Here is a 114,289-nt window from a genome sequence, read left to right on the forward strand (position 1 = left end):
TGGCCACCTTCATGAACCCGGCGGGCCTGGAGAGCATGGGCGAGAACCTGTACGTGCAGACCGATGCCTCGGGCGCGCCCAACACCACCGTGCCGGGCCTGAACGGCGCGGGCGTGGTGCAGCAGAACTATGTCGAGGCGTCCAACGTCAACGTGGTCGAGGAACTGGTCAGCATGATCCAGACCCAGCGCGCGTACGAGATCAACAGCAAGGCGGTGCAGGCCTCCGACCAGATGCTGCAGCGCCTGGCGCAACTGGGTTGACTGGTGTGAACATGGCCACCTTGCTTTCCCGCCTGGGCGCGCGTGCGCTGGTTTGCCTGGCCGGCGTGGCAATGCTGGCCGCCAGCGGCTGCGCGCTGATGCCGCGCGAGCCGCTGGTGCAGATGCCGACCACGGCGCGCGCCGAGCCGCGCCCGATCGGCCCGGCTTCCGGCTCGATCTACCAGTCGTCGTACGCCGGCAATCCGCTGTTCGAGGACCGCCGCCCGCGCAACGTGGGCGACATCCTGACCATCCTCATCACCGAGAACGTCAACGCCAGCAAGAACTCCGGCACCAACACCAGCCGCACCGGCAACGCCGCGCTGGCGTTCGAGTCCGTGCCGCGCGCGCTGGGCGGCCTGTTCGGCGCCAGCCAGAACGCCAACATCAACGGCGCCAACACCATGAAGGCCAGCGGCGGCGCCAGCGCGGCCAACACCTTCAACGGCACCATCACCGTGACCGTGCTGGAAGTGCTGGCCAACGGCAACCTGGTGGTCTCCGGCGAAAAGCAGATGGCCATCAACCAGGGCGCCGAGTTCATCCGTTTCTCGGGCGTGGTCAATCCCCGCACCATCACCGGCGACAACGCCGTGCTGTCGACGCAGGTCGCCGATGCGCGCATCGAATACACCGCCAAGGGGGTGATCGACGAAGCGCAGAACATGGGCTGGCTGCAGCGCTTCTTCCTCAATGTTTCTCCGTTCTGACCGCGCCATGTCTGCCCAGATGCTCGCTCGTTTCCTGTCCCGCCTGCTGCGGCTGACCATGGTCAGCCTGGCGCTGGGCGTGGCCTTTGGCGCCTTTGCCACCAGTGCCAAGGCCGAGCGCCTGAAGAACCTGGCCACCTTCCAGGGCGTGCGCGACAACCCGCTGGTCGGCTACGGCCTGGTGGTGGGGCTGGACAACACCGGCGACCAGACCATGCAGACGCCGTTCACCACGCAGAGCCTGACCAACATGCTCTCGCAGCTGGGGATCACGCTGCCGGCCGGCAAGAACATGCAGCTCAAGAACGTGGCGGCGGTGATGGTCACAGCCTCGCTGCCCGCGTTCGCGCAGCCTGGCAGCCAGCTCGACGTGGTGGTGTCGTCGATGGGCAATGCCAAGAGCCTGCGCGGCGGCACGCTGCTGATGACGCCGCTCAAGGGCGCCGACGGCCAGGTCTACGCCATCGCCCAGGGCAACATGCTGGTGGGCGGCGCCGGCGCGTCGGCCAACGGCAGCAAGGTGCAGATCAACCAGCTGGCGGTGGGCCGCATCGCCAACGGCGCCATCGTTGAACGCGCGGTCGCGCCGTTCCAGCCCGATGGCGGCGTGCTCAACCTGGAACTGAAGGACACGGATTTCAGCACCGCCGAGCGCGTGGTCGAAGCCATCAACCGCAACATGGGCGGCGGCGTAGCCGCGGCGCTGGACGGGCGCGTGGTGCAGGTGCGCGCGCCGGTGTCGCCGGCGGCGCGCGTGGGCTTCCTGGCCCGCATCGAGAATCTCGACGTGACGCCGGCGAAGGCCGCGGCCAAGGTGATCCTGAACGCCCGCACCGGCTCCATCGTGATGAACCAGGCGGTGACGGTGGAAGACTGCGCGGTGGCGCACGGCAACCTGTCGGTGGTCATCAACACGCAGCCGGTGATCAGCCAGCCCGCGCCGTTCAGCGAGGGGCAGACCGTGGTGGCGCCGGTGTCGCAGATCGACATGAGGCAGCAGGGCGGCTCGCTGCAGATCGTCAAGGCGGGCGCCTCGCTGGCCGCCGTGGTCAAGGGGCTGAACGCGCTGGGCGCGACCCCGGCCGACCTGCAGACCATCCTGGAAGCGATGCGCGCGGCGGGTGCGCTGCGCGCCGAACTGGAAGTGATCTGACCATGAGCGGCATCAACGGTGGCGCGATGCCTGCGACCGGCGCCGACCTGACCCAGCGCTTCGCGCTGGACACGCAGGGCTTCGAAGCGCTCAAGCACAGCGCGCGCGGCGGCGCCGACGCCAATACGCTGCAGGCCGTCGCCAAGCAGTTCGAGGCGGTGTTCACGCAGATGGTGCTCAAGAGCATGCGCGACGCCACCCCGCAGGACGGCCTGTTCGACAACGAGCAGAGCAAGCTCTACCTGTCGATGATGGACCAGCAGCTGGCGCAGCAGATGTCGTCGCGCGGCATCGGCCTGGCCGACGTGATGGTGCGCCAGCTGGCGCGCGCCACCGGCACCGCGATGCCCGCCGGCATGAACGCGCTGACGCCGGCCGAGGCCGGCAAGGCCGCCGATGCCGAGCTGGCCAGGCTGCTCGACAGCCGCGGCGCCGGCGCCATGCCCGCCGACGCCGGCGAACAGGCCGACCTGCCCGCCATCGGCACCATCGTCGCGGGCCAGCAATGGAATCCCACCGCGGGCCTGCGTCAGTACCAGCCGCAGTCCTACGCGGACCACGGCCAGGGCGAAGACCGGCTGGGCCGGCTGCCCGACGATGCGCCCGCGCACGTCAGCGCCTTCGTCGCCCGCATGGCCGGCCCGGCCGAAGCTGCTGCCCGCGCCAGCGGCGTGCCGGCACGGCTGATCGTCGGCCAGGCCGCGCTGGAATCCGGCTGGGGCCAGCGCGAAATCACGCACGCCGATGGCTCGACCACGTTCAACGTCTTCGGCATCAAGGCCGGCCCCAGCTGGAAGGGCCGCGTCGCGGAAATCACCACCACCGAATACATCGACGGCCAGCCGCAGAAGGTGCGGGCCAAGTTCCGCGCCTATGGGTCCTACGACGAGGCTTGCGCCGACTACGCGCGCCTGCTGACCAGCAACCCGCGCTACGCGGGCGTGGTCAGCGCGGCCAGTGCCGAGGACGCGGCGCATGGTTTGCAAAGGGCGGGGTATGCCACGGATCCGGCGTACGGGCACAAGCTGGTGAAGATCATGAAGAAGGTGGCGGCGTAGGGTCAAAGCTTTGCTTGTAGCCGCCGGCCGCCTCGGCGTTTCAAATTCCCGCTTGTGTACTCCCTCTCCCGCTTGCGGGAGAGGGTTGGGGTGAGGGCGGGAGCATCTACGAAGTGCAGGCCGTCGCTATTGCCGCCGCCGGCCCTCACCCCCGCCCCTCTCCCGCAAGCGGGAGAGGGGAGCAAACCGCCGCACCGCAAGCGGCAGTGCGTTCCGTTTCATTCCCAGCCTAAAGTCCCACCCCCCGCTAGCCGATAACTTCCCAATACCACCCCGCCGCCCCTCAACGCGGCAGTCCCACCAATCCCGGACCAGAGCACCATGTCTCTCTTCAGTATTGGCCTCTCCGGCCTGAACACCGCGCAGAACGCGCTGACGACGACGGGCCACAACTTTGCCAATTCGGCAACCGAAGGCTATTCGCGCCAGAACACCATCGTCGCGTCCGCCGGCGGCCAGTACACCAGCCAGGGCTTCTACGGCTTCGGCTCGAACACCACCACGGTGATCCGCGTCTATGACGAGTTCCTGACCGGCCAGCTGCGCGGCGCCACCTCGGCCAGCGCCTCGCTGTCGATGTACTCGGACCAGATCAGCCAGATCGACAACCTGCTCGCCGACCAGAAGGGCGGCCTGGCGCCGCTGATGCAGAAGTTCTTTGCCGCGGTGCAGGCCGTGGCCGATACCCCGGCCGATCCGGCCGCGCGCCAGGGCATGCTGTCGGCGGGCCAGGCGCTGGTGGGACAGGTGCGCTCGGCCAGCAACTACTTCAAGCAGCTGCAGGCCGGCGTCAACGAACAGGTCGGCACCGCGGTCACGCAGGTCAACGCGTACACCAAGCAGATTGCCAACCTGAACCAGGAAATCACGCGCCTGAAAGCGGCCTCGGGCGGCCAGCCGCCCAACGACCTGCTCGACCAGCGCGACCAGGCCGTGGCCGAGCTGACCAAGCTGGTCGGCGCCAAGGTGGTGGTGCAGGACAGCGGCACCTACAACGTCTTCGTCGGCAACGGCCAGCCGCTGGTGATGGGCAACGACGCCTATGAACTGAAGGCCGTGGCCTCGGCGGCCGACCCCAACCGCACCGTGGTGGCCTACACGCTGCCCTCCGGCGCCGTGATCGAGAGCGAGCCGGGCGCGCTCACCGGCGGCTCGCTGGGTGGCCTGCTGCAGTTCCGTACGGAGACGCTGGATCCGGCGCAAAGCGCGATCGGCCGCCTGTCGCTGGCGATCGGCGCGAGCTTCAATGCGCAGCACCAGCTCGGCATCGACCTGAACGGCGCCGCCGGCACCGACATGTTCCGGCTTGGCGGCGCCACCACCATCCCCAACGCCAACAACACCGTCAAGACCACCGTCGCCACCGCCACCATCGACAATGCGTCGGCGCTGACCACCAGCGACTACAAGCTCCACTTCGACGGCACCAACTACACGCTGACGCGCCTGTCCGACAACCAGCAGGTGGTCACGCCCGTGCCCGCGGGCGGCGCCACCTACCCGCTGCAGTTCAGCGCCGACGGCTTTACCGTCGAGATCAACGCGCCGATGGGCACCAACGATTCGTTCACGGTGCAGCCGACCCGCAATGCCGCCACCGGCTTCGACATGGCGATCAGCGATCCCGCCAAGATCGCCGCGGCATCGCCCGCCTACATCGAGGCAACTGCCGGCAACAAGGGCAACGCCACCGCGTCGCTGAGCAAGGTGGCGCCCGGGTTCACCCCGCCGGCCGGCAAGATCACCGCCGAGTTCGACGGCACCAATTACATCTTCAAGGTCGGCGGCGTGGCCATGGCGCCGCAGCCGGTGGGCGTGCCCAACGGCAGCAATACCGACTTCACCCTCAACGGCCTGACCTTCAGCTTCGGCGGCACGCCCGCCGCGGGCGACAGCCTTACGCTGGGCAGCAATGCCGGCGCGGTCAAGGACAACGGCAACATGCTGGTGCTGGCCAAGCTGCAGAACGCCAAGACCATCGGCGGCGTGTCCAGCTTCAGCGAAGCCTACGCGCAGCTGGTCAACGATGTCGGCACGCGCGCCAAGTCGGTCAAGATCGCCTCGACCTCGCAGGACAGCATCACCACGCAGATCAAGACCGCGCAGCAATCGGTGTCGGGCGTCAACATGGACGAGGAAACCGTGTCGATGCTGCGCTTCCAGCAGCTGTACCAGGCCAACGCGCGCGTGATCCAGACCGCCGGCACGCTGTTCGACACCATCATCGGCATCGGCCGCTAAGCGCCGCGCCACCCCGCGTCAGAAGAGGTAACCCAATATGCGCGTTGCAAGCTCCACCCTGTACCAGCAAGGCCTGGCTTCGATGAACTACCAGCAGGGCGCGCTGATGCACATCCAGCAGCAGCTCGGCACCGGCCGCTCCATCCTGACCCCGTCGGACGATCCTGTCGGCGCCACCCGCGCGCTGGGCGTCAGCCAGGCGCAGGCCGTCAACGGCCAGTACGCCACCTCCCGCAACCAGGCCAATATCGCGCTGGCCGCGGAAGAGAACGCGCTGCAGTCCGTCACCACCATCACGCAGAACATCCAGACCCTGCTGGTGCAGGCCGGCAACGGCACCATGAGCGATGCCGACCGCGGCTCGCTCGCGACCGCGCTGGAAGGCCTGTACAACCAGCTGCTGAGCCTGGCCAACTCCGACGACGGCAACGGCCAGTTCCTGTTCGGCGGCACCCGCTCGGGCAGCGCGCCGTTCACGCAGAGCGCGGGGGCCAGCACCTACATCGGCGACAACGGCCAGCAACTGCTGCAGGTCGACGTGGCGCGCCAGATGCCCGCCGGCAACACCGGCCGCGAAGTCTTCATGAGCGTGACCGGCGGCGCCGGCTATGTGGTCAAGGGCGACCCCGCCAACACCGGCACCGCCACCTTCGGCACGGTGTCCACCACCGACCCGAGCCACCCGCTGTTCGGCCATGCGCTGCAGATGTCGTTCACGGCCAACGCCACCGGCCAGATCGAATACACCATTACCGACACCTCGACCGGCACCACCCCCGCACCGGTGGTGACCGGCCCGGTGCCCTACACCTCGCCGGCGCAGATCGAAGTCGCGGGCTTCAGCTTCAACGTCACCGGCACCCCCAAGGCCGGCGACACCCTGACCATGCAGCCGGCGAGCGAGGCCGGCACCGACATGTTCGCCAACCTGCAGACCGTGATCGACACGCTGCGCCAGCCCAACGCCTCTGACAACGACCGCGCCCACCTGGGCAACGTGCTGTCGACCGCCGTGCGCCAGTTCTCCAACTCGCTCGACAACGTGCTGACCGTGCGCGCGTCGGTGGGCTCGCGCATGAACGAGCTGGATGCGCTGGATGACGTGGGTGCCAACCGGGACCTGACGTATTCGCAGACGTTGTCGGGGCTACAGGACCTGGATTACGCCAAGGCGATTACCGAGTATTACCAGCGGCAGGTGGCGCTGCAGGGGGCGCAGCAGTCGTTCATGCAGATCCAGGGGATGAATCTGTTCAAGTATTTGTAAGGGGAGGGGCCGGTAACTAACGGCCTTTTGCGACCCTCACCGCAAACCGCTTCAGCGCACGCTCACCTCGAGCGATCCAGCTTCCGATACTGGTTGAAATGCCGAAGCGCGTTCTGGATGTGCCCCAGCTCCTGATGCAGGCGCGCGGCGTTGTAGTGCGCGTCGGCATCGCCCGGGGCAAGTTCGATGCTGCGCTCATAGGCAGCCAGGGCAGCCTGTGTCGCCCCGGTATCCTCCAGCGCGACGCCCAGGTTGAAGTGCAGCTCGGGCTCCTCCGGCAGCACGGCCAGCGCGGATTCATAGAGCAGGATGGCTTCGTCCAGCCGTTCCTGATCGGCCAGCATGCATCCGAGGTTGAGATAGGCGTCCAGCATCGCCGGATAATGAACCACCGCGCGCCGGTAAGCCGCTTCGGCGCCGCGGGCATCTGTCGGTTCCAGCCTGAGGCCCTCGGCAAGCGCTTCGTCGGCAGCGGCGTAGGCTGAGGCTTCCCTGGTCAGGGCCATGACGCGGACACCGGCGTCGTCCTGTGTGCCGAAGTCCATCAGCCGCTGGCCCGTTTCCACGATCCAGTCGCCGTGGCGGTCCCGGGCCGACACCTTGCCGCTGCACGCCGAAATGCGTACCGCGGACAGGTGCCGGTCCGGCCTGAGCCGCTCGAGATGGCGCAGGGCGCGCAGGATGCGCGCGGGCCCGATATGCGCCCGGTGCAGGGAGTCGGCGGTGCGGATCAGCACGGCGTCCTGGAAGGAAAAGACGTGTTCGCCGCGCGGGCCGCGCGTGGGCTGCACCAGCCCGGCCGCGACCAGGCTGGCGATCAGCCGCCTGGACACGCCCAGGCGCGCCTCGAGGTCACGCGTACTGAGACCGCCGTTGCGCTTCACGCTGATTTCTTGGTGGTGCGTCGGATCGGCGTGGGCTCGGCCGCCGCGCCGCGCCGGGCAGACTTGCGGGCCGGTGGTGCGGCTGCGGCAGCCTTGCCCTTGGCGGGCGCGGTGCCCTTCTTCGACAGGCTGGCGCGCAGCGCGTCCATCAGGTCGATCACCTGTCCGCCGGCGCCGGCTTCCACCGGCTCGGGCGCGACGATATGCTTGCCGGCAATCTTTGCATCGATGGCGGCCAGGATCCTGGCCTTCTCCTCGTCCTTGTACTGGCTGGGGTCGTATTCTTCCTCGGAGGCCTGCTCGATCAGCTGGATCGCCAGCTTGAGCTCGGCCTCGGACACCGCCACCTCTTCGATATTCAGTTCGGCGATGTTGCGCACTTCATCCGCGAACAGCAGCTGCTGGAACACCAGCCCGCCTTCCACCGGGCGGATCTGGACCACGTGCGACTTGCCCTTGGAGGCCCATTTGGCGATGGCGCAGCGGCCGGTCCGCGACATGGCCTCGCGCAGCAGGCTGTAGGGCTTGCCGCCACGCTTGTCGGGGGCGATGAAATACGCCTTGTCGTAGTAGAGCGGATCGACGCTTTGCTCGGGTATGAACGCGACGATATCGACCATATGGCTGGCGCTTTCTTCCAGTGCCTTGAGCTCGTCGGGTGCGAACGTGACAAAGCGGCCTTTCTCGAACTCGTAGCCCTTGATCATGTCGGCACGCTCGACAACCTTCTGGGTCTGTTCGGAAATGTACTGCTGCCTCACGCGCGAGCCATCCTTGCTCAACAGGTTGAAGCGCACGGCGGAACTGCTTTCGGTGGCGGTATAGAGCTTGACCGGGATCGACACCAGGCCAAACGACAGCGACAGGGAAGCGAGCGATCGGGCAGCCATTGGATACTCCACATTGGGTTGCGCCTGGATTCAGCTTAAGCGTTCGATGGCCTCCGTCAAAGTCTGGCGTGTGTCCCAGTAAGACTGCCAGGGGTCCGCCAGCTGGAAGCTCAGGTACTCGCGCGCATCGCGGATGGTCCATTGCGCGCCGCTTTTCAGCCTGGAAAGTTGTTCCCACGACACCGGCATGGACACGCCCAGGCCAGGCCGCGCGCGTGCCGAGAACGCGGCGGCGGTGGTCTGCGAAAAGCCGTTGCGCAGGTAATCCACGAAGATGCGGCCCTTGCGGTTGGCGGCGCCGGAGCGGGCGGTAAAGCGCTGCGGCAGCGTGGTGGCCAGGTGCCTGACGGCCGCATGTGAAAACGCCTTCACTTCATCGTAGGTCCGCCGCGGTGCCAGCGGCACCACCACATGCAGGCCCTTGCCGCCGCTGGTCTTGAGCCAGCACTGCAGGCCCAGCTCGTCCAGCAGCGTGCGCACCAGCATGGCGGCTTCCTGCATGGTCTCCCACGCCACGCCTTCGCCGGGGTCCAGGTCGAAGATGACCCGGTCAGGATGATCGATATCGCGCGCGGTGGAATTCCAGGTGTGGAACTCCACCACGTTCATCTGGGCCGCCGCGACAATGGCTTCGGGCGAGTCGGCGGTCAGCAACGCCGCGTGGCCGGGCCACAGCGAAGCCGGCTGCTCGGTAAGGCCGGGCATTGCCGTCTCGGCATGCTTCTGGAAGAACGTGGGCGAGTCGATGCCCTCCGGCGCGCGCACCAGCGAGAGCGGGCGGTCCGCCAGGTGCGGCAGCATCACCGCGGCGACGCTCTCGTAGTAGCGCACCAGTTCCACCTTGGTGATGCCTCTGGACTGGTCGATCACCCGTTCCGGATTGGTGACCTTGATGGCGGCAACGCCATGCGGCGTGACCGCGGTCTGCACGGCTTCGCGCCGGATCGACTTGACGACATGGTCCGTGCGCAGCCCTTTGAATGACGCGTGGCGAACCTGTCCGTCCGGTGTCCACTCGGTGAACTCGACCTCCGCGACCAGCTTTGGTTTGACCCAGCGCACCACGGCAGGCCGCCGGCCGCCCCAGCGCCCGCTGCCGCGGGCCTCCGTCGAGAAAGGACTGTCCTTGACTTCCAGTGCCGCCAGGCGCTTGCGCAAATCCGTGGCGGTGGCACTGTCCCAGCCGGTGCCGACGCCGCCCGCATAAACCAGCGCCCCATCCGCGTAGACGCCCAGATACAGCCTGCCCACCTCGGCAGAGGCGCCTTCGCGGTCGGAGAAGCCGCCGATGACGAACTCCTGGCGCAGCTTGCATTTGGCCTTCAGCCAGCTCGGCGTCCGTGCCGAGACATAGGGGGAATCGGCGCGCTTGAAGATCAGCCCCTCCAGGCCGAGCCGGCATGCCGCCTGAAACATCTGCGCCGGCGGCGCGTCGAAGGCTTCGCTGAAGCGCACCCGCTCCGAGCGGTCGGCAACCAGCCCGGCCAGCTTCGCCCGGCGCTGCACCAGCGGCAGCTCGCGCAGGTCGCGGCCTTCCCAGTACGGCAGGTCGAAGGCGAAGTAGACGATCGCCTCGTGGCGATGCCCGTCGATGGCGTTCTGCAAGGCGTTGAAATCCGGCATGTCGTCGCGCAGCACCACGATCTCGCCATCCAGCCAACCCTGCGAGATATCGAGCTTCTCGATTTCCGCCGCCAGCGAGCTCAGCCTGCGCGTCCAGTCATGCCCGTTGCGGGTGAACAGCGTCACCCGGGCATCGTCGATCCTTGCCAGGATCCGGTACCCGTCGAACTTGGTTTCGATGATCCAGCCGGTGCCGGAAGGGAGGGTGGGCGACAGCGTGGCAAGCTGGGGCCGCAGCTTCGCCGGCAGGGGCGCGCGCGGCGAGCGCTGGATGGCCAGGGCCGGATCGTCATCGTCGGCGACGCCGGGGGCCTCGCGCAAGGCGCCCAGCGGCCTGGAGATGACGCTGTCCGGCAGCGCGGCCAGCACGTCAAACTCCGCCAGCGGCCGGGCCCAGGCATCACACTTCTTGAAGAGGATCCACTGCTCGGACTTGTCCCCCGGCTTGGCGATGCGCACTAGTTCCCAGCGGCCTGCCAGCTTCTCGCCGTGCAGATCGAAGACGAGCTTGCCGGCGGCCATGCCGTCATGCGGATCCCCCACCGGCGTCCAGGTGCCGCGGTCCCAGACGATCACCGACCCGGCGCCATACTGGTTCGGCGGGATCTCGCCTTCGAAGCCGGCATAGTCGAGCGGGTGGTCTTCGGCATGGACGGCGATGCGCTTCTCGGCCGGGTCGTAGCACGGTCCCTTGGGCACGGCCCAGCTGAGCAGCACGCCGCCGAGCTCGAGCCGGAAGTCATAGTGCAGGCGCCTGGCCCAGTGCTTCTGCACGACGAAGCGCAGGCACTGCGGACTTCTGCGATACCTCGTTTGTCCCGACGGCTCTGGAGTGATGCTGAAATCCCTTTTTTGCGCGTAGGGTTTGAGAACTGGCCTCTTGCTCAGCTTGGGCCTGCTTTTACCCTTTGACGTCTCTCGGGTCATTTCCGTAGGAGTTTCGCATACGAATTGCTCCGTCCGAGCCCTGCACTATCAGCTCGCTCGGGAGCTTCTTTGCCAGAGCTGTCCCGGCAACAATTGCTGCATCCTGGCTGTCGTAAGTCGGCCAAGCTTGTGTGCCACGCTTCACTTCGACTTTCGCTTTGTTCCCGCTCGATACCACGTGAATGTTCGGCAGGATTGCCGCCTTTGCGGCTACATGCCTGCAGTCTAGTTCGCGACTTCTTCGTGCTGTATAAGGTCTGCGTCGGACAGCCCTAGTGAAATAGTCGAAGTCGCTGTGGACAACCGCGATAGGGAACAGCATCCGGCAGAATTGCTGCGATAGCGATTTGTCGTCCCCCGACGGACGTAAGCTGATCGCACGCAGCAAACATAGGACGCGAGATGCGTAGCAATACGCCAGCCCATCAAAACAAGCGTGAATCAGGTCTGGATGAGATCCCCGGCAAGGACATACGGATCAACGGCGACAATGACGCCAAATGGACGACGACTGCGGGGTGACCGTCGTCGTCGGGGGGAGTCGATGCATTGCTGGACGGCGGATCGTCGCTGCCGCAGACCAGGTTCGAAAGCGCGGGCGTCGTCGGGCGTGACGGGCGGTCTTGTGCGCGGTGTCTCTCTCTGGCGCGGAATCCGTGCCGCTATGACAAGCATGCAAGCGGGATGGCCAGCGCTTCAATAGCCGATCGCGAGTCCGTCGCGCCGGCCGTCAGAGCCGCCCATCAGCACGCCGCGCTGGCGATCGGTCCAGATCGCATGGCAGGTGCCGAGGGGATTTTCCGTTCGGGTGGGACGGTGACCGCGGCGACGTAGGCCTTCCCACACCGATGGGGGCACGGTTTGTTCCAGTTCGAGGCTATCGCCCCTGGCGAACATGCGGGGATGCTCGATCGCCTGCTGAACTGACATGCCATAGTCCAGGATGTTAGACAGCACCTGGAGTTGGCCGGCAGGCTGGAAGTGGCCCCCGGTACAGCCGAACGAGAGGACCGCCTCATCGTCCTTTGTCAGCAACGCCGGGATGATGGTGTGCATCGGACGCTTGCGGCTGGCAATCACGTTGGGATGGCCTGGCTCGAGCACGAAGCCGCATCCGCGGTTGTGCAGCAGTACACCGGACCCGGGGGCGACCAGGCCGCTGCCGAAGTCGTCGAACAGGGAGTTGATGAATGCCACCAAAGTGCCGTCGGCATCCGCAACGGAGATGAAGACCGTGTCCTTGTGCTCCGGCATGTCCGCGGGCAGGCGGTCGCAGATCCGGCGGTCAGGATTGACTTGCGCCAGCAGTCCGGCAATATGCTGGGCGGACAGCAGGCGGTCGATATCGACGGGGTGGAACGCGGGGTCGCACAGCATTGCATCGCGCTGGGCATAGGCCACGCGGGACACCTCTGCCTGCAAGTGAAAACGCTCCGCGCTCAACGGGTCTAGTTCGTGCAGTGGGAACTGGTTGAGCATCGATGCAATTTGCAGCGCGACGATGCCTTGGCCGCTCGGCGGGCATTCCCACAGTTGGTATCCGCGGTATTCCGCCGAGATGGGCGTCACATACTCCGGTTGGTAGTCGGCAAAATCGTCGAGCGACATGGCACTGCCCCGGCTCCTCAATGCGGCAACGATGTCTTCGGCGATCCAGCCTTCGTAGAATGCATCGGCACCCTCAGCGGCAATCGCTCGCAAGGCCTTGCCAAGTCGGGGGTTGGACCGCCGGTCCCCGACCCGCGGTGCACTGCCGTCTGCCAGGAACACTGCCTTGGCTTCCGGGGTGGCCGACATCTTTGCCGTCTGTCGCCCCCAGTCGCGCGCGAGACGCTCCGTCACGTTGTAACCGGACTCGGCCGCGGCAATGGCCGGTAGCAGCAGCGACGCGAAGCTGCGGGTGCCGTAGTCGGCCAGCAACCGCTCCCACGCGCGGATCGACCCGGGAACGGTGACGGCATGCACGCTCTCCGCGGGGATGGCGCTCATGCCGGCGTCTCGCAGCGCTTCGACGCGTATTGCCTTGGGCGCCCAGCCCGCGCCGTTCAGGGCGACGGGCGGCTGCCCCGGCTTCTTCAGCAGTACGAAGCAATCCCCACCGATACCAGTCTGCGTCGGCTCGACGACCGCAAGCATGGCAGCGATGGCAATGGCCGCATCGATGGCATTGCCGCCCGAGCGCAGCACGTCCAGGCCGGCAAGCGCGGCCTGTGGATTGGAGGTGGCCACCATGCCCTGGGAGCCAAGAGCCACCGAGCGGCCCGGAACTTCAAATTCACGCATTTCTGATTTCCTTTGGAAAAGCACGGAGTGCCGCATGCCGGCTAGCCCAGCGGCGGGGGCACCAACTTGACGTTCAATGGCTGAACTTCGCGATCATCGTTCCAATACCGCTGACCAGGCATACGATGCCGACCGCAGCGATCAGCAGGTTCATCGGGCGCCCCTGATAGCGGTGCAAGGAAGGGACCTTGCGGAATGCATAAAGCGGCAGGAAATACACCACGAAGACGCTGACGGGAACCAGGGCGACCTTGATCAGGTTGAGCACATCCAGGTTGGCGATAGCGCATGCCGTGGTCACGGCATAAACGAACAGCGCTATCAGGCGCGTGAATGCCGGACTGCGCAGCGTAGCTTCGGACGTGCCAAAGAGGCTTCGGCTGAAGCTCTTTGCGCTTTCTTCCGTTGCAAGATAGTGAGCCAGAAAGGACTTGATCACTGCGGCGAACACGATGGCTTGCGAGGCTATGGCCATCGCCGGAGTGTCGAACTTGCGTGCGAGGAACGACAGGATGGTGAGGTTGCTCGCCTTCGCCTCGGACAGTTCTGCCGGGGAAAGGGCGAAGATGGTGCTCCACGAGAAGAACAGCACGGTCGACACCGCAAGCATGACTGCCACCAGCATGACCTGCTTGACCTTGTACGGCGCCTCGACACCATAGGTGCGTCGCTGGGCGACCACAAAGCTGGACACGATGGAAGTAAAGCTGAAGGCAAAAACCACGAGCGGCAGTCCCTTCCATGTTTCCGTGGCCAATCCGGACACGCCGCCGAAGTGGGTTGCTGTCTCCAGCATCGAGGCGTTCCAGTGTGGTGCAGCCATGATGCCGAACAGGATTAGGCAGAGAATGAAGGGCAGGACGATATAGCCCATAATCCTCACCACGGTAGTCGTGCCGTAGCGCACCATCATCATCAGCACGAAGGTACTGATGGGCGCGACATACCAGCGCGACATGCCGCCGAGGTGCAGTTGCGTACAAGCGAAATCAATAATCGTATTGGTGAGCGTGATCGTGTAGATTGTCATGCCCGGGAAGACCGCCGAAAAATACAAGGCCGTCAGTGCCTTGCTCCAACCGTCCCCAAGATGTTCCTGCGTGGCGTCCAAGATGTTGCCGTCGCGTCCGCCGCGTGTCGTGCCGGACAGCACGAAGCGTCCCAAGGCAAGGTAGGGGAAGAAGGTGACCGGCAGTGCCAGGACCGACAGAATGATCATGGGCCAAAAGCCTGTCATCCCTAGGCTGACGGGCCAGAACAGCGTGCCACCTCCTACCGCGTTGCCGTAGATGCCCAACACCCACAGCGTGTCGTGGCGTGTCCATCCGCGACCAGTGGTGAGCTGGCCGGTGGTTGTTCTGAATTCCATCACATCGATTTCGGAAGAGTTCAGGATGCAAAGGGCACGTCTGGCCCTTCATGCGCCGGCAGCGTCTGCCGGAATGCCATTGAATTGGCGTAGGGAGGGGGATCGAGAAGAGGCATGTCTCCGGTGTCGTTATATTGGATGTGCTAATGAATGTTGCGCGGAAAAGCCATCGGTTTTCCGTTCGCAAGTCGCGTTGCCGATGCGATCGAGCACGGTCGGCTCACTCAAGTGAATGCTAGCTGGCGCCGGGCGCAAACGTGCCGCGAAGTGGCGGTAGAAAATGCAACGACATCCCGAATCGGGACAGCCGTTCGCAACAAGCCCGAGCCTGCGCGGGCTCGGGCGAAGGCGCTGGCGAATGCCTGCCGCATTCGGACATTCCTGGACGGCCACGGGTCCGGAAACTAATCAGCCGAGAACCCGCTGGCCTTGATCGGGCCTTCCCAGCTCGCCGCGGTAGTGGCCTGCAGTCTGGCGAGTTCCGACGGCGTGGAAAACGCTGGCGACATGGCGAACTGCTTGATACGCGCTTGCAACTCATGCGACCGCATCGCCTCCTCAAGTGCCTTGTTCAGACGCTTTACCTTGTCGGCCGGCAGGCCAGCCGGCGCATACAGTGCCACGTACGCATCAGCGGCGACATTGATACCCGCTTCACGTAGCGTTGGGACGTTGGGAAGAAAAGGGCTGCGGCTCTCACCGGTTGTGGCGAGGATCCGTACCTTGCCGGACTTGGACATTTCCATCGGTTCATAGATCGTATCGATGATCATGGGAATCTGTCCCCCGGCCAGGTCCACAAGCGCGGGGGCGCCGCCTTTGTAAGGCACGTGCTGAAGCTGCATCCCGTTAGCGGTGCCGATCATCCCGCCAAGGAAGTGGCTGATGTTGCCCGGCCCGGACGTGCCATAGGAAGCCTCGGATGGATGAGCTTTCGCCCACACCAGGACTTCCTTGATCCCGCCGGGAGGCGCCTTCGGTCCTGCCGCGACGCACAGTTCGTACGTCGTCACCCGTCCAACGGGTGTGAAGTCCTTCACCGCATCGAATTCGAGCTTCTTGAAGGCGTGCGGAAAGATCGTGAACGGTGCGCTGTTTGCGAGCACCAGGGTCTGGCCATCGGGCGGCGAGCGCTTGAGTTCGGCAAGTGCCAGGCGCTGGTTGGCGCCTGGCTTGTTTTCTACGATGACCGGCTGCTTCAGTGTCACGCGGAGACTTTCGGCGAGCGCACGGCCGACGGAGTCGATGGCGCCTCCCGCCGAGAAGCCGACCAGAAGGCGCACCGGCGTTGAGTTCTGCTGGGCGAGCGATACGCCGGCAGACAGCGAAAGCAAGGTGGCTAGGGTGATCGATCGGATCATGATTGTCGTCCTCCATGGGTGGGTAAGCCTGGTAATTCTTATTGTTTCAGGCAACGCTCGGTGGCCTTGCGGTGGCACCCGCTCGGCAGATCGCTACGGATACGCCGGTCGAAGCGGCTGGTGCGCTGCCATGACTATGGGTCCGATCCATGGTAGGTTTTGCCCGTCGCAAAAGCGGCGCGTTCTCCCCCGTCAAAAGGAAACAATGATGCGAATTGGTAGTGGGGAAGTGCCGCGCGCGATAGGTGCGGCGGAGCGGTGCCTCGTGCCTGCAAGCTGCATGGGACGTGGTGGGAACACCGTGGCGGGTAACGGCGGGGTGGCGGTGTGGACGTCCACATATTGAACGGCTAGGTTCGTGAAACGCCCGAAAGTCGAACTGCGACCTCTGGACCTGCGGCTTGCGGTCGACGCGCTGCAGACGCTCAAGGGGCTCGCCAGATCCTTCGCTGTCTGGGCCTGGCGCGACATTCGGCTGCGAGGCATCCGCTACGACCTCCCTGAGGTGCCGCAGACCGTCGGGCCCGCGGCGCGCTGCCTGCACGTTGGCAAGGAATGGGACGATATCGCAGCGCTGGCGGAATGGTCGGGCCTGCGAAATCCTTACGTGGAGAGTTTCACGGCTGACCGCCTGCGATCCTGCCATGCAGGCGAAGGCCAAGGGGCGGGTGGTCTGGGCGTTGCCTGCCGCTCAACAGTTCTTCGTCGATGCAGAGGCGGCGTTGCTGATTGCCCCGATCGAGTTTGATCCGCTGGAAGTCTATGACGCCGGCATCGCGCCGGGCCAGGTAACCGCTGGCTTCCGCTGGTACGCTCAGTATGGGGATCGACTGGGCCTCACGCTCGAAGGCAACGCCCTATGCGCACGCTCCTTGCCTTTCGAAAGCTTGCCGCCGAAGGCCGGCTGGCCTGGAAGGGACCGCAACACCAGAACCCCTGCTGTGACGTGCAGTAGATGCAAAAAGCTCCAGCTGCAAGCCCCGAATGATGCGATTGAGGTCACGGGTGACCCGGAATCCGCCGAATGACCGATGCTACTAGCTATCCGACTTTTCGCGCACAGCATTGCGCAGGTGCAGGCGCATGAAATCCGCCGCCGCTTCTTGCTGGCCATTCAGCAGCATGTCGATCAGCGTTAGGTGTTCGCGGCAGCGCCGTTCGGCCTGGTCGCGGTCTACTGCCTTGCGGTATTCCATGAGTCGGCGCAAGCGGTCAAGACGCCGCAGGCCTTCGAGGATAAACGCGTTGCCTGAGCAAGCGGCAATGGTTTCATGCAGGCGGCTGTTTGCGTCGAACAGCGCGGCTGCGGAGGCGGAGTAGACACCGCCGTTTGCCAGCGCTTCTTGCTCGGCGCGGCAGCGCAACAGCGCTTCCCGGTCGAGCTCGAAGGTCGGTTCCAGGATGCCGGCGGCTTCAATCAGCAAGCGATAGCGGTAGCCCTGTTTGTAGGTCTCGGCGGACGTGAGCACGGGCAGGAACATCCAACCGTGGCCGGGCAGTCGTTCCACCCATCCCTCCTGCGCCATTCGGCGCAGGATCGCGCCAAGTTGCGCACGCGTGATGCCATACCTGCGCATCATTTCGTTTTCGGTGAAGCGATCGGGCAATACTCCATTGAGCCGCTCCTCCGCAATCCTGAAGTAGACGGCCTCTGCGCCGTCGCCTTCGCTGCCATCCACTTCCCGGCCATCCACCGGTACCACGAGGCTGCCTTCGGCCACCGCATAACCGCCTTCCGGATGCGCCGCAACCACTGACTGTGACGCCAGGCGCCTCAAGGCCTCTCGCACGGGCGAACGCGACACGCGGAACTGCTCGGCCAGCGCCCGCTCGGGCAGACGTGTACCCGGCGCCATCCCGGCAGCAGAGATGTACTGATGAATGTTTGCCGCGAGGACGTCGGCGAGCTGGCGGGCCATGAGAGGAAGCGTTCAAACCGGTTGTCGGATGCTATCACATCTATGTTGGACTTTTGGAAAATCAAAAGGCCAACGATGACGCCATGCACATTGACGGCGGGCGGCGTCAAATTCCGCAGGCAGGCAAGCTGGCATCGGGTATACCATGAAAATCCCCTGCTGTGCCTTGTGCTGCAAGGGCTGGCGATCGCTGTTGGTCGACGGCGGTTCTTTGTAAATCCAAAAAACCCTTTACATGGTTCTTTGAGCTTATAAAATGCCATTCATCGCGTCCCCTTGGCGGCGCACCGACAACAACAGGAGACAGCAGTGCATCGCAGACAAGTGCTTCAGGCAGGCCTGGCGGCCATCGGCGGACTTTCCCTCTTTGAAGCCATGGCGGCTAACGCACCTGGTGTGTCCACACAAGGATCTTCAGTGAACCCGGATCTCGTCTCCCACGTCAGCGCGCCATCTTTTCGGCCGCCGCCCGGCAGTTGTGATTGTCACGTCCACATCTTCGACGGCGCGCGTTTCCCATTCGCGGCCAGGCGCTCGTACACGCCGGCTGCGGCCCGCGTCGAAGACCTGGTTGCGTTTGAGCAGCGCCTCGGTATCGATCGCGTCGTACTGGTACAGCCCAGCGTCTATGGTTCCGACAACGCGGCCTTGCTCGACGCGTTGGGCCGGCTTGGCGAGCGGGCCCGCGGTGTGGCAGTGATCGACCTGGAGACCAGCACGCCGGCGGCGCTGCAGGCAATGCATGCCCGGGGCGTCCGAGGCATCCGCCTCAACCTAGAGGTGAGCGGCCAACGCGACCATGGCTTCGCGCTGAAGCAGCTGAAGCGCGCGGAGGGATTGGTCGGGCCTCTCGGCTGGGCGGTACAGGTCTATGCGGATGTCGATGTAATCGCCGAACTGTCCGTCGATATCGCGGCGCTAGAAGTGCCCGTGGTGCTCGACCACTTCGCCGGCATCAAGGCTTACAAGAAGGAAGAGCAGAAGGCCGCGTTCGCCAGCGTGGTTGAGTTGGTGAGGCGCGGCAACGCGTACGTAAAGCTGTCGGCGCCGTATCGCGCGTCGCGTAACGCGCCCGATTTCGACGACGTTGCGGAATTTGCGATGGCGCTGATCCAGGCGCGTTCAGACCGCCTGGTGTGGGCGTCCGACTGGCCGCACACCGGCAGCTCCGCGAGCCGCACGGGCAACCTCGATGAGGTCGAGCCCTTCCGCAAGACGGATGCAGGGCGCGCGCTGAACCAATTGGCGAGCTGGACGACCGCCCCCGCGTTGCTGCAAGGCATTCTCGTTGACAACCCGGCCCGGCTCTACGGCTTTGACCGTGCCGCGGCCTGACCACACACCAGTGAATCAGCAGGAACTACCCATGACGATCAAGACCCCTTCAGGTGCGGTGCTGCTCAAGCCCGACCAATTGCCTGCCTATGACCGTGGCGGCGGCGCCAGCACGACTCCGCTGGTAGGCAAGTCCATCGGTTCGGACAGCCTTATTACCGGCTACACGTCGTTTGCCGGCGGCGTCGAAATTCCGTTCCACAGCCATAACTGCCAGGAAAGCGTTGTGCTTGTGGAAGGTGAGGCCATGCTCGATATCGACGGGATCGAGTACCGCTTGAAGCCGCTGGATACCACATTCATCCCACCCAACGTGCCGCACCGCTTCCGCAACCTGTCGAAGACCGCGCCGATGAAGATCCTGTGGATCTACGCGACCATCGACGCCACCCGTACCCTCGTCGATAGCGGCGAAACCCGGACCGTATCGGCCGAGCACCAGACCCCCAAGGCCTAACAGAGACTTCCACCATGCGCATTCTTGTTCTCCCGGGCGACGGCATCGGCCCCGAAATCGTTGCTGCCTCCGTCGATGTCCTGAAGCAGGCCGACCAGGCCTTTGATCTGGACCTGCAGTTCGACTATGAGGATGTCGGCTTCGCCAGCCTGGAAAAGCACGGCACGACACTGCGCCAGGAAGTGCTGGAGAAAGCTACATCGTATGACGGCCTGATCCTGGGCACCCAGTCCCACGCGGACTATCCGGCGCCGGACAAGGGCGGCCGCAATATTTCCGCAGCGTTCCGTTGCGACCTGGACCTGTACGCCAACGTGCGGCCGTCGCGTTCGCGGGAATTCCTGGGCAAGGGCGCAAAGAACATGGACCTCGTCATCATGCGCGAGGCCACCGAAGGCTTCTATCCCGACCGCAACATGTACGAAGGCTGGGGCGAGATGATGCCGTCGAAGGACATGGCGATCTCGGTGCGCAAGATCACCGCGCATTGCTCGGAGCGCATCGCCCGTCGCTCGTTCGAACTGGCGATGAAGCGCAAGAAACACGTGACGGCGATCCACAAGGCCAACAGCTTCCATATGACCGACGGCCTGTTCCTGCGCGAAGTGCGCAAGGTGGCGGCGGAATTCCCCGAAGTGAAGCTCGACGACCTGCTGGTGGATGCATCGACGGCATACCTGGTGCGGGACCCGTCGCGCTTCGACGTGATCGTGGCGACCAATTTCTATGGCGACATCCTGTCGGACCTGGCCAGCGAATTATCGGGCAGCCTGGGTCTTGGCGGCTCTGTCATGGCAGGCGATTCGCTGTGCTGTGCGCAGGCCCAGCATGGTTCGGCCCCAGATATCCAGGGCCAGGACAAGGCCAATCCGACGTCGATGATCCTGTCCGTCGCCATGCTCGTGCAGTGGCTCGGTGAGCACCGTGGCAAGCCGAACTTCGTTGCGGCAGCCAGGGCCATCGACGCCGCCGTGGACCGGGTGCTGGCAAATCCTGCTACGCGCACGGCGGACCTTGGCGGCGCCATGGGCTGTGCGGCGTTCGGCAAGGCCGTTGCCGCAAGCATCATCGCGGGCTGAATCCCGCCTTATGAGCGGCGCGGTGCCTCCAAGGCTGCCACCGCGCCCCATCCACCGAAGAGAACATCCGGAGACAGCATGCACGCATTTAAGTCATTGCTGGCGATGACGCTCGCCAGTGTGGCGTTCATCGGCAGCGCCAGCGCCAACAGCAACTACCCGACGAAACCCGTCAGCATCATCGTGCCGTTCGCACCGGGCGGCGGCAGCGACAACGTGTCGAGATATATCGCCACGCGCTTGTCGGAAAAGACGAAGGCGCAGTTCCTGATCGACAACCGCCCCGGTGCCGGCACCAATATCGGCAATGAAGCGGCAGCGCGCGCGGCGCCAGACGGCCAGACGTTGTTGTTCGGCCAGGTGGCGTTGTCGATCAATCCGTTCGTCTACAAGAAGCTGCGCTACGACACGGAGAAGGACTTCGTGCCCGTGGTGCAGATCGCAACGTCTCCGACGGTGCTGGTCGTGACCAGGGATTTTCCGGAAAAGGACCTCAAAGGTGTGATCCGGTACATCAAGGCCAATCCCGGCAAGGTGAACTTTGCATCGGGTGGCAAGGGCACTTCGGTGCATCTGGCCGGTGAGCTGTTCCGCAGCATGACCCACGCCGAGATGATCCACGTGCCGTACAAAGGCAGCGGCCCGGCCGTGACCGACCTGATCGGCGGACAGGTGCAGATGATGTTCGATACCGCGGCATCCGCGTTGCCCCAGCTCAAGGGCGGCAAGCTGCGCGCCATCGCCGTCACGGGCACGCATCGCTTGCCGGAACTGCCTGATGTGCCGACCTTTGCCGAGGCAGGCCTGAACGGTTTCGACGCGCCGGCATGGTACGGGCTGCTGGCACCGGCCGGCACGCCGAAGCAGGCCATCCAGTTCCTCAATACACAGGTCAATGAAATCCTCAAGGAGCCTGCGACGAGGCAGCGGCTTGCGCAACTCGGCGCGGAGCCCGCAGGCGGATCGCCCGAGGATCTTGCCCGCTTCATGCGCGCCGAATCGGCCAGATGGTCGGCCGTCGTGAAGACGGCAAACGTGGCAGCCGACTAGGCCGTCCATCAACCCTCTGGCGCACCGGAGCGATGGCCCGGTGCGCCAGGGGCAGGTTTTTGTTTGAAACACCGGTCTTCCCGAAGGATAGCCATGACCCAAACCATTACGACTTACGACCCCAGTACGGGCGCCGTGCTGAAGACCTATGAAGGCTGGACCGCGGAACAGATTGAAGCGGCGGTCAGCGCCGGCCATGCCGCCGCGACAGCCTGGGGCCGGCAACCACTGGGGAACCGCGTTGCGGCGGTGCGCCGCCTGGCTGAGGAACTGCGTCGCCAGGCTACGCCATTTGCGGAGCTGATCGCTGCAGAGATGGGCAAGGTGATAACCGAGGCCGCTGGGGAACTGGAGAAGTCCGCGGTCACCGCGCTTTACTATGCTGATAACGCCGCGCGCATTCTCGCCGATGAAAAGGCCGAGATTGAGGGGGTTGATGCGTGGGTCAGCTACGAACCGATCGGGCTGGTGCTGGCCGTGATGCCTTGGAATTTCCCGGTGTGGCAGGTGATGCGCTTCGCGATCCCAGCGATTACGGCAGGCAACGGTGTACTGCTGAAGCATTCGCCCAATGTCACGGGTTGTGCGCTGGCGCTGGAGAAGCTGTTCCTCGACGCCGGGTTGCCGCAGCATCTCATGACTACGCTGGTCGTCGCCGAACCCGAAGTGCCGCGAGTCATCGATGGCCTGATCCAGGACGACCGTATTGCGGCCGTGACGTTGACAGGGTCCAACCGCGCTGGGGCCGCCGTTGGCGCGGCGGCGGGTCGGGCATCGAAGAAGTCGGTGCTGGAACTGGGCGGCTCCGATGCGTTTATCGTGCTTGACGATGCGGATCTCGACAAGGCCGTGGCGGCGGCCGTCAAGGCGCGCTTCCATAACGCCGGACAAAGCTGTGTCTGCGCCAAGCGTTTTATCGTCTCGGAACGCATCGCCACGGCATTCACCGAACGGTTTGTACTGGCCACGCAGGCACTTGTCGTCGGCAATCCCAACAAGTCCGCCACGCAGATGGGGCCGCTGGCTCGTCCTGACCTGCGCGATGCGCTGGACCAGCAGGTGCGCCGGTCGCTGGAAGCCGGCGCAGTGCTGCTCGCGGGCGGCAAGGCCATCGAGGGCCCTGGCAATTTCTATGCGCCTACCGTGCTCGGCAATATGCAGCCAGGCATGGCTGCCTTCGACGAAGAGACGTTTGGTCCGCTGGCCGCCATCGCGGTGGCTAAGGACGACGCTGACGCCGTACGCCTGGCCAACGCCACGCCGTTTGGCCTGTCGGTGAGCGTTTGGGCCGGATCGAGCCAGCGGGCGCTGGCGGTGGCGAAGGGCATCACCAGCGGCGCCGCGTTCATCAACGCGATCACCGCTTCCGACGCGCGCGTGCCGTTTGGCGGCACAAAGAAGTCAGGCTACGGCCGCGAGCTTGCCGCCGCGGGCATCCGCGAGTTCACCAATGCACGTACCTATTGGGCAGTGGCGTCTGCGTGAACGTCGCTGACTGGTCGATGTCCGCTGCTGGCCGGTCTCGGTCGGATGCCCGCCCGACAACGGAAACCGTCCTGCCCTTAGCGGCCCTCGGCGGCGGCCACGGCGGCTTCCTCCATTGCCAGGCGGCTCAACGAACGCCCGCGCAAGACGTTAAAAGGGCATGGCCTTCAAGGGAGTCGCTCGCTGGCGTAGCACTATGCCATCGGCGGCGACGCCGAGGGTTAGTCGGGCAGGATCGTCACAGGGAGCGCGACGGAGGCCCAGCCTGATTCACGCATCGATATGAGCTGGTCCCGAGTTCGCGTCAAGTTGCCTTTTTTACTTCGCCGTCGGCATAGCAAATTCAGCGCCCCCTGACATATCGGCAGGCCATCGCTGCATCACGCTCTTCTGGCGCGTGTAGAAGCGCACGCCTTCCTCGCCGTACGCGTGCATGTCACCGAACAGCGAACGCTTCCATCCGCCAAAACCGTGCCAGGCCATCGGCACCGGGATCGGCACGTTGATGCCTACCATGCCGACCTCGATTCGGCGTGCGAACTCGCGGGCCACCTGGCCGTCGCGCGTGTAGCAGGCGACGCCATTGCCGAATTCATGCGCATTGACCAGCTTGACCGCCTGGGCGAAGTCGTCCACGCGCACGCATGACAGCACCGGGCCGAAGATCTCTTCCTTGTAGATTCGCATGTCGGGGGACACGTTATCGAACAAGGTGCCGCCTGTGAAGAAGCCTTGCTCGTGTCCCGTCACCTTGCAGTTGCGGCCATCGACTACCAGCCGGGCCCCTTCATCGACCCCGAGCGCGACGTAGTTCTCGATGCGCTCGAGCGCCTGGCCCGTGATCACCGGACCCATCTCGGCATCAGGATCCATGCCGTTCCTGATGACCAGCTCGCGCGTACGTGCCGCGAGCTTCGGCATGATCTTGTCGGCGATGTCACCCACCAGGACAGCGACGGAAATTGCCATGCAGCGCTCGCCGGCCGATCCAAAGGCGGCACCGATCAGGCCATCCACGGCTTGATCAAGGTCCGCATCGGGCATCACCACCATATGGTTCTTCGCGCCGCCCAGCGCCTGTACGCGCTTGCCGAGCTTGGCGCCGGTCTCGTAGATATAGTTGGCGATCGGCGTCGAGCCGACGAAGCTGACGGCCCTGACGTCGGCGTGATGCAGCAGGGCGTCGACCACGACCTTGTCGCCCTGGATCACGTTGAACACGCCATCGGGTAGCCCCGCCTGCTGCAGCAGCCTGGCCATGAATAGCGATGCCGACGGATCGCGTTCGCTGGGCTTGAGCACGAAGCAGTTGCCCGCCGCGATGGCCACCGGAAACATCCAGCACGGCACCATGCATGGGAAGTTGAACGGCGTGATTCCCGCGACGACGCCGAGCGGCTGGCGCAGCGTCCAGTTGTCCATGCCGGTCGAGACCTGATCCGTGTAATCGCCTTTGAGTAGCTGCGGGATGCCGCAGGCAAACTCGATGATGTCGATGCCACGGCTGACCTCACCCTGGGCATCACTGAAGACCTTGCCGTGCTCGGCGGTGATGATGGCGGCCAGTTCGTCCTTGTGACGGTTCATGAGCTCCAGGAACTTCAGCATTACGCGGGCGCGGCGGATCGGCGGCGTGTCAGCCCACTTCGAGAACGCGGCAAGCGCGCTGGCGACGGCGGCATCCACGTCCCCAGGGCTGCCCAGTCGAACGCTGCGCGCGACCGCGCCCGTGGCGGGATTGAACACAGCCTGCGAGCGCGTGCCGGCACCGGCATAGGGCGCTCCGGCTACAAAGTGCATAACTTCCGCGGATGAGTTGTAGGGAGCGGTCACAAGGATCTCCTGGCGTCGTGGGTGGGTCGAAATCCACCGCGTTGAAGGATGACCGCAGTGTAGGTAGCAGGATCTGGCCCGGGTAGCGGCCCGGGCCCAAACTCACTGTTCAGGAAATTTGCCTACACCCATGTTATAGCTGTGAAATATGAGGCCGGGATGGCCTGGACAGGGAGCAACTATGCGGCAGGGTGATGTAGAGGGCCTTTGGGAACACCTGCATTGGCTCATGGTGTTGCATCAACAAGGTAGTTTCAGCAAGGCGGCGGCCCGCCTTGGTGTGAGCAAGGCGTCCATGAGCCAGCATATTGCTGACCTGGAAAGGTCGGCAGGCATCATGCTGGTTCAGCGCACGACACGCAGCGCCACGCTGACCGATGCAGGCAGGCAACTGGTGGATTCGATGCGCGGTGCGTTCGAGCAGATCTCCGCTGGCTTTGCCAACGTGCGAGACCTCGCCGGAGCTCCGCGCGGACTTCTGAGAGTGACCGCGCCGGTTGCGTTTTCCAGGCAACAATTGGTGCCGCGGCTACCGGAATTTCTGCGGCAGTATCCGCAAATCCAGATCGAACTGGATATGTCGGACCGCCTGCGTTCGCTGGCTCAGGAAGGTTATGACATCGCGGTGCGACACACGACCGCGCCACCGGAAACCCATGTCGCCTGGACCCTGTCTGCCACGCGTATCGTGCTGGTGGCGAGCCGATCCTATCTGCGCGCCAACGGTACGCCAGAAATCCCCGAGGCACTCGTTGACCATGCCTGCCTGCATTACCCCCGGCAGCATGGCACCGCGACCTGGACCTTCGTACGGACCGGCCCGGATGAACCCTCCCCCCATGCCGATCCGGTGACCGTGGCGGTCAACGGACCGCTGGCGGTCAACAACAGCGAGGCCTTGCGTGACGCCGCCATCGAAGGGCTTGGCATTGCGCTGCTGCCGGATTTCAGTGCCCAGTCGGCACTCGACACTGGCCGGCTTATCGAGGTGCTGCCCGAGTGGCGTGCAACGGGGGCTTTCGGTGATTGGCTCTATGCGATCCGGCCATACTCCGCCCATGCATCGAGGGTCTCGCAAGTCTTCGTCGACTATCTACGCGAGAGCTTTTCGAAGGGATTCACCTCGACGCCGCCTGCCCTGGTCTGATCCTGTGGAAAACAGGTCTGGTTTTATCCGCTTTTTGCTATTTACTTCAAAAAATATCAAGCTAAATATTATTGCTTCATAAATATCGATTACTTAGACTTCTCTCAACCCATCCATCAGAGCAACGGCCAGGCACGGTCGAAACGGGAGAGAGGCATGGAGGCAACAACAGCCACGAAACGCACGCTGACGGTACGCATTGCGCGTGGCACCGACGAGAGCAGTCTCACCACCTATGAGGTGCCGTGGCGCGAGAACCAGACCGTGCTCGACGTGGTCACCGAGGTTCAGCGCCACATGGATTCGACACTGTCGTACCGCTTCGCATGCCGGGTCGGTGTGTGCGGATCGTGCGCGATGACGGTGAACGGGCGGCCACGCTGGACCTGCCGAACCCATGTGAGCCGCGTGGAGGAGGACGGCGTGATCGTGATCGAGCCGCTGCGCAACATGCCTCGCATCAAGGACCTGGTGGTAGACATGTCCGAGTTCTTCGACAAGTGGAAGAAGGCGGGTAACACCTTTGTCGGGACCGCCACGCGCAACGATCCCCCAGCCGCGGTTTCGCCCGCCAGCCGCAAGCGCAAGATGGCCGATGCTGCCATTGAATGCATCAATTGCGGTGTTTGCTATGCCGCCTGCGACGTGGTGTCGTGGGACAAGGAATACCTGGGCCCTGCGGCACTGAACCGGGCATGGACGCTGTTCAACGACGAACGCCATGCCGACCCGAAGGGCGTGCTCAAGCAAGCGACTTCGGGCAGCGGTTGCCATTCCTGCCACACGCAAGGCAACTGCATGACGCACTGTCCGGTCAGCCTGAGCCCGACCGGCAGCATCGCCGGACTCAAGAAGAACGCACTGCTGCAGTTCCTGAAGGGAGGGGACTGACCATGGAGTCGCGCCTGTTTGCATTGCAGCGCCTGACGGCCATGATCATGGCGCCGTTCGTGCTCGTGCATCTGGCGGTCATTCTCTATGCCGTACGGGGAGGACTGACCGCCGCCGAGATCCTGTCACGCACGCAAGGAAGCTGGATCTGGATTCCTTTCTATTCGCTGTTCGTGCTGAGCGTCGCGGTTCACGTGCCGATCGGCATGCGCAACATCCTGATCGAATGGGGGCGGCTCAGTCGCGGCGCAGCGTCCTCGCTTGGACTGCTGTTCGGACTGTTGCTGTTGTGGATGGGGCTGCGTGCCGTGGCGGCGGTGGGAGGCTTGCTGTCATGAAATCACCGCGCAATCACCGCGCCTACTGGGCCTTTCTGGGGCATCGCCTGTCCGGACTCGCTCTGGGCATCTTTTTACCGGCGCACTTCTACGTTCTGGGCCTCGCCCTCGACCAGCGTGCGCGCATGGACGCCTTCCTGAAGTTTGCCGACATGGGCGCGGTGAAGTTCGGCGAATGGGGGCTGGTGCTGCTGCTGTCCGTGCACATGTGCTTTGGCCTGCGGCTGCTGGCACTGGAACTGCTGCCATGGAGTTCGACCCGTGACGCTCGCCTGTCCTGGATCAGCTGGGGTGGTGCGCTGTCCCTGCTGGTCGGCGTGATCTTTGCCCTGGGGGTAATCTGAATGCAAATCGAACACCACAAGACGGACATCCTGATCCTCGGTACTGGCGGAGCAGGCCTGTTCGCCGCGTTGCACGCGAAGAAGGCGAATCCGGCGCTAAAGGTATCCGTGGCCGTAAAGGGTCTGTTAGGCAAGTGCGGGTGCACGCGCATGGTCCAAGGTGGCTACAACGTGGCGCTTTCCGCCGGGGACTCGGTCGAGCGCCATTTCATGGATACCATCGAAGGCGGCAAGTGGCTGCCCCGCCAAGACCTTGCCTGGCGGCTGGTCGAAGGGGCGGTCGAGCGGGTGCGCGAGCTCGAGAACGAGATCGGTTGCTTCTTTGACCGCAATCCGGACGGCACCCTGCACCAGAAGGCTTTCGCCGGGCAGAGCTTCGACCGCACCGTACACAAGGCCGACCTGACCGGCATCGAGATTATCAACCGCCTGATGGAACAGGTGCGTGCGCTCGATGTGGAAGAGATGGAGGAGCACCGGGCCATCGAGCTGATACCCGCCGCGGATGGGTCGGGCATCGCCGGCGTGCTGTTCATCGATATGCGACGCGGCAGCTACCGCTTCGTGCAGGCCAAGGCAGTGTTGCTGGCCACGGGCGCCGGCCCGACCATGTACCGCTATCACACTCCGTCCGGCGACAAGACCTGTGATGGCCTGGCGATGGCAATGCGCTACGGCCTGAGCCTGCGCGACATGGAAATGGTGCAATTTCACCCCACCGGCTTGCTGGGCGGACCGGACACCCGCATGACCGGCACGGTGCTGGAGGAGGGCTTGCGTGGTGCGGGGGGGTGGCTGCTCAACGGCGATGGCGACCGCTTCATGACTCGCTATGATGCGCGCGGCGAGCGTGCCACGCGCGATGTGGTGAGTCGCGGCATCTATGCCGAAATGCGTGCCGGCAGGACTGGACCGATGGGCGGCGTATATATCCAGATGAGCCACCTTGGCGCCGAGAAGGTCGCCACGACATTCCCCGGGATGGTCAATCGCTGCAAGGATTGTGGTTTCGATCTGGCCGGCGGCCGGGTCGAGGTCGTTCCGACCGCCCACTACCTGATGGGCGGCGTGGAATTCAATGTCGATGGCAGCACGGCATCGCCAGGCCTGTTTGCAGCGGGCGAGGATTGTGGCGGCGTCCACGGCGCCAACCGGCTGGGCGGCAACGGCGTGGCGAATTCGACGGTCTTCGGCGGTATCGCCGGCGATTCTATGGCCGCCTATGCTTCGGGCGTGCAGCACTGGAAAGAACCGGACAAGCGCGTCATTGCCAGCGGCATCGAGCGGGCGGAGTACCCGTTCGCCAGATCGCCCGGAGCAATTCACGAACTGCGCGACGCGCTGGCGCAGACCATGTGGGACGACGTCGGGGTCTTGCGCAACGAAGCGGCCATGCGCCGCGGCCTGGATTCGTTGGCATCGCACGGCGAGGCATTGATGGCCATGGGGGTTGCCGATGGCGACCGCCGCTACAACGTGACCTGGCATGACTGGATGAACCTGCAAAGCCTGGTGGACATCTCCCGCGTGATCACGGTGTCCGCGCTGGCGCGCGAGAACAGTCGTGGCGCGCATTTCCGCGAGGATTTCCCCGAGCCGGGCGACCTGCATAGCAGCCGCTATACCCGGGTGACGGCCGACGGCGATGGCCTTCGCCTGGATATGGTCCCTGTGAAGTTCGACATCGTCCGGCCCGGCACCTCCCTGATTGCCGGTGAGGCCGGTCAACTCACCAAAGTTGCAGCATAGAGGACCGCTACGATGACCATTTCCATCGACCGGGTCGAGGAAGCCGCGTTCGAGATCATGAAGCGCGCCGCGATCGAGATCCCCCAGGACTACAAGCAAGGCATCAAGGCCTTGCAGCAGACGGAAACCGGAAAGCTGCCGCGCTTTGTCATTCACGCGATGCAGGACAACTGGGAAGCCGCGGACCAGGACCGGCGGCCCATGTGCGCTGACACCGGACTGCCGCGCTACTACGTCAAGGTCGGCAACAACGCTACCGTGGAGCGTGGCTTCGTGGCGGTCGAGCGTGCCCTGCGCAAGGCCACGGCGGACGCGACGCAGGCCGTACCGCTGCGCCCGAATCGCGTACACCCGCTATGGCGCACAGATAACAACAACAACGTCGGCATCAACGCGCCCGAGATCGAATGGTCCTTCGAGCCGGATGCCGACTGGGTCGATATCACGACAGTGCACAAGGGCGGTCTGTTCGGTACCGACTACCGGATGCTCTTCCCCGGCGATGGAATCGACGGCATCAAGCGCTTCGTGCTCGATACCCTGATCGCTTTCGGCAAACGCGGCTTGGCATGCCAGCCGGCCATCGTTGGTATCGGGCTGGGCGGGTCCAAGGACACCTGCATGCAGCTCGGCAAGCAGGCGGCATGCCTGCGCGTGGTCGGAAATCGCAATCCGGATCCGAAAATCGCCGAACTGGAGCTGGAGCTGATGAAGCTTGGCAATTCAATCGGCATGGGTGCCATGGGCTTCGTCGGCTCTTCGATGGTGGTCGATTGCCATATCGAGGTCGGCCACACCCATACCGGCGGCATGCCGATCAGCCTGCACACCTTTTGTCTGTCGTCGCGCCGTGCGACGGCACGGATCCATGCCAACGGCGACATCGCATATCGCACGGACCCCCAGTGGTTCACCCCATACCTGCGCAGGGAGACGGTCGAATGGTAAGCCCCAAGGACGATGAACTGAAAGTCTTCCACATCAACTTGCCGGCCACGACGGCGGATATCGCCAGGCTTGAACTGGGAGCGGCCGTCTATTTGAGCGGCCTGGTCTATACCGCGCGAGAGGGCGTCTACAAGAAGGTCCTGGATGAAGGCCTTGACCTGCCGGTTGAGCTCAGGGGCCTGAGCAATGTCAATTTCCATTGCTCTCCGGCCGCGGCCCCGGCCGGTGACGGCGGCTACAACGTCGGGGCAGTGACGGCGACAGCCAGTTTCCGGTTTTCTAAGTGGATTCCGAAATGGCTGGAGAAGACCGACTGCCGGATCTTTATCGGCAAGGGCGGCATGCCCGCCGAGGATTACAAGCGGGTCATGGCACCCGGCGGGGCGATCTATCTGACGACAGTGGGATATGGCACCGGCGCGCTGCTGGGACGGGGCATCAAGCGGGTGAAGGATGTGTTCTGGCTCGACGAGCTGGGCATTGCCCAGGCAATGTGGATGTTCGAAGTCGAGAACTTTGGCCCGTTTATCGTGGAAAGCGACCTGGAGGGTAACTCGCTGTTTGCGCAGCATGCCGAAGTGATCAATGCCGGCATCGAGAAGCTATACGCCGGCCTCAAGCCCCCGGCATTGCACCGCTATGGCGAGACCGACGACCGCAAGAACGAAGTGATGTAACGCAAGCTCTCCACCAGTCAACGAGGAACAGAACATGATTATCGATTTCCGTCTCCGCCCGCCGCTCGGTGGCTTCCTTGACACCCTGATGTACTCGGCAGGAGAGCGCCGCGATGGCTTTACCCGGACCGTCGGCTTCGAGCCGTCGCCCGCCGCGCAGCAGCAGTCGATGGACCTGCTGATGCAGGAGATGGACGGCGCCGGCGTCGACAAGGGCGTCGTGGTGGGGCGCCTTGCCGGCACCTTGGGGAGCGTGTCGAATGCCGATGTGGAGCAGATCGTGCGGGAATACCCGGGGCGCTTCATCGGGGCGGCGTCCATCGACCCGACCCAGCGCGTGGCGGCGTGCCAGACCATCTCCGATGCCATTGCCGCAGGCTTCAAGGCCATCAACATCGAACCAGGCGCCTATCCCATACCGATGTACGCGGATGACAGACGGCTGTATCCGATCTACGCCCACTGCGAAGATCTGGACGTGCCGGTCATCTTGATGGTGGGCGGCACGGCCGGGCCGGACCTGAGTTATTCGGACCCTGTGCGGACCGATCGTGTGCTGTCTGACTTTCCGCGGCTGAGCGTGGTGGTGGTCCACGGTGGCTGGCCTTGGGTCACGGAGATTTTGCACATTGCGTTCCGACGTCCGAACCTGTACTTGTCCCCGGACATGTACTTCTCGCGGATGCCGGGGTGGGAGGAATACGTGAAGGCCGCCGATACCTTCCTGTCAGACCGGATGCTGTATGCAAGCTCGTTCCCGTTCTGCCCGGTGCGCGATTACAAGCAGTGGTTCGAAACGCTGCCGATCCGCCCCGGCAATCTGGAAAAAATCATGGGCGCAAACGCCCGTCGTCTGTTGAAGCTGTAGGCACGCGGCGCACGTCCATGCGGCAGAATGACGTCGCCACCGCGCCAGCGGGTCAACCAACTATCGATTTGTCAGACATGGACGTTAAGGCACTCTATACGCTTGTAGCGATCGCAGACCGAGGCAGCTTTGCGGAAGCAGGCAACGCGATCGGCCTGTCACTGTCGGCCGTGAGCATGCAAATGCGCTCGCTCGAAGAGGAGCTTGGCATGACCATCTTCGATCGTAGCCGGCGGCCGCCGGTGCTGACGGACGCCGGGCTTGCGTTCACGAACCGGGCCCGCGACCTGCTGACACACTGGGAGAGCATGAGCGCGGCGCTCAAGCGCGAAGCAGCGGGCGGCGTGCTCAAGCTCGGTTCGGTTCATACGTGCGTGTCGGGCGTACTGCCGCTCGCGCTCAAGCGGCTCCAGCAGCAAGGGCATCGCATTGACATCCACCTGACCACCGGCCTCACGCACGATCTTGAACGGGCGGTGTACCGGCGCCAGCTCGATGTCGCAGTCGTCACGGAACCCGAAGTGCCGCGCCTGGACCTTCAGTTCATGCCGTTCTTCAATGAGGAGTTCGTCGTCATCACCCATGCCACGACGCGTGGCGACTCGGACAAAGGCGTGCTTGAAACCACGCCCTATGTCCGGTTCAACCGTACCGCGCGGGTCGGTCTACTGGTCCAGGAAGAAATGGTGCGCCGGCAGATTGCGGTCCGGTCGACCATGGAGATCGACACGCTCGAAGGCGTTATCGCCATGGTTGCCAACGGCCTGGGTTCTTCCGTGGTGCCGGCGCGTGGCGTCGAGAACGAGTTCCCGGCGTCGATTCGCACCATCCCGTTCGGATCGCCGCCGCTGACCCGCCGGCTTGGCATTCTGGTGCCCCGTGACAATCCGCGTGCGCACCTGTCGAAGCTGTTGCTGGACGCGCTGACCGAGGTCACGACGCCGGCTGGCACGCCCGACAACGGCAGGCCGAAACTGGTCAGGAAGGGCTAGCCATGGCAGCGCTGCGATTCTCGCTGCGGCAACTGGAACTGTTCTCGGCCGTGGCCAGAACAGGCTCGACCGCGGCGGCGGGCGAGACCACGGCGCTGTCGCAGTCGGCGGTCAGCTCCGCCGTGAACGAGCTTGAGCAGATGCTGGGCGTGACGCTGGAATAGCCTAAAAACAAAAACTCATCAGGGCCAATTGCGGATTCGCATTCTTGAAAATGCGAGGGGGGACGTATTTCCGAAAATAACAATAACAAATTTAACTGATAAGGCTGATTGCAATAATCCGTTTCGTATCGATGAGGTTCGAAATTAGGATGGATCGAAACCGCAGCATTCAAACGCGATCGTCGAAGCCGTGACGGCGCCACAAAAGGAGACAGCGATGCAAGCATCAGGTACTGAACAGGCGTTTGGGCAATGGATCGGTCAGGCCAAGCAATGGCTGCGCCGCATGCGTCGGAATCGCCTTCCAACAGCGGGATTTGGCCACGCCCGCACCAAACGGCACGGCACTTCGGTGGCAATGACCATGTTCGCGTTTGCCATCGCTCCCCTGTACATGGCGGGAGCGCATGCCGAGGAATGGCCGGCGAAGCCGGTGCGCCTGGTGGTGCCGTTTGCCTCCGGTGGCGCCACTGACCTGCTGGCGCGTGCCGTGGCTCTCGAACTGGGCAAGCAGTGGAAGCAGCCGGTGGTGGTGGACAACCGGCCCGGCGCCGGCGGGGCCGTCGGCGCGGAGATGGTAGCCAAGGCAAGCCCTGATGGCTATACGCTGCTGCTGGCTTCCGGCAGCATGTTCACGGTCAACCCGTTCATCTATCAGAAGCTACCGTATTCCGCCGAGAGCTTCGAGATGATCAGCAAGGTAGCCAGCGGGCCAATGGTTGTGACCGTCAATACGCAAGTGCCGGCAAAAACCATGACCGAGCTGATTGCCTATGCCAAGGCCAACCCCGGAAAGCTCACGTTCGCCTCGGCCGGTAATGGCAGCCAGGTACACATGGCCAGCGAGGCCTTCGCAGAGGCTGCCGGCATCGATGTGGTCCATGTGCCGTACAAGGGCGAGGGGCCGGCCTACGCAGACCTGATGGCCGGTACGGTCAACATGACCGTGGGCAATATCAACGCGATCTCGCCGCTGCTCAAGGGCGGCCGCTTGCGCGCGCTTGCCGTGACCGGCAAAGAACGCTCAACGCTGCTGCCCGATGTGCCGACGGCCGCCGAAGCCGGCTTGCAGGGGTTCACGTTCTACGGCTGGTTTGCGCTAATGGCACCGGCCGGTACGCCCAGAGCGTTGACTGCGAAGATGTATGCCGACTTGGAGAAGGCGGTGTCGGAGCCTGGCATGCAACGCTACCTGGCATCCCAGGGCATGGCCAGGACGCTCACGCCGAAGGGGCGGCTCCCCGAAGAGATCGCCCAGGAAGCCGGGCGCTGGAAGCTCCTGGTCGCGAAGCGGAAGATTGCTGCTAACTAGTGGTTGCAATGACGGGCGGACCAGCGCCCTGTGGGCAGGCGGATGACCCCGGCATCTATTCATCCGCCGCCCACCGCGCCCGGACCAGGATATAGCCAGGCATGGCAGCAACACTTTCGACAAGGCGACCGGCGACCATGGCGGCAGAACATTACGCAATCCTGGCTGCGACCATTGCGGCCGCCTACACGGTGTTCGGCCTGACAGGCTTTGGCGCGGCGATGGTCGCGGTACCCGTGCTGGTGCAATTCCTTCCGCTGCAGTTCGTAGTGCCAATGCTGCTGCTGCTCGATCTGGTGGCGACCGCCGTGGTGGGTGTGCGGAACCGGAGTTCGGTGTCGCACACCGAATTGTTTCGATTGCTTCCGTTCATGATGATCGGCGTGGCGCTGGGCACCACCGTGCTGGCAAAGCTCGAATCCCGCTGGCTGCTGGTGGGGCTCGGCCTGTTTGTGCTGGCCATGACGGCGCGCGCATTGATGGGTTCCTCCGGGCGCATGGCTGCCGCCGCAAAGGGGTGGTCAGTGCCGGCCGGTGTCATTGGTGGCGTATTCAGCGCCTTGTTTGGCACGGGCGGGCCAATCTACACGATGTATCTGGCGAGCCGTCTTCCTGAGATCGACGTGTTCCGGTCCACCATTGCGTCCGTGATCCTGTCCAGTGCGGTAGCTAGGCTGCTGGCGTTTGCAGGCGGCGGTCTCCTGCAACAAGACGAGCTATGGCGCAGTGCCGCGTTTGCCATGCCATTCAGTCTGGCCGGGTTGGCCGTGGGCTCCTGCCTGCGCCGGCGCATCGCGGCAGATGCCGTACGCCGTGCGCTGCTGGTGTTCCTCGGCGCCAGTGGCGCTTCGGTGCTGGTCCGCGGCCTGCTGATGCGATGACATCCTGTCTGCACAGCGCTCACCATAGCGGCTCACGCAGCGGTTGCAGCGAAGTATCCCATTCGCCATTGAGTTTTATTTCAATTGAGCATGGTTTTCCGGCGCGATAGCCTTGCGCGGGCGTATCACCATGAAAACGAGGAAGAGACTATGGCAGCAAGTGTCAAGGAAATCATCTCCGGGGTAAAAGGCCCGGCTTCGACCTATGTGCAGGCATTTGAGACGCACCGGTCCCACTTGCATGCGGCAGAAGATGGAGAAGCGGGATTGACCCCTCGCCAGCTGGCGCTGGTCCGGATCGCCATTGCCGTCGCAATTCCCTGCGCGGAAATGTTGCGGACCTGCAGGAACGAAGCAGAGGGGATCGTTGCGCGAGAGGAGATCGAGCAGGCAGTCAGTGTTGCCACGGCCTTGCGAGCCGGTGCCGCGGTCGCCTACGGCAGGCTGGCCTACAAGTACCTCAATGGCGATGAAGACTCCGCCGCTGTCTCTTCGGCTGTTTCCGAAATCAAGAAAGATCGTGAGTTGATGACCCAATTCCGCAAGTCATCGCCAGCGGATTTCGAGCGGCTGACGAAGATGCTCGGCGAGATGCACAAGGACGGGATGCCCCTGTCCAGGCTCGACTATGAATTGCTTGCTATCGGCTGCGCTACTATTACCCAGTGTGTGTATTGCATGGAGCGTCATGTTGATGCGGCGCGGGCGCTAGGTATCGTGCCAGCGCAGGTTGCGCAGGTGGTTCACCTGGCTGTGTCGGCCCGGATCGAAGCGTCGTTCCTCGCAGCCGGAGAGATACTGTAAAAACGGCCGCGAAGTGCAAGCTGGCTTATGGCATGGCTTGGCTTCGCGTGGCTCGGCATCCGTAGCAGGCCATTTTTTCGCTCGCGCATACCCGAATGATGAGTATCCTCCCCCAGTTTCGCGTAGCAGCCTTGGTCTTCATTGGCGCCATGATGGCCTCCTCGGCGTTCGCCCAGTCATGGCCGACGAAGCCCGTCAGGCTTGTTGTGCCTTTCGCAGCAGGCGGCGCGACGGATGTCATTGCCCGATCTCTGGCGCAAAAGCTTGGCGACATATGGAAGCAGAGCGTCGTAGTGGATAACAGGCCTGGCGCAGGGGGCGGTGTCGCGGCGTCGCTGGTGGCAAAGTCTCCTGCAGACGGGTATACGATGATCCTCGTCGGCGGAAGTCAGCTGACGGTGAACCCGCACATCTATCGGCAATTGCCGTATAGCCCCTCAGACTTCACCATCATTGCCAATATAGCCAGAGGCCCCATGGTGATTGCTGTAGGGTCCGCTGTCCCCGCCCAGACTCTGAAGGACCTTGTGGCGCTTGCCAGATCAAGACCGGGCCAGCTGAATTTTGGATCTGCCGGCAATGGCACCCAGGTCCACATGGCGGGAGAAGCGTTTGCCGATGCCGCAAGGATCGATCTCAAGCACGTGCCCTATAAGGGCGAGGCTCCCGCGTTGAATGACCTGATGGGGGGGCAAGTGCAGGTTGTGGTTGGAAACATCGCAGCCGTATCTCCATTTGTGAACGCTGGCCGCATCAAGGCGCTGGCGATTACCGATAAAAGCCGCTCTCCCATGTTGCCGGAAGTGCCTACTGCAACCGAAGCTGGTGTTCCGGGCCTGGAAGATATTTCGGCATGGTTTGCGCTGCTAGTTCCAGCGGGTACGCCAGCAGACATTGAGCGCAAAATCCGGGCCGACACTGTCAAGGCGCTGCAAGACAACGAACTCAAGGCGAGACTGATGTCGCAGGGTATGCGTGCGGGGGGTGAAGATGCGTCGCAGATGAAGGCAATCATTGCAGCCGAATCGCAGAAGTGGGCCCGAATCGTCAAGCTGAAACAGCTCAGCGCAGACTGACCTGGCCCACGGCTAGGAACTGAGTGCGCGATCCCAGACGGGCACCTCGCCAATATCGGCAACCAGGAAGTCGATGAAGCTGCGAATGACAGCGCGCGCATAACGCGAGCGGTAGTACATCGCGTACAGCGAATGTGAGATCGCCGCCCGGTATTCCGGGACCACAAGCTTCAGGTGCCCCGACAGGATATCGTGGGAGACCAGATAGGTGGGCAGGCAAGCGACACCGTAGCCTTGCAACGCAGCCTCGCGCAGCGCCAGGCTGGAATTCGAGGTCAGCCTGGATGCGATGCCGATGTGCTGCACCATCGTTTCTCGCTGGAACGTCCATGCGCCATTCATGGTCATTTCCGGATAAACCAGGCATTGATGCCGCATCAGGTCGGAAGGTTCCAGAATCGCTTCATGCCTGGCCAGGTACGCTGGCGCAGCGCAATATACCCAGTGTATGGGTGCCAGCTTGCGAGCGGCGTAGCCCGAGTCGGTGTCGCCCGTGATGCGCACCGCGACATCAAAGTTCTCTTCAGCGAGATTTACCAGCCGGTCGTCAAGTGTTACGCGCGCGTCCACATCCGGATATGCGCCGAGGTACCTGCCCACTATAGGGGTGAGTTGCTTGCTGCCGAACGCAATGGAGCAAGTCACCCTCAGTGTCCCTTCAAGGCGCTGGGACTGTCTGGTTGCATCAAGAGTGCTCTCTACGTCGGAGAGAATTCCGTTCGCCCGCTCCAGCATGATGCGACCACTATCCGTCAGCGTCATGCTGCGGGTCGTGCGCTTGACCAGCAATACGCCAAGTCGGTCTTCGAGCTGCGAAAGGCTCTTGCTCACGGCTGAAGGCGACAGATTGAGTTCTCTCGCAGCTGCGCTCAAGCTGCCCAGTTCGGCCACCCTGACAAACACAGTGATCTGTGTGAACGTTGCGAAGCTTTTAGACATATTTTCGGAGGCGCCGGCCTGGCAGCGTATGCGCGTCCCCTGTAGTGCTGAGGGCAGCATCATTCTATTCCGAAGCGTGACGCATCGCATCTACTTGGTTCGCGCCACTTACCCTGCGACGCCGGCATCTTTGACTTTCCATCAAAGATGGTTTGAAGGGAATTCGCTAACTGAATCGTCGAAAGTCCCTGAGAATGGATCGGGGTCGAAGGCGAAAGGAAATGAGGACCACCAATCCGTATGCAAGCGTCGGTGTGCTGAAAAGCAAAGAAGGCCCGACTGCCGAACTGCTTTAAAAAATAGCTTGAGAAATTATGGAGGAGAAATGGGACAACTGACCATTTCTGCTGAGGAGATGCGCGTGCCGTTTACGCGCTACGACCTCGGCTGGGTCATCCTGTGTATCGGGATGGCCATTGGTGCCGGCGTGGTGTTTTTGCCGGTCCAGGTCGGGATCATGGGAGTGTGGGTATTCATCGCATCCGTCATCCTGGCCTATCCCGCGCTCTACATGATGCAGAACCTTTATTTGAGGACGCTGTCGGAGAGCGCGGACTGCGATAGCTATGTCAGCATCATTACCCATTACCTGGGTAAGAACTGGGGCTTCTTTCTAAGTATTGCTTATCTCCTCATGCTGCTGAAGGGGATGTTGACGTACTCGTTGGCCGTGACCTTCGATAGCGCCAAGTATTTGCAGACCTTCGGTATCACCACCCAGCTGCTGTCGGATAGTCCGCTGTACTCTCTGACGATTCTGGTTGTGCTGGTGCTGATCGCGGCGCAAGGTGAGCGGTTGCTGTTCAAGGTCTCCGGGCCATTGGTGATCGTGAAGCTCGCTATTGTCCTGCTTTTGGGCTTCGTCATGATCCCGCATTGGGACATCATGGGGAATCTTCCTTCGTTCCCCGAGTTGAAGAAGCTGGCGATCGACACCGTGCTGACTTTGCCGTTCACCGTGTTCTCGATTCTCTTCGTTCAGATACTGAGTCCGATGAACATTGCGTTCCGCAAGCAAGATTCAGATCCGCGCATCGCGACATACCGCGCGATCCGCGCGCACCGGGTGGCATACGTCGTGTTGGTGGTATCGGTGTTGTTCTTCGCCACTTCGTTCACGTTCTCGCTATCGCACGAACAGGCATTGTCTGCCAAGGCACAGAACATCTCCGCACTGGCCCTGGCAGGTAGTGTGATTCCTGGGGCTGACGTGTTGCTGATGACGACCGCGCTGAACGTGTTTGCCATCGTGACTGCATTCTTTGGCCTGTACCTGGGGATCGACGAGGCTGTTTCCGGCATCGCGATCAATGTGCTGTCCCGGTTCATTCCCAGGGAGAACATCAACAGAAAGGTGGTTTCAATCGGCACATCGGTCCTGATCGTGGGAGCGCTCTGGCTTTGGGTGCAATCAAAGTTCTCGATCCTTTTGCTACAGCAAATCGCCGCGCCCATCTACGGCGTCACCTCCTTCATTATCCCGTGCCTGCTTGTCTACAAGGTTCCTGCGCTACACGCCTACAAGTCCAAGTCGGTCTACTTCGTATTCTTCGTGGGTGTGGTCGTATGCATGACGCCCGTATTGAAGGCATTGGGGTACTGAAAACGCATGATGGATGTTTGAGGGAATGATGTGATGGTAAAGGTTTCAGAGTTCGAATTTGACGACATCGTTGATCGCAGCGACTCCAGTTCGATGAAGTGGTGTTTTCCGGCCAGCTTTCTCACACCGCATCAGGTGCGAGCCGAGCCGATTCCGATGTGGCTGGCGGATATGGACTTCCGCTCCCCCAGCGTCGTCGTCGAGGCAATTCAGGGGATGGTGGCCAAGGGTGTGTTCGGATACTCCTCGGTTCCGGCGAGTTACTTCAAGGCGGTAGCGGACTGGCAGCGCCGGCGCTTTGGCTGGCCCGTCGACGAGGAATGGATCGTGCCGGTTGCGAGCGTCATTGCCGCGCTCAAGACCCTTATCCATGCCTTTTCCCGGCCAGGGGATTCGGTGTTGATCCAGCCGCCGGTATACGTGCACTTCCACCATGACGTCCTGATCAACGGGCGCCAGCTGGCGATGGCGCCGCTCAGGTTCGATGGCGAGCGCTACCGCTTTGACCCGGAGGCCTTCGAGCGCGCCATTCAAGCGGATACCAAGCTCTTCATTCTCTGCAATCCTCACAATCCCACCGGGAACGTCTGGAGCCCGGACGAGCTGCGCGCCATGGGCGACATCTGCCGTCGCCATGGTGTGCTCGTCATATCCGATGAAATCCATGGGGACTTCGTCTTCGGTGGTGGCAAGAGGCACACGCCCTTCGCCTCGCTCGGGGACGACTATGCCGACAACAGTGTCACCTGCATCTCGGCAAGCAAGACCTTCAACCTGGCGGGCCTGCAGTGCGCGAATATCGTCGTCTCTGACAAAGGTAAGCGGGACGAGATCAAGCGAACGATCGAGCGGAACATGAATGCGCACGTCAACATGGTGGGCGCATTGGCAACGGAGGCAGCCTACACGTCAGGGGACCAATGGGTAGACGCGCTAGTAGGAAAGGTGGCCGCCAACCATGAATACTTCCGCACCGAGGTGAACAGCCGTGTCGACGGGATCCGCGTTCTGGACTCGGACTCTCTGTACCTGGCCTGGATTGACTGCCGGGATCTGCAACTGCCTCCCGCAGACCTCGAGAACTTCCTGCTAACCAAGGCCCGCGTCTGGTTTGATCGTGGACCGAAGTTTGGCAAGGAGGGCCACGGCTTCATGCGTGCCAATCTGGCGTGCCCACGCCAGACGCTGGATCGCGCGATCTCGCAGTTGACTTTAGCGCTGCCGCGCAAGTGAGCAATGCCTCGCTCGAGGCGTGTCTTCGGGCATCTGGCTTATCGGAAGCCATCGTCGTACGTTCGCAATTGATGTTCAGCGCTTTATCCAGTGGGTCTGATTCCCCACGAAAATTTCTGCCATGTCACAAGATGTCACAGCTACGGAAGCAAGTGCTGGCTTGCCCCATGCAAGCGGGCTGATCGACCGGCGTGCGTTGCATGCCGCCTTCGCCGGCTTGAGTGCAAGTCTGGTCGCGATCGGACTCGCCCGTTTCGCCTACACGCCTTTGATACCGGCGTTGATTCAGGCCCACTGGTTCAGCGCTGCCGACGCTGTCTCGCTTGGCGCGGCGAACTTTGCCGGATACCTGGTGGGCGCACTGTCAGGCCGCTTGCTTGCCGCTCGCATGTCGAACCGGAACGTCATGCGCTGGATGATGCTGACCGCCACCGCGGCGTTCTTCGCGTGTGCGCTTCCGGTCTCCCGGAGTTGGTTCTTCATCTGGCGCTTCCTGTCCGGGCTTTCCGGCGGCGCCATCATGGTGCTGGTGGCAACGACAATCCTTCCTCATATCCCATCGGCCCGCCGGGCATTGGTGAGCGGCATGATATTTCTGGGTGTGGGTCTGGGCATTGCTGCGTCCGGCACCTTGGTGCCCGGATTGCTGTCGATGGGCCTTCGTGCGGCATGGCTCGGCCTGGGGGCGGTGTCACTGCTGCTCACCGTGCTGAGTTGGGACGGGTGGCCAGCCGCGGACAAGCCCGCTGGCAGACCTGCGCCAAGATCGGTGAACGAATGTGCTGCAGCCAGCCGTCCCACCCTTGCTCGCATGCTCAGAATCATCTGTATGCAGTACGCCGCTAATGCATTGGGACTGGTGCCAGCTATGGTTCTGCTGGTCGACTATGTCGCACGTGGGCTGGGACAAGGCGCGACAGTAGGCGCACGCTACTGGGTGCTCTATGGCGTCGCGGCGACTGCGGGACCGCTGTTCAGCGGATGGGCCGGGGGGAGGGTAGGCTTCGGCAATGCCTATCGGATTGCCCTGTTGCTGCAGGCGATCGCAGTTGGCCTGTTGGCAATCTCGCAGCATACCGCTGTGCTAATGGTGTCAACCATCATATTGGGCGCTTTCACGCCCGGCATCGTGCCATTGGTGCTGGGACGCATCCAGGAGTTGCTACCGCATGATGCCATCCACCAACGCGCCGCCTGGAGTCGCGCGACGGCATCGTTCGCGCTGTTCCAGGCGTTGGGCGGCTACGGCTATGCCTGGCTGTTCTCGCGCACAGACGGAAATTACGGGCTCATCTTTGCCAGCAGCGCGGTTGCGTTGTTCCTGGCCTTAGCCATGGAATTGACTGCCAGGAGGCGAGACTGACTTTTAAGCCAGTCAAGGCCAGAGCTTTTCGCTGGCGCACGTGCTCAGTCCGGCGCCATTGACACGTCTAACTAATGAGGCTACTTTCAACGATCCGCGGCTAGGGGTGAAATCCATCTCAACGCCACCTGTTCTGCCTTTGGATCGTCGATGCCCAAATCTGAAAGAGCTCAGCACCCTACCCTGCGGCAACTAGAACTACTCCTCGCACTGGTCTCTTCCGATGGCATAGCAGGCGCCGGCGCCAAGCTCGGCATGACGCCATCCGCCACCAGCCACGCGTTGCGGGCGCTGGAGGATGCGCTCGGTGTCCAGCTGGTGGAGCGCAACCAGACCGGGCTGTCGCTGACCTACGCTGGCGAACAGGTGCTGCCGCATGTGCGGGACGTGTTCGCCTCGTTGCAGCTGGTGACTGCCACGGCGCGTGCCGGCGCGGAACTGAAGACCGGGCTGATCCGCGTCGGCTCGTTCGGCGCAAGCGCGTCGCTGCATGCGCTGCCCAAGCTGCTGCAGCAGTTCCGGGCCAGGTATCCGGGCGTCAGCGTGGTCGTCACCGAACGGCCGGACGAGGAAACCAGCCAGGACCTGATCGAGCGCCGCATCGAGCTGGCCGCGGTCACTTTGCCCAAGCCCGACTTCGAGACCATTACGCTGGCGGTCGACGAGTTAGTTGCGGTGCTGCCCGCTGACCATGAGCTGGCCGCGCAGGCCGAAGTCCAGCTCGCCGAAATCACCCGCTTTCCGTTCATCATGACGCGCGCGGGTTCGCAGAAATTGATCCAGAGACTATTCGCGCGCCATGGTTGTCGTCCCACGATCGCGCATGAGCTGCTGCAGATCATGTCGATCCTGGAGTACGTGTCCCGTGGCGAAGGCGTCTCGATCCTGGCCCGGCTTGCGGTCCCGGATACGTATCCGGGCGTGCGCTATGTTCCGCTGCTGCCCCAGACCCGCCGCAGCATCGGGCTGGCTTGCCTGAGCGAGAACAAGCTGTCGCCCGCAGCCAAGGCGCTGTGGCAGGAGGCGAAGCGGTTCAGCGTGGCCAGGTACTAAGGTGGTGGTCTTCGGCTCGCATTGAAATCCGATTCAATTGCACATGAGCGAGGCCACTCTTAGGCTCGGGGCATTTGCCGGAACCCGCCCGCTGCACGCTGCGGCGTTACGGGGACTAGCCACTATTGCCTCTTGACCATGAGTGATATCGACCGCGCCGACGTCTGGATCCAGAAAGAATATTCCCCCGAGAACAGCCACTGCTATGGGTGCGGCGTCGCCAACCCTCATGGCAACGGACTCAGGACCTACCTGAACGGCACAGAAACAGTTTCCCGTTTCACGCCGGACCCGATGTACAGCGGTGGCGTGCCTGGCAACGTCTACGGCGGCATGATCGCATCGCTGTTCGATTGCCACGGCACGGCTTCCGCTGCCGCCTTTCACAGGCAGCAGTCGGACGACCCCTCCGGACCCTTGGGCCGGTTCGTTACCGCTTCACTCCAGGTCAACTTCCTTGCACCCACGCCGCAGGCGCAGGTACTGACGGTGTCGGGAAAACTGAAAGCCATCGACGGCCGCAAGGTGTGGGTCGAGATGATGCTCACGGCGGGCGAGACTCTCTGTGCCACCGCCGAGATGCTTGCCATCGCCCTGCGCAAATGACAACGCTGGCGGCTGCCTAGGGGTTTCTCCTCTCCTTGCGCCGCAATTCAATTGAGCTTGTCGGACACCGATTCTTAGAATCGATCGCATGACCTGCAAGGAGATCTTGTCATGCGATGCAGTAGAACGCCGAACCGCAGCGTGGCCGTACCAGGCCAGTGCCCAGCGGCCCAATGCTTGCGAGGTGCGCAATGAACGTGCCTCCTGACCGCCTGGCGCTGGCCGGCATCAAGGTTCTCGACCTCTCGCGGATCCTTGCCGGGCCGAGCGCGACGCAGCTGCTTGGCGACCTTGGCGCCGATGTCGTCAAGGTCGAGCGCCCCGGGGAGGGTGACGATACCCGCAAATGGGGTCCCCCATACATCGAGGACGCCGCCGGTAACCCGACGCAGGAAAGCGCGTACTACCTCAGCGCCAATCGCAACAAGCGCTCGATTGCCATCGATCTGGCGTCGGAGGCAGGGCGCGCGCTGATCCATGACCTGCTGCAGCACGCCGACGTGCTGGTGGAGAACTACAAGGTCGGTGGGCTGGCGCGCTATGGCCTGTCATACGAGCAGCTCAAGGCACAGTACCCCAGGCTGATCTACTGCTCGATCACGGGGTTCGGCCAGACCGGCCCTTACGCGCAGCGACCGGGCTACGACTTCCTGATCCAGGGCATGGGCGGCATCATGAGCCTCACCGGCGAGCCCGACGGCCAGCCGATGAAGGTCGGCGTCGGCATCGCCGATGTCATGACTGGCATGTATGCCGCGGTGGGCATCCTCGCCGCGCTGCAGTACCGCGCCGCGCATGGCCGCGGCCAGCATATCGATGTGTCGCTGCTCGATTCGCAGATTGCGTGGCTGGTGAACGGCGCCACCAACTACCTTGCCGACGGTGTGCTGCCGCAACGGCTCGGCAACGGGCATCCCAATATCGTGCCCTATCAGGTGTTCGATACCGCTGACGCACCGATGATCCTCGCGGTCGGCAACGATGGCCAGTTCGAGCGGTTCTGCGAGGTCGCCGACCTGATGCACGTCGCCGCGGATGCGCGGTTCCGCACCAACCCGGCGCGGGTTGCCAATCGCAAAGCGGTGTGCGAGCTGGTCGCCGCGGCACTACGCCAGCGTGGCCGGTCCGAATGGCTCGCCGCGCTGGAAGACGCGGGGGTGCCATGCGGCCCGGTGAACAACCTCGAAGACGTTTTCAACGACCCGCATGTCAAGGCACGGGGCGCTGAGATCCGCATGCCCTGTGAATGGGCAAAGAACGGCCAACTGCGGCTGCTCGCCAATCCGCTCAAGCTGTCAGAGACGCCCGCGACCTATCGAAAACCCCCGCCCCGGCTGGACGAGCATCGCGACGCGATCCTGAAAGACTGGCTCGGCAACTCATAAACCAATGGAGAGACGCATGTTCGAACTGACCGCTGAACAAAGAGAACTGCAACTGGCCGCGCGCGACCTGGCGCAGAACGCATTCGCACCGACCGCTGCCGACACCGACCTGACCGAGGCCTATCCCTGGCAGAACGTGGACCGGCTGCTTGCCGCAGGCTTCATGGGGATGACGATCCCGAAGGAGCTGGGCGGACAAGGTCGCAGCTACCACGATACCGTGATCGTGATCGAGGAGATGGCGAAGGCGTGCGCCACCATGGGCCGCATTACCGTCGAAGCTAACATGGGTGCGATCGGCGCCATTCTGCGCTATGGCACCGACGAGCAGCGCAAGCTCGCCGCGGCGGCCGTGCTCAGCGGCGACAAGCCCGCCATCTGCATCTCCGAGCCCAACGCCGGCAGCGCCGCCAGCGAGATGACCACCCGCGCGGACCGGGTCGGCGACGACTACATCCTGAACGGCGAAAAGTACTGGATCACCGGCGGCGGTGTCTCGCGCCTGCACTTGATCTTCGCCCGCGTGTTCGACGATGGTGTCGACCAGGGCATCGGCGCGTTCATCTGCGTGCGCGATGGCAATGCTCCCGACGGCCTGGTGATCGGCCGCCGCCTCTACGCGATGGGCGTGCGCGGCATCCCCGAGACGCATATCGAGTTCCGCGACCTGAAGATCCACAAATCCATGCTGGTGGTACCGCCGGGCGGGCTGCAGCGCGGCTTCGCGGCGCTGATGAACGCGTACAACGCGCAGCGAGTCGGTGCCGGCACGGTGGCGCTCGGCATCGCGCAGGGCGCGTTCGAGGAAGGCGTGCGCTATGCGAAGTCGCGCCAGCAGTTCGGCCGCCCCATCGCCGAATTCCAGGGCCTGCAGTGGATGATCAGCGATATGTCGGTGCAACTGGAGGCCGCGCGCTTGCTGTTGCACTCGGCCGCGTGCAGTGGCAAGGAATTTCCCGACATGGCCCGCGCCGCCCGCGCCAAGATCTTCGCCGCCGAGACGGCCAACAAGGTCACCAACGATGCGCTGCAGCTCTATGGGTCGTCTGGCTATGGCCGCCACAACCCGATGGAGCGGCACGTCCGCGATGCCCGGATGTTCACCATTGCCGGCGGCACCGCGCAGATCCTGAGAACGCAGGTCGCGGCGAGCGTGCTCGAGATGAAGCTGCCGCAGACGCGCCACGGCTACCTCGCGAAATAAGGCCGGTCGCAAAAATAACGGAGGAGACAAAGATATGAAGCGCAGAGACTTCATAAAAGCCCTGTCGTATATCGGCGCGGGGTCCATGGCGCCGCTTGTGGGTGTGCGCGCTGCGAGCGGGGCCTATCCCGCTGCGCCGGTGCGGCTGGTCGCGCCGTTCCCGCCAGGCGGCACCGTCGATATCCTGGCACGGCTGGTTTCGTCGCAACTTGCGCGCGAGCTATCCCAATCGGTGATCGTCGAGAATCGCGCCGGCGCGGGCGGCACCATCGGTGCGGATGCGGTGGCGCGCGCCAGGCCGGATGGCTACACCGTGCTGTTTGGCGCTGCGCATCACGCCATCGCCCAGACCGTCTACCCGGCGCTGCCCTATGACATCCGCAACATGGTGCCGGTCAGCTTCCTGGGGCGGGTGGACCATGTGCTGCTGGTGACCAACAAGCTGCCGGTAAAGAACGTCGCCGAACTGATCGCCTACCTGAAGGCGAATCCCGACAAGCTGGCCTACGGCTCGCCCGGCACCGGCACGCTGCACCACCTGATGGCGGAGCAGTTCAAGGCCGTCACCGGAACCCGGATGATGCATGTCCCCTACAAGGGCTCCAGCCCCGCGCTGGTCGACCTGATCTCCGGGACCATCCAGGTCTACTTCGAAACCATGCCGTCGGCGCTGCAGTATGTCCGCAGCGGAAGCGTGCGGGCGCTTGCGGTGACTTCCAGGCAGCGCTCGCGCACGCTGCCGGACCTTCCCACCATCGCCGAGTCCGGCGTGCCCAACTATGACGCGGCGAGCTGGTACGGCTTGTTCGCGCCACGCGGCACGCCGGTGCAGGTCGTTACCGCGCTCAACGGCGCCACGGCCCGGGCGTTTGCCCACGATGCCTTTGTCGAGCAATGGCGGCGCCAGGGTGCCGAGCCCGGCGGCGGCAATCCAGAGGTGCTGCGCAAGCTGCTGCTGAGCGAAGTCGACCGCTGGAGCGCCGTGGCGCGGGACGCCAACATCCGGGTCGAGTAGCACGAACTGCCCTCGTCGGGGATGTCATCACGGCATGGGAGTGCTGTGCATCCTCTCATGCCACATCTCGCAATGGTCGGCTGCCACCTGGCGCGCCGGCCATCCAACCCAAACTGCCTGGGGGAGACCATCATGAAAATTACCAAGATCGAAGTGCTCGAGGCCGAACTGTCCGGCCAGGGCGGCATTGCCTCGTGGCATCACGTATTTGTCCGGGTTCACACCGAAGAAGGCGTCAGCGGACTGGGCGAGGTCGGCATGGCGTACGGGACCGGCGCGCAGGCCGCCGGGCCGATGGTGCTGGCGCTGGGCCAGCGCTTCGTGCTGGGCCACAACGCGTTTTCGACCGAATCCGTTTGGGAGCGGATGCTGCGCAAGTCCTTCTGGGCCGAAGGCGGCGGGCCCGTGGTGTTCGGCGCCATGAGCGCGCTCGACGCGGCGCTCTGGGACATCAAAGGCAAGGCGCTTGGCTTGCCCGTGCATCGGCTGCTGGGCGCCGACACGCCGGCGCCGCTGCGCTGCTATGCCAGCCAGCTTCAGTTCGACTGGGCCGGGGAAACGGTGAACCTTGTCGACCCGGCGCGGTATCGCGAAGCCGCGGTCCGTGCGCGCGAGGAAGGCTACGACTGCGTCAAGGTCGATCCGCTGATGATCGCGCCGGACGGCAGCCGCGCTGCCAAGCTGCGCGGCATCCTGACACCCGAGCAGCGCAAGATGCTGCGCGCGCGCATGGAGGCGGTGCGGGACGGCATTGGCCCCGACGCCGACATCATCCTCGAGTTGCACTCCTTCACCTCCACGGCCGGCGCGCTGCAGGCGGCGGAAACCTTGAAGGACCTGGGGATTCTTTTTATGGAGGAGCCGACTCATTACAACGGCGCGCATGCGCACAACCGTGCCGCGCGCAAGTCGCCGGTGCCGGTAGCCGCCGGCGAGCGGCTCTATACCCGTTGGGGCTTCCTGCCGTACCTGGAGGCCGGGTCGATCGACATGATCCAGCCGGACGTGGGCCTGGTCGGTGGCATCAGCGAGGCCTGCAAGATTGCACACCTCGCGCACACCTTCGATGTGGGGGTGCAGGCCCATGTGTGCGGATCGCCGCTGGCCACAGCGATTGCGCTGCAGTTCGAAGCGGCCATCCCCAATTTCGAGATTCATGAGCACCACACGTATGCGCTGAAGGCGTGTAACAGGGATCTGTTTATCGAGGATCTGCAGCCGCAGGGCGGCCGCTTCCACGTGCCGACGGCACCGGGCCTGGGCATGACGCTCGCGCCCGAAGCAGAGCGGCGCATGGTTACCACCTTCGTCGAGCTCGGCGATTAAGCAGCAGGCAGGGCGCAGCCCCGGCATATCCCCGGCAAAACATAAGATCGATTGGAGACAAAGCATGCGAGCACTACTTTCCCTGTTTCTCTTAAGCGCCGTCGTGTCCCCCGCGATGGCGCAGGACGGCTACCCGAGCCGACCGGTCACCGCCTTGGTCGGGTATCTTCCGGGCGGTGCCGCGGACCTTGTCACGCGCAAGCTGGCAGCGGTCATGGCGCCCAGGTTCCCCTCGGGCATCGTGGTCGAAAACAAGCCGGGTGTCGGTGGCAGCCTGGCGGTGTCGACGCTCGCGATGGCCAAGCCAGACGGGTATCAGTTCGCATTCGTACCCAACTCGAACCTGGCGCTGTCGCCGCAGGTCAATTCGTTGTCCTATAAATCGCCGGACGATGTCACGCCAGTCATCAACATCGTCAACTTCGCCCCGGTGATGCTGGTGCCGAGCAGTTCGCCTTACCAGACGCTGCAGGACTTGCTCAATGCGGCCAAGAAGGCCCCGGAAAGCCTTAGCGTGGGTTTTCCGGGCGTGACGACTCTGAGCCATCTCAACCTGCTCCAGTTCGAGCGCCTGGCCGGTGTGCAGCTGATCGACGTGGCCCAGAAGGGTTGGGGAGAAGGGGGTCCCCAATTGCTGGGCGGGCACATCACCGCCGCGATCGCGCAGCCCATCGAGGCGGTGCCGTACCTGAAGTCAGGAAAGATGCGTGCGCTCGGCTCCTTCAGCGAAACGCGGCAGTCACGATTGCCGGACGTGCCAACGATGAAGGAGCAGGGCGTCGCGGCGGATTTCGGCGTGCGCTACCTCATCGTCGTTCCCAAAGGAACGCCGGCACCCGTGGTGAAGTACATCCATGATGCCGCCAAGGCGGCCATGGAAACGCCGGAATTCAGGAAATTTGCCGCGGACAACGCGCTGGATATCGCCTACCAGGATGGTGCCACCGCGCGCGAGGCGGCCTGGGCGGACTACCGCAAGTACACGCCGGTGCTCAAGCAAAGCGGGCTGCTGAAGTAGACCTGGCATCGATGATCGAGACCGAAGTCGACGGCGTAACCGAGCGCCCGGAACCACGAGAGCCAACATGAAGATCCTGATCCCCGAGTTGATTCACCCCCGGTCCCTGGAGCGCCTGCGCAAGGAGCACGAGGTCGTGTTCGACCCTACCCTCTTCGCGCGCCAGGGGGCGCTGCTGGATGCCGCGCGCGATGCCCAGGCCCTGATCGTCCGAAACCGTACGCAGGTGCGTGGCGAGCTGCTCGATGCGCTCGGCCAGTGCCGGGCCGTTGGTCGCCTTGGGGTCGGCCTTGACAATATCGACGTTCCCGCCTGCCAGGAGCGCGGTATCGAAGTGATCCCGGCCCTCGGAGCCAACGCCCGCTCCGTGGCGGAGTATGTCGTGACCTGCGCCATGCTGCTGCTCAGGTTTTCCCACTACAGCGTCAGCGACACGCTGGCCGATGGCTGCTGGACCCGTCCGGCAACGCCGGAAGGCCATGAGGTCTGTGGTCGGACGCTGGGCCTGGTGGGATTCGGCTCGATCGGCCAGTTGACCGGCCGCCTGGCCAGCCGGCTGGACATGCGCGTGGTGGCGCATGACGCCGCGCTTCGGCCGGGGACGTCGCCCGACTTCCCATGCGAAATGCTTCCCCTGAACGAATTGCTGGCCGTCAGTGACGTCGTCAGTCTGCACGTTCCGCTGATGCCGGAGACACGTAGCCTCATCAATGCGGACCGGCTCGCCATGATGCGGCCTGAAGCGGTGCTGATCAATGCCGCGCGAGGGGGCATCGTCGACGAGGCAGCTCTGGCGCGCGCCCTGACGGAAAAAAAGCTCCGGGCGGCCGCACTGGATGTATTCGACGACGAACCGCTGCCTGGCGGGTCGGTGCTGGCGGGGGTGCCGAACCTGCTGCTGACACCGCACGTAGCCGGCGTGACCGCCGATTCGGAGCTGCGAGTTTGTGAACTGGTGGCGCAGCGGGTCCTGGGTGTGCTGGCCAGGACGTCCGGGGACGCGACAGTGCTGCGGCAAGCGCCGAAGTGAGCGGCAGGAGGAAATCCATGGCAGTCCAGAAATTTAGCCATTGCAGCCATTGGGGCGCCTATACCCTGCTGGTGGAGAACAACCGGATCGTCGGGGTCGAGCCGTTCGCAGGAGATCCGTCGCCGTCACCGGTCATCCACTCGGTGAAGTACTGGGCCGAGTCCGCCAACCGGATTGCTCAGCCCATGGTCCGGAAGAGCTGGCTCGCCAAGCGCGGGCCGGGCGAGCGAAAGGCCAACGAAGCGTTCGTGCCGGTGTCCTGGGAGCAGGCCAACCAGATCGTCGCCAGCGAGATCGATCGCGTGCGCCATGAGTACGGCAATGCGTCGATCTTCGCGGGCTCCTATGGCTGGACCAGCTGCGGGCGGTTCCATCATGCCCCCTCGCAGATCAAGCGGATGCTGAACCTGGTCGGCGGCTATACCGGCCATGTCGATACCTACAGCATTGCCGCCGGCCCGGTCATCCTGCGCCACGTCCTCGGCGACAGCGAGGCCTGCAATGGTGGCGCCACCACGCTCGATGCCGTGGCCAGGCATGCGCAAACCGTTGTTGTCTTCGGCGGGCTGTCGCCCCGCACGGCCCAGAGCGAGGCCGGCGGTGTTGCACGCCACCAGCTCGAATCCCATTTGCGGGCCATGGTCGATAACGGCGTCAGGTTCTTCCTGGTCTCGCCGATGCGTGACGATTTGCCGGAGTGGGTGCCGGCCGAATGGCTGCCCGTGCGCCCGAACACCGATGCCGCGGTCATGTTGGGGCTGGCCGGAGAAATCGTCTCGGCGAACCGGCACGACCAGGCGTTCCTGAACCGTTATTGCAGCGGCTCCGATCGCTTCCTGGCCTATCTGGCCGGACAGCATGACGGCGTGCGGAAAGACGCGGAGTGGGCCTCGCGGATATCGAGCCTTGACGTTGGTTGTCTCAACGCGCTCGCCCGCCGCCTGGTCGATACGCGTTCGATGATCACCGTGAGCTGGAGCCTGCAGCGGGCAGACCATGGCGAGCAGCCATACTGGGCGGCCCTGGCGCTGGCGTCGGTGATCGGCCAGATCGGACTGCCCGGCACTGGCGTCGGCTTTGGCTATGGTTCCCTTGGCGGTGTCGGATCGCCGCTTTCCCAGGCGCAATCTCCGGCGTTCCCGCAGGGCGCAAAACCCAATGCAGACTTTATCCCGTGCGCACGCATCGCCGACCTGCTGCTGAAGCCGGGGCGAGAGTTCACGTACGAGGGCATGACGCACACCTACCCTGACATACGGCTGGTGTACTGGGCGGGCGGAAATCCGTTTCACCACCATCAGGATCTGAATCGGCTGCGCAAGGCGTGGTCTCGTCCCGATACCATTATCGTGCAGGAGCCGATGTGGACAGCAACGGCCCGCCGCGCCGACATTGTGCTGCCCGCGACCACCTCCATCGAGCGCAACGATATTGCGGGCAACCGCCGTTCCGACCACCTGATCGCCATGCATCAGGCCATCCGTCCCGTGGGCATGGCGCGCAACGACTACGACATCGTCCGCGGTATCGCCGCGTGTCTCGGTGTGGAATGCGCCTTCAGCGAAGGGCGGGATGAGATGCAGTGGATCCGCATGATGTACGAACGCTCGGCGCGGCACAGCCGGGAAAGGCTGGGCGTCGAGCTGCCGGAGTTCGAGACATTCTGGGAACGTGGATCGGCGCCCGTGCCGACCAGGCCCATGTTCACCTATCTCGACGCTTTCCGGCGTGATCCCGACGGGCATCGCCTCAACACGGAAAGCGGGCGCATCGTGTTGGGTAGCGACAAGCTAGCCACGCTTTGCCTTGACGACTGTCCGCCGTGCCCGTCCTGGATCCCGCCCGCCGAGTGGCTGGGCTGCGCCGGCCCGGAAGAATTTCACCTGGTGTCCCGCCAGCCGGCCGGCAAGCTGCATAGCCAGCTGGACGAGGCGCCGGTCAGCATGGCGACCAAGCATAACGGCCGTGAGCGGGTGTGGATCCATCCGGGCGATGCGGCAAGGCTGTCGATATCCGATGGCGACGCGGTGCGGCTATGGAATGACCGGGGACAGTGCCTGGCATCGGCATCCGTTACCGATGCGGTTCGGCCAGGCGTGCTGATGCTGCCGACGGGCGCGTGGTATGCGCCGGAAGACGAGGGGCCGAACGCCTTAGATGTCGCCGGCAATCCGAACGTGCTGACCCTGGACAAATGCAGCTCCGGCTTCTCGCAAGGCTGTGCGGCTCACACTTGCCTTGTCAGGATGGAAAAGCATCAACCAGGGCGGCCTGGCAGTGACCTGGGCCGCGCGACGACGTAAGGCTTTGACCCCAGAAAGGAGACATGCAATGAATCTGCCCCAGGTTTTTACCGACTTTATCGCCGGAATGACCCGGATCGTCGATACCGCTGAAGGCAACGAGCGCCGCATCCTCGATGCGGGCGAGAAGCTGCTTGGCGAACTGATTGCCGTGGATGACTGGTTGCCGGAGGCGTACGCGCAGCCGCATCCCCAGTACTACGGCCAATACCTTCTCTATGCCGACCCGGGCGATAGGTTCTCGGTGGTCAGCTTTGTCTGGGGCCCGGGCCAGAAGACCCCGGTGCATGACCACACGGTGTGGGCCCTCATCGGCATGCTACGCGGTGCCGAGACGTCCGAACGATTCGAAGTCGCTGCGCCTGGCAAGCCGATGCGTTCCCTCGGCAAAGACATTCTCAAGCCCGGTCACGTCGATCGGGTGTCGCCGTCGATTGGAGATATTCACCGCGTGGCGAATGCGCATGACGACAGCGTGTCGATCAGCATCCATGTTTATGGGGGGAACATCGGCAAGATCTCACGTCATGTCTATGACGAGCACACCGGGGAGCAGAAGACTTTTATCTCCGGTTACACCAACGCCTAACTGGCACGCGGATGAGAGCTACCTGGTCGGAGAGGGCAGGTAGCCACTGTATACCGAGGGTTCACAATCTCGTTCTAACGCCTCACATCGCAGGCGTGACGGTCGAATCGGAAAAGCGCGTTGACGAGATCCTTGTCGCCGGCGTGCTCGAATCGTTTGGAGGCATGATGCTGGCTGGTGATGAGAAGGTTCACTTGCTGTTCCTGCTGTTTGTCGCGCTAGCGGTCTATACCTCGAATGTGACCGGATTTGCGCTGGCCCTTGTGCTGCTGGGGCTGGTCGGACTTACCGACATTGTTCCGCTGCCGGATGCGGTGAATGCGGTGACGGTCATCATCATCGTGAACGCCGGCCTTTTCCTCTACAAACGCCGTCCGTTACGCATTGAGCCGGCGATCAAACCTGCCATCACCGGGAGTCTGGCGGGTTCGCTTATCGGAATGGCTTTCCTTACCTACCTGGCCAATAACTCGTTCCACACCTTGCGTACCTTGCTGGGAATCTGCGTGATCGCATGTGCCCTGGTTCTATGGAAGGTGGCGGAACCGTATCCGGAGCCCTCAGGCGCCAAGACGTTTGCGCTGGTCGGGGCGCTGTCTGGCGTGCTCGGCGGCATGTTTGCGACGGCTGCGCCGCCACTGGTGTATGCCGTCTACCGGCAGCCGTGGCCGGTGCAGGTCATCCAGGAGTCGTTGATATTCAGTTTTGGCGTTGGCGCAGTACTGAGACTGGTGGTGATGGGTGTATCCGGCCAGATCAGCCCACTTGCTATCCAGCTTGCCGCAGAGGCGCTGCCAGTCGCTGTGGCGGTCACTGCTTTTGCCGCGAACCGTCAGCCACCAGTATCCAGGGCAACGCTCAAGCACCTCGTTTGCGTGCTATTGGTGTTCACCGGTCTTGGCATCTTGCTATAAGGCAGCTCGCCGATGCGAGGCCGGAACGTAAGAGAACCGGGTATTCCCGTCGCGGCAATCGCCGTCGCATGAAGCGACGCTCGAAAAGCGTTCAGAGCCACAGCTCTGAACGCCCTTGTCTTTCCAGGTCAAACAGACTGTGCCGCTGCCATCCTATTGCAGTTGAATATTCGCCTGCTTCACCACCGCCCGCCATTTGCTCAGGTCAGCTGACAGCGTGCTGGCGAGCCTGGCTGGATCGCCCCCTAGCGGGCTCGCTCCCATCTCGGCCAGGGCTTTTGCTACGTCAGGACTCGTCAGCGTTCTGTTGATCGCCGCGTTCATGCGCTGAACGATCGGATCGGGTGTCCCCTTGGGCGCCAACACGGCAAACCACGTTGACGAGACGAGCAAGGGGTGTCCCAGCTCCGTCGTCGTGGGAACGTCGGGCAAGGCAGGAGACCGCTTTGCCGACAGGATGGCCAGCGCCTTGACCTTGTGCGCCTTGACCTGGCCAATGATGCCCGGTACCAGTTGGAACATCACCTGGATGTCGTTGGCGAGGAGGTTGGTTGTGGCTGTCCCCGGCGCGCTATAAGGAACATGGGTCATGCTGACGCCGGTCTCCCGGTTGAACAATTCTCCCGCCAGGTGCATCGAGCTTCCATTGCCTGAGCTGCCATAGTTGAGTTCTCCATGGTGCGATCTGGCGTAGGAGATAAAGTCTGCCAACGCGTTCACCGGCAAGGTGTTGTTGACCACCAGAACGTTTGGCACCTCGGCAACCATGGAAACCGGCGTGAAGCTTGATTGGGGATCGAAGGGCAACTTGCGGTACAGGCTGGGGTTGACGGCCAGCGTGCCAGCCCAGGACAGCAGAAAGGTGTAGCCGTTCGGCTTTGCGGTGGCCGCCAGTCCGGCGCCAATGTTCCCGTTGGCCCCACCGCGATTATCGACGACAACGGTCGCATTCAGTTCCCGCTTGAGATTCTGCGCCAGCAGCCGGGCGATGGTGTCGCCGGTGCCGCCGCCAGCCGGCGCGGGAACGATCAGGCTGATTGGCTTGGACGGCTCCGGCCATGCATCGGCATAGCCCGCTTGCGCGGCCGCCAGCAGCGCGGCTGCAATGCTTACCTTGAAAACATGCTTGAACATGGTGTCTCCTGTTGTTGTACGTGTGCTGACCTTGTGCTGCATTACGCTACAACGCTACCGTGTTGTGGTCGCGCGCTGCTTCCAGAACGGCCTGGATGGCGCTATCGCCAGTCGCGACCGGCAGCACGCATCCGGGTCCGATGATCAGGCGCCGGCCGTCGGTCTGCTCGATGGCGTCCCCGACCTCGCCGGCAATCTCCTTGGGGGTGCCGCGGACGAGTGTGTTGTGCTCGTTCAGCCCGCCCACCAGCACTTGCGAGAATTTCTGTCGAGCGCGCCGCAGATCCGGATCGGTCAGTCGATCATGCCAGTTGAACAGCTGTACGGGGTAGCTGGAGAGCAGATCAAACATGATGTCATCGCCGTGGGCGTGAAGCATGTTGAACTGACAGCGGCCGCGCAAGGCTTCGAGTATTTCAATGTCGTACTTCGCACCGAAGCGCTCATATTCGGTAACGGTAAGAAGCCGGTGCGATGCAAGTTGGGTGGCCAGGAATATTCCATGCGCGCCCGCACGAATCGCGTCGAGACAGAATTCGATGGTGACGTCGGTGATCACGCGCAGCGCGGCTTCGAGGGCATCCGGGTTGCAGCGGATGTCGGCAAACATGCCATCCGTGGCTAGCTTGCGGGCTGTCGTCAGCGGGCTGAAAACCGTTTGCAGAATCGGTACCGAACCATTGAGCCCGCCCGCGGCTTGCGCCAGCGCAACGTTTTGCTGTCCCCACGACCCGGCTCGCGCGTTGAGGTGCCGGATTTTCTTCCAGTCTTCCGTGCGTTTGACGGCGGCATTGGTCACGACCCGGGCGCCGTTCGTCGCGCCCGTATACGCGGTAGCTGCGCCCCAGTCTTCCACACTGAAAGTGCCGGGAGGCATGAACTTCACGAAGTCGAACCGCCACTTTTCCTGCCACGCTATCGTATGCCGGGCCAGCCTGCCGGGGTCCATATCTTCGACGGGGAAATGCCGCCAAAGCGAGATGGGAATCTGCTCCATGGCATCGCCGCGCAATACAGCGTCCATGCGTTTCCAGTGATCGATGTTCTTCACGATGGCAACTCCCTTCAAATTGTGGTCGGTTCCAGAAGCGGCAGGACGTTGTTGACGCCGTGACGCAGTTCCGTTGCGGGAACGCCGTATACGTGTACCGAGATGGCCGTTTCGCTGCGGCGATTGCGAATGCGATGAATCTGGTTCAGGCCTGCACGGCCACAGCCGCCGTCGCCCGGTCCTTTTAAGCCACTGTTAGCGGCGACGGCGCCGTGGCACGCGGCGTCGTATGAGAACCGCTCTTCGAAGAGTTCTCCCGAAACCACCGAGTAGGCGCACCAGGTGTGATGGGCATGTACCGGGCTGGCCTGGCCTTCCTTCCATACCAGGGCAAGAACGGTGTAGCGGCGGTCCGGATCGCTATGCAGGACATGGCGCGCATAGCTTTCTTCGCCTGGTGTGCGTTGCGCGTCCGGGAGCCAGACCCCTGAGCGGAAGGCCTGCTGGATGGCCGCGCGGACGGCGCTGACATCGGTATCCCGGGCGTTGTCGAGAATCCCGTCTATGGCGCTGGTGAGGACCGCCAAGGCGGCCGAAGGAGACTGCGTTGATTTGCACATTTGCGATTTCCAAAAGGTCGAGCACAATGCCGGCAGGCAAAGTCTGTCTGCGCAGACGCCTTTGGACAAACGAGTTGTGGCAAGACGAGAGTTTGAGAAATGCAAAGACTGATGCATTGCAGCATCATGGATTTGAAGCTTGTGGTGGCGATCGCGGATGCGGGAAACATGACGAAGGGGGGCGCGGCCTGCTTCCTGGCGCCTTCGACGGCAAGCCTGCGCGTCAAGCACCTGGAGCAGGTGATTGGCACAAAGCTGTTCAAGCGGGAGGCGCGCGGGGTTTCGCCGACGAGAGCCGGCCAAATCATGGTGGACCACTGCAGGCGGTGCCTCGGCGAACTGGAGGAGATGCACGTTAGCCTTGTGCCGTTCTCCGAAGATGTCCATGCACAGGTCGCCATCTACGCCAACAGCAGCGCGATCGCCAGCTTTTTGCCCGGCGACCTGCAAGGCTTCCTGAAAGCCCATCCCAAGGCGCGCATAACGCTTGAAGAGCACGTTAGCCGGGACATCCTCGTCGCGGTGGTCGAAGGGCGTGCCGATATCGGTATCCTCACGCAGGCCGAGCCCCATCCCGACCTTGTGTACTTTCCCTATCGGGAGGATGAAATCGTGCTGTTGCTGGCAGCGTCCGAACCATGGGAAGAGCGCGAACCCGTGTCATTCCTGGAGTGTCTGCGCTTCCCGTTTGTCAGCCAGCAGAACGGCTCGGCCATTCACTCCTTCTTGCTCGCCAAGGCGTCGGAACTCGGAAAACGCGTCGATGTGCGCATCCAGGTGGCCGGCTTCGCGGCGGTGGCGTCCATGGTTCGCTCCGGCGCCGGGGTGGCCATCGTTCCGCGTTCCGCCTTGGCGACCGTCAATTGCGAGGGGCTTCGCGTGGTGGTACTCAGGGATTCCTGGGCGAAGAGAACGCTGAATCTCTGCGCGCGCAAGGACGTGCTGGGGCCAAGAAGCTACGTCAGCGCGTTGCTGAACCTGCTGCGGCAAGGCTATGGCCACGGCCAAGACGGATAACCGGTGGCGCGCACAGCGCGTTGAGCGTCAACGCGCCATGGCTTTATTTTTTGCGCGGCTCAGTTTCGCCTCTGCGTTATTGCATACTGAGTCCAAGGCGCTGGACCAGAGCCTTTTCCTTGGCCTGCTCCTGCAGCATGAACTTCCGGAAATCCTCCGATGTCTTGTAGTCCGGTTGCATCAGATAGTCGTCCATGATCTTTTGCACTTCGGGATCACCCATTGCAGCATGGAATGCATCCTGAAGCTTCTTGACGATCTTTGGATCCATGCCGCGGGGCCCGGCCAGACCAATCGGCGAGGTGATGACGAGGGGGTAGCCGAGTTCCTTCAGGGTTGGTGCGTCAGGAAACAGCTTGCTGCGCTTCTCGGTCCAGACGGCAAGCAGTCTTGCCTTGCCGCTTTTCACCAATGGGATCCACGTGCCGCCTTCCACCTGTAGCTGCGTGTGTCCGCCCAGCAGGGCGACGCTCGTTTCAGAGCCCGACTTGAACGGCACGTGCGCGAGGTTGATGCCGGCCATGGCGCTGATCTGTTCCATGCCAAGGTGCGGGGTGGAGCTCTGGCCAGAGGTGCCGTACGTAATGGTGCCGGGATGCTTCTTCGCCGCGCTGACGACGTCGGCCCAGCTCTTGTAGGGGGACTGCGCCGCCGCCGTGATGGCAAAGGTGTAACCCATCAGGCCAACGATGTACGTGAAGTCCTTCTCGGGGTCCCAGTTGCTTTTCTGGATAAGCGGCAGGCGGAACAAGGGTACCGATACCTGGGCAATGGTATAGCCGTCTGGCTTTGCCGTTTTCGACATGGTCACGGCGCCCAGTGTCCCGCCCACTCCGGGTTTGTTCTCGACCACGAAAGGTTGGCCAAGCCGCCTGGCCGCAGCGTTCGCCAGTGTGCGAAAGACCACGTCGGTGGATCCGCCCGCCGCCCAGGGAATGACAAGCGTAATCGGGCGATTCGGATAGTCGTCTGCCCAGGCCGCGGTGGTGACGGCAAACGATGAAAGGGCAATGATGCCGGCGAGCCTTGCGCTGTACTTCATGACTGTCTCCCCTGTCTTGAGATCGTATGGATTCATGCACCAGTGAGGCGCGCTATCGTGTCCGCAGGCAGGTCATACGGCCAGTCAGCGCGCTTGCATCCTTGGTGCGGCCGAGTCTAGGTTTCGCATGCCGGCAGCGTCAATTGACCCCTACCGAAGCTGACATTTCAGGTCCGGCGTTTCCTCCTATTGACAATCCGGTGACGTCGTCAGCGGTCTGTTTCGTCAGCTGGTCGCACTGCGTCAGCGCGCAGCGCGCGCCCGTAAGGACGTCAGCGCGAAGCCGGCCAGTCCCAGGATCGGGCCCGGAACAAGGAGCCAGGTGGCGTCCAGGCCGACGCGTTCGATCAGGGCCGTTGTTGCTGCGATGGACACGACGGTGATGGCGAAGCCGATGGAGTTCTGGATCGCGAGGGCGCTGCCCACTAGTTCCGGCGGGCACGCTTTCGATGCAAGCGCGGAAAACTGTGGGGAGTCGGCCACGACGGAGGCTCCCCACAGCAGTAGCAAACCGAACAGGGGGATAGGCGACAGGACCTGCCAGCCTAGGGCGAATGCTATGGCGCACAGCCCGGAAATGCTCAGCGCGGTCAATGCCACCCTGGCGCTACCGACGCGCTGCGAGAAGACGCCACCGATCAGAGAGCCAAGCCCGCCGATCCCGATCACAATGAAGGCCAGTCCCGAGACACCGATGTCCGGGAACAGCGTCGGCAATGATGTGCGCGCGACAAGAACGGGTACCACGGTCCAGAAGGCGTAGAGCTCCCACATATGTCCGAAGTATCCCAGTGTTGCGGCTCGGAATGCATCAATACGGAAGACCTGGAGCACCGAGCGCGGCGCAGCGTCGGCCTTCTGTGCGTGCTGCGCTTGCCGAGGCTTTATGACCGAGTGGGGACCATCCCCAAGCGCCGCGATCACACAGGCGCCGAGCAGGGCAAGTACCGAGGAAGCGGTAATGACAAGCTGCCATGGCAGACCAGCGCCCACCAAGCGCATGGCATGCGGTAGCGCGGTGCCGAGGGTCAGCATCGCGACCAGTTGAGCCAGTGCTTGACCGGTTCGGTGCGGTGCCCAGCCAACAATGAGTTTCATCCCCATTGGATAGATGCCTGCCAGGCAGACCCCCACGCAGAAGCGAAGCGCCGCACCGCTGGCGAAACCCATCGACAACCAGGCAAAGGCGAGATTGAAGAGCGCCCCCGCAATCGCGCTTCCGACGAAGATCGAACTCGCGCGGAAGCGGTCCGCGGCTCCGCTCAGGGATATGCCGAGCGTGCCGAGGATGAATCCAAGCTGTACGGCGCTGGTAAGCCAGCCGATGTCGGACTCCGATGCATGCCAGACGCGCATCAGGTCGGCTGCGGCACTGTTCGCGCTGAACCACAAGGCGGTGCCGAAAAGCTGCGCGATGGCGATCGCCGCGACGGGCCCAATGCCGTGAACCAATAGCCGTCGAAGCCCCGTGGCTTCCGTAGTTGCGATGGAGGTCATTTGGAGTGATTGGCCGGGCAGGCCGATGCCTGCCGAGCGGCGGGGGAGGGACGTTGTTCCGGGAACAGGCAGGCGCCGCCTTGGCCCTGGCTGGACGCGGCGATCCTTGCATGCGCGGGAGCGAAGCAGGCCGGAGCAACGGCGAGAATCGACGGCCCCCCTTTGCGCTGTCGCTCAGCGGAGTCGTCCGTTGTGCGGCGTCAGGCCGCGGCGAGACCTTCCAGCCAGCTTGCGTCGCGAGGCGAGGGGCGGCGATGCAGCCGCTTGCTGAGCAGCGCCCGCGCCTTGGCCGCGTTATCGCTGCGCATCCATGCAACCAGCAGGGTGTCTTCCACGACCTCCCGCTGCGCCGCGCTGCCACCGATACGCACAACTTCGTGCGCCATGGGTTCCAGGAGGCTGGCGCAACCCAGGTAGTCTTCTTCGGCGAATGCCAGCGCAGCGCGGCAGATGGTCGGCACCACGGGACCGGCGGGAAGCTTTGCCGCCTCGATGAGTGCGTTCAGCGCCTTGACGCGCGCCTCGAGCGCAGCCCTGTCGCCACTGGCTGCCGCCACCAGCGCCATGTGAACGTCCGCGAACGGGAAGCCGGGCTGCTGGAAGTACCGCGAAGCATAGGCCGATGCATCCTGCCAGAGTCCCGCCGGGACCGGATGCCCGTAAGCCTGGAAGCGCCACAAGAATGAAGCCGTATCGCTCACGACATTGATCGGAACGCCCAAGGTGTTAGAGGGCGCTACGTACTGGCCATAAATCCCGAGCGCCTGCTCTGTGTCGCCCCGCTCCAGCGCAACCAGCGCGGCGTGCCAGGCGATGTGGCTGTGCAGGATGCCGCTGCGGTCGTAGCCGGGCAACCAGTCCTCGATCAGCGCTTCCGCCTCGGTGCCAGCGCCGGCTTCATACATCACGTGTGTGAGCGCATGAACCGCGTTGACATTGTTCCGTCGCAACTGCAGCGCGCGCTCGGTGAAGGCGCGACCGCGCACGACATCCCCGTTCTCGCCATGCGCCCAGCCGCGATAGGTCAGGAACCACCAGTCATCCGCGTCGAAATGCGCAGCATGACGCTCGCACAGGTCCACCCGTGCCTGGTCGTGGTCTGCCATGCCGGAGAATGCAAGCAAGCCGAAGGCGCCCAGCGGCAGGGACAGGATCAGGATGTCGCGCGGCCAGCGGTCGGCGTGCTCGAGTGCGCCGGCCAGCGCCCTGGCCGACTGGCCGTGGATGGCCAGCCGCAGGACCTCGACATGGCTGCGCTCGCGCTCGGTGCCATGGCGCGCCACCAGTTCCTGGGCGACGGCAATCTTCCCTTTGGCGTCGGTCGCCTCGGCGCGGATAGCGTGCAGGCGTGCGCGCGCAGCGTAGGCGAGCGCGAAATCCGGATCGGCCGCGATGGCGGCATCGAGCGTCGCTGCCGCGTCCGGCCACAGGGACAGCAGCAGGTCGATGCCGGTCCGGTACCGGTCCGCGGCGACGTCAGAAGTCGTGGAGAGTTGCAGACCGTACCGGTCTTCGAAGCGCGCCATAAAACTATTCACTCCTGTGAGGTCAAGGCCTTGGGCAAGCGGCGGCATCCCGGTGCGTAGTGCAGGCCGGAGGATCGCCATGCCAACTATTAAAGCCGAAGCCGTGCTGGCCGTCTTTCGACTAACGGTCAATCTATATAGAATAACTGCCAAGGGGAGGGCAGGACCATGAGATGGGACATCATTGAGGCACCACACGGCATAGCGCCGCCGCGGCCAATGACCGTGCGGGCCCAGTCGATTCCGGCACGCCATGCCTTTCCGGATCACGCCCATGCATGGCACCAGGTGGTCTATGCGATATCGGGCGCCTTGACCGTCACCGTGCCCGGTGGCTCCTTCGTCATTTCTCCTGAGCAGGCCGCCTGGCTGCCCACCGGCCTCCGGCACCGCGTCGGCTCGTTGCTCGGCGCGGAGTTCCGGAGCCTCTGGATCAGTGATGGCGTGGGCGGCGAGTTGCCGTTTGCCCAGGCGACCGTGTTCCGGGTCTCGGCCCTGCTGAAGGCGCTGATCGTCGAGGCAGCCGAGATCGATGGCACCGAAGACGTCGACGGCTACACCGGACGCGTCACGCATCTGATCATTGACCAACTGCGCAGGGCCGAGGCGATTCCCGCCGCGCTGCCGTGGCCGCGCAGCGCGCCGTTGACGGCGCTGTGCGAGGCGCTGTACGCCGATCCCGCCGACGCCCGCGGGCCGGAAGAATGGGGCCTGGTGCTCGGAATGTCGGCGCGGACGCTTTCCAGGCGCTTTGTCGGCGAAACCGGCATATCGCTGCGTTCATGGCGCCGCCGCATGCGCCTGTTCCGGGCGATTGAACTGTTGTGCGGCGGGCTGAGCGTGACGCGCACGGCGATGGAGCTGGGCTACGGTTCCACCTCCGCGTTCGTCTACGCCTTCCGCCTCGACATGGGTTGCGGTCCGCAGGCATTCATGCGCGGACGCGGTGACGAGGGCGACCGCCCTGTCGTGCTCGCGCCTGCGGCGATATCATCTGGCGCGCGCCGGTCATTGCCGGTCTGAGTATTGGGGAGACAGCCGTGCCAATGCATCTGGAAGAGAACAGCCACGAACTTGAGATACAGGAGCGGATCAAGTCGCTGATCGTCCAGGGCGAATTCGAGATGGGCCAGAAGGTCAGCGAGGAACAGCTGGCCCAGCGCCTGGGCATCGGCAAGGCGCCAGTTCGCCGTGCCATTGCATCGCTCGCCGCGATCGGCATCATTCAGGTCAAGCCACGCATCGGCACCTTTATCTTCTCGCTGGACGAAGCGGAATTCGATCAGCTGAACCTGGTCAGGACGTTGCTCGAATGCGCCGCCATCAGGCTGGCGATGGCCGCGGATGCGCGCGGATATGCACAGGCCATGCGCCAGAACGTTGCCCGCGCGCAGGCGCTGGATTTCAAGGACAACTACCGGCGCGCCTACCGCGAGCTGGACCGGGAATTCCACAAGCTGTCCTTCGTCTATGCCGCCAACCCATACCTGACGGACGCCTACGAGACCCTGGACATCAAGATCTGGGCCATGAGGAGTGTGCTGACCTTCCCCGATTCCCACTTTCAATCCTCGCTCGCCGCGCACACGGCCATCGTCGCGTCGCTGGAAGCTGGCGACGTGCAAGGCGCCTGCGACAGGCTGCAGGAACATATCCGCAAGAGCTTCTCGGAGCGCGAACGCAATCTGCTGAGCCAGATCGATTCGTAGCCTTCGCAGCGCGCTGCGCCCTCAGCCCCTGCGCTCGTCAATCAGGGGAAACGTCAGGCCTGACATGTCAGGTCGCGTGCCGGTCAATTGACCATGCGCTCGCCCGATTTCTACACTCGCTCGCGACGAGTCGTGATCGGTGGCGAGTACGGATCCCTGCCCTTGCCACTACATCAGCGACTCGCTTTCCCCGGTCCGTAACGCGCAGGCCAGCGCTTCGGCGCACGCACAGAGCGTTGTTGGATAAGCGATCACTCGTGGAGTAGACATGAAGATTACGAAAGTGGAGATTTTCGATTGCGAAGTCAATCGGAAGGATGCATCGATGGCGAAGTTCAACCCGGTCCTGCTCCGGGTGCACACGGATGCCGGTATCAGTGGCATCGGTGAGGTGGGTCTTGCCTATGGCGCCGGCGCCAAGGCGGCCGTTGGCATCCTGCGGGATTTCGCCTCGTTCATTATCGGCAGGGATCCCATGAAGGTCGAAGCCATCTGGGAGCTGCTGTTCCGCACCACCTACTGGGGCGCCGGCGGCGGGCCCGTGATCTACGGCGGCATGAGTGCCATCGATATCGCGCTGTGGGACATCCGCGGGCAGGTAATGGGGCAGCCGATCTATCAGCTGTTAGGCGGCAAGACCAATGATGATCTGCGCACGTACGCCAGCCAGCTCCAGTTCGGCTGGGGCGATGTGTACTCGCAAAACGTCACGCCCGACCAGTACGCGGCCAGCGCCCGCGCTGCCATCGAGGAGGGCTACGATGCGGTCAAGGTGGATCCGCTCCAGATCGGACGGGATGGCGTGAAGACGGGCGTCACCAGGATCAACCAGAAGCACTATGGCCTGTTGAGCCATGCCGAGCTTGAGATGGGCGTCGAACGCATCGCAGCGATTCGCGAAGCGGTCGGTCCCGGTGTGGACATCATCTGCGAGATTCATTCGCTACTGGGAACAAACTCCGCGATCCAGTTTGCCAACGCGATCGAGCCGTACAACATCTTCTACTACGAAGAGCCGGTGAACCCGCTGAACGCGAAGAACTTCGAGAAGATCGCCAGCAAGACGTCGATTCCGCTGGCGACAGGCGAGCGCTCCTATACCCGTTGGGGCTATCGCGAACTGCTCGAGAAGCAGGCGCTGGCGGTCGTCCAGCCCGACCTGTGCCTGGCAGGGGGCATCACGGAAGGCAAGAAGATCTGCGACATGGCCAATGTCTATGACGCCACGGTCCAGATCCACATCTGCGGCGGGCCGGTGTCGACGGCTGCGGCCCTGCATGTCGAAGCCGTTGTCCCGAACTTCGTGATTCATGAACATCATACCTATGCCCTGAAGTCATGCGTGCGCGAACTGTGCGTGCACGACTATCAGCCGGAAGGCGGGCGTTTCAAGGTGCCTGACGCGCCGGGCCTGGGTCAGGCATTGAACGATGAAGTGGTGAAGGACTACCTGGCTTATTCGATCGAATAAGGTCGTCTCCGGCCGGCGCCGCCGCAACGGGATAGGGCTATTCGTTTGGTAAGGCCGCTTCACTCAGCAGCCAGTTCCGGAATGCCTGCAACCTCGGCAAGCCGGCGCTCTCCGGTCGATAAACGACGTAGTAGGCCAACTCGGAAGGGAATTTCAACTTTGGGAAAAGCCGCACCACACGCCCGGCCGCCAGATCGTCGCGGGCCATGACGCTGCGCGCCAGCGCCACGCCGCGTCCTTCGCTTGCTGCCTGCAACACGGCTGCGGAGTTGTTGATCTTCATGCCGCGCGAAGTCGCTACGCCGGAGACGCCCATTTTCTGAAACCACTGGCTCCATGTGGGGAAGCCCGCATGGCCATCCATGGAGAGATCGTGAATGAGGGTGACGCCATCCAAGTCAGCGGGGCGGCGCAGCGTCCGATGCTGACGCAGCAGCTCGGGCGAACAAACCGGGTACACCTCCTCCTCCATGAGCTTTTCCGCGGTCAGTCCGGGCCACGTGCCGGTACCGTAGCGCACGCCGATGTCCACCCGCTGCGCCACGAAGTCCACGGGTTTGAGGTTGGTCTCCAGGCGAATATCAGTGTCAGGACAGATCGCCTGGAATCGCTCAAAGCGTGGCAGCAGCCATTTGGCAGCGAAAGCCGGACTGACCGTGACGCTCAGTACTCCGCGGACGGAACCCTCCTGCAGCCGTTCCAGGCCCAGGGATAGCCGGTCAAATCCGGCGCGGATGTCCGGCAATGCGCGCAGTGCGGCATCGGTGGCAGAAAGCCGTGCCCGACCGCTGTTGCCCCGGACGAACAACGGGGAGCCAAGCCAATCCTCAAGGCCCCGAACCAACTGACCAACGGCGGCGGGCGTGACGTTGAGTTCCTCCGCTGCTGCGGAGAAGCTCTCGTGTCGGGCACTGGCTTCAAAGGCGCGCAGCGCATTCAGATGGACCGGTAGCTTCATCGCAGTAAAGGTTTTCTTTCAAGGAAAGAAATTTTATCTCATTTGCCAGAGGTTTCGGATTGACCAAAAATTGGCAAAGATTCGCGGCAATTCCCTGGATTCTGTCGCGGATCCCGGGAGCAGATGGCGCATCCCTGGGCGGATAGTTTTCCTTTCAGGTTGCATTGACCCTCGATAAGGGCCATTTCGCTTCTTCGGCGCAGGTCTGGCGCTCGGTTCGGACATCAAGTCGCACTAGCAGCCTCACCGTGCTCTTTTTTCAACCCGATTTGGCCTATCCGACAGGCAGAGAGATATGAGCAATCAGTTCAAGGGCAAAAAACTGCTGGTCGTCGGCGGCACCAGCGGAATGGGGCTGGAGACCGCTCGCATGGTGCTCGCCGAAGGCGGCAGCGTGGTGATCGTGGGCAATCGCCCCGAAAAGACCGAGGCGGCGCGCAGCGAGCTAGCCGGACTGGGCCAGGTCTGGGCACTGACGGTGAACCTCGCCAGCGATGAGGGCCTCCGCGCACTGCTTGAAACCGTCGACGGGCAGCATGCCGACATCGACCTGCTGGTGAACGCCGCCGGTGTGTTCTTTCCAAAGCCATTCCTGGAACATTCGGAGGCTGACTACGACCAGTACATGAAGATCAACAAGGCGTTCTTCTTCATTACCCAACGCGTCGCAGGCAACCTGGTCGCGCAAGGCAAAACCGGCGCCATCGTCAACATCGGCTCGATGTGGGCCAGGCAGGCGATTGCAGCCACGCCATCTTCGGCGTATTCGATGGCCAAAGCCGGCCTGCATTCGCTGACGCAGCATGTGGCGATGGAGCTGGCCTCCAAAAACATCCGCGTCAACGCGGTGTCGCCTGCGGTGGTCGAAACGCCGATCTACGAGGGCTTCATTCCCAAGGCTGAAGTACATGGCGCCCTGCAAGGCTTCAACAGCTTCCATCCCATCGGCCGCGTTGGCAAACCGCGGGACGTTGCCGAAGCGGTCGTTTTCCTGCTCTCCGACAAGGCGCGCTGGGTGACGGGCGCCATCTGGGATGTGGATGGCGGCGTGATGGCTGGCCGCAACTGATGCGTGGGGCGAGCGCTTGCCGTTTGCCTCCTTGTTTTCCCAACCACCTGCTCGGAGAGCACGTATGGTCTATCTGCAAATTACCCTCATGATCGCCAGCGCCAACCGCGCGGCCGCGGCTGGCGTCTACCAAAGGTACAAGGCGCCGTTCCTCAGTACCGTTGCCGGCGCGAAGTCGAAGGAACTGCTGGTGCGTGAGGAAGACGTGCAAGTGCTGCATGGCTTCGACAGCAGGGAGAACGCCGCTGCCTATCTGCGAAGCGAGCTGTTCACGGCAGATGTGGTGGCCGGTCTCGAGCCATTGCTGGGTGCCGCGCCCGACGTGCGGATCTACGAGGTCGCGTGATCTCGCCGCAACCGCCCGCCCACTCATTGACAGCAGGAGCTCAAGACATGATGCAGGACTGGAATGCCTACCGGAATGAATTGAAGACGCGCGTCGGCGATTTCGCGTCGTTGAACCCAGAGGTAATGGCAGGGCTCGCGAAGTTGAATGAATTCGTGGCCAGGCCCGGACATCTGGAACCCAAGATGCACGAGCTGATTGCCCTGGCTGTCGCCGTTACCACGCGCTGCGACGGCTGCATTTCCGTGCACACGCAGAAGGCAGCGGAGTATGGTGCCACGCGCGAAGAAATTGCCGAGGCGCTCGGGGTTGCCATTGCCCTCAACGCCGGTGCCGCTCTCGTCTATTCGGCACGCGTGCTCGATACCCACGCACATCTGCCCAGGTAAAGGGTATGGGGTACATCGGGCCGCCGCGGAACGTTGCGGTCCTGTATCCCGCTTGTCTTTAAAGAAGTCTCGATGCTAGTTAATGCGGATCTTTCACTGCGCGCGCTCGTGACGCCACATCAGTACCAGTGGACAGCTTCGCCCCAAGCGGGGGTTGAGCGCGTGATGCTGGATCGAATGGGGGGAGAACAAGCGCGCGCCACCAGCGTTGTGCGATATGCGCCGGACTCCTGCTTTCCCCACCACCCCCATCCGGGAGGCGAGGAAATTCTCGTGCTGTCGGGCACCTTCTCAGAAGGCCACAAGCACTATCCGGCCGGCTGGTATTTGCGCAGCCCGCCGGGCTCAAGCCACCAGCCCTCCAGCGCCGAGGGCGCGGTGATCTTCGTGAAGCTCTGGCAGATGCAGCCGAGCGAATCGCGCCCGGTTCGCATCGACACGCGGGATGTGTCGCGCTGGACGGTCAGGAATGGTCGTCAATGCTGCCCGCTGTTCGCCGACGACATCGAGCATGTCCGCCTTGAGCGCATGCCGGCGGGCGCGATCGCGTTCAACGGTCCGGTGGACGGTGCCGAGTTGCTGGTAGTGGAGGGCAGCTTGCGCGAGCGTGCGCAAGCATACGAGCGGGGCAGCTGGCTGCGGCTGCCGCCGGGGACGTATCCGGATCTTGTCGCAGGCAGCTCCGGAGCCTGCGTGTACCTCAAGACCGGGCATCTCGCGAACCCTGTCAGTCTGGCGGCTGCGTCATGCTGACCGAGCGCATTGCCATCATTGGCGGCGGCCTGAGCGGCCTGTACGCGGCCTACTTGCTGGAGCAACGTGGCATCCGGGATTATGTACTGCTGGAAGCTCGCGACGCCTTCGGCGGGCGGATCGCTTCTGTATCGCCAACGGCCCGTACCGACGAACAGCGGCCCAGTGAACAGTATGACCTTGGCGCGACCTGGTTCTGGCCCGCGTTGCAACCCGATCTTCAGGCGCTGGTGCACGAACTGGGCCTGCAGACCTTCGCTCAGCACGAAGAGGGAGACATGCTGCTGGAGCGTTCCCCGACGCACGCCCCCGCGCGCGTCGATGGCTATCGCTCTACGCCGGCCTCGCGGCGGCTGGAGGGCGGCATGGGCGCGCTCATCGATGCCCTGCATCAGCGGCTGACGGCAAGCCGGCTCAAGAGCCATTGCCATGTGAAGCGGGTGCGCTCCCTGGATGACTGTGTCGAGGTGCAGGCTGACGGCCCGCGGGGCCGAGAACGCATGCATCGCGTGGCCCACGTTCTGTTGGCGGTGCCGCCTCGTCTTGCGGCCAGCATGATTGTGTTCGAGCCAGCGTTGCCTGACGCATTGGCCCTGCCATGGAAGCATTGCGCGACCTGGATGGCGCCACACGCAAAGTATCTGGCGGTCTTCGATCGACCCTTCTGGCGCGAGCAGGGGTTATCCGGCGCGGCGCGCAGCGCGGTCGGCCCGATGACGGAGATTCACGACGCCTCGGCCCTGGCTTGCCATGGTGCCTTGTTCGGCTTCCTGGGTATCCACGCCCCTGTGCGCCGCGAGATTCCGGAGGAGGCATTGCGGGCGCTCTGCCGTGCTCAGCTGGTTCGTTTGTTCGGGCGCAGCGCTTCATCACCCCGGGTCGAATATCTGAAAGACTGGGCGCGCGATCCTTACACGGCAGTGGCAGCCGACCAGAATGTGGGCTTCCACCAGATGTTGCGATTGCCTTCCAGCGCGGCGTCCGGCGTTTGGCGCGACCGGCTCACCGGTATTGCCAGCGAATGGTCGCCGGAGTTTTCCGGGTATGTCGCGGGCGCATTGGACGCTGCCCGGCGGGCAGTGGCCGCGTTGACATCCGGCAATACCGCACATTCCCTTTGGCATTGACCCACGCCAGCCCTTGCGCGCAACACGGGCCCGGCAGAGACATTGGAGTGTCGAGATGAAGACTACCTATCGGGCCATGCAGATCAGCAGGCCAGGCGTACTGGAGCTTGTGGAGCGGGCCGTGCCACAGCCTGGCGTCGCAGAGGTGCTGATCCGGGTGGAAGCCTGCGGCATCTGCGGAGCGGATGCGGCCGACATCGAGAGAACTGGCCCTGCTACGCACCCGCCGCGTGTGCCCGGTCACGAGGTGGTTGGCCGAATCCTGGCGATGGGCCCAGGCACGCCATCGATCTGGACGACAGGCCAGCGTGTGGGCGTGGGCCGGCTGGGTGGTCACTGTGGCGAATGCGTGCAATGCCGGCAGGGGCGGTTCCAGCTTTGCCTGAACCAACCTGTGGTGGGTGCCACCGTCGACGGTGGCTACGCCGAGATGATGCTGGCGCGCAGCACCGGCCTCGTCGCCATTCCAGATGCGCTTGGCGCAGAAGAGGCCGCGCCTATCCTGTGCGCAGGTATCGCTACATTCAACGCCTTGAAGAAGTGCGGCGCGCAAGCCGGCGATACGGTGGCGATCCTCGGCATCGGCGGCTTGGGGCACATGGCGCTGCAATATGCACGAAACATGGGTTTCCGGGTCGTGGCGATCGGGCGAGGCAACGAAAAGGCCGGCGACGCGCTGGCGCTGGGCGCACATGTCTATATCGATAACCGCCGGGAAGATGCCGCTGCGCGGCTCAAGGCCATGGGCGGCGCGCAGGCCATGGTGACCATGATCGATCATGCCGAGGCAATTTCGGCGCTGCTCCCCGGCCTGGCACCCGAGGGGCGGCTGGTTGTCCTCAACCCCGCCAGAAGCCCACTACACATCCCCCCAGGTCTGCTCGTCGGCGGACAACGCAGCATCCTCGGGTCGCTCACGGGTACGTCTTACGACAACGAAAAAACGTTGAACTTCAGTATGCTAGCGAATGTGCGGCCTCGGATAGAGACCATGCCGCTTGAGCAAGCAGCTCAGGCCTACGCGAAGATGAAATCCGGTAGCGCGAAATACCGCATGGTGCTGACGATGGATAATCCGCGTTGAACGCGCTACCCCTCTGTGCAAGGGGCGGCCAAATACTAATATGACAAAGTACAATACCCAACCAGCCCTCGACGCATCCGATCTTCTCCCCGACCGCGTCCAGAGCGGCAACATCTGGCGCTTGTCCATCGCCCAGGCACTGGCTGGCGCCAACTCGGTGGTGGTCTATGCCACCGGCGCCATCGTCGGCGACATGCTGGCGCCGATCCCCATGCTGGCTACGTTGCCCATTTCCATCTTTGTGGTGGGCATGGCGGCGTGCATTTTGCCCATCGGTGCGGTCTCCCGCAGATATGGCCGGCGCGCTGCCTTTCTGGTGGGCACAGGGGCCGGTGTATTGACCGGCGTGCTGGCCATGCTTGCTGTCATCCTGGGCTGGTTCTGGCTGTTCTGCCTGGCGACCTTCTTTGGCGGCAGCTACGCCGCCGTGGTGCTGTCGTTTCGTTTTGCGGCCGCCGATGGGGTTGCACCCGCCCGGCGCGCACGGGCACTATCGCTCGTCATGGCAGGTGGCGTGGCCGCGGGCGTGGTGGGGCCGCAATTGGTGACCTGGACCATGGATCTGTGGCCAGGGCATACGTTTGCCACTACCTTCCTGGTGCAGGCACTCGTGGCAGCGCTCTCGGCGCTCGTCCTGCTCGGGGTAAAGCTACCTCGACCCAGCGTTGCGGAAATGACCAGCGGCCGGCCGCTCACCGAAATCGCACGGCAGCCGCGTTTCATTGCCGCGGCGATCTGTGGCGCGGTGTCCTATATGTTGATGAACTTCCTGATGACTGCCGCACCGCTGGCAATGCATATCTGCGGGCATCCGCAGGCCTCCGCCAACCTGGGGATGCAATGGCATGTCATCGCGATGTACGCGCCGAGTTTCTTCACGGGTTCTCTGATTGCGCGATTCGGAGCAAGCCGCGTGGCGATCGTCGGTCTGGCGCTCACCGGGCTGTCTGCCGCCGTCGGACTCGGCGGCGTCGACGTGGCACACTTCTGGGCCACGCTGATCCTGCTCGGCCTTGGGTGGAATTTCGGATTCCTCGGCGCATCGGCGCTGGTGCTGGAGTGCCACCGCCCCGAGGAGAAGACGCGCGTGCAGTCCCTCAACGACTTCATCGTCTTTGGCCTGATGGCGATCGGCTCTTTTTCCTCCGGCGGCCTGTTGTCCGCCTATGGCTGGAACACAGTGCTGTGGGTCTCGTTCGTTCCGCTGGCGCTGGCCTTGGTGGCGCTCGCCGTGGCGATAAGAAGGAACAAGGCCCTTGCCGCCGAGCACCAAAGCATGGCGTGAGATTGCATAGACCGGGCAGCTTGCTGCCCGGTCAATGCTCACAAGCCCTGTCTCCCTTCGGCGATCTGGCCAAGCTGAACATCGGAAAGCAGATGGTGCAGGGTGATTCCGACCCCTCCACCGCCTAGCGTCCCGATTGCCGCGCCATCGCGACAAATCCCGCAACGTAGGAGATGCCTTCGTCGCCGCGCCGAATGCCCAGATGGATGTGCTTGCGGATACCGTGCTTCCCCAGGCGCAGGGTCCGCAATGGCATGCCCGCACCTTCCTCTTCCACCAGCCAGTCGGGCAATACGGAAACGCCGCGACCGGCGGCAACGAGCTGCAGCATCAGGTCTGTCACCTCAGCGGTGCGGTGGCGTCGCGGCTGGCAATGCGCCGGGACCAGGAAGCGGGTGTAAATGTCGAGACGCTCGATGCTGACCGGGACCGTGATCAACGTTTCATCCACCAGATCCTGTGGCCTGATGTAGGGCTGCGACGCCAGCGAATGGGTTTCGTGAACGACAAGCACCAGTTCGTAGTCGATCACCGGCGTGAAAACCAGCTCCGGCAGCTTGACCGGGTCAGGCGTGATCAGCAGGTCGATCTCGTGCCCTAGCAAGGCAGCGACGCCGTCGAACCGGAAGGAGGTTCGGACATCGAAGTCCACGTCCGGCCACGCGGCCAGGTAATGCGGCGTCAGCCGCGCCAGCCATTTCTGGCACGGGTGGCATTCCATGCCGACGCGCAACGCACCGCGGCGTCCCTCGGCAAAGTCCGCAAGGATGCGCTCGGCATGATCCAACTGGGGCAGCAGGCGTTCCGCCAGCGCGAGCAGGAATTCCCCTGCCTGCGTAAAGCGCAGGCCGCGGCCGTTCTTGGTCCAGATCCGGATGCCGTGGTGGTCTTCCAGTTTCTTGACCATGTGCGAGAGCGCCGATTGCGTGACGTTGAGCTTTTCGGCGGCGGCGGTGACGCTTCCGGTACGGCTGACCGCGACCAGTGCCGCAAGATGTTGGCGATCGAGCACCCATGACTCCCGTTCATTGGTTCATGAAAAGATACCATTTTTTTTCATATAACGGCGTTGCTATGCTGGCCTCCATCGTAGCCACCTGGCGCCGGCGGGCGCCTCCCTGAAGCGAGAAAGGAAATCATGAAGGTCAGTGCAACGGCAGTGCAAGGCGAGACGTCGGCTGGGGCCGCCGGCCATGCGGGCAGCATCTTCGACGAGGTGATCGACCGCACGAATTCGCACTCGATGAAATGGGCCATCCGCGAAAAACTCCTCGCGCCGGACGAGGCTGCCGCCAAGCCGCTGCCGATGTGGGTCGCCGACATGGATTTCCGCTCGCCGCAAGCCGTCATCGATGCGCTGCACGACGCGGTGGCGCACGGCGTCTTCGGCTATCCCGGCGGCGCGACCGACAGCTATGTCGATGCCGTCGTCGCGTGGCAGGGCAGGCGCTTCGGCTGGGAGGTGGCAAAGGAATGGGTGGTGCAGACCTCCGGGATCATCACCACGCTGAAGACCGCCATCCAGGCGTTCTCAGCACCGGGCGATTCGGTGCTGATTCAGCCGCCGGTCTATGCGCACTTCCATAACGACGTGCTGATGAACGGCCGCCATCTCGCCTTCGCGCCGCTGGGGCGCACCGATGCCGGCTACCGCTTCGACCCGGCGGTCTTTGAAGCGGCGATTCGCGACGATACCAGGCTCTTCATCCTTAGCAATCCGCACAACCCCACCGGCAACGTCTGGTCCGAGGACGAATTGAGGACCATGGGCGAGATCTGCCTGCGACGCGGCGTGCTGGTGATTTCGGACGAGATCCACCAGGACCTGATCATCAATCCGGAGAAAAGGCACATCCCCTTTGCCTCGCTCGGCGAAGATTTTGCCCAGCACAGCATCACATGCACGGCGCCCAGCAAGACCTTCAACTTGCCGGGCTTGCAAAGCGCGAACGTGTTCGTGCCGAACCGGCGCCTGCGCGACGCACTGCGCCGCCAGTACGACCGCAATATGTTCCCGCTGGTCAATACGCTGGGCATGGTTGCCGCAGAGGCGGCCTATGCTCACGGCGAAGCATGGCTCGAACAGATGCTGGCGTACCTGCGCGCCAATCACGACCATTTCCGCGAGTCGGTGCATCGCGCGACGTCACGCATCCAGGTGCTGCCGGCCGACTCGCTCTACCTGGCATGGATGGACTGCCGCGGCCTCGGCATGGACGCGCCGTCGCTGGACAAGTTCATGCTGACCCGGGCCCGCCTGTGGCTCGACAAGGGCCAGAAGTTCGGCATCGAGGGCCACGGCTACATGCGCGTCAACCTCGGATGCCCGCGTGCGACCGTGGATAAAGCCATCGGCAGATTGACTGCCGCCGTCGCCGGACTCTGATCCGGCTCAGCGAACGCAAGACGAAACCAACCGACAGTCGATGGAAAAGGAGCCATCGGCTGCGGACGGCGCTCGCCCGTCGCAACAGCCACCCACAACGACAAGCATCACAAAGAGATGTACCAAAGGAGACAATGTAATGCGCAGGAAAACAGACGCTCAGTCCTATGAGCAGGAAGAGCTCAAACGAGATCTGAAAAGCCGCCATATCCAGATGATCGCCATTGGCGGAGCGATCGGTACCGGCCTGTTCTACGGGTCATCGTGGGCCATCAAGACCGCGGGTCCGGCGATCATCCTGACGTACCTGGTCGCCGCCGTGGCGATCTACTTCGTCATGCGGGCGCTGGGCGAGATGGCGGTCGAGGAGCCGGTCTCCGGGTCCTACATTTCCTATTCGAACCGCTATATCCACCGGTTTGCCGGCTTCCTGAACGGCTGGAACGCATTCATCTTCCTGCTGGCAACCAGCGCGGCCGAGCTGAACGCGCTGGGCAACTACGTGCATTTCTGGTTCCCGGCCATGCCGATCTGGGTGACCGCGCTGATAGCCGTGTCGGTGATGTTCTGCGTCAATATGATCGGCGTGAAGTTCTACGGCGAGGCCGAATTCTGGTTCGCGCTGATCAAGGTGACCGCGATCGTTGCCATGATCGTGTTCGGCGTCGGCATGATCTTCTTCGGCCTGGGCAACAATGGCGAGCCCATCGGCCATCACAACCTGGTGGACCATGGCGGCTTCTTCGCCAAGGGCATCGGCGGCATGGTGCTGTCGATCGTCATGGTGGCGTTCTCGTTTGGCGGCATCGAGAACCTCGGCCTGGCTGCAGGCGAAGCCAAGGATGTCAAGACCACCATGCCCAAGGCCGTCAGCGCGACCTTCTGGCGTCTGCTGATCTTCTACGTTGGTGCCATTGCAGTGCTGCTGATGATCTTCCCGTGGACCTCGCTGACCGCGAAGGGCAGCCCGTTTGTCGACGTCTTCACCAGGATCGGCGTGCCCGCGGCGGCCGGGGTCATGAACCTGGTGGTCATCACCGCGGTACTGTCTGCCGTGAACGCCAGCGTGTTCACCAACAGCCGCACCTTCTACAATCTGGCCTTGCAGAAGAACGCACCGGCTTTCCTGGGCACGGTCAACCGCCGCAATGTGCCGTCGCGCGCCATCATGCTGGTGTTCGCCACGATGTTCGCGGGCGTCTTGCTGAACTACCTGATGCCGGAAAAGGCGTTCGAACTGTTTTCGTCGATCACGGTGTTCGCGCTGGTGTGTGCCTGGACCTCGATCGTGGTCAGCCACCTGCGCTTCCGGAAGCTCAGGATCCAGACCGGGCAAGCGGACAGCCTGTCCTACAAGATGCCGTTCTTCCCGTATGGCAACTACATTGCCCTGGCGTTCATTGCCGCGGTGCTGGTCTGCATCGCGATCCTGCCGGATATGCGGATGTCGCTGATCGTCTCCGCATCGTGGGTCGCCATCGTCTTCGTCGCCTACAAGTTCTACACCAGGGAAGGGCGGCCGGGCCTGGCCGAGATGCCCAATGTGGGACCGGGGATGCAATAGGACGGTGATGGCATCAACTTTCCAACTGGCGCTCGACGAGCGGCGCGCAGCCGCTCTGTCGAGGTTGCTCTGCCATGTGACCTGGTCGGATCTAAGCGCGTATGCCAGCGATGTCGAGGAAGCCTTGCTGATGCGCGACGCGCTCGACACCATCGGCCGGGCGCTGGTGCTGGGAGAAGCTGGCCGCACCGTGCAGCGCGGTAGTTCGCGCAGACGCTAATGTGCTGCGCATTGCACTACGCTACGCCGCACCCACGCCGCCGCGGAGATTGCACCGTTGTTGCGTTTGCGTGCCGGGGATAGGGCGCGTGTTTCATCCCGCCGCCTCTACCATTGACGTTATCACCCCCGTTGCGACGTCCAGGTCTTCCGCACCAGCGTCCCGGGGGCCGACCGACATGGAGAGTGAATGGAACACACCCCCTCCCGGCGAAACCCGCTATCGCTGGACGGCGCACGGCTGCTGGCCCAGATCCGTGCGCTTGGCGAAATCGGTGCCGACCCCGAAGGCGGCGGCCGCACCCGGATTGCGCTGACCGACGCCGAGAAAGCGGGCCGCGACCAGGTTGTCCAATGGATGCGCGAGCTGGATCTTGAAGTTCGCATCGACCGCATCGGCAACGTCTTCGGCATCCTGCGCTCGGCGGCCGATGATGGCAGCCAGGCGCCGCTGATGACCGGCTCGCATATCGATACCGTCACCAATGCCGGTGCGCTCGATGGCTGCTACGGGGTGCTGGCCGGGCTCGCGGTGGCGCGCGCTTTCCGCCAGGCCGGCGTCACGCCGAACCGTTCCATCATGATCGGTGCCTTCACCAACGAGGAGGGCATCCGCTACCAGCCCGACATGATGGGCTCGCTGGTGTATGCGGGCGGACTGCCGGTGCGGCAGGCGCTCGACACGGTCGGCACCGACGGCACGCGGCTTGGCGACGAACTGGCGCGCATCGGTTATGCCGGCGACATGGAACCCGGCGCCGTGGTGCCGCACGAGTACATCGAACTCCATATCGAACAAGGCCCGGTGCTGGAGGCCGAGGGTACGCAGATCGGCGTGGTCGAGAACTTGCAGGGGATTTCGTGGCAGCAGGTGACGGTACAGGGCAACGCCAACCACGCCGGCACCACGCCTACCCGCCTGCGGCACGATGCCGGCTGGGCGGCTGCCGCGGTAGTGGCGTTCCTGCGTGAACTGGCGAACGCGTCGGATGGCACCACGCTGGCGACAGTGGGTTGCCTGCGCGTGGAGCCCGGCGTGATCAACGTGATTCCGCGCAAGGCGGTGTTTACGGTCGATCTGCGCGATCCCGATGAAATCCGGCTGAAACGTGCCGAAGCACGGCTGGCGGAATTCCTGGCACAAGCCGCCGAAGCCGAGGGTGTCACGATCCGCACCGAGCCGCTCGCGCGCTTCGAGCCGGTGAGCTTCGATGCCGGCATCATTGCCGCCATCGAAGCCTCGGCGGCGCGCTTTGGCTACACGCATCGGCGCATGACCTCCGGTGCCGGCCACGACGCCCAGATGATCGCGCGCATCGCCCCCGCGGCAATGATCTTCGTGCCGAGCCGCGGCGGCATCAGCCACAACCCGCGCGAGCACACCGACGACGACCAGCTGGTAATGGGCGCGCAAGTGCTGCTTGATGTCATCCTCGCCCGCCTTGGGCATACCTCTGAGTGAATCCCTTCTCCAATGACCGCAGATACCCCCATGCTGACCATTAATTCCCGCGCCCACCTGTGCGACTATCCGGCCGAGCTGAGGCAGCTGATGAGCATCGCCGAAGCCGGGCGCAGCCTCGCGTGGCTGTCGCACTGGGACCAGCTCAACGCCGGGCTCACGCCGCTGCGCGAACTGCCCGGCCTGGCCGCGAGCCTTGGCATCGCGCAGTTGAGCGTCAAGGACGAGTCGGCCCGCTCGCCGCTTGGCAGCTTCAAGGCGCTCGGCGCTCCCATCGCGCTGGTGCGGCTGGTGCTGCGCATGTTTCCGGAGCGCGAGCTCGATCCGTTCGAACTGATCGCCGGGCGCCATGCCGCGCTGCTGCGTGACTTCACGGTGATCAGCGCCACCGACGGCAATCACGGCCGCGCGCTCGCCGCGGCGGCGCGCAGCTTCGGCTGCCGGTGCGTGATCGTACTGCATGCGAACGTCAGCCAGGAGCGCGAAGACGCGATTGCGGCCTGCGGTGCGCGCATCGTGCGCATCGTCGGCAACTATGACGAGTCGGTCGAGGAAGCCGCGCGGCTGGCCGCGGCCAATGGCTGGACCGTTGTGTCCGACACCTCTTACGAGGGCTATCAGGACATCCCGCGCGACGTGATGCAGGGCTACGGCGCCATTGCCGCGGAAGTGCTGGCGCAGCGCGACGTCGCGCCCGGCCAGCCATGCCCGTACACGCATGTGTTCCTGCAAGGGGGCGTCGGCGGCTTGGCCGCCGGCGTGGCCAGCTATCTGTGGGAGCGCTTCGGTGCCGGCCGGCCGAAATTCGTCGTGGTGGAACCGGCGCAGGCAGATTGCCTGTACCAAAGCGCGCTGCAGGGGCGCCCCGCGCGCGCAACCGGTTCGGTCGACTCGGTGATGGCGGGACTGGCCTGTGGCGAGACGTCGCCGCTGGCCTGGCGCTTCCTGGAACCCAGCGTGGACGTCTTCATGACGATTGCCGACGACGATGCCGTGACCGCCATGCACCGTCTCGCCAGCGGCAACGACGGCGACGTGCCCGTGGTCGCTGGCGAATCCGGAGCGGCCGGCGTCGCGGGACTGGCGGTATTGCGCGCGCAGCCGGCGCTGTCCGCAGCGGCCGGACTAGATGCTGGTTCGCGCGTGCTGGTGATCAATACCGAAGGAGCCACCGCTCCCGTGGTCTACCAGCAACTGGTGGGCGAATCGGCGGATTCCGTCCTGGCGCGCCAGGCCGCGTGGACGGCACGCTGAGCCACGCGTACTGACAAGACACGATGCATGATCGAGCCCATTCAGGGCTCGATCGCCACACCGAGCGACACCTTGGCCCGCTGCATGGCGACGTGTGTCTTGAAGTTCTTGACGTTGCCCGAGACAAAGAACAACTCGCGCGTCAGGCGCTCGTACTCGGTCATGTCGGCCACGGCCAGCACCAGCAGGAAATCGAAGTCGCCAGTCACGTAGTACACCTGCTGGACCTGCGGGCAGTCGACGAAGCGCTTGCGGACCTCGTCCAGCAGGTCCAGCCGCTCGTTCTCCAGCGTCACCTCGACCAGTACCGTGATCATCTTGCCGACCTGTGCGGGATCGACCACGGCGGTATTGGCGACGATCACGCCATCCGCTTCCAGCGCGGCGATACGCCGGTTGACGGCCGACGGCGACAGGTTGACGGCATCGGCCAGCTGTCGCTGCGAGAGTTTGTTGTTGTCCTGCAGCAGTCGCAGCAGCTTGCGGTCATACGCGTCGAGTTGCATTGCCCGTGGTCCTCTTTGCGCGCGGGGCTGTGGCCCCGCGCATGGCATGGAACGGCCATTTTCGCATCCCACGCCGAGCATGGCAGCATCCCCGGCGCCATCTCGTTTGAATCGCGACGTTTTGCCGGGGCAACGGCCAGGCGCGCAACGATGTCCCGAATAGATCCCGTGGAACCGGACATCGTTGCAGCGGGCAGCCCTTATGATCGGCCATGCCTCATGTTTTCTCTTGCGGACCGAATCATGATTCCTGACGACGACCTCGCTGCACAGCTCAAGTCCTGGCGCCACGCGCTGCACCGCTGCCCCGAGACGGGCTTCGAGGAATGGCAAACTGCGGACTTCATCGCTCGCGTGCTTGGCGAGATGGGCATGGAAGTGCATCGCGGCATCGGTGGCACAGGCGTAGTGGCAAACCTGCGCGCCGGCTCAGGTACCGGCGTGATCGGGCTGCGCGCGGACATGGACGCGCTCGCCATTCAGGAAGACGCGCCGGGACGCGCCCATGCGTCTGCCACGCCCGGCAAGATGCACGCCTGCGGCCACGATGGCCATATGGCGATGGTGCTGGGCGCCGCCAGACTGCTCAGCGAACGCCGCGATTTCGAGGGTACGGTGCGCTTTATCTTCCAGCCCGCCGAGGAGCATGGGCGTGGCGCCAAGGCAATGATGGCGGATGGCCTGTTCGAGCGTTTCCCCGTGGACGCCATCTTCGGTGCGCACAACATGCCCGGGCTGCCGGCTGGCAGCATCGCCACGCGCGCAGGCGGCATCATGGCCAGCGAGGATAACTTCGTGATCCACGTGAAAGGGCGCGGCACGCATGCCGCGCGGCCGCACATGGGTGTCGACCCCATCGTGATTGGCGCCGAGATCGTCCTGGCGCTGCAGACCATCGTATCCAGAAACCTCGATCCCGGCCTGCCCGCGGTGATCTCGTGCACCGAGTTCATCACAGATGGCATCCGCAACGCCATTCCGACCAACGTGACCATCAAGGGCGATACGCGTAGCTATACGCCTGCGGTGCAGGCGCTGCTGGAAACCCGCATGCGCGAGATAGCGGAGGGAATCTGCCGGCTGCATGGGGCCGGGTGCGCCTTCACCTACTCCCATGAGTTCGCGCCGACGGTGAACTGGGAGCAGTGGGTGCCTTCCGCACTGGAGGCCGCCCGCAATGTCGTGGGCAGCGACCGCGTCGACGGCAACATCGCGCCGATGATGATCTCCGAAGACTTCGGCGCCTTCCTGCAGGCCGTGCCAGGGGCGTTTGTCTTTATCGGCAACGGCGAGACAGGAATGCCTGGCGGCGTTCCGCTGCACAACAGCGGCTATGACTTCAACGACGGAGTGCTGAGCGTCGGGGCGCGGTATTTCGCGGAGCTGGCTCGGGTGGCATTGCCAGTGCACCGGGGCGGATAGCATCGACTGCGCCTCACGCTCTAATACGACATCGACGCGCCATGCGCACGCGCCGTGCCCTTTGAAAGCCTGCCGCCGGAAAACCGGATTGTCTGGAAGCAGGCGGCCACACCGCAATCGTCGCTGTTCTGACGCTGCAGTAGATGCAGCCAGTTTCACGTGCTCGTATGCTGGCGGCAGGTCGCGCGGGCCGCCCCTTCGTCGGCAGCCTCGTATCTTTCGCCGATGCCGAGCGCGAAGGCCGACGCCCCATCAGCTTTTCGCCGTGCACCCATGGCGTTTCCCGATGCCGGTGCCCGGGTCAGCGCAGCCCGGCGCATGCGGCGCACGCCGCCCGGGCCCCGGAGGCATCGACGGGCACGACGTGGATTTTGTTTCCGGCCATGGCTGTTTCCCCGAAGATGCGAGGCAAAGTGCATCCTGCGGCAGACGCATCAGCCTTGCGCCATCACATGTCGAGCTGGCCCGAGTCGGAGAACCGGTAGCGCCCTTCCATGAACCCAAGCCCGAACAGGCCCAGCACCGTGTCATAGTAAGTCGGGGCGCCGGGGCCCGACGGAGCGCCCACGATCTCCTGCGCACGTGCCATCTGGGTGGCCAGGGCGGGCGAGCCGGCGGCCTGCAGGAACGGCAGCAGCGCGGCGGAGAAAGCCGGCGGCCCGGTGCCTTCGACCTTGCCGCTTTGCGCGTACATCTTCTCCGGCGGTGCCGCACGGCCGGCCACGCGCGCCGCGTGGGGCAGCAGCGCCTGCATCAGGGCAGGCCGCGTGCTGTCCTGCTGCGGCGTCATGCCAGCCCACAGGTAGACCCGCACGGCATCATAACTGCTGACGTCTCCCTTGACCGGATCGCGCACGAATCCCTGCCGGCGCCCCCCGGCGCGGTAGGCCGACCAGTCCGGCACGATGCCGGCATGGGACACCGCGCCGATCAGCCTGGCCGCCTGTGCGGCCAGCTTGTCCCACGGGCCGGACGGGTCGAAGGCGGCGAGCCGGCGCAGCAGCGGTACCGGCAGATAGCTGGCATTGAGGCGCCAGCGGCGCGAGCCATCGGGGCCATCGTCGATAAACCCTTGCGGACCGGGCAGCAGCATGGGGCCGAAGCCGGGCAGTGTCACCACCTCCTGCTCTGCCGCCCGCCGCAGCAAGGCACGTGCCGCGCCAGCGTAGGAAGGGGCTTGCCACAGGCGCGCCGCCTCCGCCAGCGCGAACGCGAACCACAGGTCGGCGTCGGCAGCCGGATTGCGGTCCAGTACGCCCCACGTGCCGTCGTCGCGCCGGCCCCACTGCCATGCCGGCAGCTTGTCGTCCAGGCGACCATCGCCAAGATGGGCAACGCTCCAGCGCCACAGACGGTCGAACGCATCGCGGTCATCGGCGACCAGCGCGAACACCATACCGTAGGACTGGCCCTCGGACGTGCTTTGCAACGAGGGCGTGGAGTAGTCGATGACGCGGCCATCCGCCTGCACGAAGCGTTCCAGAAACTGCCGGTAGAGCGGCCAGCGGGATGCGCGCCGCATGGCAGGCGGCGCGTGGGCGCGCGTCTCGGTGGGCCATGCGGCGGTCAGCGCGCTGGCGCCGAGCGCGCAGGCATAAGTCACGTAACGACGGCGGGCTGGGTTTGTCATGGCGAAGGCGATGCGCCGCGGTGTAGAGCGGGGGGGCGGGCGCGCATTCGGAAGAGTTTATGCCACAACTCGGGGCGGTCACCTGGGCGCGGTGATAAATCCGATCGCGCCCATCGGGGCTGCATCAAAGCATCACGTAGCCACCGCTCACGCCCAGACTCTGGCCGGTGATGAAGGCGGCGCGATCCGATGCCAGGAACGTCACCACACCCGAGATATCCTCCGGCCGCGACAGCCTTCCGAGTCCGCGTGCGATCGGGTAGGCGCCAAGCATCTTCTTGAGGCGGTCGTCGGTTTCGGGCGTGGCTGACGGGTGCAGCGGGCCGTTGGCGATGCCTTCGTGCGAGACCGCGCCCAGTGCGATGGTGTTGACGTTGATGCAATCCCGCCCGTGCTCCTGCGCGATCGCCTTGGCGAATCCCAGCATGGCGGCCTTGGCGCCGGAGTAGACCGCCAGGCGCGCCTCGCCGACCCGTCCGGCTTCGGACATGATGTTGACGATCTTGCCGCCGCCCCGGCGTTGCATGCCGGGCAGGGCACTGCGACAGCAGTTCATCACGCCGTAGACGTTCAGGTCGACGACTTCCTTCCAGTCTTCCACCGGCATTTCCATGAACGTCGGCGGCATGCCGCCCCTGGTACGGCGCGCCACGGTTACGCCGGCGTTGTTGACCAGGATGTCGACATCGCCGAAGCGTTCCCGTGCCAGCGCGAACATGCGCTCCACCTGCCCGGCGTCGCCAGTGTCGGCCTGCACGGCCAATGCCTGGCCGCCTGCGGCTTCGATTTCCTTTTGCACGGCCTGCGCGCGCTCGAGGAAATAGTCGTTGACCACCACGCTGACGCCTTCGCCTGCGAGTTCCAGGCAGATGCGTCGCCCTACGCCTTGTCCGCCGCCCGTCACCAGCGCCACTTTGCCTTGCAGATGCAGTTCCATTTCGGTTCTCCTCCAGATTTCGGTATGTCGATGTATCAATGCCCGCCGCGGTCGCTCAGCGCCCGACGAAGCGGGGCTCGCGCTTTTCGACGAAGGCGCGCATCCCTTCCTTCCTGTCTTCGCTGTCCACCACCATGGCCGCGCCGTAGCATTCGAACTGCAGGCCCAGGTCAACCGAGCCCTGCATGCCCAGGTTGACCGACCGCTTGGCAAAACGCACCGCCAACGGCGGTTGCGCGGCGATGCGCCTGGCCATGGTCAAGGCCTCGTCCAGCAGCTTGTCGTCGTCGGTCACCCGGTTCACCAGGCGCATCTCCTTCGCCGCGTCGGCGCTGATCAGTTCGCTGGTAAAGATGAGTTCCTTGGCCACTGCCGCACCCACCACGCGCGGCAGGCGCTGCGTGCCGCCGGCGGCGGGGATGACGCCGAGCCTGATCTCGGGCAGGCCGAAGCGGGCCGACCTGGCGGCGAGCCTGATATCAGCGCACAGGGCCAGCTCCAGGCCGCCGCCGAGCGCCACGCCGTTGATGGCGGCAATCACGGGCTTCTCGAATTCCTCGATGCCGCGGAACAGCTCGTGGGTACGTTGCTGCGTGACGTAGTAGTCGGCGGGATGGGCCGTGCCCGCGGCGCGCTCCTTGATGTCGGCGCCAGCACAGAACGCCTTGTCGCCGGCGCCGGTCAGCACCACGCAGCGCACGCTGGCGTCGTCCCGCGCCAGCACGAAGAATGCCTTGGCGAGGTCCGGCTTCATGGTGCCGCCCAGGGTGTTCATCCGCTCTGGGCGGTTCAGCCGGATAATGGCCACGCCGTCGACCACCTCGTACAACAGGGTTTCGAACTGCATCGATGTCTCCTTGCTTGGAATGATGTTCGCGCCGGTGTCCGCGCCAGGGTGCGCCGGCGGCAGCTGCGGCCGGCGCACCCGGGGGATCACTGCGATGCCGCCAGCACGTGGGCGAAGGCCACCGAGCCGAGTCCGATCATGTGCGCCAGGCCCAGGCGCGCGCCCGGGTGTTGCCGCCCGTGCGCCTCGCCGCGGATCTGGCGCGTGATCTCGGCGATCTGCCCAATACCGGTCGGCCCGGTCGGATGACCCATGCCGAGCAGGCCGCCCGATGCATTGACCGCGCATTGGCCGCCGATGGCCGAAGCGCCGCGTTCAAGCCAGGCTGCCCCTTCTCCGGGGGCGCACAGGCCCATGGCCTCGGTGTAGACCAGTTCCTCGATCGAGAAGGCCTCGTGCAGCTCCACCAGGTTCAGGTCGCGCGGCCCGATGCCGGCCTGCTCGTACGCCAGCGCGGTAGAGCTGCGCACCATGTCGATGGCTGCCGAGGCATCGCCTTGCTCGAGCTGCTCGCTGTTCGCCACCGATGCCAGCACGCGCACGGCGCGGCGCTTGTCCAGGCCGAGACGCTTTATCGCGGCCTCCGACACCACGATCACGGCAGCGGCGCCGTCGCCGCGCGGGCAGCACTGCTGCACCGTCAGGTCGCCCACCACCTTGGGCGAGGCCATGACCTGCTCGAGCGTGCGGGGCTTGCGGAACTGTGCGTACGGGTTGAGCGCCGCATTGCCGTGGTTCTTGACCGCGACGCGCGCCATGGCTTCGGGCTTCAGGCCATGCCGGCGCAGGTATTCATGCGCCATCAGCGCGAACTTCACGGGGGGCATGGTCGCGGTCGGCGCAAGGTGCGGCAGGCCGTCCTTGTCGGCGGCCTTGCGGCCATCGCCGAACTTGTCCACGCCCATCGCCACCACCACGTCGGAGACGCCGCTTGCCACCTCCAGGCACGCCTGGCGGAACGCCGAGCAGCCCGATGCCGAAGCGCTTTCCACCTGCGTCACGGCAAGGCCGGTGGAGCCCAGGTGGCGGAACATGACGCGCCCGGTAGCCATGCCGATCGCCGACGTCCCGACGTAGGCGCTCTGCACCTCGGGCCAGGCGATGCCGGCGTCGGCCAGCGCCTCGCGCATTGCGCGCAGGCCGAGGCTGACATAGGGGATGTCCGATGCGAACTGGTATGGATGCAGCCCGATGCCAATGACGTACACGGGGGTTTGCTGAAGCAGTCGGTTCATCGCTGCACCTCTCCGGTTGCGGGGGCAAAGCGCAGCGGATAGCGGTCGCCGCAGGGGGCGTCGCGGCGGATCACGCCCTGGACCGTCATGCCGGGAACCAGTTCCGATTCGCTGGCCACGTCGAGGAGCACCTCTTCGCGTATGCCTGGCGCAAAGTCGACCTCGCCGACGACGAATGGCGGCGGCATGCCAGGGACCAGCGGCGCATGCACGGTCACGTAGTTGCGCAGCGTGCCCCGGGCGGGCAGTTCTTCAACGGTGCCACGTTCGGGCTCCGCGCCGCAGAACTGGCAGCCATAGGCTGAAGCGGGATAGGTGGGATGGCCGCAAGCGCCGCAGCGCAGGACGGCCAGGCATGGCGCGCCTTGGGTTTCAGGCGGACGGGATGGCTCGCTTTGCATGGGTCTCCTTTTCAGTGTGCGGATGCCCGGATGTCTGGCACCGGTGTCGATCTTTATCTTGCATAACTACGATAGGTCGTATTAGCATCCAGTATATCGTAGTAATGACCCCTGTCAAACACGGAAGCGCGTACGAAATCTCGTAGACTTGCGGTTTGGGCGGATCTCGCCCTGCCATCACGAGGATTTCGGAGAACCCATGCCTAGCTTTGTTCCTGCTGCCGCGCGCAGTCTTGCCGTCTTCGAGGTGTTCTCGCGCGAAAAGCGCGAGCTCTCCAATTCGGAACTGGCGCGCCTGCTCGATCTGCCGGAGAGCAGTTGCTCCGACCTGCTGCATACGCTGACCGAGACCGGGTATCTGATGCGGACCGCGCGCACGCGCCGCTTCTATCCCACCATGCGGCTTCATTCCATCTGTGAAGCCATTGCCGGCAACGATCCGCTGGCGGCGGTGGCCGCCGAGGCCACGGAGTTCCTCACCGGCAAGACCGGCGAGACCTCGTTGTGCGGCCGGCTTGACGGGGCCCATGTGCGGGTGACCGGCTTCCAGGAAAGCCGCTACGAATTGCGGTACGTGCTGCGGGTTGGCAAGCGCCTGGCCTTGCATGCCACGGCGCTTGGCAAGGCCCTGCTGGCGGTACTGCCACCGGAAGACGCGGCGCGGCAGTTGCGCCTGCGCGCGCTGCCCAAGCTGGGACCCAGGACGGAGATCAATCCGGTGGTGCTGGAAAAGCAGATCGCTGACGTGCGCAAGCGCGGCTGGGCCTGGGTCGAGGACGAGGGCGGTGAAGGTGTGACGGCCATTGCGGTGGCCGGACGGATCGGCGACGAACCCTTCGCGATCTCGCTGGCGGGTCCCACCGAACGATTCAAGCGCCGCAAGGACGAGTACCTGGAGGTGATCGAGGCCGCGCGGGATCTGGTTTTCCCCGCGTTCCAACAAAACTAGGCCGGCGCATGGAACCGTCCCTGTGTCCGGCCTTGGTATCGGCGATGCCCGGGCTGCCCGGCGTCGCCCGTATTTCTCAACCGGGCTTTTACAGGAGACACCCATGTTTTTCGAAGCAACTCCCGAGCAGCGGCTGCTGCGCGACAATATTCGCCGATTCATGCAGGCGGAGGTGGCACCGCTGGTCGGCCGGCACGACCAGGAGAAGACCTTTCCGTTCGAGATCCTGAAGGGTCTGGCGCAGTTCGGCTATATCGGCGGGCGCCTCTCCGAGGAACAGGGCGGGATGGGGCTGGACCAGCTCACCTGGGCGATGATGATGGAGGAGGCCGGCTATGCCTGGCTTTCGCTGCGCACCATCCTGAACATTACCAACGGCCCGATCGCCAAGCTTGCCACGGTCGGCACGGCGCAGCAGAAGGCGCGTTTTCTCGCGCCATTGCTGGCCTGCGAGCGCAAGGTGTTTACCGCGATCAGCGAGCCGGGTACCGGCTCCAACATCGCGCAGATCCAGACGCGTGCCGACCTGGACCGCGACCACTACGTGCTCAATGGCCGCAAGCTCTGGATCACCAATGGCGCATTCGCCGACTTCGGCATCGTGGTGGCCCGTACCTATAGCGACAATTGCGAGGGCCAGTTGTCGACCTTCCTGGTCGAGCGCGACGTCAGTCCTTACGAGGTGCGCCGGGTCGACACCATGGTGCTGCGCAGTACCGGCACCGCCGAACTGGGCTTTGACAATGTTCGCGTGCCGCGCGAGAACCTGCTGGGCGAGGAGGGCAGCGCGCTCAAGCGCATGCTGCAGGGCCTGGACGGGGCGCGCGTCAATATCGCGATGGGCGCGGTGGGCGCGGCGCAGGCCGCGCTCGACCTGGCCACTGACTACGCCAGGACGCGCACCCAGTTCGGCCGACCCATCGGTGGCTTCCAGCTCGTGCAGAAGATGATCGTCGACATGACGATTCGTGTGGAAGCCGCACGTGCGCTCGGCTACCGCGCCGCCATGGCGCTCGACCGCGGAGAGGATACGCGGGTCTCGGCGTCGATCGCCAAGCTGTATGCGACCGAGGCCGCGCACGAAGTGGCCAGCATGGCCCTGCAGGTGCACGGCGGACTCGGCTACGCGACCGACTATCCGATCGAGCGCATCTTCCGCGATACGCGTGGCGGCACCATTCCCGAAGGCACCACCGAGGTACAGACCCTGATCGTCGGCCGCGAGATCCTCGGCATGTCGGCCATTGCCTGAGCGGCAACAGCCGCGCGAGCGTGCCAACGCTTATCGCCCGGCGCATCAGCGTAGCGCCGGATTCCACAGACTTCCGCATCGAGAGAACAAAGATGGAGACATACCAAGACCTGTCGCGGCTCGTCAGCCCGCGTTCCATTGCCCTGGTGGGCGCCAGTGACCGCAGTGGCAGCATCGGCGCCCGCGCGCTCGAGAACCTGCTCGAGCATTCGGATTTTCGGGGTGACGTGTACCTGGTCAACGCGACCAGGCAGGAAGTGGCCGGGCACAAGGCCTGGCCCGACGTGGCGTCGCTGCCGGCGGTGCCCGACACTGCCCTGGTGGCGGTGCCCGCCGAGCACGTGCTCGCCGTACTGGAGCAGTGCGGCGAGAAAGGGGTGCGCTTCGCCATCATCCTGACCTCGGGCTTTGGCGAAGCCGGCGAAGAGGGCAAGGCCGCCGAACAGACCATGAAGGAAATCGTGGCACGCACTGGCATGCGCATCTACGGACCAAACTGCCCGGGCCTGACCAATATCACGGAGCGGCTCGGCTTCACCTTCTCGCCGTCGTTCCGGCACGATCTCCGCGGCGGTCCGGTGGGGCTGGCCACGCAGGGCGGCGGCCTTGGCCGCAACGTGCTGCAGGCGATGGACCGTGGCATCGGGGTCGGGCTCTGGAGTTCCAGCGGCAACGAGGTCGACCTGCAGGTGAGCGACTTCATTCACTACATGGCCGATGCGCCCGATATCAAGGTCATTGCCACCTTGCTCGAAGGCGTCAACGACGGCCGCAAGTTCGTCGCCGCCGTGCAGCATGCGGCGCGCCAGGGCAAGCCGGTGGTGGCGCTGAAGGTGGGGCGCTCCGAATACGGGCGCAAGGCAGCGCAGTCGCACACGGCATCGATTACCGGCTCGGCGGAGGTCAACAGCGCCGTGTTCGCCCAGCTTGGCGTGGTCGAGGTGGATGACATCGACGAGCTGATCGACACCGCCTGGCTGTTTGCGCGCGGCCTGCCGCGCCAGGGTGGTGCCCTGGCGATCTACTCGGGGTCGGGCGGCACCGCGGCGCTGTGCGCCGACATGGTCGGCAACGCCGGGCTGCAGCTGGCCGAGTTCGCGCCGCAGACCCTTGCCGTGCTGCGCGACGCCTTGCCTTCGTATGCCGCCATCGACAACCCCATCGATACCACCACCGCCGTGATGGCCAGGCCGGAGCTGGCGCGGACTTGCCTGCAGGCGGTTTGTCATGACCCCAACGTATCGCTGGTGCTGCTGCCGCAGGCGCTCGAGTATGGCGCCATCACCAAGCTGGCGGCCGACATCACGGTACAGGTGCAGGAAGAGAGCCCGGTGCCGATGCTGCCGATCTGGATGAGCGAGCGCCAGGGCGAAGCCTACAAGGTGTTTGCCGATGCGGGCCTGGCGCCCGTTCGCAGCATCAGCAAGGCGGTCAAGGCGGTGCAGCGCTGGCTGGCCTATGCCGACTGGCGTGCCCGCGCCGATCTCGACTTCACGCCGCTGCTGCAGACCGCTGCGCGGCCGCTGGCCGACGTGCCCGCGCGGGCGCTGTCCGAGCCGGAGGGCAAGGCGATGCTGCGCCAGGCCGGCATCGCCGTTCCGGTGTCGCGAGTGGCGGCCACGCTGGAGCAGGCGCGAGCGCTGGCGCGCGAGGTGGGTTACCCGCTGGTTGCCAAGGTGGTGAGCGCGCAGATCCAGCACAAGTCGGACGTCGGCGGCGTGGTGGTCGGCATCGTAGATGAAGCGGGGCTCGAGGCGGCCTGGCAAGGTATTCACGCGTCGGTCGCGCGCCACGTGCCCGATGCGCGCATCGACGGACTGCTGCTCGAACACATGGCCGCGCCGGGCGGGCTGGAGATACTGATCGGCGTTTCGCGCGACCCGGTGTTCGGGCATATCCTGACCTTCGGCCTGGGCGGAATCTATGTGGAGGTCTTCAAGGACGTTTCGCGCCGCATGTTGCCGTTGTCGGCCACCGAGGCGGAGGCGATGATCCGCGAGGTGCGCTGCTTCCCGTTGCTCGATGGCGCGCGAGGCAAGCCGCGTCGCGATATCGCCGCGCTGACGGCGCTGCTGGTGAAGGTCTCGGACTTCGTCGTCGCGCATGCTGACCGGCTGGTCGAGATGGACCTGAACCCGGTCTGGCTCGGCGTCGCGGGCGAAGGAGTCTTGCCGCTCGATGCGGTGATCGTGATGGCGCAAGGCGAGGGGGAGCAATGAGCACGACCCAAGCAAGCCACTCCCCGCCGCTCGCGGGGGTGCGCGTGATCGACATGACCGAGTTGCTCCCCGGCCCGTTCCTGACGCAGTCCCTGGTCGAGATGGGCGCCGAAGTCGTGAAGGTGGAACGCCCACCGCACGGGGACAACGCCCGACGCCTGGCACCGGGGCTGTTCGCCGCGCTCAACCGTGGCAAGCGCAGCGTGTTCTGCGACCTGAAGCGCGACAGCGGCCTGGCCGAGTTGCGGGAGCTGATCGCGCAGGCGGACATCCTGATCGAATCCTATCGCCCCGGCGTGATGCGCCGGCTCGGGCTGGACTACGACAGTCTGCGCGAGCAGTTTCCGCGTCTGATCTACCTGTCGCTGACCGGCTTTGGTCAGGACGGCCCGCATGCGTTGCTGCCAGGGCACGACATCAACTATCTGGCGGCGGCGGGCGCGCTGTCACTGACGGGCGCACCGGGTGGTCCGCCGGAGCACCAGGCCATGCTGCCGATCGCGGATCTGGCTGGCGCCTCCACGGCGCTCTCCGCGCTGCTGGCCGCGCTCTACCAGCGCACGGCGAGCGGACGCGGCCAGTATCTGGACGCGGCGCTTGCCGACAGCGTGCTGCACTGGATGGCGCCTCGGCTGGGGCTGTTTCGCCAGAAGGCCGCGACCACCCCCGACGCGCAGCGCGCGATGCTGGGCGGCAAGCCCGCTTATGGCGTGTTCCGCTGCAAGGATGGCCGCTTCCTGACCATCGCGGCGCTGGAGGAGCACTTCTGGCGCGGCCTGAATTCGGCGCTGGGTCTGTTTGCCGCCGACGATCCATGTTGCGTGGACCACGCCGCGCGGATCGCGCATGCCGATGCCATCAATGCGCGCCTGGCGCAGTGCGTGGCCGGGTATGACGCGGATGTGCTCATGGCACGCCTGGCGCAAGCCGATCTGCCCGTGTTTCCGGTGCTGGACGCGGTCGAGGCAGTTGCGCAGGCCCGGACCAGGTCGGGCGCGCGGATCACCGAGACGGAAAGCGGGCCGCTGCCCGGGTTCCCGGTGACGCTGGAAGGGATGGCCTGAAGTATCGCGGGTATCGCGGGGCGGCGGCCTGGCGTCGCGCCCCGCGCAGCTGGGCTGATCAGTCCAGCCTGGCGCCGGACTTCTTGACCACATCGCCCCACTTCACGATCTCGGCCTGGATGAAGCTGCCGAACCTGGCTTCGGACAGGCCGTACATCGGCATGCTGCCGTATGGCTCGATCGATTTGCGCACCTCGGGGTCGCGCAGCGCTTGCTCGGTCGCCTTCGCAATCAGCGCCACGGTCTGCGGCGGCGTGCCGGCCGGCACCAGGATGCCGGACCAGCTACTGGCCTGCGCCATGGCATAGCCGGATTCGGCGATGGTGGGTACGTTCGCCAGCAGCGCCAGGCGTTCCTTGCCCGTGGTGGCGAGCGCGCGCAGTTTGCCGCTCTGTATGAACGGCAGCACGATGCTCGGATAGTCGAACATCACGTCGACCACGCCCCCGAGCAAGTCGTTGATGGCGGGTGAGCTGCCCTTGTATGGAATATGGGTCAGCTTGACGCCGGCGCTGGCCTGGAACAGTTCGGCGTTCAGATGCGTGCCGGTGCCGGCGCCCGCCGATCCGAAGTTGACCTTGCCCGGGTGCTTCCTGGCGTATTCCACCAGTTCCTTGACGGTCTTGTAGGGGCGCGAACTGTTGACCACCATGATCGTGGAGGTTTCGGAAAGCGCGTGGACAGGGACGAAGTCCTTCAGCGGGTCGTAGCGCACCTTGCTGTACAGCGCCAGGTTGGCCGCCATCGTGCCCTGGGTGCCATAGATCCAGGTGTAGCCATCGGGCGCCGCGCGCGCCGCCACTTCCGTGCCGACCATGCCTCCGGCCCCGGGCCGGTTTTCCACCACGACCGATTGTTTCAGGGTTTCCGACATCTTCTTGGCGATGGTGCGCGATGCGGTATCGGTGATTCCGCCCGGGGTGAACGGCACGATCCAGGTGATCGGCCGGCTCGGGAATTTGTCCTGCGCGCATGACAGCGCCGGCGCCAGGGCCAGCATTGCCACCAGTGGCCGCAACCGGACTCGGAAAGTTCTGTTCATCTTTGTCTCCTGGATATTGTCTTCGAAATGTCGAATTAATATACAGCCAATCGTAGAAAAGAAAAACAGGAAATCCAAGGACGAGGGAAGCCACCCGGGGTGGTGTCATCGGGGAAGCGGCGGTCACTGCCGCAAATCGGAGGGCGAGCATGGCGCTCGCTTTCAGGGGCTGCGGACGCAGATGCGCCGGCTCAGGAGGGCGCGCAGGATGGCGAAATTCGAACTCATTTGAGCCCGATAGCAGCGGGCGCGAGGCAGGGCGCCCCCACCCGCCGTCAGCAGGCCCTCAGCGCAGTACCCGATAGGCCGACTGCACCAGCCCGGAAGGGAAGTAACGGCTCGATTCAAGCTTCAGGCTTACGTCGTGCGGCAGGGCGCCGAACAATGGCCGGCCTGCCCCGATCAACACCGGCACCGTGGTGACCACCATGTCGGCGATCCATCCTTCTCGAAGGAACGACTGCACCAGCTGGCCGCCATCGACATAAACGCGTCGCACCCCTTCCGCCTCCAGCTGCGCCATCGCGTCCGCGGGCGTGGCATCCGAGAATCGCACCTTGCCTTGCAAGGCCTCGGGCACCGGCTTGCCTGCCAGTTGCCGGGACAGCACCAGCACCGGACGGTCGTAGGCCCATTCGCCCATCGTGACTACCTTTTCATAGCTGCCACGGCCCATCACGATGGCGTCCTTGTCGGCGATGAAGGCTGTGTAGCCATGGTCTTCAGCGGGGTCATCCCGCTCCAGAAGCCAGCCGATGTCGCCATCGGGGCGGGCGATGAAACCATCGAGGCTGGTGGCAATGAAGACGTGTCCGGTGATCATGGGTGTTCCTCTGGTTCTGTCGGTAGCGGGATGGACCTGCACGAGCGCATATTAAATCTGCGGGTCGAAGCGCCGGCAATTACCATGGCGCAATCCGCCAGCCCTGTTCCGTTGCCACCAGCCGATCCGTCAAGCCAAGGTTGTTCATGAACGCGTCGTCGTGGGACACGACCACCAGCGCGCCCTGGTAGCCGCGCAACATCGCTTCCAGCGCCTGTACCGAAGGCAGGTCCAGGTGATTGCTGGGCTCATCCAGCAATAGCAGGTGCGGCGGTGGATCGGCATACAGCACGCACGCCAGCGCCGCCTTGAGACGCTCGCCACCGCTGAGCGAGCCGCCAGGCACTGCAATCTTCCCGCTATCCAGGCCGAGGTGCGCAAGGCGCATGCGCAGATCGCCTTCGCTCGTCGTCGGGTTGGCCGCCAGCATCTGTTCCAGCACGGGACGCCGCGGGTCCAGGCTGGCCAGCCGCTGGTCGAGGTAGATGCCTTGCACCGGAAGCTTGCATGTCCCGGCCAGGGGCTGCAGCTGGCGCGCGAGCACCTTGAGCAAGGTCGACTTGCCGCTGCCATTGGGGCCGACCACGCCCACGCGCTGCTGCCCCGTCAGCGTGAGGCTGATCTGGCGCGTGGCAGCCTGGACAAAGGGCAGCTCCACGGCCTCCAGTTCCGCGACACGTTTTTGCGAAGCCAGGGCAACCGGCAGCTCGTGCACGACGATGGCCAGGTCGTGCCCGACCCGCTGCGCGGCCTCGCGCACGCGCTCGGCCATTTCCAGCCGGGTCTCGGCATGCTGCTGGCGCAGCTTGCCGGCCGAGCTTTCGCTGCGTTCCTTCTGTCGGCCGAGCAGGATCCTGGCCTGGTTGGCCTCTTGTGCATGCCGGTTGCCACGTGCCTGGCGCCGCTCCAGGCGTTCGCGTTGCTCGCGCAGGGACTGCTCTTCGCGCCGGCGTTCGAGCTTGCGTTGTTCCAGTTGCTGGATCGCGTTCTGCCGCTCGCGCTCCGTGCATTGGGCGTAGAAGGTGTAGTTGCCCCCATAGCTGCGAAGTCCCAGCGAAGACAACGCTACGATGCGCGCCATGGCGTCGAGCAGTTGCCGGTCATGGCTTACCACCAGCAGCCCGCGCGGCCAACGCTGCAGCTGCGCGAGCAGCGCCTGCCGATTCGGCCGGTCGAGGTGATTGCTGGGCTCGTCCAGGATCAGGAAATCGGCATCCGACAACAAGGCGCCGATCAGCGTGACGCGCATGGCTTCGCCACCGCTGAGCGCGCTGGCAGGCGTCGCGGCATCGAGATGGTCCAGGCCATTGCGCGCCAGTTCGTCCTGCAGCCGCACGCGCACATCCCAGCGCTCGCCCACGGCATCGAAATCTTCAGGCGCGCTGCTGCCTGCTTCGATGCGTTCGAGCGCATCGATCGTGGCCTGCACACCGGCGAGGCCCGACACCGTAGCGCCAGGCGCAGGCGATACCTGCTGGGCGAGGTAATACACGCTGCCGGAGCGTATACAGCGGCCGCCGGTCGGCTGCACTTGTCCGGCCAGCATGCGCGCCAGCACCGTTTTGCCGGCGCCATTGCGCCCGACCAGGCCGGTGGCACGCTGGTCGAACTGTTCGGTGAGGTCGGAGAAAAGCGTCCTGCCGTCGGGCAGAACGTAAGACACGCTTTCCAGCGCGAGATAGGGATGCGTCATGCGTCGATTCCAAAGATGCCAGGAACTCCCCCTGCTCATGGGGGTAGGTGGGAGACTGGCCGTCATGAAGACGGCGGCATCAATGGCGCATGACGAGTACCTCGGTGATGGGGGATTGCCCGCAATGTTAAAAGCATCCGCGGCGCGGCGCAATGTCGCGCAACGCGCATGGACCCTGGTCAGGCGTCGTGTGGACGCTGGCCAAGCGCCTACGCCCGGAGGGCATAGGCGCAGCGGCAGCATTCAGCTGGCGGAGCTTTCCAGCGCCGCGTCATATTTCCCCAGGCAGGCCATGCCATTCAGCCGGGAGCGCAGCAGCAGCGCCTGTTGCGCCTGCGCGGCGTTGGCAGCGTCGCCGCGCCAGGCCAGCAGCGGCGGTTCCTGCAGCGCGCGCCCATAGGAGAAGGACAGCCGCCACGGCAGCGGCGCCAGGCGGTTCATGGCGTCGAGGTTTGCGGTGGCCTCGGCGGGAGTCTGTCCGCCAGACAGGAAGAAGATGCCCGGCACCGCCGCGGGCACGGTGCGCTTGAGCACCTGCACGGTCTGCATCGCGACCTCCGACGGTGGCGCCTGGCCGGCGTCCTTGCCGGGCAGCACCATGCTGGGCTTGAGCAGCATGTGTTCCAGCGCCACCCCGTAGCGGTGCAGGGCGTGGAAGACTTCGTGCAGCACGGCCTCGGTCACCTGGGCGCAACGGGCCATGGAGTGGCCGCCATCCATCAGCACTTCGGGCTCGACGATCGGCACCACGCCGGCCTGCTGGCAGATCGCGGCGTAGCGGGCCAGCGCCTCGGCATTGGCCTGCACGGCGGCGCGCCCGGGCAGGGTGTCCGACACGTTGTAGACCGCGCGCCACTTGGCAAAGCGTGCGCCCTGTTGGCGATAGCCGGCGAGCCGCTTGCCCAGCCCGTCGAGGCCTTCGGTGATTTCGTCGCCGGGGGCCAGCGCCAGGGCGAGCTTGCCCTTGTCGACCTTGATGCCGGGCACGATGCCCTGGCGCGCGGCCAGTTCGGGCAAGGGCGTGCCGTCGTCCGCGCTCTGGCCCAGCGTTTCCTCGTAGAGGATCACGCCGCTGATGTAGTCGCCCAGCCCCGGCGTGCCCAGCAGCAGTTGACGCCACGCGCGCCGGTTCTCCTCGCTCGATTCCACGCCGATGCGCTCGAACCGCTTGGCAATGGTCGGACCGCTCTCGTCGGCGGCCAGCAGGCCCTTGCCCGGCTGTGCCAGGGCATCCACGGTGGCTTGCAGTTCACTTGATGTGTCCATGACGTTGCTCCGCGCAGGTGACATAAGCGCAAGCATTTCCCCGAAACGGCGATCGCGCAAGGGCGTCGGGGACAAATGGCGCGCTCCCATGGTGGCCGCCCGAACATTGCGCGGCGTTTGCGCGCGCCGGACGCCACGGGCGGGACGGCATAACCTGCCCGGCCGGCTGTGGGATAATCGCGGCTTTGCCCACGGCGCAGCTCAAGAGGTTGATCGCACGGGCATGCCAGGGCCCTTATTCCCGCGGCCCGCTTCCTACCGCGATACTTCTAAAGCAAGACCATGCCCACATACCGTTCCAAAACCTCCACCGCCGGCCGCAACATGGCGGGGGCGCGCTCGCTGTGGCGCGCCACCGGCATGAAAGACGAAGACTTCTCCAAGCCCATCATCGCCGTGGTCAACTCCTTCACGCAGTTCGTGCCGGGGCACGTGCACCTGAAGGACCTGGGCCAGCTGGTCGCGCGCGAGATCGAGGCCGCGGGCGGCGTCGCCAAGGAGTTCAACACCATCGCGGTCGATGACGGCATCGCCATGGGCCACGACGGCATGCTGTATTCGCTGCCCAGCCGCGACATCATCGCCGACTCGGTGGAATACATGGTCAACGCGCACTGCGCCGACGCCATGGTGTGCATCTCCAACTGCGACAAGATCACCCCGGGCATGCTGATGGCCGCAATGCGCCTGAACATCCCCGTGATCTTCGTCTCGGGCGGGCCGATGGAAGCCGGCAAGACGCGCCTGGCCAACCCCGTCACCAAGGCCATGGAGTTCAAGAAGCTGGACCTGGTCGACGCCATGGTGATCGCCGCCGACAGCGCGTATTCCGACGCCGACGTGGCCGAGGTGGAGCGTTCCGCCTGCCCGACCTGCGGCTCGTGCTCGGGCATGTTCACCGCCAACTCCATGAACTGCCTGACCGAGGCGCTGGGCCTGTCACTGCCCGGCAACGGCACGGTGGTGGCCACGCATGCGGACCGCGAGCAGCTGTTCAAGCGCGCCGGCCGCCGCATCGTGGAACTGGCCCGCCAGTATTACGAGCAGGAAGACGCGCGCGTGCTGCCGCGCGCGGTGGGCTTCAAGGCGTTCGAGAACGCCATGACGCTGGACATCGCCATGGGCGGTTCGACCAACACCATCCTGCACCTGCTGGCGATCGCGCGCGAGGCGGAAATCGACTTCGACATGACCGACATCGACCGCCTGTCGCGCGTGGTGCCGCAGTTGTGCAAGGTCGCGCCCAACACCAACAAGTACCACATCGAGGATGTGCACCGCGCTGGCGGCATCATGGCCATCCTGGGCGAGCTGGAGCGCGCCGGCAAGCTGCACACCGACGTGCCGACGGTGCACGCGCCCACGCTGAAGGACGCCCTGGCGCAGTGGGACATCACCCGCACCGAGGACGAGGCCGTCAGGCAGTTCTACCTGGCCGGCCCGGCCGGCATTCCCACCCAGGTGGCGTTCAGCCAGAACACGCGCTGGCCCAGCCTGGACCTGGATCGCGCCGAAGGCTGCATCCGCTCCTACGAGCACGCCTTCTCCAAGGAAGGCGGCCTGGCGGTGCTGACCGGCAACATCGCGCTCGACGGCTGCGTGGTGAAGACCGCCGGCGTCGACGAAAGCATCCTGGTGTTCGAGGGCACCGCCCACGTCACCGAATCGCAGGACGAAGCGGTCGAGAACATCCTCAGCGACAAGGTCAAGGCCGGCGACGTGGTGATCGTGCGCTACGAAGGCCCCAAGGGCGGCCCCGGCATGCAGGAAATGCTCTACCCCACCAGCTACATCAAGTCCAAGGGGCTGGGCAAGGCCTGCGCACTGCTGACCGACGGCCGCTTCTCCGGGGGCACCTCCGGCCTGTCCATCGGCCACTGCTCGCCCGAGGCCGCGGCCGGCGGCGCCATCGGCCTGGTGCAGGACGGCGACAAGATCCGCATCGACATCCCCAACCGCACCATCAACGTGCTGGTGTCCGACGAAGAACTGGCGCGCCGCCGCGAAGCGCAGAACGCCAAGGGCTGGAAGCCCGCCAAGCCGCGCCCGCGCAAGGTGTCGGCGGCGCTGAAGGCGTATGCCAAGCTGGTGATGTCGGCGGACAAGGGCGCGGTGAGGGATTTGTCGTTGTTGGACGATTGATGCGAGGGGCGGGCTGGGTGCCTGCTTGCGTCATGGGAAGCCGCTCTTTGAGCGGCTTTTTTTGTTTAGCGAAGCCGGCAGAGGCCCTCATTGACGGTTCTTTAATCTGCTAGAAATAGATATAAATATCATTTAATACATTTCTGATGGACTTCCGTACCGTTTCGCGGCAAATTCGCATGTTCCGCCCATCGGTGATTGCGCTGCCCTGGTTGTACGGAAAATGGACCTTGCCACGCTCTATCAGCATCTTTTTTCATCGCACCACCGTCTGTACAGGCTGGACGGCAGCTCGCCGCTCGAGGAACTTGCCGTCGAAGCATGGATCGGCCGCGAAGGTATCTCGATGCTCGCGGAATCACGCATCATCGCGCTCAGCGCCAATGCAGGCATCCCGCTCGACAGCTTGCTTGGGCAGCGCGTCACGCTACTTACCGCACTTGCAGATGGCGGGCAGTCGCGCCGTACCGGCCTGATCTGGCAGGCCGAGAAGCTCGGCGCGGATGGCAGCCTGGCGCGCTACCGGCTGACCGTGGTGCCGTGGCTATGGCTGACCACGCAGCAGCGTAACAGCCAGGTTTTCCAGAACCGCCGCCTCGACAGCATCATCGAGGCGATCCTGCAGCAATATTCGCCCTACGTGCAGTGGCGCTATGCCGCCGGCGCCGAGGCCCGCATCGCGGCAATCGGCGAGCGCCCCCACGTCGCGCAATTCCGCGAGACCGATTACCAGTTCCTGTCGCGCCTGCTGGCCGAGGCCGGTTTGGGCTACACCGTGGTGGAAGAAGATGAAGCGGCCGGTGGTCACGCTGTGGTGATCTTTGCCGACAGCGCGCAACTGCCCGAAGACACCGAGTCGGCGGATGGCGGCGGCATTCGTTTCCACCGTGCGCATAGCCAGGAAGCCCGGGACGCTATCCAGCAGTTGGCCTGCGAAACATCGGTCGGCGTGGGAGGCGTCGCCGTGTCCGCGTGGGACGCAGAAGCCAAGCGCACGATCCGGGCTCACGCCCCGGCGCGCTTCGCTGGCCATGTGAACCGCGCCGCGAGCCCGGACCCCTATCTGTCGGTGAGTCTGTCGCTCGCGCCGGACGCAGCCAGCGCCCAGCGGGTCGCCGAACAGGTCATGGAAGCGATCGAAATCCGTTCGCTGCGCTTCACCGGGCGCGCCTCGGTGCGCTCGCTGCGTAGCGGCACCCGGCTGACCGTCAATGGCTGCCCGCACCTGCCCCCGCTGGATGACGATGGCATCGGCTATCCGCTGCTGATCGACGCCGTCGAGCACTGCGGCATCAACAGCCTCGCCGCCGACACGCGTGCGGCGCTGGCCGACCGGTTGGGACCGCTGGACGCGGCACTGTGCTTCGACACACCGCTACCGGCCCCCGATATTGCCGAGCTCACGCTTGGCTTGCCGGACCCCTTTCCGCTGTCCGAGGCTGACCGGCTCAGCCCTACCTCCGCGCTGAAAGCGGTAGCGCAACAGCAGGGCTACGCGTGCCTCTTCCGCGCCTACGACGCGCGGCGGCCATGGCGCGCGCGTGTCCTGGGCGCTGATTGTCCGCGTCTTTACAGCCGCGCCACCCCGCTCGGCGTTCATACGGCGATCGTAGTCGGCCCCGACGGACAGACGCGGCCGTCCGGCAATGCCGAACATCACGCCAGCCCGCGCGGTCAGATTCGCGTGCGCTTTCCCTGGCAGCGCGGCGAGCGCGCCGACGACCGCAGCAGCCGCTGGGTGCGCGTGGCGCAACGGCAGGCTGGGGCCGGAATGGGCTGGCAATGGCTGCCGCGCATCGGGCAGGAGGTGCTAGTCAAATTTGCGGATGACGACATCGACCAGCCGTTCGTGATCGGCGCGCTCTACAACGGCCAAGGCGAAGCCGGCATCCCGCCCACGCCGGGCGGCAAGTCCATGAACGGCAGCACGTTCTCCCAACCCTATGAGGCCACTGGCATTTATGCGCTTGGCTCTGACAGCCAGTCGAGCGCGCAAGGCAACCTGGCCAGTGGCAACAGCCCCGCGTGGCATGGCATGGGCACTGACCCAGACGGACACCGTAATGCCGCAGCGCTGACCGGTTTCAAGAGTCAGGAACACGGCGGCATGGGCTACAACCAGTTGGTGCTTGACGACAGCGACGGGCAGCTGCGCACGCAACTGGCAACGACGGAACAAGCTACCCAGCTTAACCTCGGCCATCTAATTCATCAGCAGGACAACCGCCGCGGCAGCTTCCGAGGCCAGGGATTCGAGTTGCGGACCGATGGCTACGCCGCGGTACGCGGCCGGGCCGGGCTGTTGTTGACGACCTATCGCGATGCCGTCACCGGCCACGCACTGCCGACCGGCGACAACGCCGCCGGCATCGCGTTGCTGCGGCAGGCGGGCGATCTGGTCAGGACGCTGGGTGAGGGCGCCACCACGCATCAAAGCCAAGTCCTGTCGACCGGGAAGGATGACGAGTCGCCGCTGGCAAGGCAGTTGAAGGCCGCCTCGGGCATGGTCGATGGTCGGAATCTCGATACCGCCATAGGCGATGCGGCTGGCGGCAATACCAGCACACCAGGGAAGGTGCCGCACCAAGGCGAGCCGATGGTCCACCTCAACGGCAGGGCTGGCGTGGCTATGGTGGCGGGCCAGGACCTGCAAATTGCCAGTGGGGAAAGCGTCGTGTTCGCCAGCGGGCAGGACAACAATTTCTCCGTCGCGGGACAGGTGCGCGTGCATGCGGGGCAGGCGATTGGCGTGGCCGCAGGACTGTCTGCGGCAGGCGACGGAAACGTCGGCCTGCAAGTGACAGCAGGTCAGGGCGATATCGATCTCCAGGCGCAGCATGATCTGCTGAGGCTGGCGGCGCGGGAGGACCTGACCATTGTGTCGGCCAATATGAATGTGGACTTTGCCGCGGCCAAGGGGATTCGCATTGCGACGGCTGGTGGGGCTGCCATCACGATTGAGGGCGGCAATATTACCTTCGAATGCCCGGGGCCGATTACCTATAAGGCGGCGCAGAGGAAGTTCGAGGGGCCGGTGAGTCAGTCTTATGGCATTCCGCTATTTCCTTCCAGTGTTTGCGTTGAATGCGCATTGGAGGCCGCGAAGCGCGGGGCGCCGTTCTCGATGTTGCAATGAGGAATGCCGTGGACTTTGCTGTCGACATCCTCAATCCTGAAACTGCGGCGGCACAAATTGCGCAGTGGCAGTCCGCACAAGATGGTCGTTCACAGTGGCTATTGGTAGATGCGATGCTCGTTAATTTTGCGAGAATCCGCACCATTGCGCGAAAAGATGCCTGGCCGATCCATAATGTGCTGGCACACTCCAGGCTCGCGGCATTTGGCGATATGGCACCGCACTTAATCGAGCTGCCCGCCAGAGATGCAAGCACACAAGCGCGTGTCGGTCAACTCATTGCGGCAGGTGCCGCCGCTCCCGCGTTCAGCTGGCTGTCTTCGGCACAGCGCGCCGAGCAGGTATGTCAAACGCTTTCATATCTGGCGATGGCTCAGATCGACAGCGACATGGAACTCCACTGTCGGTTTGCCGACACGCGCATATTGCCCGAGTTGTGGCGATTGTTGACGGATTCCCAACGTCTCAGGGTGACGCAAGACATAGCATCGTGGAGTTGCTTGGACCGGACAAATGCGCCTTGTCGGCTGAACCCTGTCGTCACGAACAGTTATGAAGTTGCCGATCAGCATGAATTTCTACATCTCACCGGTGGCCAGTTTGCCGCAATGCTTGATGCCAGTGAGGGCGACACCATGTTCAGCCTCCTTCTCGACACAACGCCTGAATTGGTTCCTGTCGTACAACGGGGGGAGTTCCATGCGACTCTAATGGATCATATCGATCGTGCCACGAAGCTAGGAATAGGAGCGCCGGCAGACAAACTTCAGTTCATAGTACTAAGTCTGACCTGTACTGAGGCGTTTTATCGATTGCCGGAACTGGCGGATACCTGGAGACGGGTGGCTGGTGGAGAAAGTCTCAAGGACTGCATGACGCAATGGTCTGATGCCATATGGAACGTACTGGAAGGGAAGGTGGCGGGTGGTAGTACTGCTATGAGTCCGGCAATACGGTGAAATCCCCGGAATAGTGCGTAGGTGAGCAATGCGTGGACATAAGACAAAACGGTGAAGGACGGAAATGGTATGAAGCTGAAGCGCACGACATTGATGACGGTTATCCTGGCAGCGCTGACCATGATGATTGCGGCATGCAGCAAGAGTGAGGGGCGGGCGGATGATATGGCTGCTTCAAGTATCACTGCTTACAATCATACGCCCGACTATATCCATCAGTTCTACGTCAACGACGCGTGGGGAGGCAATTCCTTCGCCTATGGCGGTGGCGGAGGCTTTGTTTGTTGTGTGACCTACCCAAGGAAGTGGCATGAAGGACTGACTGCAACGGTACGCTGGACGACCTCGAGTTCGGATCCGAATGCGACGGGCGACGCGGCAGTAGGTAAATGGCACGAAGCGATTGTTCCAATCGAGAAGTACGATAAAACAGGAACAGTTCAAATTCACTTCCTACCTGAAGGGAAAATTAGAATAATTATCTCGAATTTCATGTCAGGGCATCCCGACTATCCCGGACCCGACTATCCGGTAAAGCCGCCGGATTTTCATTTCGCCCCCTGGCGTGGCGCGGCAAGTGAGGCGGAAGCTCGCGCTCGCTCGCAAGAGAAACACCGCGCGCTTCAGGTTAGTCCCGGTGATTCTCCTTCGCTTTCGCCAGAACAAATGCCCCTATACCCGAAGGAGCGACAATGAGCGCTTTTCAGCCGGGCTGGTATGAACTCGGTTTTAATGCCATCACCCGCGATGTACGGTGTGGATACTTTAAGACCGCGACTACGTTAACCGCGGAATGTCTGGTCGAGAGTAGCGGCCACCAGACTCTGTTATGGCAGGATCCATCGGGATTGAATGGGAACGGCAGGCCTGCGATGTGGTCCCCACACTTTCGCCGCCTGGCCTCAGCATCTACCACTGACTGGTGGAATGAGCCTCCAGGTGGTTCAGCATTTCGACCCATGCTACCGATAGCAGGATCGCGTGCAAAACGAACCCCCACGCCGCGCGAGTTTTGCGAACGTGCAGCTGCGGCCGCAGCTAACGATGGCGTTATTAATTGCGCAAGGGAAATACACGTCGGGCTATTTTTCGATGGCACCAATAACAACATGGTGCGCGACATACCTACGAACAGTCACTCCAACATTGTGACCCTGTTCAACGCTCACATCGACGATCGTGTAGAGGGATTTCGCTACTACATGCCGGGGGTGGGAACAAAGTTCCCCGAGATAGGTGAGAATTCAGAGTCCAGCGGTGGCAAAGCATTTGCTAGTGGTGGTGAGGCGCGTATTCATTGGGCTATGCTTCAGGTTTTCAATTCCGTTCATGTGTCGCTGCTAAAAAGAAATTTGCTTGACGATAATGAAATGAAAGCGCTGGCCACCAACGTTGTTAATGGTCTATCCACCGGATGGCGTTTAGGTGACGGGAAGATGATTAGCGTTTTCGGTGAGCTTCAAAGTCGCTTGCTGAAAGCCATCGAAGGCAAACGCCCCAGAATTTTCGCCATCCGACTTTCCGTATTCGGCTTTTCACGCGGCGCAGCAGAAGCCCGTACATTCTGCCAATGGATTCGAAAGGCAACCGGCATGAAGGTCGGCAACGCCACGCTCGATCTGCGTTTCCTGGGGATTTTTGACACCGTCGCCTCGGTTGGAGTGGCAGATTCAATGCCTATTGCCAAGGGCTTGATGGACTGGGCTGACGGCACTATGGATATCGAGAATGTTGGCAAAGTGGTCCACTACGTGGCGGCTCACGAAATCCGACAATCCTTTCCACTGTCCACCGCGCGTATCGGTGCCAAGGCCTACCCATCCAACACAAACGAGTTCATCTATCCTGGCGCCCACTCGGACCTGGGGGGTGGATATGGGCCAGGAGATCAGGGCAAGTCAGTCAGTGGTAGATCGGCACTGCTGTCGCAGATAGCCTTGAATGACATGTACTTTGAAGCGCGCAATGCAGGCGTCAAGTTGTTGCCTAAAGACAAGATGTTGCCTGAAGCCCGTGTGGACTTCGATATCGCTCCAGAGCTGGACAATGCATTCAATGCATATTGCGACTGGACCAGATTCGTCGAGAAGGAAAGCGTAAGCGCTGGAAATGGTCCTCCATGCGAGAACCGCATGCAATATCACATGCAACTCTATTGGCGTTGGCGTGCGCAGGTATCTCCTGATTCAAAGTTCAAAGGTCTGTCCAGCTATCGAAATTCCAGCGCCCAGGACAAGACGGATCTGTGGGAATCGGAGTTGGACTGGCGCAAGGATGTCGCACGCGCCCAGGAGGCAAGCAAGCCGCGAAGGGTTTTCAATCCCAGAATCGGCTATGTTGACCTACCGCCGCCAGCAGACGCGGTGCAACGGCAGATAGTGGCGGAAGTCAACGCGGCGTCCAGCGTCCCCGCCGCGGTGAGTGAGTTCTTCGACAAGTTCGTGCATGATTCACATGGGGGGTTCTGGCTCCTCGGTCCGATTACCAAGGACGACAGAGCGGTATTCATCGCTGAGGTCAGGAAGAAGAAGGCAATGCATGACAAGTTGATGGAGAGCGCGGAGAAGTCGGGCAATCCAGGGTATGCCAACAATATGCGCCGCCGAGCGTTGGCTTATGAATTGAATGCCTTTGAACGGCGCGTTCTTGAAGCCAATAGAAAGACCCCAGGTGGCGTCCCGCTGATGACGGACGCTGATGCGGCGGATCTTCGGGCAATCGCTGGAACGAGTACGGAAGCGGTACTTGCAGTAATGGGTACAGCGACGCGCCGCGAGCCCAAGGGCCACGGACGTTATCGTAGGGTTTTCGACAGTTAGGACGATCGCGTAAAGTTTCGGCCCAGCGTCTCGACCGCAAGCTAACGAGTCACGCGTGGGTGTGGGCTAGAGAACATGACTGATTGTCCTTTCTTTGGCCGAGGTCGCACGGCCGCGATCGATCGCCACCGCGCTCCCACCCTACCCCCGCAACATCTGCACCACCAACGCAAACGCCGGCGACGGCTGCCGCCTGCTCGGGTAGTACAAATGGTAGCCATTGAACTTCGGGCACCAGTCCTCCAGCACGCGCACCAGCCGGCCGGCTTCGATATGCTGCATCAGCTCATCCTCGGGCAGCAGGACAATGCCCAGCCCGGCGAGTGCGGCATCCACCTGGGGTTGCGTGGTATTGAAGATCAGCGGCCCGTCGACGCGCACGTTCACCTGGCGGCCGCGCCGCTCGAAGTCCCAGACGTAGAGCCCGCCGGAGGTGGGCATGCGCTGGTTGATGCAGCGGTGCGCCATCAGGTCTTGCGGAGTCTTCGGCGGCGGATTGGCGGCGAAGTAGGCGGGCGACGCCACCACCGCCATGCGTAGCGGCGGGCCGATGGGCACGGCGATCATGTCCTTGTCGATGGTGTTGCCCAGGCGCACGCCGGCGTCGAAGCGGTCCGCCACGATGTCGCGGAAGCCGTAGTTGACGTCGAACTCCAGCTTGATGTCCGGATATTCCTGCAGCAGCGGCGTGAGCCGTGGCAGCAGGATGGTGTGCAGCACGTTGTCGCCGCAGGTGATGCGGACCGTGCCGGCGGGCTTGTCGCGCAAGGCGGTCAGGGCATCGAGCTCGGCCTCGATTTCGTCGAAGCGGTGGCCGATGGCCTGCATCAGCCGTTCGCCCGCGGCGGTGGGCGAGACGCTGCGCGTGGTGCGGGTCAGTAGCCGGATCCGCAGCCGTTCCTCGAGGCCGCGCACGGCCTGGCTCAGCGCCGACTGCGTTACGCCCAGCGAGGCGGCGGCCCGGGTGAAGCTGCCTTCGCGCGCCACTGTCACGAAAGCCAGCAGGTCGTTGAGATTGCGTCGGACCATGAGTCGGTCTCCATCGGCATATTGATTAGTGCTACTTATATCGTCTTTAAGCACACATTAGCTAGTCACGGGCGCGTCGACGCGCGAACATGGGTGGGACGAAGAGGCGGGACACCCGGCTTCGCCATTGCCGCTTCCGGCACATTTTTTCCGCTCCCCGCGCTCAGGCCACGCAGCTCCGGACGATGACGGCGCCGCGCGGCGTGGTGCGCGCATCCACATCTTCCGCACTGCATGACAACCCGACTCTGTGACGCCCCCATGGGCGCGACCCTCCCTGCGCACGATGCCGAACGCCAGCCTGCCCACTGGGGTGGCGTGCTGGCGATGACGCTGTGCGTATTTGCGCTGATTGCCTCGGAATTCATGCCGGTCAGCCTGCTGACGCCCATGGCCGTCGACCTGCATGTCACCGAAGGCCTGGCGGGCCAGGGCATCGCGATCTCCGGCGCCTTTGCCGTGGTGACCAGCCTGTTTATCTCCGCGCTGGCCGGCAGCATGAACCGCAAGACGCTGCTGCTGGGGCTGACGGCGCTGATGGCGGTTTCCGGCGCGGTGATTGCGCTGGCGCCCAATTACCTTGCCTACATGGCGGGCCGTGCGCTGATCGGCGTGGTGGTCGGCGGCTTCTGGTCGATGTCGGCGGCGACGGCGATGCGGCTGGTTCCGCCCGGCCAGGTGCCGCGCGCGCTGGCGATCTTCAACGGCGGCAACGCGCTGGCCACGGTGGTGGCGGCGCCGCTGGGCAGCTACCTGGGCGGGGTGATCGGCTGGCGCGGCGCGTTCTTTTGCCTGGTGCCGGTGGCGCTGATCGCTTTCGCGTGGCAGTGGCTCAGCCTGCCGGCGATGCCGGTGGCAGCGCGCGGCAGCGACTCCCCCAGCGGCTTGCGACTGTTGCGCCAGCCGCTGGTGCTGCTGGGCATGCTCGGCGCCAGCGTGTTCTTCATGGGACAGTTCACGCTGTTCACCTATGTGCGGCCGTTCCTCGAGACGGTGACGCGCGTGGATGTGTCGTCGCTGTCGCTGATCCTGCTGGTGATCGGGATTACGGGTTTTATCGGCACCATGGCCATCGGCGCGGCGCTCAGGCGCGGCTTCTACGCGACCATGATCGCCATACCGGTCTTGATGGCCGGGATTGCGCTGGCGCTGATTGCATTCGGTAGCCAGACTGGCGCGGCGGTGGCGCTGCTGGGACTGTGGGGTTTTGTGGCCACCGCGGCGCCAGTGGGCTGGTGGGCCTGGATCGCCAGGACCTTCCCGAACGACGCCGAGGCCGGAGGCGGCCTGCTGGTGGCGGTGGTGCAGTTGGCCATCGCGCTGGGTTCTACCTTGGGTGGCCTGCTATTTGACCGCAGCGGTTATCAAAGCACCTTCGTCGCCAGCGCGGCGCTGCTGGGGATTGCGGCGTTGCTGACCTGGCTGACCGCGCGCGCCGAAGCCGCGCGGGCTGCCTGACGCGCTTGCGCGAAAGGCGCCGCGGCCATGGTCGCGGCGCCTTCCCTATGCCACCTTGCGCACCGGCAGGCTGCGCACGCGCTTGCCGGTGGCGGCGAAGATCGCATTGCACAGCGCGGGCGCGACCGGCGGCACCGGCGGCTCGCCCACGCCGCCCGGCGGCAGGTCGTGGTTGTCGTTGACCAGGTGGGTGCGGATCACGCGCGGTGACGCATGATGGCGCAGCACTTCGTAGTCGTGGAAGTTGCTCTGCATCACGCGGCCCTTGTCGAAGGTGATCTCGCTGGCCAGCGCCAGGCTCAGGCCCATGATGGCGCCACCTTCCATCTGCGCGCGGATGCGGTCGGGATGGATCTGCGGGCCGCAGTCCATCGCCATGTCCACTGACACCACGCGCACCTCGCCCTTCGCATCGACCGCCACCTCGACCACGGTGGCGGTGTAGCTCATGAAGCTGTAGCAGAACGCCAGGCCGAGCCCGTGGCCCCTGGGCAGCTTGCGGCCCCAGCCCGCGCCGCGGGTGGCGGCCTCGATCACGCCGCGCAGGCGCCCCGTGTCATACGGGTAGCGTTCGGGCGATTCGGTGTAGTTCCAGGTATCGGCCAGCGTGCCGGGGTCGATCTTGCGTGCGGGCCCGATCAGGTCGAGCGCGAACTGCCGGTGGTCCTTGCCGGCGCGGTGCGCCAGCTCGGCGATAAAGCACTGGGCCGCGAACGCGTGCGGAATATTGGCCACCGAGCGGAACCAGCCGATGCGCGCATGCGCCGGCACTTCGGCGGTTTCCACGCGCACGTTGTCGATGCGGTAGGGCATGTTGATCGCCGACATGGCCGACTCGAACATCTGCTGGCCTTTCGCGCCCTCGGTGAAGAGCGAGGCGATGGTCGGCGCGGCGCTGCGGTGCAGCCACGACTTTACCTGGCCCTGCCTGTCGATGACCGCTTCCAGGCGCTCGGCCGAGACCGTGTGCAGGTAGTCGTGGTGGATGTCGTCGTCGCGCGTCCATACCAGCTTGACCGGCGTGCCCTCGGGCATTGCCTGGGCGACGATGGCGGCCTCGTCGACAAAGTCGGGCTTGGACTTGCGGCCAAAGCCGCCGCCCAGCAGCAGCACGTTGACCCTGACGTTGCCGGGCTTGAGCTCGAGCCGCCTGGCCACGGCGGTCTGCGCGGCAACCGGGTTCTGGATCGAGGTCCAGACCTCGGCGCTGCCGCCGCGGATGCGCACGGTGGCCACCGGCGGCTCCATCGACGCATGGGCCAGGTGCGGCACGTAGTAGTCGGCGGCAAGGCGCTCGGCGGGCGGCGCGGTGTCCCAGGCCCGCTGCGCATCGCCCTGGTTGCGCACCGCCTTGCCCGGCGTACGTGACGCGGCCTCGAGCGTGCGGCGATACGCCGTGGAGTCGTAGCTGCCGTTGGGGCCGTCGTCCCATTCGATTTCCAGCGCGGCGCGGCCCTGCATGGCCGCCCAGGTGTTGCGCGCAACCACCGCCACGCCGCCCAGCGGCTGGAACGCCGGCGCGCCCTGGAAGGCGGGAATCTCCACCACCTTCAATACGCCGGGCAGGGCCAGCGCCTTGCGGCTGTCCAGCCGACGCAGCTTGCCGCCCACCACCGGCGGGCGCGCCACCACGGCGTACACCATGCCGGGCAGGCGCAGGTCCATGCCATAGACGGCGCGGCCCGAGCCGATAGCTTCCTGGTCGACCGGCCGTACCGCGTTCTTGCCGATATAGCGGAAGCCGGCGCGGGGCTTGAGCCGCAGCGCATCGCCCTTCGGCACCGGCTGGCGCGCCGCATCGGCTGCCAGTTCGCCAAAACCCAGGCGGCGTCCGCTGGGCTGGTGCAGCACTTCGTGCTGCACGGCGCGGACCTCGGACACCGGCACCGACCAGCGCGCGGCCGCAGCGGCTTCCAGCATCTGTCGCGCCGCCGCGCCGACGCGCCGCATCGGCATCAGGAAATGCCGCACGCTGCGCGAGCCGTCGACGTTCTGGTTGCCGTAGCGGGTCTCGTCGGCCTCGGCCTGGACCACCTTGACGCGCTCCCAGCGCGCCTCCATCTCGTCGGCCACTACCATCGGCAGGCTGGTGCGCACGCCGGTGCCCATCTCGGCGCGATGGGCCACGATGGTGACGGTGCCGTCAGCGGCGATCGAGACGAACGCCAGCGGATTGTCGACGGTGCCGCCCGGCATGGAGTCGGCGCCGAACTTCTTCGGAGCCGGATCAGCGGCGCGGGCGACGGTTACCAGGCCACCGCTGGTCACGGCCAGCGTCATCAGGCCCACGCTGCCGCGCAGGAATCCGCGGCGGGAGAGTCGAGCGAGGTCGGCCATTACTTGCCCCCCTGCGCCAGGCGGCTGGCCGCCTGCCGGATCGCGGCACGGATGCGCGGATAGGTGCCGCAGCGGCAGATATTGCCGCTCATGGCTTCATCGATCTGCCGGTCGGTCGGCGCCGGCGAGGTCTTGAGCAGGCTGACCGCGGTCATGATCTGCCCGGCCTGGCAATAGCCGCACTGGGCCACGTTATGCTGAATCCACGCCTGCTGCACCGCCTGGCCCACGCGGTCGCCTTCCATGCCTTCGATGGTGGCAACGGATCGTCCCGCGACGGCCGACACCGGCGTCACGCAGGCGCGGATCGCGGTGCCGTCGACGTGCACCGTGCAGGCGCCGCACAGCGCCATGCCGCAGCCGAACTTGGTGCCGGTCATGCCCAGCTCATCGCGCAACGCCCACAGCAGCGGCATCTCGCCTGGAACGTCGACGTCCTTGGGCTGGCCGTTGACCTGGAATCTTGTCATGGGGAACTCCTTGTGAAGACAATGGCACGGTGCCATGCCAAGGCGCGCGAACTTGCGGCGCCTGTCATGAGGCCATCATTGTCGTCAAGAATGCCGTGCCGGATTGATAAGTACAGCTTATAAGCTCTTTAAGCCTGCGTGGTTCGCAAGCGCTGACCGCTACGGATGGTCGGGTCAAGATGGCGTGGCCTCGTCTGCAGCCATATCCTCCGCAGCGTGCAGTGCGCAGGCGATTCAGCCGTCGCTGCGCTGCTGCGCGGGGGGTGCATGCCATTGTTCGGCCGGCACCGTCACCGGCTCCTTCGGTTGCAGCACGAAATGCGGCGACATGATCTGCACGTTGTGGCGATTGAACTCGTCCTGGATCGCGGCATGCAGCGTGGACAGGGCGAAGAAGCGGTGGCGCGGGTCTTCGATGGCGAAGAACAATTCATATTCCACGTAGAAGTCCGACAGTCCGCGCTGGAGCACAAAGGGTGCGGTGGCCGGGTCCAGCCCGGGCACCTGGCGCGCGGCATTGAGCAGCATCGCATGGACCTGGCGCCAGGGCGTGTCATAGCCGATCGTCACCGCCGATGACAGCAGGGCCGCGCTGCCCTGGTGGACGTCGCCCGAGCGCGAATAGTTGTGCACGGCGCTGCCGACCACCACCGCGTTCGGCAGCGTGACCTGCTCCCGGCGCAGGTTGACCAGCCTGACCGACAGCGGACCCAGGTTCTCGACCCATCCCACGGTATCGCCGATGCTGACCATGTCGCCCACGCGCAGCGCGCGCGCATACACCAGCACCATGCCGCTCATCAGCTGGTTCACGACATTGGCCGAGCCCAGCGTCAGCATGAAGCCGAGCAGCACGGACACGCCCTTGAACACGTCGCTCTGCGACCCCGGAATGTAGGGGTAGGCAAAGGTGAAGCCGAGCGCCCACACCAGCACCATGGCCAGGCGGCGCGTCGCCGGCACCGTCTCCGGATGCAGGCCGGGCACCGTGAGGTTGCCGCGCTCGGTGGCCGTGAACACGCTCGAGACCACGGCCTGCACGCCACGCGTGATGAACAGGATGATGGCGACCACCAGCAGGCCCGGGACGGCGCCGACCACGGCGTTGCCGATGCCTTCCAGCAGCCGCCACAGGTAGGCGCCCATGCGGTCGCCGAGCGGATGCGTCAGCGGAAACTGCAGCAGCGAGAATTCCAGCCAGACAAAGGCGACCAGCGCAAACAGCGCTACCGCCAGGATGCGTACGATGCGGTCGGTCAGCTGGTAGAGCGCGGCGGTCCAGTCGAAGCCGTTGGCGGTGCGCGCCTTCAGGTGCCGCTGCAGCGAGGCGTCCACCACGCGCCCCAGCAAGCGCCGGGTCCTGGTCAACCCCCAGACCAGCAAGACCGCGACCGCCAGCGCGCCGCCCGTGCGCAAGGCGCCGCGAATCAGCGTAGGCCAATGTTGTTGCTGTCGGCGCGCGGCGACGGCCTGGCCGACATTGTCGACGGTCTGCCGGACCAGGGTCTCGAGCGAGGCGGCCTTGTCCTCGGGATCGAGGTCGCCTTCGACCACGGCCAGCAGCAGCCGCTCGCCGATATAGATGGCTTCGCCGCGCTGGCCGGCAAGCTCGCCAGGGCTGGTGCGCACGGGCTGGCGCAGGTCCGACGGGGTCATGGCTTCGAAGCGGTCGAGCGCGCGCCGCGCGCGCACTTCAGGCGTGACACCGGCCAGCGTGGCACGCAGCACCATGATCGGGCGGTTCATCAGGCGGACTTCGACCGGCACGGCCGCCGCTTCGGCGGCGGGATCCGGCGCGGCCCGGACCGCGGCGATGCCAAGCCACAGCAGGATGGCCAGCACGGGGAGCCGCCGCGTCAGCAAGAACACCATGGTCATCCGTCGCTCGCGTGATTTGGGAAACGGCGGTGCCACCGCCGCGCGCGTTCCCCATCCATGCGGGCCGGGGACAGAGTTGGGTGCATGGTTACAGCTTGCGATTTGCAGCGGAAGTGAAACTTTTTGGGCGGCGAGCTTAGAAAAATCGCTGCCTGTTGCTGCGGCGTGGGCGTCACCTTTGGGGGCGGACCGGATTTCCGCTGGCGCGCATCGGTGCCACCCCGACGCTTCCCTTCCGGAACGCGGGTTTTCATTCAATGAAAATAAACCGCAAAAGTTTGACGGCATTTTTGTCGGCTGCCTAACATCGCCCGCACTAGACCTTCATCAGGCGAAACTGCGCTGGCGCTGCCGGCGCAGTGCGAGGAGACAGCAATGCGGACGAAAGGACTGCGCCGGCTGGCGCTGGTGGTCGCGGTATGTTGCCTGCCGTTGGCGCAGGCTGCAGGCCCGGCGGAATATCCGGCGCGGCCACTGCGGCTGGTGGTGCCGTTCACGCCCGGCGGCACCACCGATATCCTGGCGCGCGTGGTCGGTGCCCGGCTCGGCGAGGTGCTCGGACAGAGTGTCGTGGTGGAGAACCGTCCCGGGGCGGGCGGCAACCTCGGCGCGGAAGCGGTGGCGCGCGCCGCCCCCGACGGCTACACCCTGCTGATGGGCACCCTTGGCACGCAGGTCACAAACGCCTACCTGTACGCGCGCATGCCGTACGACGCCGCCAGGGACTTTGCGCCGGTGACGCTGGTCGCCAACTCGCCCAATGTGCTGCTGACCAATGCGGCGCAGCCGGTGCGATCGGTGGCGGACGTGATCGCGCAGGCCAGGAAGGAGCCCGGGCGCATCAACTACGCGTCGACCAGCACCGGCGGCTCGCCGCACCTGTCGGCTGAACTGCTTGCCAGCATGGCCGGCA

The 114,289-nt window shown here is 64.2% G+C and carries 100 protein-coding genes (2 of these 100 cut by a window edge); 68 read left to right on the forward strand and 32 right to left on the reverse strand.

What is annotated here, in order from left to right; translation table 11 throughout:
* The 6 genes from flgG to flgL all read left to right on the forward strand — a co-directional run.
* Nucleotides 1-263, forward strand: the final stretch of a protein-coding gene (gene flgG, locus AC3FMM_RS00540) for a flagellar basal-body rod protein FlgG (RefSeq protein WP_012355134.1). Its footprint begins 523 nt before the window's first position; 263 of the gene's 786 nt are visible here — the last part of the coding sequence; its start codon lies beyond the left edge, outside the window; the stop codon is at nt 261-263.
* Between the two features lie 11 nt (nt 264-274).
* Complete coding sequence (flgH, locus tag AC3FMM_RS00545; RefSeq protein WP_116313367.1) at nt 275-973, forward strand: flagellar basal body L-ring protein FlgH; 699 nt, start codon at nt 275-277, stop codon at nt 971-973.
* Between the two features lie 7 nt (nt 974-980).
* Complete coding sequence (locus AC3FMM_RS00550; protein ID WP_269462432.1) at nt 981-2,126, forward strand: flagellar basal body P-ring protein FlgI; 1,146 nt, start codon at nt 981-983, stop codon at nt 2,124-2,126.
* Nucleotides 2,127-2,128: 2 nt separating this feature from the next.
* A complete protein-coding gene (flgJ, locus tag AC3FMM_RS00555; protein ID WP_240987720.1) occupies nt 2,129-3,184 on the forward strand; it encodes a flagellar assembly peptidoglycan hydrolase FlgJ in 1,056 nt (351 codons plus the stop codon).
* A gap of 321 nt (nt 3,185-3,505) precedes the next feature.
* Nucleotides 3,506-5,425 (forward strand): flagellar hook-associated protein FlgK, encoded by a 1,920-nt coding sequence (flgK, locus tag AC3FMM_RS00560; RefSeq protein WP_488685952.1) that lies wholly within the window; start codon nt 3,506-3,508, stop codon nt 5,423-5,425.
* A gap of 37 nt (nt 5,426-5,462) precedes the next feature.
* On the forward strand, nt 5,463-6,692 hold the full coding sequence (flgL, locus tag AC3FMM_RS00565; RefSeq protein WP_488685953.1) for a flagellar hook-associated protein FlgL: 1,230 nt from the start codon (nt 5,463-5,465) through the stop codon (nt 6,690-6,692).
* Nucleotides 6,693-6,754: 62 nt separating this feature from the next.
* Here the strand turns inward: flgL and AC3FMM_RS00570 are convergent, their stop codons facing one another.
* The 7 genes from AC3FMM_RS00570 to AC3FMM_RS00600 all read right to left on the reverse strand — a co-directional run bounded on the left by AC3FMM_RS00570 (nt 6,755) and on the right by AC3FMM_RS00600 (nt 16,029).
* Nucleotides 6,755-7,576, reverse strand: a complete 822-nt coding sequence (locus tag AC3FMM_RS00570; RefSeq protein WP_488685954.1) for a tetratricopeptide repeat protein — start codon at nt 7,574-7,576, stop codon at nt 6,755-6,757.
* Nucleotides 7,573-8,466, reverse strand: a complete 894-nt coding sequence (gene ku, locus AC3FMM_RS00575; protein ID WP_115712069.1) for a non-homologous end joining protein Ku — start codon at nt 8,464-8,466, stop codon at nt 7,573-7,575. Before ku ends, AC3FMM_RS00570 begins: the two co-directional genes overlap by 4 nt.
* 30 nt (nt 8,467-8,496) lie before the next feature.
* A complete protein-coding gene (ligD, locus tag AC3FMM_RS00580) occupies nt 8,497-11,016 on the reverse strand; it encodes a DNA ligase D (protein WP_488685955.1) in 2,520 nt (839 codons plus the stop codon).
* Nucleotides 10,991-11,338 (reverse strand): DUF2188 domain-containing protein, encoded by a 348-nt coding sequence (locus AC3FMM_RS00585; RefSeq protein ID WP_115670898.1) that lies wholly within the window; start codon nt 11,336-11,338, stop codon nt 10,991-10,993. The genes ligD and AC3FMM_RS00585 overlap by 26 nt, the downstream gene beginning before the upstream one ends.
* A gap of 374 nt (nt 11,339-11,712) precedes the next feature.
* Nucleotides 11,713-13,299: a gamma-glutamyltransferase gene (gene ggt, locus AC3FMM_RS00590; RefSeq protein WP_488685956.1), complete on the reverse strand. Its 1,587-nt coding sequence runs from the start codon at nt 13,297-13,299 to the stop codon at nt 11,713-11,715.
* A 73-nt stretch (nt 13,300-13,372) separates the two neighbouring features.
* Complete coding sequence (locus AC3FMM_RS00595; RefSeq protein ID WP_488685957.1) at nt 13,373-14,668, reverse strand: SLC5/6 family protein; 1,296 nt, start codon at nt 14,666-14,668, stop codon at nt 13,373-13,375.
* A gap of 404 nt (nt 14,669-15,072) precedes the next feature.
* Entirely contained in the window at nt 15,073-16,029 is a 957-nt protein-coding gene (locus tag AC3FMM_RS00600) for a Bug family tripartite tricarboxylate transporter substrate binding protein (protein WP_025583039.1), read from the reverse strand.
* Between the two features lie 644 nt (nt 16,030-16,673).
* On the opposite strand from AC3FMM_RS00600, the gene AC3FMM_RS00605 reads away from it, so the two are divergent.
* Nucleotides 16,674-17,057, forward strand: coding sequence for a hypothetical protein (locus AC3FMM_RS00605; protein ID WP_198036056.1), 384 nt, complete (start codon nt 16,674-16,676; stop codon nt 17,055-17,057).
* A 9-nt stretch (nt 17,058-17,066) separates the two neighbouring features.
* Here the strand turns inward: AC3FMM_RS00605 and AC3FMM_RS00610 are convergent, their stop codons facing one another.
* Nucleotides 17,067-17,948, reverse strand: a complete 882-nt coding sequence (locus AC3FMM_RS00610) for a GntR family transcriptional regulator (protein WP_025583043.1) — start codon at nt 17,946-17,948, stop codon at nt 17,067-17,069.
* Between the two features lie 417 nt (nt 17,949-18,365).
* Between AC3FMM_RS00610 and AC3FMM_RS00615 the strand changes: the two genes are divergently transcribed.
* The 5 genes from AC3FMM_RS00615 (at nt 18,366) to AC3FMM_RS00635 (ending at nt 23,354) form a co-directional block, all read left to right on the forward strand.
* A complete protein-coding gene (locus AC3FMM_RS00615) occupies nt 18,366-19,283 on the forward strand; it encodes an amidohydrolase family protein (protein ID WP_488685958.1) in 918 nt (305 codons plus the stop codon).
* Nucleotides 19,284-19,314: 31 nt separating this feature from the next.
* Nucleotides 19,315-19,740 carry a cupin domain-containing protein gene (locus AC3FMM_RS00620; RefSeq protein ID WP_488685959.1) on the forward strand — a complete coding sequence of 142 codons (426 nt, stop codon included), beginning with the start codon at nt 19,315-19,317 and terminating at the stop codon, nt 19,738-19,740.
* A gap of 14 nt (nt 19,741-19,754) precedes the next feature.
* Entirely contained in the window at nt 19,755-20,819 is a 1,065-nt protein-coding gene (locus tag AC3FMM_RS00625; protein WP_488685960.1) for an isocitrate/isopropylmalate dehydrogenase family protein, read from the forward strand.
* Nucleotides 20,820-20,897: 78 nt separating this feature from the next.
* Nucleotides 20,898-21,869, forward strand: coding sequence for a Bug family tripartite tricarboxylate transporter substrate binding protein (locus AC3FMM_RS00630; protein ID WP_026164250.1), 972 nt, complete (start codon nt 20,898-20,900; stop codon nt 21,867-21,869).
* 93 nt (nt 21,870-21,962) lie between these two features.
* Nucleotides 21,963-23,354 (forward strand): aldehyde dehydrogenase family protein, encoded by a 1,392-nt coding sequence (locus tag AC3FMM_RS00635; RefSeq protein ID WP_115712078.1) that lies wholly within the window; start codon nt 21,963-21,965, stop codon nt 23,352-23,354.
* A gap of 318 nt (nt 23,355-23,672) precedes the next feature.
* On the opposite strand, the gene AC3FMM_RS00640 is transcribed toward AC3FMM_RS00635, so the two are convergent.
* Nucleotides 23,673-25,154 carry a CoA-acylating methylmalonate-semialdehyde dehydrogenase gene (locus AC3FMM_RS00640; RefSeq protein ID WP_115712080.1) on the reverse strand — a complete coding sequence of 494 codons (1,482 nt, stop codon included), beginning with the start codon at nt 25,152-25,154 and terminating at the stop codon, nt 23,673-23,675.
* Nucleotides 25,155-25,368: 214 nt separating this feature from the next.
* Between AC3FMM_RS00640 and AC3FMM_RS00645 the strand changes: the two genes are divergently transcribed.
* The 14 genes from AC3FMM_RS00645 (at nt 25,369) to AC3FMM_RS00710 (ending at nt 37,378) form a co-directional block, all read left to right on the forward strand.
* A complete protein-coding gene (locus tag AC3FMM_RS00645; RefSeq protein WP_018006561.1) occupies nt 25,369-26,334 on the forward strand; it encodes a LysR family transcriptional regulator in 966 nt (321 codons plus the stop codon).
* 156 nt (nt 26,335-26,490) lie between these two features.
* Nucleotides 26,491-27,225, forward strand: a complete 735-nt coding sequence (locus AC3FMM_RS00650; RefSeq protein ID WP_018006560.1) for a succinate dehydrogenase/fumarate reductase iron-sulfur subunit — start codon at nt 26,491-26,493, stop codon at nt 27,223-27,225.
* A 2-nt stretch (nt 27,226-27,227) separates the two neighbouring features.
* A complete protein-coding gene (locus tag AC3FMM_RS00655) occupies nt 27,228-27,563 on the forward strand; it encodes a succinate dehydrogenase (protein ID WP_025583057.1) in 336 nt (111 codons plus the stop codon).
* Nucleotides 27,560-27,907, forward strand: coding sequence for a succinate dehydrogenase/fumarate reductase transmembrane subunit (locus AC3FMM_RS00660; RefSeq protein ID WP_018006558.1), 348 nt, complete (start codon nt 27,560-27,562; stop codon nt 27,905-27,907). Before AC3FMM_RS00655 ends, AC3FMM_RS00660 begins: the two co-directional genes overlap by 4 nt.
* The gene (locus tag AC3FMM_RS00665) at nt 27,908-29,656 is read left to right on the forward strand and encodes an L-aspartate oxidase (protein ID WP_488685961.1); all 1,749 of its coding nucleotides are present in this window, start codon (nt 27,908-27,910) and stop codon (nt 29,654-29,656) included.
* A 12-nt stretch (nt 29,657-29,668) separates the two neighbouring features.
* Nucleotides 29,669-30,604, forward strand: a complete 936-nt coding sequence (locus AC3FMM_RS00670; protein ID WP_018006556.1) for a fumarate hydratase — start codon at nt 29,669-29,671, stop codon at nt 30,602-30,604.
* The gene (locus AC3FMM_RS00675; RefSeq protein WP_018006555.1) at nt 30,598-31,281 is read left to right on the forward strand and encodes a fumarate hydratase C-terminal domain-containing protein; all 684 of its coding nucleotides are present in this window, start codon (nt 30,598-30,600) and stop codon (nt 31,279-31,281) included. Before AC3FMM_RS00670 ends, AC3FMM_RS00675 begins: the two co-directional genes overlap by 7 nt.
* A 34-nt stretch (nt 31,282-31,315) precedes the next feature.
* Nucleotides 31,316-32,149 carry an amidohydrolase family protein gene (locus AC3FMM_RS00680; protein ID WP_252678941.1) on the forward strand — a complete coding sequence of 278 codons (834 nt, stop codon included), beginning with the start codon at nt 31,316-31,318 and terminating at the stop codon, nt 32,147-32,149.
* A 17-nt stretch (nt 32,150-32,166) separates the two neighbouring features.
* Nucleotides 32,167-33,141 carry a LysR family transcriptional regulator gene (locus AC3FMM_RS00685; protein ID WP_488685962.1) on the forward strand — a complete coding sequence of 325 codons (975 nt, stop codon included), beginning with the start codon at nt 32,167-32,169 and terminating at the stop codon, nt 33,139-33,141.
* Nucleotides 33,142-33,143: 2 nt separating this feature from the next.
* Entirely contained in the window at nt 33,144-33,305 is a 162-nt protein-coding gene (locus tag AC3FMM_RS00690) for a LysR family transcriptional regulator (protein WP_115712089.1), read from the forward strand.
* 364 nt (nt 33,306-33,669) lie between these two features.
* Nucleotides 33,670-34,617, forward strand: a complete 948-nt coding sequence (locus AC3FMM_RS00695; protein ID WP_018006551.1) for a tripartite tricarboxylate transporter substrate binding protein — start codon at nt 33,670-33,672, stop codon at nt 34,615-34,617.
* 101 nt (nt 34,618-34,718) lie between these two features.
* Nucleotides 34,719-35,498 (forward strand): sulfite exporter TauE/SafE family protein, encoded by a 780-nt coding sequence (locus AC3FMM_RS00700; RefSeq protein WP_240071515.1) that lies wholly within the window; start codon nt 34,719-34,721, stop codon nt 35,496-35,498.
* A gap of 150 nt (nt 35,499-35,648) precedes the next feature.
* On the forward strand, nt 35,649-36,302 hold the full coding sequence (locus AC3FMM_RS00705) for a carboxymuconolactone decarboxylase family protein (RefSeq protein ID WP_172581810.1): 654 nt from the start codon (nt 35,649-35,651) through the stop codon (nt 36,300-36,302).
* A 95-nt stretch (nt 36,303-36,397) separates the two neighbouring features.
* Nucleotides 36,398-37,378, forward strand: coding sequence for a Bug family tripartite tricarboxylate transporter substrate binding protein (locus tag AC3FMM_RS00710; protein ID WP_115712092.1), 981 nt, complete (start codon nt 36,398-36,400; stop codon nt 37,376-37,378).
* 12 nt (nt 37,379-37,390) lie between these two features.
* On the opposite strand, the gene AC3FMM_RS00715 is transcribed toward AC3FMM_RS00710, so the two are convergent.
* Nucleotides 37,391-38,380, reverse strand: a complete 990-nt coding sequence (locus AC3FMM_RS00715; protein WP_051373359.1) for a LysR family transcriptional regulator — start codon at nt 38,378-38,380, stop codon at nt 37,391-37,393.
* Between the two features lie 262 nt (nt 38,381-38,642).
* Here AC3FMM_RS00715 and AC3FMM_RS00720 point away from each other — a divergent pair, with 262 nt between their 5' ends.
* The 14 genes from AC3FMM_RS00720 to AC3FMM_RS00785 all read left to right on the forward strand — a co-directional run bounded on the left by AC3FMM_RS00720 (nt 38,643) and on the right by AC3FMM_RS00785 (nt 54,959).
* Complete coding sequence (locus AC3FMM_RS00720; protein ID WP_488685964.1) at nt 38,643-39,920, forward strand: SLC5/6 family protein; 1,278 nt, start codon at nt 38,643-38,645, stop codon at nt 39,918-39,920.
* A 33-nt stretch (nt 39,921-39,953) separates the two neighbouring features.
* On the forward strand, nt 39,954-41,153 hold the full coding sequence (locus AC3FMM_RS00725; protein ID WP_115699556.1) for a MalY/PatB family protein: 1,200 nt from the start codon (nt 39,954-39,956) through the stop codon (nt 41,151-41,153).
* A 121-nt stretch (nt 41,154-41,274) separates the two neighbouring features.
* On the forward strand, nt 41,275-42,516 hold the full coding sequence (locus AC3FMM_RS00730; RefSeq protein ID WP_488685965.1) for a YbfB/YjiJ family MFS transporter: 1,242 nt from the start codon (nt 41,275-41,277) through the stop codon (nt 42,514-42,516).
* A gap of 150 nt (nt 42,517-42,666) precedes the next feature.
* The gene (locus AC3FMM_RS00735; RefSeq protein ID WP_020384466.1) at nt 42,667-43,569 is read left to right on the forward strand and encodes a LysR family transcriptional regulator; all 903 of its coding nucleotides are present in this window, start codon (nt 42,667-42,669) and stop codon (nt 43,567-43,569) included.
* Nucleotides 43,570-43,707: 138 nt separating this feature from the next.
* On the forward strand, nt 43,708-44,175 hold the full coding sequence (locus AC3FMM_RS00740) for a PaaI family thioesterase (protein ID WP_115712096.1): 468 nt from the start codon (nt 43,708-43,710) through the stop codon (nt 44,173-44,175).
* A 191-nt stretch (nt 44,176-44,366) separates the two neighbouring features.
* Nucleotides 44,367-45,560 carry a CaiB/BaiF CoA transferase family protein gene (locus AC3FMM_RS00745; RefSeq protein ID WP_025583076.1) on the forward strand — a complete coding sequence of 398 codons (1,194 nt, stop codon included), beginning with the start codon at nt 44,367-44,369 and terminating at the stop codon, nt 45,558-45,560.
* A 16-nt stretch (nt 45,561-45,576) separates the two neighbouring features.
* A complete protein-coding gene (gene acdA, locus AC3FMM_RS00750) occupies nt 45,577-46,764 on the forward strand; it encodes a 3-sulfinopropanoyl-CoA desulfinase (protein ID WP_025583077.1) in 1,188 nt (395 codons plus the stop codon).
* Between the two features lie 34 nt (nt 46,765-46,798).
* Nucleotides 46,799-47,779: a Bug family tripartite tricarboxylate transporter substrate binding protein gene (locus tag AC3FMM_RS00755; protein WP_018006539.1), complete on the forward strand. Its 981-nt coding sequence runs from the start codon at nt 46,799-46,801 to the stop codon at nt 47,777-47,779.
* Nucleotides 47,780-47,911: 132 nt separating this feature from the next.
* On the forward strand, nt 47,912-49,105 hold the full coding sequence (locus AC3FMM_RS00760; protein ID WP_115712098.1) for a mandelate racemase/muconate lactonizing enzyme family protein: 1,194 nt from the start codon (nt 47,912-47,914) through the stop codon (nt 49,103-49,105).
* Between the two features lie 64 nt (nt 49,106-49,169).
* Nucleotides 49,170-50,123, forward strand: a complete 954-nt coding sequence (locus AC3FMM_RS00765; protein WP_240987726.1) for a tripartite tricarboxylate transporter substrate binding protein — start codon at nt 49,170-49,172, stop codon at nt 50,121-50,123.
* 67 nt (nt 50,124-50,190) lie between these two features.
* Nucleotides 50,191-51,153, forward strand: coding sequence for a hydroxyacid dehydrogenase (locus AC3FMM_RS00770; protein ID WP_111519933.1), 963 nt, complete (start codon nt 50,191-50,193; stop codon nt 51,151-51,153).
* A gap of 17 nt (nt 51,154-51,170) precedes the next feature.
* Nucleotides 51,171-53,456 carry a molybdopterin-dependent oxidoreductase gene (locus tag AC3FMM_RS00775; protein ID WP_488685966.1) on the forward strand — a complete coding sequence of 762 codons (2,286 nt, stop codon included), beginning with the start codon at nt 51,171-51,173 and terminating at the stop codon, nt 53,454-53,456.
* 28 nt (nt 53,457-53,484) lie between these two features.
* Nucleotides 53,485-54,045, forward strand: coding sequence for a cysteine dioxygenase family protein (locus AC3FMM_RS00780; RefSeq protein ID WP_488685967.1), 561 nt, complete (start codon nt 53,485-53,487; stop codon nt 54,043-54,045).
* Between the two features lie 95 nt (nt 54,046-54,140).
* On the forward strand, nt 54,141-54,959 hold the full coding sequence (locus AC3FMM_RS00785; RefSeq protein WP_488685968.1) for a TSUP family transporter: 819 nt from the start codon (nt 54,141-54,143) through the stop codon (nt 54,957-54,959).
* Nucleotides 54,960-55,112: 153 nt separating this feature from the next.
* On the opposite strand, the gene AC3FMM_RS00790 is transcribed toward AC3FMM_RS00785, so the two are convergent.
* The 3 genes from AC3FMM_RS00790 to AC3FMM_RS00800 are packed head-to-tail and all read right to left on the reverse strand — an operon-like array spanning nt 55,113 to nt 57,704.
* Nucleotides 55,113-56,093: a Bug family tripartite tricarboxylate transporter substrate binding protein gene (locus AC3FMM_RS00790; protein ID WP_488685969.1), complete on the reverse strand. Its 981-nt coding sequence runs from the start codon at nt 56,091-56,093 to the stop codon at nt 55,113-55,115.
* A 46-nt stretch (nt 56,094-56,139) separates the two neighbouring features.
* On the reverse strand, nt 56,140-57,144 hold the full coding sequence (locus AC3FMM_RS00795; RefSeq protein WP_488685970.1) for a uroporphyrinogen decarboxylase family protein: 1,005 nt from the start codon (nt 57,142-57,144) through the stop codon (nt 56,140-56,142).
* A gap of 14 nt (nt 57,145-57,158) precedes the next feature.
* Nucleotides 57,159-57,704 carry a cysteine dioxygenase family protein gene (locus tag AC3FMM_RS00800; protein ID WP_198036057.1) on the reverse strand — a complete coding sequence of 182 codons (546 nt, stop codon included), beginning with the start codon at nt 57,702-57,704 and terminating at the stop codon, nt 57,159-57,161.
* Nucleotides 57,705-57,803: 99 nt separating this feature from the next.
* Here AC3FMM_RS00800 and AC3FMM_RS00805 point away from each other — a divergent pair, with 99 nt between their 5' ends.
* Entirely contained in the window at nt 57,804-58,721 is a 918-nt protein-coding gene (locus AC3FMM_RS00805; protein WP_240071527.1) for a LysR family transcriptional regulator, read from the forward strand.
* Nucleotides 58,722-58,797: 76 nt separating this feature from the next.
* On the opposite strand, the gene AC3FMM_RS00810 is transcribed toward AC3FMM_RS00805, so the two are convergent.
* From AC3FMM_RS00810 to AC3FMM_RS00820, 3 genes are all read right to left on the reverse strand, one after another.
* Nucleotides 58,798-59,763, reverse strand: a complete 966-nt coding sequence (locus AC3FMM_RS00810; RefSeq protein ID WP_116313383.1) for a tripartite tricarboxylate transporter substrate binding protein — start codon at nt 59,761-59,763, stop codon at nt 58,798-58,800.
* Nucleotides 59,764-60,006: 243 nt separating this feature from the next.
* Nucleotides 60,007-61,260 carry an MFS transporter gene (locus tag AC3FMM_RS00815; RefSeq protein ID WP_116313384.1) on the reverse strand — a complete coding sequence of 418 codons (1,254 nt, stop codon included), beginning with the start codon at nt 61,258-61,260 and terminating at the stop codon, nt 60,007-60,009.
* A 200-nt stretch (nt 61,261-61,460) separates the two neighbouring features.
* Nucleotides 61,461-62,786, reverse strand: coding sequence for a tetratricopeptide repeat protein (locus tag AC3FMM_RS00820; protein WP_488685971.1), 1,326 nt, complete (start codon nt 62,784-62,786; stop codon nt 61,461-61,463).
* Nucleotides 62,787-62,954: 168 nt separating this feature from the next.
* Here AC3FMM_RS00820 and AC3FMM_RS00825 point away from each other — a divergent pair, with 168 nt between their 5' ends.
* The 3 genes from AC3FMM_RS00825 (at nt 62,955) to AC3FMM_RS00835 (ending at nt 65,966) form a co-directional block, all read left to right on the forward strand.
* A complete protein-coding gene (locus AC3FMM_RS00825) occupies nt 62,955-63,809 on the forward strand; it encodes an AraC family transcriptional regulator (protein ID WP_115699573.1) in 855 nt (284 codons plus the stop codon).
* Nucleotides 63,810-63,832: 23 nt separating this feature from the next.
* On the forward strand, nt 63,833-64,495 hold the full coding sequence (locus AC3FMM_RS00830) for a GntR family transcriptional regulator (protein ID WP_488686086.1): 663 nt from the start codon (nt 63,833-63,835) through the stop codon (nt 64,493-64,495).
* Between the two features lie 268 nt (nt 64,496-64,763).
* Nucleotides 64,764-65,966: a mandelate racemase/muconate lactonizing enzyme family protein gene (locus AC3FMM_RS00835; RefSeq protein WP_116313388.1), complete on the forward strand. Its 1,203-nt coding sequence runs from the start codon at nt 64,764-64,766 to the stop codon at nt 65,964-65,966.
* A 37-nt stretch (nt 65,967-66,003) separates the two neighbouring features.
* Here AC3FMM_RS00835 and gcvA read toward each other — a convergent pair whose 3' ends face one another.
* Nucleotides 66,004-66,924, reverse strand: coding sequence for a transcriptional regulator GcvA (gene gcvA, locus AC3FMM_RS00840; protein ID WP_018006528.1), 921 nt, complete (start codon nt 66,922-66,924; stop codon nt 66,004-66,006).
* 295 nt (nt 66,925-67,219) lie between these two features.
* Between gcvA and AC3FMM_RS00845 the strand changes: the two genes are divergently transcribed.
* From AC3FMM_RS00845 to AC3FMM_RS00875, 7 genes are all read left to right on the forward strand, one after another.
* Nucleotides 67,220-67,993: an SDR family NAD(P)-dependent oxidoreductase gene (locus tag AC3FMM_RS00845; RefSeq protein WP_488685972.1), complete on the forward strand. Its 774-nt coding sequence runs from the start codon at nt 67,220-67,222 to the stop codon at nt 67,991-67,993.
* 64 nt (nt 67,994-68,057) lie between these two features.
* Nucleotides 68,058-68,339, forward strand: a complete 282-nt coding sequence (locus AC3FMM_RS00850) for a hypothetical protein (RefSeq protein ID WP_018006526.1) — start codon at nt 68,058-68,060, stop codon at nt 68,337-68,339.
* 47 nt (nt 68,340-68,386) lie between these two features.
* Nucleotides 68,387-68,728 carry a carboxymuconolactone decarboxylase family protein gene (locus AC3FMM_RS00855; RefSeq protein WP_018006525.1) on the forward strand — a complete coding sequence of 114 codons (342 nt, stop codon included), beginning with the start codon at nt 68,387-68,389 and terminating at the stop codon, nt 68,726-68,728.
* Between the two features lie 72 nt (nt 68,729-68,800).
* Nucleotides 68,801-69,481: a cupin domain-containing protein gene (locus tag AC3FMM_RS00860; RefSeq protein WP_488685973.1), complete on the forward strand. Its 681-nt coding sequence runs from the start codon at nt 68,801-68,803 to the stop codon at nt 69,479-69,481.
* The gene (locus AC3FMM_RS00865) at nt 69,475-70,608 is read left to right on the forward strand and encodes a flavin monoamine oxidase family protein (protein ID WP_488685974.1); all 1,134 of its coding nucleotides are present in this window, start codon (nt 69,475-69,477) and stop codon (nt 70,606-70,608) included. The genes AC3FMM_RS00860 and AC3FMM_RS00865 overlap by 7 nt, the downstream gene beginning before the upstream one ends.
* A gap of 55 nt (nt 70,609-70,663) precedes the next feature.
* Nucleotides 70,664-71,692: an alcohol dehydrogenase gene (locus tag AC3FMM_RS00870; RefSeq protein ID WP_488685975.1), complete on the forward strand. Its 1,029-nt coding sequence runs from the start codon at nt 70,664-70,666 to the stop codon at nt 71,690-71,692.
* A gap of 40 nt (nt 71,693-71,732) precedes the next feature.
* Nucleotides 71,733-72,977, forward strand: coding sequence for an MFS transporter (locus AC3FMM_RS00875; RefSeq protein WP_326347682.1), 1,245 nt, complete (start codon nt 71,733-71,735; stop codon nt 72,975-72,977).
* A 124-nt stretch (nt 72,978-73,101) separates the two neighbouring features.
* On the opposite strand, the gene AC3FMM_RS00880 is transcribed toward AC3FMM_RS00875, so the two are convergent.
* Complete coding sequence (locus AC3FMM_RS00880) at nt 73,102-73,989, reverse strand: LysR family transcriptional regulator (protein WP_488685976.1); 888 nt, start codon at nt 73,987-73,989, stop codon at nt 73,102-73,104.
* 126 nt (nt 73,990-74,115) lie between these two features.
* On the opposite strand from AC3FMM_RS00880, the gene AC3FMM_RS00885 reads away from it, so the two are divergent.
* From AC3FMM_RS00885 to AC3FMM_RS00905, 5 genes are all read left to right on the forward strand, one after another.
* Entirely contained in the window at nt 74,116-75,363 is a 1,248-nt protein-coding gene (locus AC3FMM_RS00885; protein ID WP_488685977.1) for a MalY/PatB family protein, read from the forward strand.
* Nucleotides 75,364-75,502: 139 nt separating this feature from the next.
* Nucleotides 75,503-76,927 (forward strand): amino acid permease, encoded by a 1,425-nt coding sequence (locus AC3FMM_RS00890; protein ID WP_326347676.1) that lies wholly within the window; start codon nt 75,503-75,505, stop codon nt 76,925-76,927.
* A gap of 7 nt (nt 76,928-76,934) precedes the next feature.
* Entirely contained in the window at nt 76,935-77,147 is a 213-nt protein-coding gene (locus AC3FMM_RS00895; RefSeq protein WP_116313399.1) for a DUF7706 family protein, read from the forward strand.
* Nucleotides 77,148-77,336: 189 nt separating this feature from the next.
* Nucleotides 77,337-78,608 carry a Zn-dependent hydrolase gene (locus AC3FMM_RS00900; protein ID WP_473703257.1) on the forward strand — a complete coding sequence of 424 codons (1,272 nt, stop codon included), beginning with the start codon at nt 77,337-77,339 and terminating at the stop codon, nt 78,606-78,608.
* Between the two features lie 30 nt (nt 78,609-78,638).
* A complete protein-coding gene (locus tag AC3FMM_RS00905) occupies nt 78,639-79,862 on the forward strand; it encodes a diaminopropionate ammonia-lyase (protein WP_018006515.1) in 1,224 nt (407 codons plus the stop codon).
* Between the two features lie 41 nt (nt 79,863-79,903).
* Here AC3FMM_RS00905 and AC3FMM_RS00910 read toward each other — a convergent pair whose 3' ends face one another.
* Complete coding sequence (locus tag AC3FMM_RS00910; RefSeq protein ID WP_018006514.1) at nt 79,904-80,368, reverse strand: Lrp/AsnC family transcriptional regulator; 465 nt, start codon at nt 80,366-80,368, stop codon at nt 79,904-79,906.
* A 243-nt stretch (nt 80,369-80,611) separates the two neighbouring features.
* Here AC3FMM_RS00910 and AC3FMM_RS00915 point away from each other — a divergent pair, with 243 nt between their 5' ends.
* Nucleotides 80,612-81,790, forward strand: coding sequence for a M20 aminoacylase family protein (locus AC3FMM_RS00915; RefSeq protein ID WP_018006513.1), 1,179 nt, complete (start codon nt 80,612-80,614; stop codon nt 81,788-81,790).
* A 448-nt stretch (nt 81,791-82,238) separates the two neighbouring features.
* On the opposite strand, the gene bcsZ is transcribed toward AC3FMM_RS00915, so the two are convergent.
* The 5 genes from bcsZ to AC3FMM_RS00940 all read right to left on the reverse strand — a co-directional run bounded on the left by bcsZ (nt 82,239) and on the right by AC3FMM_RS00940 (nt 86,840).
* Complete coding sequence (gene bcsZ, locus AC3FMM_RS00920) at nt 82,239-83,420, reverse strand: cellulose synthase complex periplasmic endoglucanase BcsZ (RefSeq protein WP_488685978.1); 1,182 nt, start codon at nt 83,418-83,420, stop codon at nt 82,239-82,241.
* A gap of 124 nt (nt 83,421-83,544) precedes the next feature.
* Nucleotides 83,545-84,357, reverse strand: coding sequence for an SDR family NAD(P)-dependent oxidoreductase (locus tag AC3FMM_RS00925; RefSeq protein ID WP_488685979.1), 813 nt, complete (start codon nt 84,355-84,357; stop codon nt 83,545-83,547).
* A gap of 55 nt (nt 84,358-84,412) precedes the next feature.
* A complete protein-coding gene (locus AC3FMM_RS00930) occupies nt 84,413-85,204 on the reverse strand; it encodes an enoyl-CoA hydratase/isomerase family protein (RefSeq protein ID WP_115712135.1) in 792 nt (263 codons plus the stop codon).
* Nucleotides 85,205-85,290: 86 nt separating this feature from the next.
* Nucleotides 85,291-86,439 carry a thiolase family protein gene (locus AC3FMM_RS00935; protein WP_116313402.1) on the reverse strand — a complete coding sequence of 383 codons (1,149 nt, stop codon included), beginning with the start codon at nt 86,437-86,439 and terminating at the stop codon, nt 85,291-85,293.
* Nucleotides 86,436-86,840: a Zn-ribbon domain-containing OB-fold protein gene (locus AC3FMM_RS00940; protein ID WP_115712139.1), complete on the reverse strand. Its 405-nt coding sequence runs from the start codon at nt 86,838-86,840 to the stop codon at nt 86,436-86,438. The genes AC3FMM_RS00935 and AC3FMM_RS00940 overlap by 4 nt, the downstream gene beginning before the upstream one ends.
* Nucleotides 86,841-87,039: 199 nt before the next feature.
* Between AC3FMM_RS00940 and AC3FMM_RS00945 the strand changes: the two genes are divergently transcribed.
* The 4 genes from AC3FMM_RS00945 to AC3FMM_RS00960 all read left to right on the forward strand — a co-directional run bounded on the left by AC3FMM_RS00945 (nt 87,040) and on the right by AC3FMM_RS00960 (nt 92,324).
* On the forward strand, nt 87,040-87,789 hold the full coding sequence (locus AC3FMM_RS00945) for an IclR family transcriptional regulator (protein ID WP_115682286.1): 750 nt from the start codon (nt 87,040-87,042) through the stop codon (nt 87,787-87,789).
* 103 nt (nt 87,790-87,892) lie between these two features.
* A complete protein-coding gene (locus AC3FMM_RS00950) occupies nt 87,893-89,041 on the forward strand; it encodes an acyl-CoA dehydrogenase family protein (protein ID WP_488685980.1) in 1,149 nt (382 codons plus the stop codon).
* 92 nt (nt 89,042-89,133) lie between these two features.
* The gene (locus AC3FMM_RS00955) at nt 89,134-91,260 is read left to right on the forward strand and encodes an acetate--CoA ligase family protein (RefSeq protein WP_488685981.1); all 2,127 of its coding nucleotides are present in this window, start codon (nt 89,134-89,136) and stop codon (nt 91,258-91,260) included.
* On the forward strand, nt 91,257-92,324 hold the full coding sequence (locus tag AC3FMM_RS00960) for a CaiB/BaiF CoA transferase family protein (RefSeq protein ID WP_488685982.1): 1,068 nt from the start codon (nt 91,257-91,259) through the stop codon (nt 92,322-92,324). The genes AC3FMM_RS00955 and AC3FMM_RS00960 overlap by 4 nt, the downstream gene beginning before the upstream one ends.
* 58 nt (nt 92,325-92,382) lie before the next feature.
* Here AC3FMM_RS00960 and AC3FMM_RS00965 read toward each other — a convergent pair whose 3' ends face one another.
* The 4 genes from AC3FMM_RS00965 to AC3FMM_RS00980 form a co-directional block, all read right to left on the reverse strand.
* Complete coding sequence (locus AC3FMM_RS00965; RefSeq protein ID WP_488685983.1) at nt 92,383-93,366, reverse strand: Bug family tripartite tricarboxylate transporter substrate binding protein; 984 nt, start codon at nt 93,364-93,366, stop codon at nt 92,383-92,385.
* A gap of 286 nt (nt 93,367-93,652) precedes the next feature.
* Nucleotides 93,653-94,189 carry a dihydrofolate reductase family protein gene (locus AC3FMM_RS00970; RefSeq protein WP_116313408.1) on the reverse strand — a complete coding sequence of 179 codons (537 nt, stop codon included), beginning with the start codon at nt 94,187-94,189 and terminating at the stop codon, nt 93,653-93,655.
* A gap of 79 nt (nt 94,190-94,268) precedes the next feature.
* Entirely contained in the window at nt 94,269-95,882 is a 1,614-nt protein-coding gene (locus tag AC3FMM_RS00975; RefSeq protein ID WP_488685984.1) for an ABC-F family ATP-binding cassette domain-containing protein, read from the reverse strand.
* Between the two features lie 243 nt (nt 95,883-96,125).
* Nucleotides 96,126-97,148, reverse strand: a complete 1,023-nt coding sequence (locus tag AC3FMM_RS00980) for a class I fructose-bisphosphate aldolase (protein ID WP_115712165.1) — start codon at nt 97,146-97,148, stop codon at nt 96,126-96,128.
* Nucleotides 97,149-97,430: 282 nt separating this feature from the next.
* Here AC3FMM_RS00980 and ilvD point away from each other — a divergent pair, with 282 nt between their 5' ends.
* The 5 genes from ilvD (at nt 97,431) to AC3FMM_RS01005 (ending at nt 106,204) form a co-directional block, all read left to right on the forward strand.
* Nucleotides 97,431-99,290: a dihydroxy-acid dehydratase gene (gene ilvD, locus AC3FMM_RS00985; RefSeq protein WP_115712167.1), complete on the forward strand. Its 1,860-nt coding sequence runs from the start codon at nt 97,431-97,433 to the stop codon at nt 99,288-99,290.
* Nucleotides 99,291-99,513: 223 nt separating this feature from the next.
* Nucleotides 99,514-102,426 carry a type VI secretion system Vgr family protein gene (locus tag AC3FMM_RS00990; RefSeq protein WP_488685985.1) on the forward strand — a complete coding sequence of 971 codons (2,913 nt, stop codon included), beginning with the start codon at nt 99,514-99,516 and terminating at the stop codon, nt 102,424-102,426.
* A gap of 8 nt (nt 102,427-102,434) precedes the next feature.
* Nucleotides 102,435-103,385 (forward strand): DUF4123 domain-containing protein, encoded by a 951-nt coding sequence (locus AC3FMM_RS00995; protein ID WP_488685986.1) that lies wholly within the window; start codon nt 102,435-102,437, stop codon nt 103,383-103,385.
* A gap of 69 nt (nt 103,386-103,454) precedes the next feature.
* Nucleotides 103,455-104,081, forward strand: a complete 627-nt coding sequence (locus tag AC3FMM_RS01000; RefSeq protein WP_116313418.1) for a DUF3304 domain-containing protein — start codon at nt 103,455-103,457, stop codon at nt 104,079-104,081.
* Nucleotides 104,078-106,204 carry a phospholipase effector Tle1 domain-containing protein gene (locus AC3FMM_RS01005; RefSeq protein ID WP_488685987.1) on the forward strand — a complete coding sequence of 709 codons (2,127 nt, stop codon included), beginning with the start codon at nt 104,078-104,080 and terminating at the stop codon, nt 106,202-106,204. Before AC3FMM_RS01000 ends, AC3FMM_RS01005 begins: the two co-directional genes overlap by 4 nt.
* A 141-nt stretch (nt 106,205-106,345) precedes the next feature.
* Here the strand turns inward: AC3FMM_RS01005 and AC3FMM_RS01010 are convergent, their stop codons facing one another.
* Nucleotides 106,346-107,233 carry a LysR family transcriptional regulator gene (locus tag AC3FMM_RS01010; RefSeq protein WP_115712169.1) on the reverse strand — a complete coding sequence of 296 codons (888 nt, stop codon included), beginning with the start codon at nt 107,231-107,233 and terminating at the stop codon, nt 106,346-106,348.
* Nucleotides 107,234-107,467: 234 nt separating this feature from the next.
* Here AC3FMM_RS01010 and AC3FMM_RS01015 point away from each other — a divergent pair, with 234 nt between their 5' ends.
* On the forward strand, nt 107,468-108,691 hold the full coding sequence (locus AC3FMM_RS01015) for an MFS transporter (protein ID WP_488685988.1): 1,224 nt from the start codon (nt 107,468-107,470) through the stop codon (nt 108,689-108,691).
* A gap of 45 nt (nt 108,692-108,736) precedes the next feature.
* Here AC3FMM_RS01015 and AC3FMM_RS01020 read toward each other — a convergent pair whose 3' ends face one another.
* The 3 genes from AC3FMM_RS01020 to AC3FMM_RS01030 form a co-directional block, all read right to left on the reverse strand.
* A complete protein-coding gene (locus tag AC3FMM_RS01020; RefSeq protein ID WP_326347657.1) occupies nt 108,737-111,028 on the reverse strand; it encodes a xanthine dehydrogenase family protein molybdopterin-binding subunit in 2,292 nt (763 codons plus the stop codon).
* Nucleotides 111,028-111,498 (reverse strand): (2Fe-2S)-binding protein, encoded by a 471-nt coding sequence (locus tag AC3FMM_RS01025; RefSeq protein ID WP_326347656.1) that lies wholly within the window; start codon nt 111,496-111,498, stop codon nt 111,028-111,030. Before AC3FMM_RS01025 ends, AC3FMM_RS01020 begins: the two co-directional genes overlap by 1 nt.
* 234 nt (nt 111,499-111,732) lie before the next feature.
* On the reverse strand, nt 111,733-113,376 hold the full coding sequence (locus AC3FMM_RS01030; protein WP_240987727.1) for a mechanosensitive ion channel family protein: 1,644 nt from the start codon (nt 113,374-113,376) through the stop codon (nt 111,733-111,735).
* A gap of 375 nt (nt 113,377-113,751) precedes the next feature.
* On the opposite strand from AC3FMM_RS01030, the gene AC3FMM_RS01035 reads away from it, so the two are divergent.
* A protein-coding gene (locus AC3FMM_RS01035; protein WP_473703270.1) for a Bug family tripartite tricarboxylate transporter substrate binding protein crosses the window boundary here: on the forward strand, nt 113,752-114,289 show its 5' portion. It continues 443 nt past the right edge of the window; only the first 538 of its 981 coding nucleotides appear in the window; the start codon lies at nt 113,752-113,754; its stop codon lies beyond the right edge, outside the window.

This window comes from Cupriavidus sp. 207A1, assembly GCF_057798955.1.

Excerpts from the sequence above, each read along its gene's own strand:
- flgH (WP_116313367.1), top strand. The coding sequence starts at position 275 with ATGGCCACCTTGCTTTCCCGCCTGGGCGCGCGTGCGCTGGTTTGCCTG.
- AC3FMM_RS00550 (WP_269462432.1), top strand. The coding sequence starts at position 981 with ATGTCTGCCCAGATGCTCGCTCGTTTCCTGTCCCGCCTGCTGCGGCTG.
- flgJ (WP_240987720.1), top strand. The coding sequence starts at position 2,129 with ATGAGCGGCATCAACGGTGGCGCGATGCCTGCGACCGGCGCCGACCTG.
- flgK (WP_488685952.1), top strand. The coding sequence starts at position 3,506 with ATGTCTCTCTTCAGTATTGGCCTCTCCGGCCTGAACACCGCGCAGAAC.
- flgL (WP_488685953.1), top strand. The coding sequence starts at position 5,463 with ATGCGCGTTGCAAGCTCCACCCTGTACCAGCAAGGCCTGGCTTCGATG.
- ku (WP_115712069.1), bottom strand. The coding sequence starts at position 8,466 with ATGGCTGCCCGATCGCTCGCTTCCCTGTCGCTGTCGTTTGGCCTGGTG.
- ligD (WP_488685955.1), bottom strand. The coding sequence starts at position 11,016 with ATGACCCGAGAGACGTCAAAGGGTAAAAGCAGGCCCAAGCTGAGCAAG.
- AC3FMM_RS00585 (WP_115670898.1), bottom strand. The coding sequence starts at position 11,338 with ATGCTGTTCCCTATCGCGGTTGTCCACAGCGACTTCGACTATTTCACT.
- ggt (WP_488685956.1), bottom strand. The coding sequence starts at position 13,299 with ATGCGTGAATTTGAAGTTCCGGGCCGCTCGGTGGCTCTTGGCTCCCAG.
- AC3FMM_RS00595 (WP_488685957.1), bottom strand. The coding sequence starts at position 14,668 with ATGGAATTCAGAACAACCACCGGCCAGCTCACCACTGGTCGCGGATGG.
- AC3FMM_RS00600 (WP_025583039.1), bottom strand. The coding sequence starts at position 16,029 with ATGATCCGATCGATCACCCTAGCCACCTTGCTTTCGCTGTCTGCCGGC.
- AC3FMM_RS00605 (WP_198036056.1), top strand. The coding sequence starts at position 16,674 with ATGCAGGCGAAGGCCAAGGGGCGGGTGGTCTGGGCGTTGCCTGCCGCT.
- AC3FMM_RS00610 (WP_025583043.1), bottom strand. The coding sequence starts at position 17,948 with ATGGCCCGCCAGCTCGCCGACGTCCTCGCGGCAAACATTCATCAGTAC.
- AC3FMM_RS00620 (WP_488685959.1), top strand. The coding sequence starts at position 19,315 with ATGACGATCAAGACCCCTTCAGGTGCGGTGCTGCTCAAGCCCGACCAA.
- AC3FMM_RS00625 (WP_488685960.1), top strand. The coding sequence starts at position 19,755 with ATGCGCATTCTTGTTCTCCCGGGCGACGGCATCGGCCCCGAAATCGTT.
- AC3FMM_RS00630 (WP_026164250.1), top strand. The coding sequence starts at position 20,898 with ATGCACGCATTTAAGTCATTGCTGGCGATGACGCTCGCCAGTGTGGCG.
- AC3FMM_RS00635 (WP_115712078.1), top strand. The coding sequence starts at position 21,963 with ATGACCCAAACCATTACGACTTACGACCCCAGTACGGGCGCCGTGCTG.
- AC3FMM_RS00640 (WP_115712080.1), bottom strand. The coding sequence starts at position 25,154 with ATGCACTTTGTAGCCGGAGCGCCCTATGCCGGTGCCGGCACGCGCTCG.
- AC3FMM_RS00645 (WP_018006561.1), top strand. The coding sequence starts at position 25,369 with ATGCGGCAGGGTGATGTAGAGGGCCTTTGGGAACACCTGCATTGGCTC.
- AC3FMM_RS00650 (WP_018006560.1), top strand. The coding sequence starts at position 26,491 with ATGGAGGCAACAACAGCCACGAAACGCACGCTGACGGTACGCATTGCG.
- AC3FMM_RS00655 (WP_025583057.1), top strand. The coding sequence starts at position 27,228 with ATGGAGTCGCGCCTGTTTGCATTGCAGCGCCTGACGGCCATGATCATG.
- AC3FMM_RS00660 (WP_018006558.1), top strand. The coding sequence starts at position 27,560 with ATGAAATCACCGCGCAATCACCGCGCCTACTGGGCCTTTCTGGGGCAT.
- AC3FMM_RS00665 (WP_488685961.1), top strand. The coding sequence starts at position 27,908 with ATGCAAATCGAACACCACAAGACGGACATCCTGATCCTCGGTACTGGC.
- AC3FMM_RS00670 (WP_018006556.1), top strand. The coding sequence starts at position 29,669 with ATGACCATTTCCATCGACCGGGTCGAGGAAGCCGCGTTCGAGATCATG.
- AC3FMM_RS00675 (WP_018006555.1), top strand. The coding sequence starts at position 30,598 with ATGGTAAGCCCCAAGGACGATGAACTGAAAGTCTTCCACATCAACTTG.
- AC3FMM_RS00680 (WP_252678941.1), top strand. The coding sequence starts at position 31,316 with ATGATTATCGATTTCCGTCTCCGCCCGCCGCTCGGTGGCTTCCTTGAC.
- AC3FMM_RS00685 (WP_488685962.1), top strand. The coding sequence starts at position 32,167 with ATGCGGCAGAATGACGTCGCCACCGCGCCAGCGGGTCAACCAACTATC.
- AC3FMM_RS00690 (WP_115712089.1), top strand. The coding sequence starts at position 33,144 with ATGGCAGCGCTGCGATTCTCGCTGCGGCAACTGGAACTGTTCTCGGCC.
- AC3FMM_RS00695 (WP_018006551.1), top strand. The coding sequence starts at position 33,670 with ATGTTCGCGTTTGCCATCGCTCCCCTGTACATGGCGGGAGCGCATGCC.
- AC3FMM_RS00700 (WP_240071515.1), top strand. The coding sequence starts at position 34,719 with ATGGCAGCAACACTTTCGACAAGGCGACCGGCGACCATGGCGGCAGAA.
- AC3FMM_RS00705 (WP_172581810.1), top strand. The coding sequence starts at position 35,649 with ATGGCAGCAAGTGTCAAGGAAATCATCTCCGGGGTAAAAGGCCCGGCT.
- AC3FMM_RS00710 (WP_115712092.1), top strand. The coding sequence starts at position 36,398 with ATGATGAGTATCCTCCCCCAGTTTCGCGTAGCAGCCTTGGTCTTCATT.
- AC3FMM_RS00715 (WP_051373359.1), bottom strand. The coding sequence starts at position 38,380 with ATGATGCTGCCCTCAGCACTACAGGGGACGCGCATACGCTGCCAGGCC.
- AC3FMM_RS00720 (WP_488685964.1), top strand. The coding sequence starts at position 38,643 with ATGGGACAACTGACCATTTCTGCTGAGGAGATGCGCGTGCCGTTTACG.
- AC3FMM_RS00725 (WP_115699556.1), top strand. The coding sequence starts at position 39,954 with ATGGTAAAGGTTTCAGAGTTCGAATTTGACGACATCGTTGATCGCAGC.
- AC3FMM_RS00730 (WP_488685965.1), top strand. The coding sequence starts at position 41,275 with ATGTCACAAGATGTCACAGCTACGGAAGCAAGTGCTGGCTTGCCCCAT.
- AC3FMM_RS00735 (WP_020384466.1), top strand. The coding sequence starts at position 42,667 with ATGCCCAAATCTGAAAGAGCTCAGCACCCTACCCTGCGGCAACTAGAA.
- AC3FMM_RS00740 (WP_115712096.1), top strand. The coding sequence starts at position 43,708 with ATGAGTGATATCGACCGCGCCGACGTCTGGATCCAGAAAGAATATTCC.
- AC3FMM_RS00745 (WP_025583076.1), top strand. The coding sequence starts at position 44,367 with ATGAACGTGCCTCCTGACCGCCTGGCGCTGGCCGGCATCAAGGTTCTC.
- acdA (WP_025583077.1), top strand. The coding sequence starts at position 45,577 with ATGTTCGAACTGACCGCTGAACAAAGAGAACTGCAACTGGCCGCGCGC.
- AC3FMM_RS00755 (WP_018006539.1), top strand. The coding sequence starts at position 46,799 with ATGAAGCGCAGAGACTTCATAAAAGCCCTGTCGTATATCGGCGCGGGG.
- AC3FMM_RS00760 (WP_115712098.1), top strand. The coding sequence starts at position 47,912 with ATGAAAATTACCAAGATCGAAGTGCTCGAGGCCGAACTGTCCGGCCAG.
- AC3FMM_RS00765 (WP_240987726.1), top strand. The coding sequence starts at position 49,170 with ATGCGAGCACTACTTTCCCTGTTTCTCTTAAGCGCCGTCGTGTCCCCC.
- AC3FMM_RS00770 (WP_111519933.1), top strand. The coding sequence starts at position 50,191 with ATGAAGATCCTGATCCCCGAGTTGATTCACCCCCGGTCCCTGGAGCGC.
- AC3FMM_RS00775 (WP_488685966.1), top strand. The coding sequence starts at position 51,171 with ATGGCAGTCCAGAAATTTAGCCATTGCAGCCATTGGGGCGCCTATACC.
- AC3FMM_RS00780 (WP_488685967.1), top strand. The coding sequence starts at position 53,485 with ATGAATCTGCCCCAGGTTTTTACCGACTTTATCGCCGGAATGACCCGG.
- AC3FMM_RS00790 (WP_488685969.1), bottom strand. The coding sequence starts at position 56,093 with ATGTTCAAGCATGTTTTCAAGGTAAGCATTGCAGCCGCGCTGCTGGCG.
- AC3FMM_RS00800 (WP_198036057.1), bottom strand. The coding sequence starts at position 57,704 with ATGTGCAAATCAACGCAGTCTCCTTCGGCCGCCTTGGCGGTCCTCACC.
- AC3FMM_RS00805 (WP_240071527.1), top strand. The coding sequence starts at position 57,804 with ATGCAAAGACTGATGCATTGCAGCATCATGGATTTGAAGCTTGTGGTG.
- AC3FMM_RS00810 (WP_116313383.1), bottom strand. The coding sequence starts at position 59,763 with ATGAAGTACAGCGCAAGGCTCGCCGGCATCATTGCCCTTTCATCGTTT.
- AC3FMM_RS00815 (WP_116313384.1), bottom strand. The coding sequence starts at position 61,260 with ATGACCTCCATCGCAACTACGGAAGCCACGGGGCTTCGACGGCTATTG.
- AC3FMM_RS00820 (WP_488685971.1), bottom strand. The coding sequence starts at position 62,786 with ATGGCGCGCTTCGAAGACCGGTACGGTCTGCAACTCTCCACGACTTCT.
- AC3FMM_RS00825 (WP_115699573.1), top strand. The coding sequence starts at position 62,955 with ATGAGATGGGACATCATTGAGGCACCACACGGCATAGCGCCGCCGCGG.
- AC3FMM_RS00830 (WP_488686086.1), top strand. The coding sequence starts at position 63,833 with ATGCATCTGGAAGAGAACAGCCACGAACTTGAGATACAGGAGCGGATC.
- AC3FMM_RS00835 (WP_116313388.1), top strand. The coding sequence starts at position 64,764 with ATGAAGATTACGAAAGTGGAGATTTTCGATTGCGAAGTCAATCGGAAG.
- gcvA (WP_018006528.1), bottom strand. The coding sequence starts at position 66,924 with ATGAAGCTACCGGTCCATCTGAATGCGCTGCGCGCCTTTGAAGCCAGT.
- AC3FMM_RS00845 (WP_488685972.1), top strand. The coding sequence starts at position 67,220 with ATGAGCAATCAGTTCAAGGGCAAAAAACTGCTGGTCGTCGGCGGCACC.
- AC3FMM_RS00850 (WP_018006526.1), top strand. The coding sequence starts at position 68,058 with ATGGTCTATCTGCAAATTACCCTCATGATCGCCAGCGCCAACCGCGCG.
- AC3FMM_RS00855 (WP_018006525.1), top strand. The coding sequence starts at position 68,387 with ATGATGCAGGACTGGAATGCCTACCGGAATGAATTGAAGACGCGCGTC.
- AC3FMM_RS00860 (WP_488685973.1), top strand. The coding sequence starts at position 68,801 with ATGCTAGTTAATGCGGATCTTTCACTGCGCGCGCTCGTGACGCCACAT.
- AC3FMM_RS00865 (WP_488685974.1), top strand. The coding sequence starts at position 69,475 with ATGCTGACCGAGCGCATTGCCATCATTGGCGGCGGCCTGAGCGGCCTG.
- AC3FMM_RS00870 (WP_488685975.1), top strand. The coding sequence starts at position 70,664 with ATGAAGACTACCTATCGGGCCATGCAGATCAGCAGGCCAGGCGTACTG.
- AC3FMM_RS00875 (WP_326347682.1), top strand. The coding sequence starts at position 71,733 with ATGACAAAGTACAATACCCAACCAGCCCTCGACGCATCCGATCTTCTC.
- AC3FMM_RS00885 (WP_488685977.1), top strand. The coding sequence starts at position 74,116 with ATGAAGGTCAGTGCAACGGCAGTGCAAGGCGAGACGTCGGCTGGGGCC.
- AC3FMM_RS00890 (WP_326347676.1), top strand. The coding sequence starts at position 75,503 with ATGCGCAGGAAAACAGACGCTCAGTCCTATGAGCAGGAAGAGCTCAAA.
- AC3FMM_RS00895 (WP_116313399.1), top strand. The coding sequence starts at position 76,935 with ATGGCATCAACTTTCCAACTGGCGCTCGACGAGCGGCGCGCAGCCGCT.
- AC3FMM_RS00900 (WP_473703257.1), top strand. The coding sequence starts at position 77,337 with ATGGAACACACCCCCTCCCGGCGAAACCCGCTATCGCTGGACGGCGCA.
- AC3FMM_RS00905 (WP_018006515.1), top strand. The coding sequence starts at position 78,639 with ATGCTGACCATTAATTCCCGCGCCCACCTGTGCGACTATCCGGCCGAG.
- AC3FMM_RS00910 (WP_018006514.1), bottom strand. The coding sequence starts at position 80,368 with ATGCAACTCGACGCGTATGACCGCAAGCTGCTGCGACTGCTGCAGGAC.
- AC3FMM_RS00915 (WP_018006513.1), top strand. The coding sequence starts at position 80,612 with ATGATTCCTGACGACGACCTCGCTGCACAGCTCAAGTCCTGGCGCCAC.
- bcsZ (WP_488685978.1), bottom strand. The coding sequence starts at position 83,420 with ATGACAAACCCAGCCCGCCGTCGTTACGTGACTTATGCCTGCGCGCTC.
- AC3FMM_RS00925 (WP_488685979.1), bottom strand. The coding sequence starts at position 84,357 with ATGGAACTGCATCTGCAAGGCAAAGTGGCGCTGGTGACGGGCGGCGGA.
- AC3FMM_RS00930 (WP_115712135.1), bottom strand. The coding sequence starts at position 85,204 with ATGCAGTTCGAAACCCTGTTGTACGAGGTGGTCGACGGCGTGGCCATT.
- AC3FMM_RS00935 (WP_116313402.1), bottom strand. The coding sequence starts at position 86,439 with ATGAACCGACTGCTTCAGCAAACCCCCGTGTACGTCATTGGCATCGGG.
- AC3FMM_RS00940 (WP_115712139.1), bottom strand. The coding sequence starts at position 86,840 with ATGCAAAGCGAGCCATCCCGTCCGCCTGAAACCCAAGGCGCGCCATGC.
- AC3FMM_RS00945 (WP_115682286.1), top strand. The coding sequence starts at position 87,040 with ATGCCTAGCTTTGTTCCTGCTGCCGCGCGCAGTCTTGCCGTCTTCGAG.
- AC3FMM_RS00950 (WP_488685980.1), top strand. The coding sequence starts at position 87,893 with ATGTTTTTCGAAGCAACTCCCGAGCAGCGGCTGCTGCGCGACAATATT.
- AC3FMM_RS00955 (WP_488685981.1), top strand. The coding sequence starts at position 89,134 with ATGGAGACATACCAAGACCTGTCGCGGCTCGTCAGCCCGCGTTCCATT.
- AC3FMM_RS00960 (WP_488685982.1), top strand. The coding sequence starts at position 91,257 with ATGAGCACGACCCAAGCAAGCCACTCCCCGCCGCTCGCGGGGGTGCGC.
- AC3FMM_RS00965 (WP_488685983.1), bottom strand. The coding sequence starts at position 93,366 with ATGAACAGAACTTTCCGAGTCCGGTTGCGGCCACTGGTGGCAATGCTG.
- AC3FMM_RS00970 (WP_116313408.1), bottom strand. The coding sequence starts at position 94,189 with ATGATCACCGGACACGTCTTCATTGCCACCAGCCTCGATGGTTTCATC.
- AC3FMM_RS00975 (WP_488685984.1), bottom strand. The coding sequence starts at position 95,882 with ATGACGCATCCCTATCTCGCGCTGGAAAGCGTGTCTTACGTTCTGCCC.
- AC3FMM_RS00980 (WP_115712165.1), bottom strand. The coding sequence starts at position 97,148 with ATGGACACATCAAGTGAACTGCAAGCCACCGTGGATGCCCTGGCACAG.
- ilvD (WP_115712167.1), top strand. The coding sequence starts at position 97,431 with ATGCCCACATACCGTTCCAAAACCTCCACCGCCGGCCGCAACATGGCG.
- AC3FMM_RS00990 (WP_488685985.1), top strand. The coding sequence starts at position 99,514 with ATGGACCTTGCCACGCTCTATCAGCATCTTTTTTCATCGCACCACCGT.
- AC3FMM_RS01000 (WP_116313418.1), top strand. The coding sequence starts at position 103,455 with ATGAAGCTGAAGCGCACGACATTGATGACGGTTATCCTGGCAGCGCTG.
- AC3FMM_RS01005 (WP_488685987.1), top strand. The coding sequence starts at position 104,078 with ATGAGCGCTTTTCAGCCGGGCTGGTATGAACTCGGTTTTAATGCCATC.
- AC3FMM_RS01010 (WP_115712169.1), bottom strand. The coding sequence starts at position 107,233 with ATGGTCCGACGCAATCTCAACGACCTGCTGGCTTTCGTGACAGTGGCG.
- AC3FMM_RS01015 (WP_488685988.1), top strand. The coding sequence starts at position 107,468 with ATGACAACCCGACTCTGTGACGCCCCCATGGGCGCGACCCTCCCTGCG.
- AC3FMM_RS01020 (WP_326347657.1), bottom strand. The coding sequence starts at position 111,028 with ATGGCCGACCTCGCTCGACTCTCCCGCCGCGGATTCCTGCGCGGCAGC.
- AC3FMM_RS01025 (WP_326347656.1), bottom strand. The coding sequence starts at position 111,498 with ATGACAAGATTCCAGGTCAACGGCCAGCCCAAGGACGTCGACGTTCCA.
- AC3FMM_RS01030 (WP_240987727.1), bottom strand. The coding sequence starts at position 113,376 with ATGACCATGGTGTTCTTGCTGACGCGGCGGCTCCCCGTGCTGGCCATC.